This window comes from Cryptosporangium sp. NPDC048952, from assembly GCF_043197895.1.
Lineage (GTDB): Bacteria > Actinomycetota > Actinomycetes > Mycobacteriales > Cryptosporangiaceae > Cryptosporangium.
The window spans coordinates 885535-999596 of the sequence record NZ_JBICTY010000003.1; the positions used below are offsets into that span (position 1 = coordinate 885535).

Genomic DNA, 114062 nt, shown 5'->3' on the forward strand with positions numbered 1-114062 from the left:
GTGCCCGCGGCTCCGGCTGTGCCCGCGGCTCCGGCTGTGCCCGCGGCTCCGGCTGTGCCCGCGGCTCCGGCTGTGCCCGCGGCTCCGGCTGTGCCAGCCGTGCCGGCTGGGCTCGGCGAGGCGAACGCGCCGGGTGGCCGGTTCGGCCCTACGGACACGGCCGGCTGATTTCTCCGAGAGCCGACGACTGACTGTTTGCGGGCCTTCCGCCCGCCTTGCCCCCGCTTCGAACGAGAGAGAAACCGTGACCACCACCAGCCCCCAGGGGCCCGCCGACGCGGTCGGCACCGACTTACCGCCCGAGCCGCCGACTCGGATGTCGCGGCGCGGGGTCCTCCAGGCGCTGAGCGGCCTGATGATGGGCCTGTTCGTCTCGATCCTGGCCTCGACGGTCGTCTCGAACGCGCTGCCCCGAATCATCGCTGACCTGAACGGCAGCCAGTCGGTCTACACCTGGATCGTCACGACCGAGCTGCTCGCGATGACCGCCACCACGCCGCTCTGGGGCAAGCTCGCCGACCTCTACAGTAAGAAGCTGCTCATGCAGCTGTCGCTGACGATGTTCGTGATCGGCTCGCTCGTGGCCGGGCTGACGCCGAACGTCGAGGTGCTGATCCTCAGCCGCGTGATCCAGGGCATCGGCGCCGGCGGCGTCACCGCGCTGGCCCTGATCGTCATGGCCGCGATGATCCCTCCGCGCGAGCTGGGCCGGTACTCCGGCATTTTCGGCGCGGTCTTCGGCATCGGCACGATCGCCGGCCCGCTCATCGGCGGTCTGCTCGTCGACACGTCCTGGCTCGGCTGGCGCTGGTGCTTCCTGATCGGCGTCCCGTTCACGCTGATCGCGATCTTCCTGCTGCAGCGCACGCTGAACCTGCCGGTCGCCAAGAAGGAAGTGCAGATCGACTGGCTCGGTGCCCTGCTGATCACCGGTGGCATATCCACGCTCCTGATCTGGTCGACGCTGGCCGGCGACAAGTTCGAGTGGGCGTCCACGTGGACGGCCGGCCTGGTCACGCTGGCGATCGTGCTGCTCGTGCTCTTCGTGCTGGTCGAGGCACGGGTGGCCGAGCCGATCATCCCGCTGGGCGTCTTCCGCAACCGCACGGTTTCGCTGACGACCGTCGCCAGTGCGCTCGTCGGTGTCGCGATGTTCGGCGGAACGGTCTTCCTGAGCCAGTACTTCCAGGTCGCGCTCGGCAAGTCTCCGACGGTTGCGGGCCTGATGAGCCTGCCGCTGATCTTCGGCCTGCTCGGCTCGTCCACGATCGCCGGCGCGCTGATCACGAAGTACGGCAAGTGGAAGGTCTACCTGATCGCCGGTGGAGTGATCATGGTGATCGGGATGGGCCTGCTCGGCACGATCGGTGCCGACACCAGTGTCCCGCTGCTCTCGCTCTACATGTTCGTGCTCGGCGTCGGCGTCGGTCTGCTCATGCAGAACCTGGTGCTGGCCGCGCAGAACGACGTCCCGGCGCGAGACCTCGGCACCACCACGTCCGTCCTGACGTTCTTCCGCAGCCTCGGCGGCGCGATCGGCGTCAGCGTGCTCGGCGCGGTGCTCGCGAACCGGGTGACCACGTTGACCACGGAGAAGCTCGGCCCGGCGGCGAGCGGGGGAGACGGCTCCGCCGAGGTGCCCGACCTATCCACACTGCCGCCCGCGGTGCTCCGCGTCATCCAGGACGTCTATGGTGAGGCCACCGCGAACCTGTTCCTCGTCGGCGCGCCGATCGCGGCATTGGCGCTGCTCGCCGTACTGTTCGTGAAAGAGAAGCCGCTGGCGACGCTCAGCGGCGACGAGCGCCTCGCTGCCGAGCAGGCCAGCCTCAGCGGGCATTGACCCACTGCGATCCGGCCCCGCGCGACGATCGCGGGGCCGGATCGTCGGTCTCGGGGGCAAGTCGGCCCAGCGGGTGCGCACACGGCTGAGTTTCAGCTGAGGATGGGTGCGTCCAGCCCGGTTGGTTGTGGCTGACTACCGTCGGAACTCGCTGCCGTCCATTGTGGGACGGTCGCCGGAGCAAGGCCCGGTGCGTCCGGGATCCCGCCGATCGGAGAAAGCAGCCGTCATGTCGTTCCTGGCCAGGTTCAGCCTCGCCAACCGGGCACTGATCGCGTTGATCACCATCGCGGTCGCCGCGTTCGGTCTGATCGCGATCCCGTCGCTGAAACAGCAGTTGTTGCCGTCCCTCGAGATTCCCGCGGCGTTCATCACCACGCAGTACTCGGGTGCGTCGCCGGACGTCGTCGAAAGCCAGGTGACCGAGCCGATCGAGGACGCCGTACGCGGCGTCGCCGGGGTCACCGGCACCCAGTCGAGCTCGTTGGAGGGCTTCGCCACCGTCCAGGTGGAGCTGGAGTACGGCACCGACATCGGGGCCACCGTCAACAAGCTCCAGCAGGCCCTCGACCGTGCGCAGCTGCCCACGGACGTCGACCCGTCGATCCTGTCCGGCGGCACCGACGACCTGCTGCCCGCAGTCGTGCTGTCCGCCTCGGGCGGCGACGACCAGACCGCGCTCGCGCAGAAGCTGCAGAAGACCGTTCTGCCGGAGCTCAACGGCATCGAGGGCGTCCGCGAGGCCACTCTGTCCGGTGCGCCCGACAAGACCGTCGTCATCCGGCCCGACGTGGCGAAGCTCGCGGCGGCCGGGCTGAGCCCGCAGTCGATCAGCGCCGCGGTCAGCAGCGGCGGTACGGCCGTTCCGGCCGGCCAGGTCGCCGACGGCTCCCAGGCCCTGACGGTGCAGGTCGGGGGCGGCTACACCTCCGTCGACGACCTCAAGAACCTCTATCTGACGCCTTCCGCAGGCGCCGCCCAGCCCAGCGCCGCCCAGCCCAGCGCCGCCCAGGCCAGCGCCGGCCAGCAGTCCGGTGGTCAGCAGTCCGGCGGCCAGACGGGTCAGCAGCCCGGCGCGGACGCGACCACCACCCAGGCGGCAGGCAGGCCCGTCAAGCTCGGTGACGTCGCCTCCGTGGAGTCGATGAACACCCCGGCCACCTCCATCACCCGGACCAACGGCAAGGAGAGCCTCGGCATCTCGGTGACGATGACGCCCGACGGCAACGCGGTCGACATCTCGCACGCGATCAGCGACGAACTCGACAACTGGACCGAGGCCCTCGGCGACGGCGCCGAACTCACCATCGTCTTCGACCAGGCGCCGTTCATCGAGAAGTCGATCAGCAGCCTGGCCACCGAGGGCGGCCTCGGCCTGGTGATGGCCGTCATCGTCATCCTGGTCTTCCTGCTGTCGCTCCGATCGACGCTGGTCACCGCGGTCTCGATCCCGCTGTCCGTACTGGGCGCACTGATCGTGATGTGGGCCGACGGCCTCTCGCTCAACGTGCTGACGCTCGGCGCGCTGACGATCGCGATCGGCCGTGTCGTCGACGACTCGATCGTCGTCCTCGAGAACATCAAACGGCACCTCGGCTACGGCGAGGAGAAGGTCCGCGCGATCTACACCGGCGTGAGCGAGGTGGCCGGCGCGGTCACCGCGTCGACGCTGACCACGGTCGCCGTGTTCGCGCCGATCGCGCTGGTCGGCGGCCTGGTGGGCGAGCTGTTCCGGCCGTTCGCGATCACCGTGACCGTCGCGCTGCTGGCCTCGCTCGTCGTCGCGCTGACGATCGTCCCCGTGCTGGCGTACTGGTTCCTGCGCCAGCCCAAGGACCTCGAGGACGCGGAGAAGGTGCGTGCCGAGGCCGAGGAGAAGGAACGGCGCGGGCTCCTGCAGCGGATCTACGTCCCGGTCGTCGGGTTCGCGGTCCGTCGCCGCTGGACGACCGTCGCGATCGCGATCGTCATTCTCGTCGCGACGCTCGGCATGGTGCCGTTCCTCAAGACGAACTTCCTCGACCAGTCGGGGCAGAACACGCTGAGCCTCACGCAGACGATGCCGGTCGGCTCCAGCCTGGCCACCACCGACGCGGCCGCGAAGAAGGTCGAGGACGTCCTCGTCGGCTATCGCGACCGGGGTGTCCTGGAGTCCTACCAGGTGACGGTCGGCGGCGGGGCGTTCGGGTTCGGCGGCTCCGCGAACTCGGCCACCTACCAGCTCACGGTCAACGAGGACGAGGACACGCTCGCCGTCCAGGACGAGATCGAGAAGAAGCTCGACGCGCTCACCGACGCCGGCGAGATCGAGGTCGGCTCCGCGCAGGGCCCCGGGGCCGGTGGAACCGAGCAGCAGGTCATCGTGCAGGCGGCGGACGAGGCGACGCTCCGCACGGCCACCGAGGCCGTCACCAAGGCGATGGACTCCGTCGACGGTCTCGACGACGTCAGCAGCGACCTCGCGGAGAGCACGCCGCGGGTCGAGGTGTCGCTGAAGGACCAGGTCGCCGCGCGCTACGGGCTCACCGAGGGGACGCTCGGGCAGATCGTCGCGTCGGCGTTCCGCGGCACCCCCGCCGGCCAGGTCGTGATCGACGGTGTCGAGCAGCCGATCACGGTGCTCGCGGCGACGCCCCCGACGACGGTGCAGGCCGTGCAGGCGCTCCAGATCCCGACCGCGGGTGGCGTCGTGCGGCTCAGCCAGGTCGCGGACGTCCGCACCGAGCCCGGTCCGGTCGAGATCACCCGGATCGACGGCGCCCGCAGCGCCACCGTCAGCGGGACGCCGAGCGGCGACAACCTCACCGCGACCACCGCTGACCTGCAGAAGAAGCTGGATGCGCTGGATCTCCCGGCGGGCGCGAGCTACTCGCTCGGCGGTGCGTCCGAGGACCAGGCCGAGGCGTTCCAGCAGCTCGGGCTCGCGGTGCTCGCCGCAATCGTGATCGTCTTCATCGTCATGGTGGCGACGTTCCGGAGCCTGATCCAGCCGCTGATCCTGCTGGTGTCGATCCCGTTCGCCGCCACCGGCGCGCTGCTCCTGCTGCTGATCAGCGGCACGGCGCTGGGCGTCCCGGCGTTGATCGGTGTGCTGATGCTCGTCGGCATCGTCGTCACGAACGCGATCGTGCTGATGGACCTGATCAATCAGTACCGGCGCGACGGGATGCCGGTCGTCCAGGCCGTGGTGGAGGGTGGGCGGCACCGTCTCCGCCCGATCCTGATGACCGCCGCCGCGACGATCTTCGCGCTGATCCCGATGGCGCTGGGTCTCACCGGCGAGGGTGGGTTCATCTCGCAGCCGCTGGCCGTCGTGGTCATCGGTGGTTTGGTGAGCTCGACGCTGCTGACGCTGGTGCTGGTGCCGGCGCTCTACACGATCGTCGAGGGTCGCAAGGACCGGAAGGCCGACAAGCGTCGTCGCAAGGAGGAAGCCGCCGCCGCGGCGGCCGAGCCGGAGCCCGTCAATTCCTAATTGGACGGCGGCCATGCCGTTCTGGACCAATCAAGACATGTCCGTTCTTGGTAGGGTCCCGGCATGGCCGCCCCCGGGACCGTGGCGCCGGACGTCGTCGTCCGTGACGAAGAGCAACCGGCGAGGCAACTAGCGGGACGCGTGGGGCTCGCGGTTTCGATCGTCGCGGCCGCCGTCGTCCTGTTTGCGGTGTACGAGGCACTGCGTCCGCTGAGTCAGGGCAACCAGTTCTACCTGATCGTGTTCCTGGCGATCGTCCTGCCGCTGGTGTTCCTCTGCTATCGCTCGCGGCCCAGCGGGAAAGACCGGCCGTCCATCCTCGACTGGATCCTGGCGGCGGTCGCGCTCGCGGTCGCCGCCTATCCGGTGCTCGTCGGCTACAACGCGTTCCTCGACCGGCAGGGCCTGCTCGATCCGCTCGACGTGGTGGCCGGCGGCGTGCTGCTCGTGCTGGTGCTCGAAGCGTGCCGCCGCACCACGGGCTGGGTGCTGCCGGTCGTCTGCCTGCTCGCGCTCGCGTACTGCTACTACGGCGGCTACCTGCCGCAGTCGTGGTCGGTCGCGCACGCCGGCTTGAACGCCGACCAGATCGTCGACGCGCTCTACAACTCCGGCAGCGGTTTCTACGGCACGCCGCTCGACGTCGCGGCGACGTACATCGTGCTGTTCACGCTGTACGGCGCGGTGCTCAGTTACTCCGGTGCCGGACAGTTCTTCGTCGACCTGTCGGTGGCGGCTTTTCGCCGCTCGCGTAGTGCGGCCGGGCGCACGGCCGTGGCTGCGGGGTTCCTGCTCGGCACGGTGTCCGGCAGTGGCACCGCGACCGCGGTGAGCGTCGGCGCTGTCACGTGGCCGATCCTGCGCCGGGCCGGGTATCCGGCCGAGAACGCCGGGGGCATGCTCGCGGCGGCCGGGGTGGGCGCCATCCTCTCTCCGCCGACACTCGGCGCGGCGGCGTTCATCATCGCCGAGTACCTCGACGTCTCGTACCTGGCTGTTCTCGGCTGGGCGACGGTGCCGACCGTTCTGTACTACCTGGGCATCCTGCTCGCGGTGGAGATCGACGCCCGGCGGTTCGGGGTGCGGCCGGTCGAGGTGGCCACGCGTTCGGCGTTGAGGCTCCTGGGTCGGTTCGGCTACCACTTCGCGTCGCTTCTCGTCATCCTGCTGTTGCTGTTCGTGGGACGGTCGGTCGCGGAGGCGGTGCTGATCGCGACGGCGCTGGCGTTCGGGTTGTCGTTCCTGGACCGGTCGTCGGCGATGACGCCGCGCCGGTTGTTCACTGCGCTCGCCGACGCGGGGCGGGGTGTGCTGACGGTGGCGGTCGTGTGTGCTGCTGCGGGCATCATCACCGCGACGATGACGAAGACCGGGCTCGCGGCGCAGACCGCGTCGCTGCTGGTCGACGGTGCCCGGGCGATCGTGGACGATCCCGTGGCGACGTTGGCGCTGACCGCGGTGCTGGCGGCGGTCGCGTTGGCGTTGCTCGGGTTGGCGGTGCCGGTGACCGCGTCGTTCATCATCGGGTGGGTCGTGATCGGACCCGCGCTGCTCGAGCTCGGGGTGCCCGCGGCTGCGGCCGCGATGTTCGTCTTCTACTACTCGGTGCTGTCCGAGGTGACGCCGCCGACTGCGCTCGCTGCGGTCGGAACCACCGCCGTGACCGGCGGGGCGGCGATTCCGACGATGTGGCAGGCGCTGAAGTACGCGTTGCCCGCGTTCCTGGTGCCGTTGGCGTTCGTGTTGACCGATACCGGTGACGGGCTGCTCGGGCGTGGGGGCGCGGGCACGGTGGTGATCGCGACGGTGGTCGCGGCGGTCGGGGTGGCGGCGCTCGCCGTTGCGACCGGCGGGTGGGTGTTGGGGGTCGGGCCGGTTGGCGCCCTCGGCCGGGTGCTGGCGGGTATCGGGGCACTGCTCCTGCTCTACCTGCGTCCCATCCCCGTGATCCTCGGCCTGCTCCTCCTGGCCGCAGCCATAGCCACCGCGGCACTCCACCGCCACCGCCACCCAACACCCGAACCGGCGCCCGCGGCGCCGGCAGAGCCCGCGCCGGCAGAGCCCGCGCCGGCAGAGCCCGCGCCGGCAGAGCCCGCGGCGGACTCGGGCGAACGCGACGACGACGAGCGTGGCTCGGATGAACGCGATGTGGATCATGACCGGGAACCAGGAGGAACGCGATGATGCGTCAACGATGGGTTCGAATCCTCGGCGGGACCCTCGCGCTAGGGCTCGGCGCGGCCACCCTCACCGGCTGCGGCGGCCGCCGTGACGAGGCCACGACCGACAACGCCGACGCCCCCGTGACCTGCGAGGTCAAGGACAACACCCGGATCAGCATCGCCACCGGCAACAGCATCGGCGTGTACTTCGCGATCGGCAACGCCTACGCGAACCAAATCAGCGCCGCCACCGGCGGCAAGGTCAAGGCCACCGCTGCCGAGACCGGCGCGTCGGTCCAGAACATCCAGCAGATGGTGCGCGGCGACTACCAGGTCGCCTTCTCCCTGGCCGACAGCGCCGCCGACGCGGTCAACGGCACAGGCGCCTTCGACGGCAAGCCGCAACCGATCCGCGCGCTCGCCCGCATCCACACCAACTACACCCAGGTCATCGCCCGCACCGGCGCGGGCATCACCAAGGTCGAGGACCTCAAGGGCAAACGCGTCTCCACCGGCTCCCCGAAGTCCGGCACCGAGGTGATCGCGAACCGCCTCCTGCAGTCCGCCGGCCTCGACCCGGCCAAGGACGTGCAGGCGCAACGCCTCGACCTCGCGAAGACCGTCGACGGACTGAAGAGCGGCACGATCGACGCGATGGTCTGGTCGGGCGGCCTGCCGACGCCGGGCATCACCGACCTGTTCACCACTGCCAAGAACCGCGTGACGTTCCTCGACATCACGCCGTTGCTGCCCGCGATGCGCAAAATCAGCGGCGAGTACGAGCAGTCGTCGATCCCGGCGGAAACCTACGGCACGCGGGCCGCGGTGCCCACGATCGCGGTCCCGAACCTGCTTCTCGTTCCGGACTCGCTCAACGCCGACCTGGCCTGCGTCCTCACGAAGACGCTGTTCGAGAAGCAGGCCGCGCTGGTGGCCGCGAACAAGGCGGCGAAGGACATCTCGCTGGACACGGCGTCCAAGACCGAGCCGGTCAAGCTGCACCGCGGCGCGGAGAAGGCCCTCGACGACCTAAAATAACTATGCGGATCGCGTTCGCGGCGGACGACAGCAACGAGTGCGTCGAGGCGGTGCGGGCCTACCTCGAGAAGAACCACGACGTGGCCGTCCACCAAGCCCCGTGGCCGCTCATGTCCCGGAGCGTCGCCGAGGCCGTCGTCGCCGGAAACGCGGACTACGGCGTCCTCATGTGCTGGACCGGAACCGGCACGGCGATCGCGGCGAACAAGGTGCCGGGTGCGCGTGCCGCGACCGTCGCCGACGCCTGGACCGCGCGCGGGGCGAGGCTCTGGAACGACGCGAACGTCGTCGCGCTGAGCCTCAAGCGGCTCGCGCCGGACGTCGCGGTCGAGTGCGTCACCGCGTTCCTCTCCGAGCCGACCCCCGACCCGGAGGAGGCCGCCAACATCGCCGGCATCGAGAAAGCCGCCCGTGGCCAGTAGGCCACGGGCGGCAGTGATGGAACTACGCCCCTAGCAGACCCAGCAACTGCAGGATCTGGTTGAGCGTCGCGACCAGCTGAGCCAATGGCCCGCCGTCCAGCAAACCGGTCACCGCGCACAGCAGGTTGCCGAGCAGGTTGCCGGCACCGCTCTCCGCGATGATGTGGAGCACGACCTGGTTGAGGTGCACGGTCAGACCGAGCAGGTCGAGGTCCAGCGGACCCAGCACCAGGTCGAGAATCGGGCAGCTGGCGAGCGCCGCGGCCTGGGTCTGCGACCCACCGCCGGTCGTGGCGCTGACGACCGCGAACTCCGCCGCCTGGCTCACCGTGCCGACCACCGCACCGGTGGAGTCGGTGAGCGTGCCTTCGAGCGTTCCCTGAGCGGCCGCGTGGTCGCCGGACTCCACGAACTTGTTCGGCGTGAACGTACCGGCGAACGTGCCCTGACCACCCTGGGCGTCGGTGAAGGTGCCGGCGACCGTCGAGGTCAGCGTCCCCTCAGCCGAAGGCGCAGCCTGCGCCGGGGACCCGAGCAGTCCGATGCCACCGATCAGAACCGCCAGGACCGCGGCCAGCGCCGCTGAGACGGAGCGGGATCGTGCTAAGTGCATAGATCTCTCCCTTCTGGACGTTCTGCTTCGTACAGCCGGGAGAGTTGACACTCGGTAACTAATCAAAACTCAATAATTACAACTGGTCACTTTTGTAGCTTTATTCGCCCCCAAAAGGGGGGCGTGCCGCAACGTCACCGTTACGCGCTGTTTAGGCGCTCTTGGCGGCGCGCACGCTGGCGGAGTGCGCGTTCCGGTGGAAAGGTTCCGACCATGCGGAAGTACGTGATCATGGGCGTGCAGGGCAGTGGGAAAGGCACTCAGGCGACGATGCTCGCCAACGACTTCGAGCTGGTGCAGATCAGCGTCGGGGACATGCTCCGGTGGCAGGTGCAGCACCACACGAAAATCGGTGCGCAGGTCCGCCGCATCGTGGCCGCCGGCGAGCTGGTCAGCGACGAGCTCGTCGGCTCGCTCGTCCGCACCCGCCTGGACCAGCACGACTGGAACTACGGCTTCATCGTCGACGGGTTCCCGCGCAACCGGCCCCAGGCCGAGTTCTTCCTGGAGAGCTACGACATCGACGGTGTGATCCACCTCGAACTGCCCGACGACGAGGTCCGCCGCCGCGTGCTCAACCGGCGGCTGTGCACCCGCTGCGGGATGGACTACAACCTGATCGCCCACCGGCCACAGGTGGAGGGCCGTTGCGACGTCTGCGGCGGCGAGCTCATGACCCGCGAGGACGACGCCGAGCACGCGCTCGAGGCGCGGCTGCGCGACTACCACACGAAGACCAACCCCGTGCTCGACCTGTTCCGCCGCAAGGAGTTCGTCGTCTCGATCGACGCCCGTCCCGACAAGGTGATGGTGCAGCGTCAGATCCGCACCGAATTGGGGCTTCCGATCACCCGCGGGCCGGAGAGCCTGTCATGAGCTCTCCGGATCGTGCCCCAGCGCGGTGCGCCCGCCGTCGACCGGCAGCACGGCACCGCTGACGAAGCTCGCGTCCGGCCCCAGCAGGAACGCCACGGCCGACGCGATCTCCGACTCCCGCGCGACCCGTCCCAGCGGATGGAGCCGCGCCATCTCGGCGACGACCGCCGGGTGCGCAGCCACGTACTCCCGGTACCGCTCGGTATCCACCGACCCCGGCGCCACCGCGTTCGCCCGGATCCCGATCGAGCCGTACTCGACCGCGATCGACCGGGTCAGCCCTTCGATCGCCGCTTTCGCGGTGGCGTAAGGCAGCGAGCCGGGCACCGCCAACCGTGCCTGCCACGACGACACGTTGACGAGCGAGCCCCCGTTTCCGTACAGCCGGAAACGCCGCACGGCGACGGTCGAACCGGCAACCGCGAGGTCGATGTTCGCGCGAATCGCCGCCGAAACGTCGTCGACAGGCCCGAGGTATAACAACAGGTCCCGGAACACCGCCGCATTGTTGACCCATCCGGTGAGCGGACTCAGCTCCACCGCAGCGCTGGCCGCTCGCTCCAGCTGCAATTCGTCGGACGCGTCCGCGACCACCCCGACCACGTTCTCGCGGGAATCCGTCCATTCGAGCGCCGCCTCGTTCCGGTCGACGGCGACGACCGCCTCCCCGTCGGCGGCTAACCGCTCGACGATCGCGCGGCCGATTCCCTGCCCAGCTCCGGTGACGACGATGCTCATGAGTGACGGTAGCGCCGCGGGCGGTACTCCACCACGGTGAGGGCCAGGCCCGCATACCGGTCGATCAGTGCGTCCACGGAGGTCGCGCCGCCCGGTTGGTACCACTGCGCCACCGCGTTGCACGCGGCGATGATCATCCGGCGCGCGTCGTCGGGCTCCGGCGTCCAGAAAAGCTTGTGGGCGACGCCCTGCGCGATGACGCTGCGGAAGCGGTCAGTGGCCACGGCCTGGCGTGCGCGGAGCGCGGTGTGCTGTTCGGGGTTGAGGCTGCGCCACTCGGTGAGCTCCAACTGACTGCTGCCCCGGGGGCCGGTGCGGAACCGGATCAGTGCCTCGACGAGTGCCTCCAGTCGCTCGGCCGGATCGTTTCCCACGCGCGCCAGCACCTCGGCGCTCGTCTCCTCGTAGACGTCCATGCCCTCGTCGAGCAGTGCGTACAGCATTTCCTGCTTGCCGCCGTAGTAGTGGTACAGCGCGGACAGGCTCACCGCGGCGCGCTGCGCGATGTCGCGGATCGACGCACTGCCGTAGCCGCGTTCGGCGAACTCCAGCCGGGCCGCGGCCAGGAGGGCCTTCTGGCCGGGCGGACGGAGCGGAGCGGTGGTCAGAGCTACCTCCCAGTGGCGCACTGTGAGCTTAACGCTTGTTCGAGACTGAGGGGTTCCGCTGCCGATGTGTTCGCTAGACTGCGGCTTATACCCAGAAGTAACTTAACGAACGTCCAGCGGGTACCTGAGAGGACGACGCGCGTGCGCCGAACCGTATTCAACGAGGACCACGAGGCCTACCGCGCCACGATCCGCGAGTTCATCGCCGACGAGGTCGTGCCGGTCTACCCGCAGTGGGAAGAGCAGGGTCACGTCCCGCGCGACTTCTACCTCCGCCTGGGCGAGCTCGGCGTCTTCGGCATCGAGGTGCCCGAGGAGTACGGCGGCGCCGGCGAGACCAGCTTCAAGTTCTCCGCTGTCACCACCGAGGAGCTCGCGCGCGCCGGCGTCAGCTTCGGCGGTTCCAGCGTGCACACCGCGCTCTGCCTCCCGTACCTGATCGCCTACGGCAACGACGAGCAGAAGAAGCGCTGGCTGCCCGGGTTCGCCAGCGGCGAGATCATGACCGCGATCGCGATGACCGAGCCGGGCACCGGGTCCGACCTCGCCGGCATGAAGACCACCGCGAAGCTCTCGCCCGACGGCACCCACTACGTGCTCAACGGCTCGAAGACGTTCATCACCGGCGGTGTGCTCGCCGACCGCGTGCTGGTGGTCTGCCGCACCGCCGCCGCGACGAAGGAGGACCGCCGCGGCGGCCTGTCGATCCTCGTCGTCGACACGAAGTCCGAGGGCTACCAGGTCGGACGCAAGCTCGAGAAGATCGGTCTGCGCACGTCCGACACCGCCGAGCTGTCGTTCACGGACGTCAAGGTGCCGGTCGAGGACCTGCTCGGCGAGGAGGGCAAGGCGTTCTCCTACCTGACGCACAACCTCCCGCAGGAGCGGCTCGGCATCGCCGTCGGCGCGTACGCGCAGGCCACCGCTGCGGTGTCGTTCGCGCTGGAGTACGTCAAGGAGCGCACGGTCTTCGGGCAGCCGGTCGCCGGCTTCCAGAACACCAAGTTCGTGCTCGCGGACTGCCAGACCGAGGTCGAGGCCGCGCAGGCCGTCGTCGACCGGGCGCTGGACGCCCACGACGCCGGTGAGCTGTCCGCCTCCGACGCGGCGAAGGCGAAGCTGTTCTGCACGGACGTCGCGTCCCGGGTGATCGACAAGTGCCTGCAGCTGCACGGCGGCTACGGCTACATGCTCGAGTACCCGATCGCGCGGCTCTACGCCGACAACCGCGTGAACCGCATCTACGGCGGCACCAGCGAGGTCATGCGCACGATAATCGCGAAGAGCCTCGGACTGTAAGTTGCCCGCATGGGTCTGTTCACGGTGGAAGAAGCTCGCGACGAGCTGACGGAGCTGTTGCCGGTGCTCGACGAGATCGTCTCGCTCCGGGCCGACGCCGCGGAGCTCGCCGCCGCCGTGCAGCTCAACGGTCCGTCGACCGACCTGGGTGGCCTTCCGGAGTTGAAGGCCGCCCAGGCGCGGCTCGACGAGCTGATGACCACCGTGCAGCAGACCGGCGCGGAGCTGAAGAGCCTGGCGCCGCTGCTGATCGACTTCCCCTCCGACCTCGACGGTGTCCCGGTGCTCCTCTGCTGGCTGGAGGGCGACCGGGCCCTGTCCTGGTACCACCGCACGGACCTCGGTTTCGCTGGAAGGCGGCCCCTCGATGTCACTGCTGCTGAGCCGTCGTGATCTGGACTTCCTGCTCTACGAGTGGCTCGACGTCGAGCAGCTGACCAAGCGTCCGTACTTCGCCGACCACTCGCGGGAGACGTTCGACGGCGCGCTCGACCTCGCCGAGGAAGTCGCCACCGAGCACTTCGCGACGCACAACAAGCAGGCCGACGCGTCGGAACCGACGTTCGACGGTCAGCGCGTCACGATGATCCCCGAGGTCAAGAAGGCGCTCGACGTGCTGGCCGGCACCGGGTTGCTCGGCGCCGCGATGCCCGCCGAGGTGGGCGGCAGTCAGCTGCCGGGCGTCGTCGCGCGGGCGTGTTTCTCCTGGTTCCAGGCCGCGAACGTCGGCACGGCCGCCTATCCGTTCCTGACGCTGGGCAACGCGAACCTACTGCTCGCGCACGGCTCGCCGGAGTTGGTCGAGCGGTACGTACCCCCGATGCTCGAGGGCCGTTTCCACGGGACGATGTGTCTGTCCGAGCCGCAGGCCGGCTCGTCGCTGGCCGACATCCTGACCCGGGCTGAGCCGCAGGTCGACGGCACGTATCGGGTGTTCGGCAACAAGATGTGGATCTCCGCCGGTGACCACGAGCTCGGCGAGAACATCGTCCACCTCGTGCTGGCGAAGATTCCCGGCGGCCCTCCCGGCGTCAAGGGCATCTCGTTGTTCGTGGTTCCGAAGTTCCTGCCGGACGGCACGCGGAATGACGTCATCCTGGCTGGTCTGAACCACAAGATGGGCTACCGCGGGACCACGAACACGATGTTGAACTTCGGCGAAGCCGGAGAAGGAGCGGTCGGGTACCTCGTGGGGGAGCAGCACCGCGGGCTGTCCTACATGTTCCACATGATGAACGAGGCGCGCGTCGGCGTCGGCGGAGGCGCGACGGCGCTCGGGTACACCGGATACCTGAAGTCGCTCGACTACGCGCGCAACCGTCCCCAGGGGCGGCCGGTGACGGGGAAAGACCCGTCGGCGCCCCAGGTGCCGATCATCGAGCATCCCGACGTGCGTCGGATGCTGCTCGCGCAGAAGTCCTACGTCGAAGGTGCGCTGGCGCTCAATCTTTACTGCGCCAAGCTGTTGGACGACGAGAGCACGCTGCCCGATGCGGCTGATCGGGAGCGCGCCCACCTGCTGCTGGACGTGTTGACGCCGATCGCGAAGAGCTGGCCGTCGCAGTGGTGCCTGGAGGCCAACAACCTAGCGATCCAGGTGCACGGCGGTTACGGCTACACGCGTGAGTACGACGTCGAGCAGCACTACCGCGACAACCGGCTGAACCCGATCCACGAGGGGACGCACGGTATTCAGGGCCTGGACCTGCTCGGTCGGAAGGTCGTGATGCAGGGCGGCGCCGGGCTCGCGCTGCTCGGGTCGGTGCTGGGTGCGACGGTGGCGCGAGCTGTCGCTGCGGGCGGGGAGGCTTGTGAGCTCGGATCCGCGCTGGCGGCCGCTGTGGAGCGGGTCGGGGCCGTGACGGCCACGCTCTGGGGCAGCGGTGACCCCGCGGTTGCGCTCGCGAACGCGTCGATCTATCTGGAAGCGGTCGGGCACGTCGTCGTGGCGTGGCTGTGGCTGGAGCAGTTCCTCGCGGCCGAAGGCCGTTCCGGCGCGTTCTATGACGGCAAACGCCAGGCCACGCGCTACTTCTTCCGCTACGAGCTTCCGAAGACCGCCCCCCAGTTCGACCTACTGGCCTCCCTCGACCGCACGACGCTAGACCTCGACCCCGACTGTTTTTAGTTCGAACCTGGAGCCAGCTGAGGGCGTCGTTCTCAGCTGGCCGCCTCCACGGTGTCTTCGTAGCCGTGGGTCCAGATGGCGGCGTCGAGGATGCGGAGGAGACTGATGTCGGCGACGCCGGGGATCTCGTCGCGCATGGCCGCCAGCGACTTGGCGCGCTCGGGGTCGCTCTGGAACCAGCTGTGCAGGCAGAGCGTGATGTTCGCGGGCTTACCCAGCATCCGGCCGACGACGATGTCATAGGGCGGCAGCAGGTGCGGGCGCTTACGCGCCAGTAGCTTGGTCGCGGTCATCCGGCCGAGGTGCGGGAAGTCGTCGCTGAGGAGCATGCTCGCCAGCGTCCCGGCGGACGAGGACGCGTTGATCTCCGACAGCGGCGCCTCGTAGAGCGGCATGTGCGGGATCCGGCGCAGCAGCGCGGACAGCCGGCCGGCGTGCGTCTCCAGCAGGGCGATCGCCGACACCGGCTTGATGTCGGTGCCCAGGCAGCGCACCGCCGTCAGGTCCGACGCGGTGAACTGGTGCTGCACTTCGGGCCGGTCGCCGCCACCGTCGAGACGCTCGAACCGGCCACCGGGGTAGAGGTCCGTGTTGAAGTAGCGGCCCACGTTGACGACAGCGGCCTGCCGGAGGTCGCCGTAGACGAACCGGTCCAGGGTGTGGTGCGCGAACTGGTAGTCGGGCGTCTCGGTCACGCTGTCACCTGCGCTTTCGCGTACTGGACCCGGGAGGCGGGCATAGCCTCGTCGGACCTATCGACGAGAACGGAGCTGCCATGAGTAAAGAGTTCGAACGGGCGCCGAACCACTTCACCGATCGCATCGGGGCTTCCGCGGACTGGCCGCTGGAGGCGGGCCGGTACCGCCTGGTCGTGAGCCGGGCGTGCCCGTGGGCGTCGCGGGCGGTGATCGTGCGGCGGTTGCTGGGGTTGGAGTCCGCACTGTCGATGGGGGTGACCGATCCGATTCAGGACTCGCGGTCGTGGCGGTTCACGCTTGACCCTGATGGCCGCGACCCGGTGCTGGGGATCTCATTCCTGGGGGAGGCGTACTCCGCGCGGGAGCCGTCGTACGACGGTGGGATCAGCGTGCCGGCGATCGTCGACGTTCCGTCCGGTCAGTTGGTGACCAACGACTACCCGGAGATCACGCTCAACCTGGAGATCGAGTGGGCGCCGCTGCACCGGTCCGGGGCGCCGGACCTGTACCCGGAGCCGCTGCGCGACGAGATCGACGCGGTGAATGAGGACGTGTTCCGGGATGTGAACAACGGCGTGTACATGGCGGGGTTCGCGACGCGGCAGGGGGCGTACGAGCGGGTGGCCCGCCGCCTCTTCGACCGACTGGACGCGCTCGAGGAGCGCTTGAGTACCCGTCGGTACCTGGTAGGGGACACGATCACTGAGGCGGACATCCGGCTGTTCGTGACGCTCGTCCGGTTCGATGCGGTCTACCACGGCCACTTCAAGTGCAACCGGCGCAAGATCACCGAGTACCCGGCCCTGTGGGCGTACAGCCGCGACCTCTTCCAGACGCCGGGCTTCGGCGACACCGTGAACTTCGACCACATCACGCGGCACTACTACGAGGTGCACCGCGACATCAATCCCACCGGGATCGTCCCGATCGGCCCGGACCTTTCACTCTGGTTGACGCCACACGAGCGGTCGTCGCTGGGCGGGCGTCCGTTCGGGGATGGGACACCGCCCGGGCCGGTGGTGGCGGGGGAGGAGGTCCCGGAGCTTGTACCCCCTGGGGGCGTATAACCCCCCCAAGGCGCGCAACCCTCGCGGGCGCATCCACGGCGTGCGCGGCGTGCGCGGCGTGCGCGGCGCGCGCGGCGCGCGCAGAGCGCGCGGCGTGCGCGGCGGCTGGGGCGGCTGGGGCCGACGGGGTTAGCCGCGGCGGTGGCGTGGGCGTGGGCGGAAGCGGAGGGCGACCAGGCCGATGGTTCCGATGACGCCGAGCATCGCCCCGATGCCGGCGATCAGCGGCCAGCGACTGCCGTTCATGACGCCGACGGGTTCCTGGGCTGCGACCGGGGAGGTATCGATCTCGTCGAGGTGCGCCCCGGCGTCGTGCTCCGCGTCGTGCTCGGCGGTGTCTTCCGCGGCGTGGGACGCGGTGTCGGCGGAGCCGCCGGCGGCGGGTGCGCTCGGGGCGCCGCCGGCGCGCCCGGCGTCGACCACCGGGGAGGCGGGAGCCTCCGGACGGGCCTCGTCGGTCTTCGACGTACCGATCGACGCCGCGAAGTTGACGTCCGAGCAGGAGTAATAGGTGTCAGCAGTGCTGGAGTTCTGCCAGATCGTATAGATCAGGTGGTGGCCGGCGTGCCCCACCGGCAGCCGCCCGGGCAACACGTACGAGCCGCCCTCACGCCGTGGGTCGGTGATCGAGAGGAACGGCGCACTCTCGAGGTCCGCCCACCGCAACGCCTTACCCGGCTGATAGCCCGGCTTCGTGACGTACATCCGGAACGTGCCCTCGTGCGGAATCGTCGTGCGATACCGGAACGTGAACTTCGCGCCGGGCTGCACGGACGTCGTCGGCCAGTCGGTACGCGGAAGGTCGAGCCCCGCGTACTTCGCGAGCCCGCCACTGCAGAGCTTGCCGTCCGGAATCACCGAACGGTCCCGTCCGTTGACGTTCGCCACCCGCAGGTTGTCCCACTGAGCAGCCGCCCCGGGCTCACTCGCCGCGATTGCCGCTACACACGCCGCCGACCGTGCGGACTTCCCACCCTCGGTGCCGCACGCCGCCGTCCGTGACACGGGCGCGGTGAGCGCCCCGTGCGCGGAGACCGCCTCCGCCGGCAGGCAGAGCGCGACCAGGACCCCGAGGAGCACCCCGAAGGACGCCATCCGGAGTTTTTTCACCGGTGAATCTCCCTCGACCAGGGCAGCCACCCCCGGACCTGCCGTAGCCGCCTACCCTGGGTACGCACATGGGCTACCAGGGGTTCAAGACTGCCCCGGTTTCCGGCGGGTTTCGGCGTATCGGCTGCGCACACACGGTTGCGCGATACTGTGTCGGGCGAGGCGGGAAAGCGCTCTCTAGGCTGCTTGCGATAGGGGTGACAGGTGGCGAACGGGGCCCGTTCGGGGTGGGGACCACGTCCGACGCTGGACGCGGTGGCCGAACTCGCGGGCGTGTCCCGGGCGACGGTGTCGCGGGTGGTGAACGAATCGTCCAAAGTCGGTCCAGAAGTGCGGGCCCGCGTCGAGGACGCGATCCGGACACTCGGCTACGTCCCCAACCCGGTCGCGCGCAGCCTGGTCACCCGGCGTACCGACGCCGTCGGGCTCGTCGTCGGCGAGCCGTCGAACATGGTGATGACCGATCCGTACCTGTCGCGGCTGATCCTCGCGACCAGCCGCGCACTCGGGGAGGCCGGACGTCAGCCGGTGCTGCTGCTCACCGGTGGTGAGAACGACCACGCGCGGATCGCTGCTTACCTGGCCGGTGGGCACGTCGACGGCGCGATCGTGCTGTCGGTGCACCGCACCGACCCGCTGCTGCCTGCGTTGCGCAGCCTTCCGATCCCCGTCATGTTCGGTGGCCGTCCCTGGGGGGACGACGTCACGAACGCCGGCTCGATCGACGTCGATCAGCGTGACGGTGCGAGGTTGGCGGTCGAGCACCTGGTCGGTCTCGGGCGACGTCGGATCGCGACGATCACGGGTTCGCTCGATCAGCGGGCGGCCGTCGAGCGGCTGGACGGGTACCGGGCGGTACTCGAGGACCACCGGGCCACGCTCGGTGAGCCGGATCCCGCACTGATCGCGCACGGGGATTTCACCCGGGCCGGTGGTGAGCGGGCGATGCGTGAGTTGTTGACGCGCGTACCGTCGCTGGACGCTGTGTTCGCGGCCAGTGACCTGACCGCCGCCGGGGCGATCGGTGTGCTGCGGCGTGCCGGGTTGCGGGTTCCGGAGGACGTGGCGGTGATCGGGTTCGACGACCTGGAAGAGGTCGCGGCCTGGACCGAGCCGCCGTTGACCACGGTGCACCAGCCGGTGAGCGGGTTCGGGCGTCGATTGGTCGAGGCGCTGCTCGAGATGCTCTCCGGCGGCGAGCCGGTGCGCGAGATGCTCCCCGTGCGCCTGGTGACCCGCATGTCGGCATAGCCCCCGACCACCGAAGCCGCCGGGGCGTTCACTTCTCGGCCCCACGACGAGTTCCCGGGCCTACGACGATTCCCGGGGCCTACGGGGCCGGGTCGTAGGCCCGAGAATCGGTCGTAGGGCCGGGAACTCGTCGGCGTCGAGGCCTGAGTTTCGTGGATCGGCGTGAAATGGGATTGGTCGGGTAGCCGGGCCCTTACGAGATCATTCGACTCAGGAGGCCCGATGGCGGCGAAAACCGATGACGACCAGGACACCTGGCGGGAGTTCAAGGACGCCGTGAACATGGCGCCGGCCGAGATCGAGAAGTGGCTCGAAAGCGACGAGTCGAAGTCGGTCGGCGCGAAGTCGGGCGGCGGGGAGTCGGTCGGTCACCATTCCGGGCGGAGGATCGTAGAGATCCTTCGCGCGAAGAAGGCCGACCTGACTGACGACGACTACGCGCACATGCGGAAAGTGGTCGGCTACGTGCACCGCCACCTCGCCCAACGCCCGTCCGGCGACGTGACCGAAACACCCTGGCGCTACTCGTTGATGAACTGGGGCCATGACCCTGCCTAGGCGTAGCAGGTCAGAGGGTTGCCGTTGTTGTAGGTGACCATGTCCGTGAGCACGGCCGCGATGTTCAGTGGGGTGCCCAGGGGGAGGCCGTCCAGCTCGGCGTAGGCGCGGTGCAGGTTGCCCACAATGCGCTCGCTGTCGGTCCACTCCGCGAACCGGCCGAGGTCGGTTTCGCGGCCGGCGTTCAGGGGTGAGAGGCCGGCGTCCTTCGCGGCGCGTGCGGTGTCCTGCACGAACCGCAGGTACTCGAGGACGTCGTCGAGAACCTCGGCACCGCACACCGGCCCGTGCCCCGGCACGATCGTGGTGGGGTTCAACGGAGCGATCACCTCGGTGAGCACCTGGATCGACCCGGCGACCGACCCGGACATCAGGAACGGCGTACCGCCGGAGAACACCAGGTCGCCGGCGTAGAGCACGGACCGTTCCGGCACCCACACGATCGAATCGTTCGTGGTGTGCGCGGCCACGCCGACGTGCCGCACCTCGCAGCGCAGATCGTCCACCCAGAGCGTGACGCCGTCGCGGTAGGTGAGGAATGGTGCTGCGGGTGGGAGCGAGCCGGTGTCGAACGGCTCCCAGATCGCGCCGAGTGGAGGGAAGCCGCGTTTCACGTCCTCGCGGGTGGTTTCGTGCGCGACGATCGCTGCCTCGGCGAAGAGTGCGTTGCCGATGGTGTGGTCGGGGTGGCTGTGGGTGTTGACGAGCACGCGCATCGGCTGGTCGGTGATCCGCTCGACCGAGCTGCGGAAAGCGCGGGTGCGGCGCTCGGTGGCGCAGGCGTCGACGATCGTCACGCCGTCGCGGCCGACGAGGAAGCCGGTGTTGTTGATGAACCAGCTGCCGTCGGGCTGAATGTAGGCGTAGAGCCCGTCGCCCAAATCCTGGACGCGGGCGTCCTCGATGCCGGGGTGGTCGTGCCGCGAAGTGCTCATCGCTGCGCTCCTCGGACTCGGCGGGCCGTGCGGGTTCTCGGGCCGTGCCCGGTTCGCCAGGGCCGCTCGCATGGTGCGGGTGGGGTTGCCTGGCACGGTAGCGGGTCTTGCCGGGTGACGGTTGCGACATCTCCGCGCACACGGCGCTCCGGTCATGTAGGCGCTGGTTCACCACTGACCTCCGCCCGGCGACCGCGCCGCCGGGCGGAGAGATCGCCCCGTGCACGCGCTTCGCGCCCCGTGCACGTGCTTCGCGTCCCGTGCACGTGCTTCGCGTCCCGTGCACGTGCTTCGCGTCCCGCGCACGTGCTTCGCGTCCCGCGCACGCGCCTCGCGTCCCGCGCACGCCCTCCGAGCTGCGCCCTGCGCCCTGCGCGCTGCGCCCCTGCGCCCTGCGCCCTGCGCCCTGCGCGCTGCGCCCCTGCGCCCTGCGCCCTGCGCCCCTGCGCCCTGCGCCCTGCGCCCTGCGCGCTGCGCCCCTGCGCCCTGCGCGCTGCGCCCTGCGCCCCGCGCGCGCACCGCGCCCCGCGCGCGCACCGCGCCCCGCGCGCGCACCGCGCCCCGCGCGCGCCCCGCGCACCGCGCCCCGCGCGCGCCCCGCGCACCGCGCCCCGCGCACCCCGCGCACCGCGCCCCGCGCACCGCGCGCACCGCGCCCCGCGCACCGCGCACCCCGCGCACCGCGCACCGCGCACCGCGCGCGCCCCGCGCCCCGCGCACCGCGCTCGCCCCGCGCACCGCTCCGCGCGCGCCCCGCCCGCGCACCGCGCTCCGCGCGCCCCGCGCACCGCCCGCGCACCGCCCGCGCACCGCGCACCGCGCGCCCCGCGCACCGCCCGCGCACCGCGCTCCGCGCGCACCGCGCTCCGCGCGCGCCCCGCGCGCGCGCCGCGCCGCGCCGCGCCTGATGGTTGATCGGGTGCGTTGCGGCTGGCGTGCTGGTCGTGGCGGGTGGTGGCAGGACGGCGGGGGGCTGGTGAGTGAGACGCTGGGTAGTTGGGGTCAGGCGGCTCGGTGGGCGGGGATTTCGCCGGTGGTGTCGGGGTGGCCCAGGCCGTAGGCGGCGGTGTCGAGGCCGCGGCCCACGAGGCGCCAGCAGGCGGCCGGGAGGGAGAGGCGTCGGGCGGTGGCGGTGAAGCGGTGGGTGCTCGTGAGGCGTTCGAGCGTCATCGCGGCGGACCCGCGGCTGGAGTGGACGCTGACGTGGTCGGTGACCGTGCCGTACTGGTCGACCAGCCCGTCGATCGTGAGCACCCACACGGCGGAGCGGTACTCGTCGCGGGCGACGAGGTAGCGCGCCTCGAGGTCGCCGCCCGGGGTGCAGCCCAGCCGGTTGACGGTGTCCAGCACGCTGTGCGAGAGGTGGAGCTGCACCAGGCGGCGGTGCGTGTGGAGTTCGGTGGCACCGACGGTGGCGGCGAGTTCGCCGAGCGGGGTGCTGCGGCGCCAGCCGTCTTCCAGGATGTCGTCGGCCGACGGCGTCCAGTACGTGCCGTTGCTGTGTGCGCGGCGGGAGGCGCGCCAGTCGTAGCCGGTGTGACCGGTCAGCTGCTCGCGGAGCCAGTTCTCGGCTGCGGCGCCGCGGAGGCCCAGCGCGGGTGGGGTGAGCAGGCGGAGGGCGCCGCGGACCGCGCCCGGGGTGCGCTGCAGTTCCTCGGCGAGCTGCTCGACGCTGATGTCGGCGGCGAGGGCGGCGACCACGCTGGAGTACTCGTCGTCGGTCCAGGGTTCGCCCGATCGGCGGGCCAGGAGGCGAGTGGGGTTCGCCGGGTCTTTGACGGTGATCTGAGCGGACATGAGTGCCGTCCCTCCGTCGTGGTGACAGTGGCTACCGATCGGTGGCCACTGTCACCATTTTAGAACAGGGGTACGACAATTTTTGGGGGTCAGCGGGCGGCTTTGCGGCCTCGGCGCTTGCCGAAGAGGTAGGCGAGGAAGGCGACTATCGCCAGTAGGCCCAGGGCCTTTTTGGGCTCGCGGAGCTGCGATTCCGCGATCGCCTTCGCGAGGGCTACCGCGTCGAGCGCATTGTCGTCCGCGGGGACGAAGGCCGGCACCGGGCGGGTGCCGGGCGCGCTCGGCAGCGGCCCACCGTCCGCGCCCACCGTCCGCGCACCTGCGGTGCCTGCGGTCGGCGTGGCGGTAGTGCCCCCGGCGGGCGTAGCCGCGGTGCCCGCGCCCGCGGTGCCCGCAGCCGCGGTGCCCGCGCCCGCGGTGCCCGCAGCCGGCGTCGCCGTCGTGCCTCCGGCGGGCGTCGCCGTCGTGCCTGCAGCGGGTGCTGCGGTGAGCCCCGCCGACGTGGCGGCGCCGGTGTTCGCCGTCGCGGCAGCGTCCGCCGTCGTGGTGGTGGGTCCGGCTGCGGGGACGCCGTCGGCGGCTACCGCGGTGCCGTTGGCGGCCGCGACATCGCCGGTGGCCTTTGCCGCGGCACGCTTCCGCGGAGCGGCCTTCTTCACCGGGGCCGCGCCAGCGGTGCTCTCCGCGCCTGCGCCAGCGGTGCTGTCGCCTGCGGCGTTGGCTCCAGCGGTGCTGCCGGCAGCGGTGTCGGCCCCGGTCGCGGTGTCGGCGCCGGTCGCGGAGGCCGCGGGCGTGGCGCCGTGGGCGGCGGTGATGGCGGCTTCGGCGGCGTCCGGGGCGGCGGCTTCGGCGGCGTTCGGGGCCGGGGTGTCGCCGGCCTCCAGCATGGCCTGGAGGTTCGTCGCGAACTGGGCCATCATCTGCTCGGTCACCGTATTGATGACCCCTTGCCCCATCGCGGCGGCCCGCCCCGACAGGTTCACGTCCGCGGTCACTTTGCCGTGCGTCGTCGTGCCGTCCGACGTCAGCGACAGCTGCGCCGTCGCCTCCGCGGTGCCCTGACCGCGCGCTTCCTTCGCCTTGCCGCGCAGAACCGCCCGGTGCTCGTCCGGAATCCGCTCCACGACCTCTAACTGTCCCTTGTACTGCATCGTGACCGGCCCGAGCTTCACCTTCATGCCGACCTGGTACGCATCCTCGGACAGGGTGTTGAGCACCTGCGCACCGGGCAGGCAGGCAGCGACGCGCTCGAAGTCCATCAGCGTCGACCACACCTGGTCGATCGGGGCTTTCACGTCGAAAGCGCTGTCGAGTTGCATCAGAACAATCCTCTCGATGGGTGCGAAACCGCCGCGGCGACCTCGTCCAGTGCGGCCAGGCTATGCCCACTGACGAACGCGTCGCAGAAGGGTAGTGCTGCGGCCATCCCGCCGACCTTCGGCGCGAAGCCGGCGGCAGCCTTCCGCGGGTTGACCCAGACGATCCGGTGAGCGAGCCTGCGCAGCCGTGCCATCTGCGCGGCGACGTCGGCCGGATCGTCCTGCGCCCACCCGTCCGACAAGATCACGACGACTGCGCCCCGCGCCGCGCCGCGCCGGCCGTGGGAATCGAGGAAGCGCTGGAGCGACTGCGCCAGAAGCGTCCCGCCCGCCCAGTCCGGGGCGGTTTCGGCGGCGCGGCGCAGGGCCAGGTCGGGGTCGCGGCGGGCGAGTGACCGGGTCAGTCGCGTCAGCCTCGTGGAGAACACGAACGCCTCGGCGCGCGCACCGGTGACCGACCCGTGCAGCAGCGCGAGGAACACCCGCGTGTACGGCTCCATCGACCCGGACACGTCGCACAGCAGCACCAACGGCCTCGGCCGGCGCCGGCGGCGCCGATGCACCAGTGCGACCGGATCCCCTCCGGTCTTCCGGGCGTTTCGTACGGTGCGGCGGACGTCGATCCGCTCGCCGTTCTTGGTCGACGGTCGGGAGCGGCGGGTCCGGCGGGTCGGTGTCGCGAGCACCAGGCGTCGGACGAGTTCCCGCACGGCGTCGATCTCGGATGCCGAGAGGTCGGCGAACGCGGTGGATCGGAGCCGCTCGGCCGCCGACGCCAGAGCCGGCACCGCACGGGGTGACCCGGGGGTGTCGCTGGACGAGGAGCCCGGAGCTCCGCCTCCCGACAGTGCCCGCTCCTCGGGACGGTTGTCCGCGGGCGCCGGCCGGGTCTCGTGCGGGACGTCCGGCAGCGGCGGCGCGGTGGGGTCGCCGCGGGAGTCGGCGAGATCCACCGGTGGGGCGTCGTCGCCGAAGATGCGGTCGAAGACCGCGTCGAACGCGGGAAGCTGCTCGGCGTCGGCGACCAGGGTGGTGCGCGCCGTCCAGTACAGACGGTCGCGCGTCACCGGCGGCACCAGCCGCAACGCCGCTGCGAACCGCGCCGCCCGCTCGGTACCGGCTGCCACCCCGTCCCGGTGCAACGCCTCCACGAACCGCACAGCGAGCACCCCCGGCCGCACCACCAAGCCGCGCGTGCCCCTGCGCTCCTGCGCGGAGAGCGGGGTGGGGAAGAGGAGGTGAGCATCCGCGCCCCCCGCGCTGCCACGCGCATCCCCCGTCGCGGTCGCACCGGGACGTGCGGAGGCGGCGCGGGGCTCGCGGGGTTCGGCGGGTGGGTCAGGCACGGCTGGCGCCCGTCAGCCACCCCAGGCCCTGGGCGCGGACCAGGTCGAGGTCGTCCCGGCTCTTGAGGACGCTGCCCAGGGTGTCGGCGGCCACGGCGTCGAGGTGGGCGACGCCCAAGAGGGTGAGGGCGGCTACCCAGTCGATCGTTTCGGCGATGCCGGGGGGCTTTTCGAGGTCGAGGCCGCGCATCCGGGCGACCGCGGCGGTCGCGTCGAGGGTCAGTGGCAGTGCGCTGTCGGGGACGCGTCGCCGCACGATCTCGGCGGCGCGTTCCGGGGTCGGGTAGTCGATCCAGTGGTACAGGCAGCGCCGTTTCAGCGCGTCGTGCAGGTCGCGGGTGCGGTTCGAGGTCAGGACGACGATCGGCGGCTGGGCCGCGGTGATCGTGCCGAGCTCCGGGATCGTCACGGACGACTCCGCGAGGAGCTCGAACGTGAACGCCTCGAAGTCGTCGTCGGCGCGGTCCAGTTCGTCGATCAGGAGCACCGCGGGGCGCGGCCCGGGGTGCTCCAGGGCCGCGAGCAGGGGGCGTCGCAGCAGGTAGTCACGGGTGAACAGGTCCGCCTCGGCGAGCCGTTCGTCGCGCGCCTCGGCCATGCGGATCGCCAGCATCTGGCGTGGATAGTTCCACTCGTAGAGCGCTTCGGAGGCATCGATGCCCTCGTAGCACTGCAGGCGGATCAGTGGGGTGTCGAGGGCTCGGGCCAGGGCCTTGGCGGCCTCGGTCTTGCCGACGCCCGGCTCGCCCTCGAGGAGGACGGGCTGGGGGAGCCGGACCGCGAGGAACAAGGCCGTCGCGAGGCCTGGGTCGACGACGTATCCGGTGGTGTCCAGGGCGGTGGCCAGGGCGTCCACGTCCGGGAAAACGGCGGCTACTTCCTGGGACGCGCCGGCCCGTGCTGCCCCCGTCACCCGCGGTCCGCCAGGTACCGGCGTTTGCAGCCCTCGGCGCAGAAGTAGACGGGGCCGTCCGCCTGGATGGCGCCCGGCACGATCGCCACGGTCATCCCACAGATCGGGTCGATCGCGGTGCCCGGAGCCTCGATGGTTGCCAGCGGGATCGTGCCCGCTGGGATGGTGACGAAGCTGTCGAGAACGGCGGTGGTGATCGGCACCGGATCTTCGCCTCCGGTGGTTCGCCGGGTGGCGTCGTCCGAGGAGGAACGGAGGGCGACGATCTCGGCGAGGATCGACAGGGCAATTTCGGGCGCGGAGCGACCGCCCAGGTCGAGCCCGGCAGGGGAGTGCACCCGTGCGCGCTCGGTGTCGCTGACCTCCAGCGACGCGAGCACTGCGGAGCCCCGTTTGCGTGAGGCCACGAGGCCCACGTAGGGCACACCGGCTCGGAGCGCCGCCTCCAACACCGGCTCCTCACCCCGCCCGTGCGAGGCCACCACGACTGCATCCGCCGCGGCCACCAGACCCGCCGCGCCCGCTGAAGCGCCCGCCGCGCCGGGGTCCGGCACGCCTGCCGGGATGACCTCGAAGCCCAGCGGCGCGCCGAGGGTGGCCAGGGACACGCCTATCGGGGTGTCGCCGACCACGACCAGGCGAGGCGCCGGCTTGCGCGGCTCCAGGAAGATCTCCAAGCTGCCGCCCGACAGGCAGGGATTCGCCACGGTGACGGCGCCCTCCTCGACCACGGTCGAGGGGGCACCGGCCGAGATCCGCAGCAGCAACGGGTCACCGGTGTCGAGCGTCGCCAGCGCGTGCACCCGCACCGACGACTCCGCGCACGTCCCGCCGACGAAGCCCTCGATGGCTCCGTCGGCGAGCACCAGCGCCGTGTCACCGGCGTGCGCGCTGGCCGGCTTGCCCGCGCGCACGACGGTGGCTTTCACGTAAGGCTTTCGCGCCTGGGCCAGCTCCGCGGCCCGTTCCAACAGGTTCATCAGATCGGCGGGGTCGCCCGGCCCTGCATGGCCGCCCACACCCGGTCCGGGGTGCACGGCATGTCCAGGTGCGTCACACCGTACGGGGCCAGTGCGTCGACCACGGCGTTCACCACGGCCGGCGGCGAACCCACCGTCGCGGACTCACCGATGCCCTTGGCCCCGATCGGATGGTGCGGCGAGGGCGTGACCGTGAAGTCGGTCTCCCAGTCGGGGACCTCCATCGCGGTGGGGATCAGGTAGTCCATGAACGACCCACCGAGACAGTTCCCCGACTCGTCGAACCCGATGAACTCCATCAACGCCATGCCGACGCCATCCGTCAGGCCACCGTGCACCTGACCCTCGATGATCATCGGGTTGATGCGGGTGCCGCAGTCGTCGACAGCGATGAACCGGCGCACCTTCACGTACCCCGTGCCCGGATCGACGTCGACGACGCAGATGTACGCCCCGTACGGGAACGTGAGGTTCGGCGGGTTGTACGTGACCTCGGCGTCCAGATTGCCGTCGATGCCCTCGGGCAGTTCGACGGTGCCGTGCGCCCCCATCGCGATCTCGGCCATCGTCTTGCCCTGGCTGGGGTCACCGGCGACGAACCAGCGCCCCTTCTCCCATTCGAGGTCCTCGGGCCGCACCTCGAGCATCGCGGCGGCGATGTGCTTGGCCTTCTCCCGCACCTTGCGCGTGGCGAGCGCGACCGCGCCGCCGCTCACCGGCGTCGACCGGCTGCCGTAGGTGCCGAGGCCGAACGGCGTGTTGTCGGTGTCGCCGTGCACGACCTCGATGTCCTCGGGTGGGATGCCGATCTCTTCGGCGACGATCTGCGCGAACGTCGTTTCGTGCCCCTGACCCTGAGTCTGCACCGACAGCCTGACCACGGCCTTACCGGTTGGATGCACGCGCACCTCGGCACCGTCCGCCATGCCGAGACCCAGGATGTCCATGTGGCGCCTCGGTCCGGCGCCGACGGTCTCGGTGAAGAACGAGATCCCGATGCCCATCAGCTCGCCGCGTTCGCGCTTCTCAGCCTGCTCGCGCCGCAGATCCTCGTAGCCTGCGCGGGACAACGCCAGCCGCATGGTCTTCTCGTACTCGCCCGAGTCGTACTCCCACCCGGTCTTGTTCGCGTACGGGAACTGCTCCGGCTGGATGAAGTTCTTCAGCCGGATCTGCGCCGGATCGAGCTCGAGCTTGGCCGCGACGATGTCGACCATCCGCTCGATCAGGTACACCGCCTCGGTGACCCGGAACGAGCACGCGTACGCCACACCACCGGGCGCCTTGTTCGTGTAGACACCCGTGACCTTGCAGTACGCGGCCTGCAGGTCGTAGCTGCCGGTGAAGATGTGGAAGAACCCGGCCGGGTACTTCGTCGGGTTCGCGCTCGCGTTGAACGCACCGTGGTCGGCGATGACGTGCGTCCGCACGGCCAGGATCCGCCCGTCGCGCGTGGCGGCCACGTCGGCCTTCATGATGTAGTCGCGGGCGAACGACGTCGACATCAGGTTTTCCGAGCGGTCCTCGACCCACTTCACCGGCTTCCCGGTGACGATCGAGCCGACGACGGCCAGGATGTATCCCGGGTAGATGCCGACCTTGTTGCCGAAACCGCCGCCGATGTCGGGGCTGATCACCCGGATCTTGTGCTCGGGCAACCCCGCGACCAGCGCGAACACCGTGCGGTGCGCGTGCGGTGCCTGCGTGGTCTCGTACAGCGTCAGCTTGCCGTCGATCGGGTCGTAGTCGGCGATCGCGCCGCAGGTCTCCATCGGCGCCGGGTGCACGCGCGGGTAGATGACCTCTTCGCTGATGACCACTTCGGCGTTCGCGAAGACCGCGTCGGTCTCCGCCGCGTCGCCGGCTTCCCAGTCGAAGATGTGGTTGTTCGTCTGGCCTTCCTTGTCGTCCCGGATGAGCGGCGCGTCCGCGTCCAACGCCTTCCGCACGTCCACGACAGGCTCGAGAACGTCGTAGTCGACGTCGATCAGCTCGAGAGCGTCGCGCGCGGCGTACCGGTCCTCGGCGACGACGAACGCCACCTCCTGGCCCTGGAAGCGCACCTTGTCGGTGGCCAGGACAGCCTGGACGTCGTAGGACAGCGTCGGCGCCCAGGCCAGGTTGAGGCCCTCGAGGTCCTTGCCGGTGATGACGGCGAGCACCTTGGGGTGTGCCAGCGCTTCGGTGGTGTCGATCGAGATGATCTTCGCGTGGGCGACCGGTGAGCGCAGGATCGCGCCGTGGAGCATGCCCGGCAGGGCGATGTCGTCCAGGTAGCGGCCCTTGCCCCGCACGAAACGCGGGTCTTCCTTGCGCTGCAGCCGCCCGAACCCGATGGGGCGGTTCTCGTCGGTGGCGGCAGGATTCGTCTCAGTGACCGTCATGCCTTCACGTCCTCGCTGTTCGCGGCGGCCCACTGCACGGACCGGACGATCGTCGCGTAGCCCGTGCAGCGGCAGATCTGGCCGGAGATCGCGGTCCGGATCTCGGTCTCGTCCGGATCCGGGTTGCGGTCGAGCAGAGCGCGAGCGGTCATCATCATGCCCGGCGTGCAGAAACCGCACTGCAGACCGTGCTCGGCCATGAACCCCTGCTGCACGACATCCAGTTGCCCGTTCTGAGCGAGCCCCTCCACCGTCCGGATCTCGCGGCCGGCGGCCATCGCGGCCAGTACCGTGCAGGACTTGACCGGCTCGCCGTCCATCAACAGGACGCACGTGCCGCAGTTGCTCGTGTCGCAGCCCCAGTGCGTACCGGTCAGCTTCAGCGTGTCCCGGATGAAGTGCACCAGCAGCGTGCGGGGCTCAGCCTCGGCGGTGACCTCGGTGCCGTTGACCGTCATCGTGATCTGCATTTTCAGCTCACCCGTTCCACGGCGCGCCGGAGCACGCGCTTGGTCAGTTCCCCGGCGAGGTGCCGCTTGTAATCGATCGGACCGCGCTGGTCGGCAACCGGGTCGCAGGCCTCGGACGCGAGCCGGGCCGCCTCGGCGAACGCCTCTTCGCTCGGGGCGCTGCCCCGGAGGGCGTCTTCCGCGCGTGTCGCCGTGTGCCCGTCGAGCCCGACGGAGGTCAGCCCGATCGCGACGTCCGCGATCGCCCCCGTCTCGTCCAGCGTCACCGACGCACCGGCGGCGGCGACCGCCCAGTCACCGACGCGCCGCTCGACCTTCTCGTACGCGCTGCCCGTGCGGGGCTTCAGCGGGAACCGGATCTCGGTGAGCAGCTCGTCCTGCGCGACAGCGGTCTCGTACGGTCCGCGGTGGAACTCCGGCATCGTGACGACGCGCTCGCCGTCCAGCGTCCGGATGACGACCTCGGCCCGCAGCACCTCGCAGACCGTCGACAGGTCTTCGGCCGGGTCGGCCTGGCACAGCGACCCGCCGATCGTGCCGCGGTTGCGCACGACCGGGTCAGCGATCACCTTCTCGGCGTCGACGACGATCGGGAACCGGCTCGCGATCACGTCCGAGCCGAGCAGGGTGGCGTGACGCGTGAGCGCCCCGACGCGGATGACGTCGGCGTCTTCGACGATGTAGTCCAGCTCGAAGAGGTCGTTGATGTCGATCAGCCACTCGGGCCGGGCGAGCCGCAGCTTCATCATCGGCAGCAGGCTGTGCCCGCCCGCGATCACCCGCGACTCCGGGCCGTGCGTGTGTAACAGGGCCAGCGCGTCCTCGACATTCTCCGCGCGGGCGTAGTCAAAGGGAGCGGGAACTTGCACCTAGGTGCCTCCACATCGGGTGGATGGGGATATCCGAACCTGACCTTGTTACCAGCGTTTACAAGTGTCAAGGTCGTCATAAGCGAACGGTTAAGAGGTGTCACCGATGACGCTGAGCCAGTTGCGGACGTTTGCGTTGGTCGTCCGGTTGGGGTCACTGCGCGCGGCCGCAGCGGAGCTCGGAGTGAGCGAGCCGGCCGTTTCAGCCGCTGTCGCCGCACTGCGTCAGGAGCTGGGCGACCCGCTGTTCATCCGAGCCGGCGGCGGCATCTCGTTCACGCCGGGCGGTCGCCGGCTGGCGGTCCACGCCGAGGAGATCGTCGGTCTCGCCGACCAGGCCCGCCGCGAGGTCGCCGAGACCGTGACGTCGACCCGGTCGTTGCGGGTGGCCGCAACCGCGGACTTCGGTGAGCACGCAGCGGGCGCTCTGCTCGACGCCTTCACCCGCCGGCTGCCGGACTGCGAAGTGGATCTCGTGACCCTCGACGGCTCCGACCTCGCCGACGCGCTGGTCCGCCGCGCCGCCGACGTGGTGCTGGGCCCGCGCCCGGCCGCCGGCGACTCGCTCGACGCCGTCCCGTTTCTCCGCTACCAGCGCATTCTGGTGGCCGATTCACCGCGCTCCGACCCGCTCCGCCAGGTCTGGCTGACCGGCCCGGCCGGCCTGGAGGAACTGTCCGAGGAGGGACGGTGGCTCGCGGGTCTGCCGACCTGGCCCGACCTCGTCCGCTTCCCCACCGAAACCGAAGCGATCGACGCCACCCGGCGGGGCGATGGGGTGATGCTGGCGCTCGGGCACGTCGTGCGGGCCGACCTGCGGATCGGGACGCTGGTGCGGTTACCGCTGGCAGGCACGCCGGTGCAGGGGCTCTGGTACGCGACGGTGCTCGGGCGGAGCCGGGCGAGCACGGCGGCCCGGGCGCTCCAGGAGTTCGTCACGACGCCCGGCGCCACCGCCGCGATGCTCGCCCCGCCCGGCGCCGCGCCCTCCGCCCCGCGCCGTCCGTCGGTACACGTCGCGCTCTGGTCCTAGGACGGCCGCGCGTAGCGCAGGGTGGTGGCGGGGACGAAAACCGCCAGGATGACGGCGGAGTAGATCAGCGTCGCCGCGACCGGGTGTTGCAGCGGCCACGACGACGCCTCCACCGGGATCGGGTTGCCGCACAGCTCCCGCACGGCCTGCCCGAGCGCGCTCACCGGATTCCAGTCCGCGATCACCCGCAACCAGCCGGGCATCCCACCGGTCGGCACCATCAGGTTCGACACCATCGAGACCGGCAGCACGATCAGCGCCAACTGCCCGGCCGCCTCCTGGGTGCGCACCACGAGCCCCAGGTACAGCCCGACCCACGTCATCGCGAACTGCACGAGCAGCAGCAGCCCGAGCGCGGCCAGCGCCCGGCCGGCCCCGCGTTCGATCCGCCACCCGACGAGCAGCCCCAACAGGCCCATCAGGGTGAAGTTCACGAGCCCGTAGGCGCTGGTGGCGACCGCCTGCCCGAGCGGCACCGCGCTGCGGGCGATCGGCATCGAGCGGTACCGGTCGACGACGCCGAGCTGGTTGTCGCGCACCATCGTGACCAGCGGCGGGACGATGTTCACGGCGATGAGGACGAACAGGCCGGGCAGCAGGTACTCCCGGTAGCCCCCGCCTTGCACGTCGATCGCGCTGCCGATGATGTAGCCGAACGCGACAACGAGCACGAGGGGCCCGGCGAGCGTCAGCGCGATGCCGGACGGGTCGTGCCGGAGCTTGGTCAGCACCCGCTCGGCCGCCGCCATCCCGTCGATCACCGCATTCGTCATTTCACGCCCTCCGTCCGGTCGAGGAACACTTCGTCGAGGGTGGGGCGCCGGAGGCGGACGTCGGCCACGGCCAGCGCGTCGGCGTCCAGGGCGCGCACCACGTCGGGCAGCGTGACGATCCCGGCCGGTACCGAGACGCTGACCTGGGTGCCGTCGATCTCCGGCGGGCCGGTGGCCCAGCGTTCGAGCGTGGTGGCCGCGGCCGCGGCGTCCGACTCGTTGGTGACGACCACGTCCACGCGCGCGCCGAGCTCGTCTTTCAACGCGTCCGGCGTTCCCTCGGCGACCACCCGGCCGGCGTCGACGATCACGACCCGATCGGCGAGGCGGTCGGCCTCCTCCAGGTACTGCGTGGTGAGCAGCACTGTGGTGCCCGCGGCGGCACGGCCGGCCACCGTCGTCCAGATCTCCTGGCGGCTGCGCGGGTCGAGGCCCGTCGTCGGCTCGTCGAGCACCAGCAACGCCGGTTCGACGAGGAACGCCGCGATCAGGTCCAGGCGTCGCCGCATCCCGCCCGAGTACGTCTTGACCAGCCGCTTGGCCGCCGGTGCCAGGTCGAACTGCTCGAGCAGTTCGTCGGCCCGCCGCCGGGCCGCCCGCCGGCCGAGGTGCAGCATCAGGCCGAGGATGACCAGGTTCTCCCGCCCGGTCAGGTCGTCGTCCACCGCCGCGTGCTGCCCCGCCAACCCGATCAGTTCGCGGACGCGATGAGGCTCGCCGACGACGTCGTAGCCGCCGACGGAGGCCCGCCCGGAGCTGGGGGTGGCCAGCGTCGTCAGGATGCGTACCGCGGTGGTCTTGCCGGCGCCGTTCGGGCCGAGCAGCGCGCAGACGCTCCCGGCCGGAACGGTCAGGTCGAGTCCGTCCAGCGCGTGGACGTCTCCGTAGTGTTTCGTCAGGTCACGGGCCTCGATCATGGAGCCCTCCCTTACTGCGATCGATGTTCGCAGTAGGAACGGTACATGACTGGGTACGGTGTTCGCAAAGGAGGTTGGATGAACGAGCCGATCTGGCTCCGGCCGGAGCGCGCCGGGCACGGCCCGGCGCCGGAACACAGCCGGGAGCGCATCGCCGCGGCGGGCATCGCGCTGGCGGATGCCTCCGGGCTCGCCGCGGTGTCGATGCGCAAGGTCGCCGGTGAACTCGGTGCGGGAACGGCGTCGCTGTACCGATACGTGGCGACCCGGGACGAGCTGCTCGACCTGATGGTCGACGGGGTGACCGGCGAGCTGGGGTATCCGAAGGCGGTCGGTGACGACTGGCTCGAAAATCTGCTCGCGATCGGGCGTGACCTGCGGGCGCTGTACCTGCGTCACCCGTGGATGCTCGAGATCCATCCCGGGGCCGCCGGTCTGGGGCCCAACGGGGTGGCCTACCTGGAGCAGGGGCTCGCGGCGCTGAGTTCGCTCGACCGGCCCGCGCAGGCGAAGCTCGAGGCGGTCGCGATGCTCAGTGGCGTGGTCAGCCTGTTCGCACGGGACGAGGCGTCGACGGCGACCGATGGGCGGGCGGCCACCGCGCGGTACCTGAGTGCGGTGGTGACGCCGGAACGGTATCCGCACCTCGCGGCCGCGTTCCGTGGGGCGACGGCCGGCCCCGCGCCGGGTGCCGACGAGCTCTTCCGGCGGGTGCTCGGCGCGCTCCTGGTGGGGTTGCTCGGCGTCCACGCCGGAGAATGACGTCGGGCCGCCCCCTGGAGGGCGGCCCGACGTGTGGGTCAGAGCTGGTCGATCACGCGCTGGGCGACGGTCTTGTCGACGTCCAGGTTCGCGGCGTCGCCGTCCTTGGCCGTGGAGTAGACGTCGATCGACAGGTCACCGCTGCGGACGTAGAGGTGGCCGGAGCTGGTGAACGCCTCGTCGCCCACACCGGTGAAGTCCTGCGCGGCGGGGTCACGCACCGCGAAGTCGTCAGCGGAGGTCGGCGACAGGCTCAGCACGAGCTGGCCCTGCTCCAGCTGCCACTGGCAGTAGCGGGTCGTGCCGACCGTCGCGTTGTCTCTGTCGATCTGGGTGATCTCTCTACCCGTGAACGTGTTGACCTCGGTGGGGGTCAGCAGCTTGCACGGATCGAGGTTGTTGACGTCGGTACCGAGCCCGCCCGCGGCCTGGCCGTCGTCCCCGGAGGCGGTCGCGGCGGTCGACGGCTGCTGCGCGGCACCCGTGGGCGTCGCCGAGGGCGTGGCGTCGTCGGTGGAGATCGTGATCGTTCCGCAGCCGGTGAGGGCGAACACGCCGGCAGCGGCTGCGGAGGCGAACATCAGGCGGAGAGTCCGGGCGGTCATGGTGCGTACTCCTCAAGAGGTGGGGTGGTACGCACAGAGTCCAGGTTTTCGCAGGCAGGGACGATCGGTGACATGACGTCCGGACTGTTCGTCCGATGACACAGCTGCCGAAAAGGCGTGTGCGGATCAGTGCCACCACTGATGCGCGAACGGCGGTCACGCTGCTTGGAACGACCGCTTCGCCAGTCCGAGGAAAAACCCGTCGACGGTCGTGGTGACCGGCGCCTCGGGGTTCGCGGCGGCGCCGAGCGCGACGAACAGCGGCGTGAAGTGCTCCACGGTCGGGTGCGCGTACGGCATCCCGGGCGCGTGGTTGCGGAACGCCGCCAGCTCGTCGACGTCACCGCGGGCGAGTGCGTCGGCCGCCCAGGCGTCGAACTCCGCCGACCAGCCCGGCGCCTTCGCGTCGAGTGAGTAGTCGGTGAGGTAGCGCAGGCCGTGCGTCATGAAGCCGGAGCCGATCACGAGGACGCCCTGCTCGCGCAGCGGCCGGAGACGTTCGCCCAGCGCCAGCAGGCGCGACGGGTCGTGCGTCGGAATGCTCATCTGCAGTACCGGGATGTCGGCGTCGGGGTACATGACCTTGAGTGGCACCCAGGCGCCGTGGTCGAGGCCGCGTTCGCGGTGCTCGTAGACGGTCTCGGTGTCGGGCAGCACCGAGAGCAGCAGCGACGCCAGATCGGACGAGTCCGGGGTGTCGTAACGCATCCGGTAGTAGCGCGGGTCGAAGCCGCCGAAGTCGTAGACCGGCGTGGTGTTGGCCTGCGTGCTGCTCACCGAGAGCGGCGCCATCTCCCAGTGCGCCGAGACGATCAGGATCGCCTTCGGCTTCGGCAGGGACCGCGCCCAGGCAAAGAGCTGGTCCATCCAGGTGGCGTCCTCGAAGAGCGGGGGAGCGCCGTGGCTCAGGTACAGGGAAGGCAGGGGGCCGTCGTCGGGCGTCCACAGCGGATGGGGGTCCGCCGCGGCGGTCTTCACCACGTGAGCATCGAACGGGTGCATGGGAACGCCCTCCAGGTAGTTGAGCTTTGAATCACGTTACGGTGTGAAACTTGAAGCGTCAACTTATGCAGTACACTGAGACTGTGGATCCCGAAGAGCCCTGGCTGGACGCCGACCAGCAACGCACCTGGCTGCGCCTCGCGGGGCTGCTGATCAAGCTCCCCGCGGCGCTCGACACGCAGCTGCAGCGCGATGCCGGCGTCAGCCATTTCGAGTACATGGTTCTCTCGCGGCTGTCCGAAGCTCCGAACCGGACGCTGCGGATGAGCCAGCTCGCCGAGCTGGCGAACGGATCGCTGTCGCGGCTCTCCCACGTGGTGAAGCGGTTGGAGCTGCGGGGATGGGTGCGGCGTCAGCCCTGTGTCGAGGACGGACGCGCGACGAACGCGGTGCTCACCGAGGAGGGATGGGAGAAGGTCGTGGCGACGGCGCCCGGGCACGTCGCCACGGTGCGGTCACTGGTCGTCGACCCGTTGACGCCCGAGGAGCTGGCGCGTTTCGGTGACCTGGTCGGCACGCTGATGGCGAAGGTCGACCCGGACGAGACCTGCCCCGGTCAGGCCTGACCGAACCTTCTCAGGCGCAGGCTGTTGGCGACGACGAAGAACGAGCTCAGGGCCATGGCTGCGCCGGCGATCATCGGGTTGAGCAGGCCGAAGCCCGCCAGCGGGAGTGCGGCGACGTTGTAGGCGAAGGCCCAGAACAGGTTGCCGCGGATGATGCCGAGGGTGCGGCGCGACAGGCGGATCGCGTCGACCGCGGCGAAGAGGTCGTTGCGGACCAGGGTGACGTCGGCGGCGGCGATTGCCACGTCGGTGCCGGTGCCCATCGCCAGGCCGAGGTCGGCTCGGGCGAGCGAGGCCGCGTCGTTGACGCCGTCGCCGACCATCGCCACCACCCGGCCTTCGGCCTGGAGCCTCTTGACGACGTCGACCTTGTCGGCGGGGAGGACGCCGGCGGTGACGGCGTCGGGGGCGATGCCGATCGCGGTGGCCACAGTGAGTGCGGCGCCCTGGTTGTCGCCGGTGACCAGGAGCGGGGTGAGGCCCAGCCCGCGCAGCGCGCGAACCGCCGCCGCACTGGAGGGCCGCGGCGTATCGGCCACCACCAACAGCGCCCGCACCGCCCCGTCCCACCCGACCGCCACAGTCGTATCCCCCCGCGAATCCGCCTCCCGCTGAGCCTCGCCGAGCTTCCCGGGCAGCGCCGCTTCCACGCCGGGCACGCCCGCGCCCGCGAGCGCAGTCGCGTTCGCGGTGGCTGCTACTGCGGCCGGGCGGCCGATGATGACTGTGTGGCCGTCTACGGTGCCGCGGACGCTGTGGCCGGGGTGGGAGTGGAAGTCGGTGACGGGTGGGGGAGAGGGGACGGCGGACGCGATCGCCAGTGCGATCGGGTGTTCCGAGGCGTGTTCGACGGCCGCGGCCAGGCGAAGTGCTTCGTCCGGGTCGACGCCGGGTGCGGGGTGCACCGCGGTGAGCCTCATCCGGCCGGTCGTCACCGTGCCGGTCTTGTCGAGCACGATCGTGTCGACCCGCCGCGTCGACTCCAGCACCTCCGGGCCCCGGATCAACACACCGAGCTGCGCACCCCGCCCCGTACCGACGAGCAACGCGGTCGGCGTCGCCAGCCCCAGCGCACACGGGCACGCGATGATCAGCACCGCCACCGCAGCGGTGAACGCGTCCGCGACCCCCGTGGACCCGCCGGCCGCCAACCAACCGGCGAGCGTCGCCAGCGACAACACCAGCACGACGGGGACGAAGATCGCCGACACCTCGTCGGCCAACCGCTGCACCGGCGCTTTCCCGCTCTGCGCCTCCTCGACCAGCCGCGCGGTCTGCGCCAACTGCGTGTCGGCACCTACGCGCACGGCCCGCACGGTCAGCCGTCCACCAGCGTTGACGCACCCCCCGATCACCGCGTCGCCGGGTCCCGCGTCGACCGGCACCGGTTCCCCGGTGACCATCGACGTGTCCACCGCCGACGTTCCGTCCACGACGACACCGTCGGTAGCGATCGTCTCTCCGGGCCGCACCCGGAACAGCTCACCGACGCGCAGCTGTTCGATCGGGACCCGCACCTCGCGGTCGTCCCGCACCACCGCTACGTCTTTCGCCCCGAGCGCGAGCAACGCCCGCAGCGCGTCGGCCGCGCGCCGCTTCGCCCGCGCCTCGGCATACCGCCCGGCGAGCAGAAACGCCGTCACCCCCGCGGCGGTCTCCAGATAGATCGGGGTGCCGTGCATCGAATTGCCCGCCGACCCGGACACCAGCGCCCACACCGACCACAGGAACGCCGCCAGCGTCCCCAGCGAAATCAGCGTGTCCATCGTTGTGGCGCCGTGCCGCAGATTGACGAACGCGGCCCGGTGGAACGGCCAGCCACCGAACAGAACCACCGGCGTGGCCAGCACCAACGACACCCACTGCCACCCGGCGAACTGCCACGCCGGCACCATCGCGAGCAGGATCACCGGCACGGTCAGCACCAGGGCCGTGGCCAACCGCGGTCGCAGATCCTCGGCGGGTGGAGGCGTGAACGCCGCCGTGTACCCCGCCGCCTCCACCTGCGCGACCAGGTCCGCCGGCGTCAGCGACTCCGGGAACTGGACCGACGCCTTCTCGGTGGCGTAGTTGACGCTGGCGACCACGCCGCCGAGCTTGTTGAGCTTGCGCTCCACCCGCGCGGCGCACGACGCACAGGTCATGCCGCCGATGTCGAGACGAATGGTCGCCAAGATCAGTTGGCCAGCGCGTATCCGGCCTCGTCGACAGCAGCGCGCACCTGCTCGACGTCGACCGGGGCGTCGCTCGTCACGGTCACCGAACCGGCGGACAGGTCGACCTCGACCGCCGTGACACCGGGGACCTCGCCCACCTCGGAGCGCACCGCGTTGACGCAGTGCTCGCAGGTCATCCCGGTCACCGGGTACGTCGTGGTCACAGACATGAGAACTCCCTCAGGAACGAACGAGACGCGCGATCGCGTCAGAGGCCTCGCGTACCTTCGCGTCGGCTTCCGGGCCCCCGTTGCGTGCGGCGTCGACGACGCAGTGCGCGAGGTGCTCGTCGAGCAGCCCCAGGGCCACCGACTGCAGCGCCTTCGTGGCGGCGGAGACCTGGGTGAGGATGTCGATGCAGTACTCCTCCTGCTCGACCATCCGCTGCAGCCCGCGGATCTGCCCCTCGATACGCCGCAACCGTTTGAGGTAGGCGTCCTTGTCGGCGATGTACGCGTGTGCCATGGGCCTACTCTACCCCCCTAGGGTACCTACGGCTCCCGGCGGGACGCCGAGCAGATCGACGCCCAGATTGACAGCGCCGAGATAGGCGTCGCCGTAGCGTCGCACGGTCAGTCGCAGCGACGGATCGTAGAACGCGTCGGCCCGGTTGCGCGGGGGACGGGCGCGGTAGGGAGCCGCCCGGTACACCTGGTCGTTGACCGTGTCGTCGAGGAAGAGCTGTGTGCTCAGGACTGTCGTACGGCGCGCGTACACCTTGACGTGCACGTGCGGCGCCCGCCCGACGTACCAGCCCGGGTAGATCGTGGTGAACCGGGCGATGCCGTTCGCGCCGGTCACCTGGGCGCCGCGGAGGTACGTCCCGTCGTCGCCGGGCTGCGCCTCGGCGTCGCCGCGGCTGTACGATCCGTTCGACGTGCGGACGTCGTACCCCATCGGGTCGCCGGTCGGGTCGGCGGCGGGCAGCTCGACGCCGCGGGTGTTCGGCCAGCCCGGCGGCGGGTCCGCCGGCGCGGTGCGGTCCGGCCCTTCGAAGCCGGAGTACCGGCCGGTCGCGTCACAATGCCAAATCTCCACGACGACGTCCGGCAGCGGCGCGCGTCCGCAGCCGGCACCGTCGACGACCCGGATCGCGAGCTGGAGGGTCGTGCCGCGGCGGGTTTCGCGGATGTCGCTGCGCAGGCGGTCGACGTCGAACCAGTACGGTCCCTGGGCGAGTTGGCGGGAGGGGCGGCAGGTTGCGGCGCCCTGCAGTAGCGCGAGCGTTGCCGCGTGCACGGTTTCGCCGGTGATCTCACCGCCGGCGCCCCCGGGGGCGGTGCGGCATGCTGCGAGGAGGGGTACGGCCGCGCCGAGTGCGAGCAGTTTGCGTCGGGTGAGGCTCCCGGATCCGGAACCGGCAATTTGTCGCATTCGTGGAGTGTGGCGGATTGCGGGGCCTGGGCGCGGCCCCGCGTTTATGGACGGTCGCGGTGGGAAGTCGGCCGTGTGGAACGCACTGTGCTGTCCGGAGCGTTGCTGGGCCTCGGGGTCGCGGCGTTCGTCGACGAGACCGTCTTTCACCAGTTGCTGCACTGGCATCACTTCTATGACAAGTCGACGAACGCGGTCGGGTTGGTTTCCGACGGGATCTTTCACGCGTTCAGTTGGTTCGCGACGGTCGCGGCGCTGTTCCTCCTTGCCGATGTGCGTCGGCGTCGAGTGTTCGTGGCGCGGCGCTGGTGGGGTGGTCTGCTGGCCGCGGCCGGGGCGTTCCAGCTCTACGACGGCACGATCCAGCACAAGCTGCTGGGCCTGCACCAGATCCGCTACCACGTCGACGTCACCCCCTACGACTGGGCGTGGAACGTCATAGCGGTAGCCCTCATCGCCGTCGGCGCCACGCTCCTGATCACCGCCCGCCGCCGCCCGGCGCGCGCCGCGGATGGTTCCGCCGGGGGCGGCGCGGATGGTTCCGCCGCGGGCGGCGCGGCTGGCTCCGCCGCGGGCGGCGCGGCTGGCTCCGCCGCGGGCGGGTCGGCCGCGCGGTGAGCCACGCAGGCACGCCGGCCGGCTTGCTGCTGGTGGTCTCGGGCCTCTTGCTGCCATTGGTGGTTTATCGGGTCGCGGTGGCGGAGGTGGGGCCGGTTTGGGTGGGGCGGCGCACGGCGTGCTGGGCGGCGGGGCTCGGGGTGCTCGGCGTCGGGCTCGTCGTACCCGGGCACGGTTTCACTCAGCACGTGCTGAGCCACCTGCTGGTGGGCATGGTGGCCCCGCTCCTGCTGGCCCTCGGCCACCCGGTCCAGCTCGCGCTACGCGCGCTCCCGGTCGCCCGTGCCCGCACGCTCGTGCGCCTGTTGCGCTCACTCCCGCTGCGGACGCTCGGCAACCCGGCGATCGCGGCGCTGCTCGACGTCGGCGGGCTGTGGTTGCTCTACGCGACGCCGTACTACGACCACCCGCTCGTCCACGTGCACATGCTGCTGGCCGGCTACCTGTTCACGGCGGCGATCCTCGGCACCCACCCCCGCCCGGCCGGCTATCCGTACCGGGCGGTGGTGCTGGTCGCCGCGTCGGCCGCGCACGGCATCCTCGCCAAGCACCTCTATGCGCAGACGCCCGGCGCCGAGCAGGGCGCGATGCTCATGTACTACGGCGGCGACGCCGTGGACCTCGTCGTCATCGTGCTGTTCTGCCGCGCGTGGTTCCGGACGCTCAGTCCCCGTCGTAGCGCTGCTCCCGCCACGGATCTCCGTAGTTGTGGTAGCCCGCTCGCTCCCAGAACCCCTTCTGGTCGGTGACGAGCAGGTCCAGCCGCTTGACCCACTTGGCCGACTTCCAGAAGTACAGGTGCGGCACGAGCAACCGCACCGGACCCCCGTGCTCGGGCGTCAACGGTTTGCCGTCGAACGTGTGCACCAGCCAGGCTTTGCCGCCACGCAGATCGGCCAGCGGCAGGTTCGTCGTGTAGCCGCCGTACGAGTGCACGAGCACGTGCGCGGCGGACGTCTCCACGCCGTCGAGCAGCGTGTCGAGCGAGACGCCCTCCCACGACGTGCCGAACTTCGACCACTTGGTCACGCAGTGGATGTCGACGGTGGGCTTCGCCGTCGGGAGCGCCCGGAACTCGTCCCACGACCAGCCGTGCTGCTGTCCGGACTCGGTCGTGATCGCGAACCGCCAGGTGTCCAGCGGCACGCGGGGGGTCGGGCCGGCGGAGAGCACCGGAAAGCCGTTGGTCTCGTACTGGCCGGGTGGGAGCAGGCCGGTCGCCGAACGCCGCCGCCCCTGGAACCCGGGAGAGAAGATCGCCACGGGGAACAGTGTGCACCGCTCAGTTCCGGAAAAGCGCTGCCGATCAGGAAAGCTGTGACCTCCAACGCGGTGGACGGCGTCGCCCGGCCGGATCTGGCCGAGGCGCGCCGCGCCGTCGAGCGGATCTACGGTCCACAGGCGTCCGGAATCTGGTCGGACCTGCTGTCCACCGCCCGGCTGGACGGCTCCGAGACCGGCCCCGGCGCGATCGAACAGTTGCTGGACGCCATGCGCTCGGCGGCCCCGGTCACCGCGCTCTGCGGCGAGGCACTGGCGATCCGGGTCGCGAGCCACGATCGACTGAGCCAGGCGTACGAACTGATGCGGAGCAGCGCGTCATGAAGCAGATCACGGACGCCGACCTGACCGCGCTGGCGTCCTTCGACCGCCTGAGCGCGATCGCCAAGTACGACCTCACCAATCCCGACCTCGTCGAGGAGCTGGACGCGATCGCCGCGAACACGGCCGAGCAGTTGCGCCAGCCGATCGCACTGACGAACCTGCTGCTCGACACCGCCGCAGTCGTGCGGGGCAGCTACGGCCTCGAAGGCTACGGCGACGCGGCCAACGTGCCGATCGAGTGGTCGTTCTGCGTGAAGGCGGTCCGCTCGGGCAACCCGCAGGTCGTTCCGGACATGTGCCGGGACCCCGACGAGCACGACAACCCGCTCGTCGTCCACCAGGGCGTCCGCAGCTACGCCGGGGTGCCGCTGAGCACGCCGGACGGCCAGGTCATCGGCACGCACTGCGTCATCGGCAGAGAGCCGCGCGAGTTCACCGACGTCGAGCTGGCGACGCTGAGCACCGCTGCGGCCGAGGTTCTGACGACCCTCGAGCGATACCCGCGTGAATAGTCTGTTTTAGTGCTAATTGAGATGGTTAACTCTTCTGGGTGAAGCCTGTGGCGACGTCCGGGCCCTGGTCCCGGATGCGGGACGTCGTGGTGCCGGTCGGCGTGTGGCTGCTGCTGTGTGCGGTCGTGGCAGCGACGTTGTCGTGGGCGCAGCGCTCCAGCCGGGACGACCTCGTCCAGCGCTTCGACGTGAGGGTGTCGCTCGGCAGCCAGTTCGTGGCCAGCTACGTGCAGGACCTGCTCGCCCGGGAACGGAAACAGGCCGCGACCTTCCTGGCGGGTAGGTCGGTGAACGGCGAGGACTTCCGGCGGTCGGTGGCCACGTTCGGCTACCCCGCTGCGCTGCTGCTCGACGGGCAGGGTCGGGTGCTGCACGTGGCACCGTCGAACCCCGCGCTGATCGGGAAGAACCTGACCGGCCGGTACGCCCACCTGCGGACCGCGTTGCGCACCGGCGTCCCCGCGGTCTCGCCGGTCGTACCGTCCGCCAGCCAGAAACTCGCGGTGACCGCGTTCGCGATGCCGTTCGACACCCCGTACGGCCGCCGCGTGTTCTCCGGCGCGGTCGAGGTGGCGCGCAGCCCGCTCTCGGCCTACCTCGCGAAAGCGCTGACGATTCCCGGCAACCGGGTCTACCTGGCGGACGGCGCGGGCCGGGTCGTGGCCGCGAACCGGCCGGTGAGCGACGGGAGCGACGCGCTGGGCACCGCGGAGCCGGCGCTGGCCGCGGCGCTCACCGAACACCCGACCGGCCGCGTCTTCGCCGGCTACACGTCCGGTGGCAAACGCTGGACGTTCAGCAGCTACCCGGTGTCGGGTACCGGATGGCGCCTGGTCGCGACGGTGCCGGACGACTCGCTCTACGGACCGCTGGCCGGAGCCACCACCGGTGGCCGGGTCGGGCTGGCCACGGCGGCCGCGGTCGGCCTGATCGCGGTGCTCATCTCCGCGCGCGGCTCGCGCAGCCGACGGGCACTCCGGCTGAGCGAGCAGCGGTTCCGGACCGTCTTCGACCACTCGCTGGCCGGCATGGCGCTCATCGACCTGACCGGCCGGATCAAGCAGGCCAACCGGGCGTTCGGCGTGATGCTCGGGCGGCCGCCCGAGACGCTCGCCGGCCTGGCGCTCACCGAGATCACGCACCCGGACGACGCACCGGAGACCGAAACCGCGATGCGCGAGACGCTCGCGGGCTCCTCACCGGGCTTCACCCGGGAGCAGCGCTACCGGCACGCGGACGGCCGGGTGCTGTACGGCGCGACCACCGTCACGCTCCACCGCGACCTGGACGCGAAGCCGGTGCGCTTCACCGTGCAGGTCGTCGACGTCACCGACCGCAAACGGCTCGAGGACGAGGAGGCGGCGGCGCGCGCCCAGCTCGCCGAGCACGCCGACGAGCTGGAGCGGACCAACGGCAACCTGACCGACGCCCGGGACCGGATGGCCGACTTCGTCGCGATGCTCTCGCACGACGTCCGGCAGCCCATCACCGGCATCCTCGGCTACACCGAGACGCTGGCCGACGACTGGGACCACCTGCCGGACCAGCGCAAACAGCAGTACCTGCGGGGGATCGAGGGGGCCGGGCTGCGGCTGAACCGGCTCGTCGAGGACATCCTCACGGTGGCCCAGCTCGACGCCGGTGTCCTCACGCCGAAGGCCGTCCCGATCGACCTGGGGAGCGCGCTGCGGGACGCGGTCGCGACGCTGCCGCCGGACCAGGCGCTCGACGTCACGGTCTCGGTGCCGGAGGGGTTGTGCGTTCGTGCCGACGCCGGGCACCTGCAGCAGATCGTCACGAATCTGCTGGGGAACGCGGTGAAGTACGGGGCGCCGCCGTTCGATCTCACGGCGCGCGGTACGGGGAGCACCGTCGAGCTTTCGGTCTGCGACCACGGTGAGGGGGTTCCGGCCGAATTCGTGCCGCACCTGTTCGAGCGGTTCAGCCGCGCCGAAACCGGCGTTGCGACGACGAAGCGCGGTACCGGGCTCGGGCTGTACATCGTGCGGACGCTTGCCGAGGCCGGCCGGATCGGGCTCGGGTACCGGCCGAACCGTCCGACCGGTGCTTGCTTCCAGGTGACGTTGCCCGCTGCCGAGTCGGCGCCGGCTAGGAAGACGCAGGCCACCGCCGGAGGACGCGGAACGTGATGCCGGCGCCGTCGAGGCGTTCGACCAGCCGGGCGCCCATCGCGACCGCTGTCGTCACCTGTCCGACGGTGGGCGGGAGGTCGTCCAGGGCCAGGCAGAGCGACGCTTCGCCGAGCATGATCGCCGTCGACGCGTAGCCGGGGTCGAGGTCGCTGTGGACCTCGGTGAGGACGCGGGTTCCGTCATCGGTGACGCCGGTGAACTTCACGGACATCCAGCCGGCGGCGCGTTGCTCCTCGGTCGGGCCGGTGCCGGACGCGAACCGGCCGAGCATCCGGTCGCGCAGTGGGGCCACCTGGGCGGCGGCGGTGATCGCGACGGTGCCGGCCAGCGCGCCGGCCACGTGCAGCGGTGACGGCAGTGCCGCGTACTGCCCGTACGAAAAGTCGCGCCAGCCCAGCGCCGCCGCTGTCCGCCCCACGACCTGCGGATCGAGCGTCGGCATCGGCACCGTCCACACACCCACCGGATGGGTCCGCGGCACCCAGGCCATCCGCCGCCCGCCGTCGACGGCGCCGGCGCGGGCGGCCGCGTCCGCGGGCTCGGCGGAGACGCTCTCGCGGTGGCGGCGTTCGGCGGCGGCGCGGCGGGAGGCGCCGGCGTCGGCCACGGCGCCGATCAGGGAGTGGACGGTGCCCGCGGAGGCCCGGCCGGAGACGCGGTAGAAGCTCTCGACGTGCAGCGGGTGGCCCGCGGGGAGCTGCTGCACGGTGAACCAGGCGCCGAGGTCGGCGGGGATCGAGTCGAAGCCGCAGGCGTGGACGATCCGGGCGCCGGTTCGCAGCGCCGTCGCGTGGTGCCGCAGGTACATCTCGTCGACGAAACGCGGCTCGCCGGTCAGGTCGGTGTAATCCGTGCCCGCGGTGGCACACGCGGCCACGAGCGGTTCGCCGTACTTCACGTACGGCCCGACCGTGCTGGCCACGACCCGGGTCGACGACGCGAGCCGGGCCAGCGACCCGGCGTCGTCGGCGTCGGCATGGAGCAGTGGCAGGTCGGACCACGAAGGCCCCAGCCGGCGACGGACCTCTGCCAGTTTCGACAGATTCCGGCCGGCCAGGGCCCAGCGGGTGTTCTCGGGCGCCACCCGCGCCAGGTACTCCGCGGTCAGGCCACCGGTGAAGCCGGTGGCGCCGTACAGGACCAGGTCGTACGAGCGCGCCATTCCGGGACGGTACCCAGTCTGATCACGGGTGTACCCGAATTACTGGAGCTCGTGCTCCGCCTTGCGGCGGGCGCCGCGCCGAGTGGCCTCGTGCCGTCCGGCCTCGTGCCGCCCCGGGTGGCGGACGCCGCGCCGGGGGAGCGTGCTCACCGGAGCAGCCTGCTCCTCGGGCGCCCCGGTCGCCGCGTGCGTGGCAACGAGAACCGGCTCCTCCTCGACCGGTGCGGCCACCGCAACGGCCGGAGCCGGGGTGTCGCCGATCGAGCTGCGGAGCGCGACCTCGCGGATGAACAGCACGGCGATGAACGCGAGCAGTGCGAACGGCGCTGCCACGAGGAACACGTCCCCGGCCGCGTGGCCGTAGGAATCCATCACGATCGACCGGATCGGAGCCGGCAGCGTGGACAGGTCCGGCAGACTGCCGTCGCCCGACCCCACCGAGTCGACGCCGATCGCACGCAGACCGTCGGCCAGGTAGTCGGTGACCCGGTGACCGAGCACCGCGCCGAGCGCGGACACACCCACCGCACCACCGAGGCTGCGGAAGAACGCGACGGTGGAGCTCGACGTGCCCAGCTCGCTGGTCTTCACCGTGTTCTGGACGGCCAGCACCAGGTTCTGCATCGTCATCCCGAGGCCGATACCGATCACGGCCATGAAGATCGCCAGGTGCCAGTACGGGGTCTCGGCCCGGGCGGTGCCCATCAGTGCGAACCCGGCCGTCACCAGGAACGCACCGGCGACCAGGAACCGCTTCCAGCGGCCGGTGGAGCTGATGATCTTGCCGGAGATCGTCGAGGACAGGAACAGCCCGCCGATCATCGGCAGCGTGAGCAGCCCGGACGCCGTCGGCGACTCGCCGCGGGCGATCTGGAAGTACTGGCTCAGGAAGACGCTCGCACCGAACAACGCGACGCCGACGAACAGGCTGGCGACGGTGGCGAGCAGGACGGTGCGGTTCTTGAACAGCTGCAGCGGGATGATCGGCTCGGCCGCCCGCGACTCCACCCGGACGAACAGTCCGCCGAGGACGAGGGCGCCCGGCACCATCACCGCGGTCTGCCACGAGATCCAGTCGAACTGCGAACCGGCCAGCGAGACCCAGATCAGCAGCAGCGAGACCGCGGCGGTGACCAGGGTGGCGCCCAGGTAGTCGATGGTGACCTTCCGCTTGATCACCGGCAGGTGCAGCGTCTTCTGCAGGACGAACAGCGCCAGCGCCGCGATCGGGACGCCGACGTAGAAGCACCAGCGCCAGCCGAGCCAGTCGGTGTCGACGATGACGCCGCCGATCAGCGGTCCGGACACCGTGGCGACGGCGAAGACCGCACCCAGGTAGCCGGAGTACCGGCCGCGCTCGCGCGGCGAGATCATCGCGGCCATGATCACCTGCGCGAGGGCGGTCAGACCGCCGACGCCGATGCCCTGGATCGTGCGGGCGGCGATCAGCTCGCCGATGTTCTGCGACAGCCCGGCGACCGCCGACCCCGCGACGTAGATGACCAGCGCGATCTGGACCAGCGTCTTCTTGCTGGTCAGGTCAGCGAGCTTGCCCCAGATCGGGGTGGTGGCGGTGGTGGCCAGCAGCGTGCTGGTCACGACCCAGGTGTAGGCCGATTCGCCGCCGTGCAGGTCGGTGAGGATCGTCGGCAGTGCGTTGGTCACGATCGTGGACGACAGGATCGCCACGAACATCCCCAGCAGGAGGCCGGTCAGGGCCTCCAAGATCTGACGGTGCGACATCGGCTCCGCGGTCGGTGGCGCTTCAGCGGTAGCAGTCGTCATTACCAGCCTTCGTTCAGCGATAGCTCTTTGATACATGCAACTTTATCTCGGAGGTTGCTTGGTGCAACTTTATATCTTGTGATGTGCCTAACTAGACAAATCAGGGCATTACTTACGCATGAGCCGCAACCAGATGAATCTGGTGTTCACGACGATCCTGCTCGGCATGTTGCTGGCCGCTCTCGACCAGACGATCGTCAGTTCGGCGTTGCCGACGATCGTCGCGGACCTCGGCGGCGCCGGGCACATGGCCTGGGTCGTGACCGCGTACATGCTCACCGAGGCCGTGTCGTCGGTGCTCGTCGGCAAGTTCGGCGACCTGTTCGGCCGGAAGCTGATCTTCCAGGCCTCGGCGATCTGCTTCGTCGCGGGATCTGCGATAGCCGGTGTCGCGCACACGATGACGCTGCTCATCATCGGACGGGCGATCCAGGGCATCGGCGGCGGCGGACTGATGGTGACGGCGCAGGCGCTCATCGCCGACGTCATCCCGCTGCGGGAACGCGGCCGCTATCAGGGTGCGCTGGGCGCCGTATTCGGTCTGACCACCGTACTGGGGCCCACGCTGGGCGGCCTGTTCACCGATCACCTGTCCTGGCGCTGGTGCTTCTACGTCAACCTGCCGGTCGCTGTCGTCATGGTCGTGATGGCGGCACGCACGATCCCGTCGGTCACGCTCACGACCAAGCCGCTGATCGACTACCTCGGCATCGTCCTGGTGACGCTCGGTGTCGTCTCGCTGATTCTCGCGCTGGAGTGGGGCGGCGACGAGTACGCCTGGGCCTCGCCGATGATCCTCGGCATGTTCGGTTGCGCGGCCGCGTTCCTCGCACTGTTCGTGTTCGCCGAGAAGCGCGCGGCCGAACCGATGCTGCCGCTGCGGCTGTTCGCCAACCCGGTTTTCACCGTGTGCGGCGTCCTGAGCTTCGTCGTCGGGTTCGCGATGCTCGGCGCGATGACGTTCCTGCCGTCCTACCTGCAGTACGTCGACGGCGTCTCGGCCACCGGCTCGGGCTTCCGCACGCTGCCGCTGATGGCGGGCCTGCTGGTCATGTCGATGGTCAGCGGGTCGGTGATCAGCCGCACCGGCAAGTACAAGGCGTTCCCGATCGTCGGTACCGCGGTGATGACGCTCGGCCTGTTCCTGATGTCGACGATGGACCAGGACACCGGCGTCGCGCTGGAGTCGCTGTACATGTTCGTGCTGGGCGCCGGTCTCGGGCTCGCGATGCAGGTGCTGACGATCGCGGTGCAGAACACCGTCGCCTACGGCGACCTCGGCACGGCGACAGCGGGCGTCACGTTCTTCCGTACCGTCGGCAGCACTGTCGGAACAGCCGTTTTCGGGACGCTGTACTCGAACCAGTTGTCCGCGGAACTGACCACGGCGTTCCGGGCGTCACCCGGCGTATCGGCGAACGCGGTGACCGACCCGGCAGCGCTCCACGCGCTTCCGGCCGCCGAGTCCGCGCCGTTCATCGGCGCCTACGCGGCGGCGATCGGCCACGTGTTCACCTGGGTCGTGCCGATCGCCGTGGTCGGGTTCCTGGTGTCGCTCTTCCTCAAGCAGGTGCCGCTGCGGGACACCGCCAGGGCCGGCGCGACCGACGTCGGCGAAGGCTTCGGGACGCCCGACACCGCGGACGCCGACCGGCAGCTGGAGCGCACCGTCGCCCAGCTGATCCGGCGGGGCGCGCCCACCGCGGCCCCGGCCGTGCTGGCCGGATCGGGAACGGCGCTCGACCCGGGGGAGGCCTGGGTCGTCGGCCAGGTGCAGCTCCGCGCGCGCCGGGGCAGCCCGCCGACGCTGGAGGAGATCGCGGCGGCCCATCGCGTGCCGCCGGACGTCCTCGCGCCGGTGTTCCTGCAGGCCGTCGACGACGGTCACCTGCGCGCGGAGGGCGGCGGGCTGGCCCTCACGGAGAGTGGCGCCGAGGCGTTCGCCCAGGTTGCGGCGGCGTGGCGGCAGTGGCTGCTGAGTCAGCTGGAGGACTGGGGCACGACCGATCCCGTCGACCGCGCGCGGCTCGACCGGGCGATCGACGCGCTCGCCGATCGCCTCTTGGACGAAGAGCAGCTCATTCGGGCATAAAGGTACGGGTGCCCCGCCTTGGGTAACGCCTTCACCCGCATGGCCGTAACGGGTGCGTAACGTCCCTTCCCGCGACGCCGTCCCCCTCGATATGTTCCCGCCCACAACAATTGCCGATGTCCATACGCGATATCGGCCCCTTCAATGGGGAAGGCGGGACACCCTATGCGCATGCGTGCGCTCGGAATGGTCGCTGTCAGCGCCGCGATGGCGCTCGTCCTGGCGGCATGCGGCGGCGACGACTCCTCGTCGTCCGACACCAAGGCGGACTCCGGGAACTCGTCGTCGGTCAAGGGCAAGGTCGGCGTGATCCTTCCGGACACCCAGTCGTCCGCCCGCTGGGAGAGCTTCGACAAGCCGTTGCTCACCAAGGCGTTCCAGGAGGCCGGCGTGGACGCCGACATCCAGAACGCGCTCGGTGACAAGAGCAAGTTCGTGTCGATCGCGGACGGCATGATCCAGGAGGGCGTTTCCGTCCTCGCGATCGTGAACCTGGACTCGGCCACCGGTGCCCAGGTCCAGGCCAAGGCCAAGGCCGCGGGCGTCAAGACGATCGACTACGACCGCCTGACGCTCGGTGGCACCGCCGACTACTACGTGTCGTTCGACAACGTGAAGGTCGGCGAGCTGCAGGGCCAGGGCCTGGTCGACGCTCTGACCAAGTCCGGCAAGAAGAACCCGACGTACATCGACCTCAACGGGTCGCCGACCGACAACAACGCCACGCTGTTCAAGCAGGGCTACGACTCGGTCCTCACGAAGCAGACCGGCTGGAAGAAGGTCGGCGACCAGAGCGTCCCGGACTGGGACAACGCGAAGGCCGTCACGATCTTCGAGCAGCTGCTCACCGCTTCCGGCGGCAAGGTCGACGGCGTTCTCGCCGCTAACGACGGTCTCGGCAACTCGGCGATCACCGTGCTGAAGAAGAACGGCCTGAAGGTTCCGGTCACCGGCCAGGACGCGACCGCCGGCGGTCTGCAGAACATCCTTGCGGGCGACCAGTACATGACGGTCTACAAGCCGATCAAGGACGAGGCCGAAGGCCTGGTCAAGCTCACCGTCGCGCTGCTCAAGGGCGAGAAGGGCGAGACCACCGGCACCGTCGAGGACACCGAGGGCAAGCGTCAGGTTCCGTCGCTGCTGCTCCCGCCGAAGTCCATCACCAAGGAGACGGTCAAGGACGTCGTCGCTGACGGCTTCGTGACCAAGGCCGAGCTGTGCACCGGCAAGTACGCCGCGCTGTGCACCGAGGCCGGCGTCGCCTGATTCGTTGTTCGCGCCGGCGGGCTCTGCCCGCCGGCGCTTTCTCCTGAAGGAGTCGCAGCGATGGCGGATACGCCCATCCTCGAACTACGCAAGGTCAACAAGAGCTTCGGACCGGTCCAGGTCCTGCACGACATCGACCTCTCGGTCTACCCGGGTCAGGTCACCGCGCTCGTCGGTGACAACGGCGCCGGCAAGTCGACGCTGATCAAGTGCATCGCCGGCATCCACCACGTCGACTCCGGCGAGTTCTTCTTCGAAGGCAACCAGGTGTCGCTGGGCAGCCCCCGCGACGCCGCTGCGCTCGGTATCGAGATCGTGTACCAGGACCTCGCGCTCGCCGACAACCTCGACATCGTCGAGAACATGTTCCTCGGACGCGAGTCCAAGAACCGGTTGCGGCAGCTCGACGAGGGCTCGATGGAGGCGCAGGCCCGCACGGTGCTGGCGAGCCTCTCGGTCCGCACGGTGAAGTCGGTGCGGCAGCCGGTGAGCAGCCTGTCCGGTGGCCAGCGCCAGACGGTCGCGATCGCCAAGGCCGTGCTCTGGAACTCCAAGGTCGTCATCCTCGACGAGCCGACCGCCGCGCTGGGCGTCGCCCAGACCCGGCAGGTGCTCGACCTGGTCCGACGGCTGGCGGACCGCGGGCTCGGCGTCGTGCTGATCTCGCACAACATGAACGACGTCATCGAGGTCTCCGACCGGATCGACGCGCTGTACCTGGGCCGGATCGCGGCCGAGGTGAAGGCCGCCGACGCTACGGTCAGCCAGGTGGTCGAGCTGATCACCACCGGCCGGTCCGGCGACCTGGGCCTGTCCCGCGCCACCGCGGACGCGAACCTGTGAGCATCCAATGACTACAGACAACAAGGGCTACAGCGTCGCTTCCGACGCCAGCGTGCTGGAGACGACGCCGGAAGCCGAGGCCGCGGCCTTCGCCTCCGACGCCGGGCCGAAGAACGTCGTCGAGTCGTTCCGGGCCTACTGGGGCCGGGTGCGTGGCGGTGAGGGCGGCGCGTTGCCGGCCATCCTCGGCGCGTTGGTGCTCGTCATCATCTTCGCCAACACCAGTGACGTCTTCCTGAGCAAGGGCAACTTCGCGAACCTGCTCCAGCAGGCCGCGCAGATCTCCGTGCTCGGCATGGGCATGGTCTTCGTCCTGCTGATCGGCGAGATCGACCTGTCGGCCGGTACCGCGGGTGGCGTCTGCGCCGCCGGCCTGGCGCTGGCGTTGAACAACGACGGTGACCTGCAGGCCTCACTGGGCACCGGCGTGTTCGTCGTGCTGATGCTGATCATGGTCGCCACCGTGGCGCTCGCCGCGCTGTCCAAGCTCTGGATCCCCGCGGTGATCATCGCGCTGGGCATCGTGGTCGCGGTGGCCCACCTGGGCTCGACGCAGCTGCTCGCGATGTTCCTGTCGGTGGCGGTCGGTACCTCGATCGGTACCCTGATCGGCTTCCTGGTGGCGCGCGTCGGCATCCCGTCGTTCATCGTCACGCTGGCGTTGTTCCTGGCCTGGCAGGGCGTGCTGCTGAAGTTCATCGGCACCGGTGCGGCCATCCCCACCCGGAACTTCGAGCTCGTCGACAAGATCGAGAACGGCTACATGCCGGTCGTGTTCGCGTGGGTCGTCTGGGCGCTCGCGATCCTGGCGTACCTGGGCACGACGGCGTACCGCTCGATCACCCGGCGGCGCAACGAACTGTCGGCCGAGCCGCTCGACCTGGTCTTCGTGCGGGCGGGCGCGATCGCGGTCGTCACCGGCATCGCGGTCTTCGTGCTCAACCAGGACCGGTCCCGCACCGTGTTCGCGAAGATCCAGGGCGTCCCGTGGGCCGTGCTGATCGTCGCGATCGTGTTCGTGTTCTGGACCTACATCCTGACCCGGACGCAGTACGGACGCTTCCTCTACGCGGTCGGCGGCAGCCGCCAGGCCGCGCGGCGGGCCGGTATCGACGTCGCGCGGATCCGGATGTCGGCGTTCGTCATCTGCTCCGGCATGGCGGGACTCGCGGGCATCATCGGTGCGTCCTACCTGGGCGGTGTGCCGTCGGACTTCGGTAAGAACACCGACGTCCTCTACGCCGTGGGTGCCGCGGTGATCGGTGGTACGTCGCTGTTCGGCGGTCGGGGCAAGGTGCGGGACGCGGTGATCGGCGCGATCGTCATCGCGATGATCCCCAACGGCCTGAACCTGATCAAGAACATCAGCTCGTCCTACGTCTTCCTGGTCACCGGGCTGGTGCTGCTGGTCGCGGCCGGCGCCGACGCGCTGTCCCGCCGCAAGCCCGCGGAAGAATGATCCGAAGGTGCCCCGTTCCTCGGTTGTGAGGCCGGAGGAGATCCGGCGACACAATCTCAGCCAGGTGCTGCAGCAGATCCACCGGCGCGGCGAACTGACCCGGGCGGAGCTCACCACTTCGCTCGGGCTCAACCGCAGCACGATCGGGGACCTGGTCGGCGACCTGGTGCGGCGGGGCATGGTGGACGAGCACGTCCCCGGCGGGGGAGAGAAGGCGGGGCGCCCGTCGCACGTGGTGGCGCCCCGGCCGGACGGTCCGTATGTCCTGGCCGTCGAGATCGAGGTCGAGCGGATCGTGTCCGCCGCGGTCGGGCTCGGCGGCCGGGTGCACGTCCGCCGGGAGACACCCGTGTCGGAGCCGTCGCCGGGTGAGGTCGTCGACCGGATCGCTGCCGACGCACACGCGCTGGCCGCCGAGATGCCGACCAGCGCGACGCTGGTCGGCGTCGGGGTGAGCGTGCCCGGCACGGTGCAGCTGACCGAGGGGCTCGTCGTGCACGCGCCCAACCTGCGGTGGCGCAACGTGCCGCTCGGGTCCCGGCTGGCCGAGGCGCTCCCGGGGCTCGAGGTGCGGATCGGCAACAACGCGAACCTCGGTGCGCTCGCCGAGCACCAGCGTGGCGCCGCCAGGCAGATGCGTAACGTCGTCTACATCGCCGGGCTGGTGGGCGTCGGTGGCGGCGTCATCGTGGACGGTGCGCTGCTCGCGGGCTCCAACGGGTACGCCGGCGAGATCGGGCACATCATGCTCGACCCGGACGGTCCCCGGTGCCACTGCGGCAGCAACGGCTGCGTCGAGACGATCATCGGCGAGCACGCGCTGCTGCGCTACGCCGGTGTCTCCGTCCACGGGTCGGCCGCGGTGGCGGCGGTGCTCGCGGACGCGGAGCGGGGTGCGCCCCGGGCCGCCGAAGCCGTGGTGCGGGTGGCGACGTCGCTGGGCCGGACGCTCGCGATCCTCATCAACGTCTTCAACCCGGAGGCGGTGGTGGTGGGTGACACGCTCGCCGAGATCCTCCGGATCGAGTGCGCCACGATCGAACGGGAGCTGTCGCATCGCGCGAAAGCGGAGTCGCGGGCGTCGACGCCGCTGATCACGCCGGCGCTGGGCCGGGACTCCGCGCTGATCGGCGCTTCGGAGCTGGCGTTCCAGCACGTGCTCGCGAGCGCCGTCTGAGGCGTGCACGTCTTGGTGGGTCATAGCCCCCCAAGACGTGCACGCCTCGGGACGCGCTACTCGGGCAGCGTGCTGAGGAGCGCGCGCCGGATCAGGCGCTGGGCCGCGAGCGCGTCCTGGGCCTTCTGCGCTTCGCGCAGGGCCTCGTGGTCCACGAGGTCGATCGCCTGGTAGATCGCCCGCATGACGTCGATGCCGTCGCGCGCGGCCTGCACCTGGTCCTCGCGGAACGGGAACTGGTCGAGCTGCCAGATCCCTTCCCAGCCGAGCTGACGCAGCGTGTAGAAGAATTCGAACGTCTCGGTGAGGTGCACCGACCCGACGACCATGTCGTCGTCCCAGCCGCGGAAGTTGTCGTTCACGTCGATCGCGAACAGCCGGCCGCGCGAGATCGCGAGCTGCGCCGCGTCCGCCGGGGACTCGCCGCCGTAGAGCGAGTGACCGAAGTCGAGCAGGATGCCGACGTTCGGCTGCCCCATCTCCTCGATCGCGAGCAGCGTCCGGGCGACGCCGGAGAACACCATGCGGTTGCGCGGCTCACGGGGCTTGTACTCGATCGCGAACTTCAGGTCGGGGAACGTCGTCGCGAGCTCGCGCACGCCCTCCACCGAGTACTTCCAGATCTCGGCGTAGTCGGCCTGGAACGGGTAGTCCCACCCGTCCTGCCCCGGCCACAGCTTGATGTAGTCGACGCCCAGCTCGCGCCCCACCTCGGCACCGGCCGAGATCAGCTCGATCGCCTCGCGACGCACCGCGGCGTCGGGGTTGGTGAACGCGCCCTTGACGAACGTGCGCGTGTAGATCTCGGGCGTGATCGCGATCGCGCGCAGGTTGTTGCGCTTCAACGCGTCCGCCACGTCCGCGACCGGCAAGTCGGCGGGGGCGAAAGGGTACGTCAGGTCGACGACGGAGAGCGAGCCGACCTGGCCGGCCCGGTCGATCGCCTCGAGCGTGCTGACCGGGGGACCGTAGCCGTCGGTGGCGTAACGATCGACGTACTGCCCGAAGTGCCAGATGCCGGCACCGAATAACGGCTCCATTTGAATATCCATTCATAGCCGAATGGGAGTTGCGGTCAACGTAGTTTCCGGCGCGTTACCTGTCAACGGCGGCCTACCTGCATCGATGCAGTACAGGTATTGCAGCCGAATTGATGCTTGACGAACGACGAAAGACGGCGCCACTGTGTGCGTATGCAAATTCGAGCCGGAATGGATATTCACTATGTTAGTGGCTGACCCGCCGCTGGCCGCGGAATACCGGGAGCTGCGCTCGAGACTCGCCGCCCTCAGCAACGAGGAGAAGGCAGTCGAGCTGCGGACGATCTCACTCGCCGTGCGTCGCAGCATCATCGAGATGATCAGCACCGCGAAGTTAGGTCACATCGGCGGCGATTTCTCCGTCACCGACATCATGGTCACCTGCTTCGCCGGCGTGCTGAACCTCGACCCGACGCAGCCGCACTGGGCCGACCGCGACCGGTTCGTGCTCTCCAAGGGCCACTGCGCTGCGGCGCTGTACTCCACGCTCGCGTACTGCGGCTTCTTCCCGCGCGCTGAGCTCACGACGTTCATGGCGCCCCTGTCGGCGCTGAACGGCCACCCCAACCGGGTGAAGGTCCCCGGTGTGGAGACGAACAGCGGCCCGCTCGGCCACGGTTTCCCAGTCGCCACCGGCGCCGCCCTCGCCGCGTCGCTCGACGGCAAGTCCTGGCGTACCGTCGTCGTCCTCGGTGACGGCGAGATGCAGGAAGGCAGCAACTGGGAGGCGGCGATGACCGCCAGCCACTACGAGCTCGCCAACCTCACCGCGATCGTCGACCGCAACCGGCTCCAGCAGGGCGCGCGCACCGAGGACACCAAGGCCCTCGAGCCGCTCGGCGACAAGTGGACCAGCTTCGGCTGGGAGCTCCGCGACATCGACGGCCACGACCACGTCGCGATCCTGCAGGCCCTCGAGCCCTCCTCCACCGGCAAGCCGGTCGCGATCGTGGCCAACACGATCAAGGGCAAGGGCGTCTCGTTCATGGAGGACCGGGTCGAGTGGCACCACAAGGTGCCGACGCCCGAGCAGGTCCGTCTCGCACTCGAGGAGCTGGTGTGAGCGCCGACCTCACCTACGACTGCCGTCAGGACTTCGCCGACGAACTGATCAAGCTCGCCGAGTCCGACGAGCGAATCGTTGCTGTTTGTAATGATTCCGTTGGGTCCAGCAACCTGGTCGGGTTCCGCGACCGGTTCCCGGAGCGCCTGATCAACGTCGGGATCGCCGAGCAGGACCTGGTCGGCGTCGGTGCCGGCCTCGCGAACGGCGGCAAGATCCCGTTCGTGAGCGCCGCCGCGCCGTTCCTCACCGGTCGCGCGCTCGAGCAGATCAAGGCCGACGCCGCCTACAGCAACACGCACGTGATCCTGTGCGGCCAGAGCCCGGGTATGGCCTACGGCGAGCTCGGCCCGACGCACCACTCCATCGAGGACCTGTCCTGGATGCGCGCGGTCGCGAACCTTCCGGTCGTCGTGCCGGCCGACCCGGTGCAGACCCGCCAGGCGGTGCGCTGGGCGGTGGAGAACCCCGGTCCGGTGTTCATCCGGATCCCGCGGTTCAAGGTTCCGGTCGTCACCCCGGACGACGCGCCGTTCGGTCCCGGCCTCTCGAACACGCTCACCGAAGGCGACGACGTCACGGTGATCGCGATCGGCACGCTGGTGTCGCGGGCACTGCGGGCCGCGGAGATCCTGCGTGCGGAGGGCATCGGCCTGCGCGTGATCAACATGCCGTTCGTCGACCCGTTCGACGTGGAAGCGGCCCTCGCAGCGGCCCGGGAAACCAAGGGCATCGTCACGGCCGAGGAAGCCACGATCAGCGGTGGTCTCGGTGCCGCGGTCGCGTCGCTGGTCGCCACCGAGCAGCCGGTTCGGATGCGCATCCTCGGTGTTCCGAACGTGTTCGCGCCGACCGGTAGTGCGTCGTTCCTGCTCGATCACTTCGGGCTGACCGCCGACGGCATCGCTGCCGCCGCCAGAGAGCTGCTCGGCCATGGCCTCCACGTCTGACGTGGTTCTGGCCATCGACCAGGGCACGAGCGCCACCAAGGCGCTCCTGGTCGACGCGTCCGGTGCGGTCGTCGCGTCCGCCTCCGCGCCGCTGGGTGCTGCGCACCCGCAGCCGGGCTGGGTGGAGCAGGATGCGCTCGAGGTTTGGGCAAGCGTTCGTACGGCCGTCCGTTCTCTCGGTGACGACGTTCTACAGCGCGTTGTCGCGGTGGGGCTCAGTACGCAGCGGGAGTCGCTCGTGCTGTGGGACCGGGCTTCCGGCGAGCCGCTCGGGCCGCTGCTGGGGTGGCAGGACCGGCGGACCGCGGCGCGCTGCGCTGCGATGCAGGCCACCGGTGTGGGGCCGCTGGTCGAAGAGATCAGCGGATTACCGCTGGACCCGATGTTCTCCGCGCTCAAGGCGCAGTGGCTGCTCGACGAGTACGACCCGGACCGGCGGCGCAGCACGGAGGGGGAACTGTGCCTCGGGACGATCGACTCGTGGCTGCTGTTCTGCCTGAGCGGTGAGCACGTCACCGAGATCAGCAACGCGTCGCGGACGCAGCTGCTCGACGTCCGGCGGGGCGTCTGGGACGCACGGCTGTTGGAGCTCTTCGGGGTGCCACTGTCCGTGCTCGGTGCGGTGACGCCGTCGGACGGCCCGTTCCCGGCGGTTCGCGGGTTCGATCCGTTGCCGGACGGGGTGCCGGTGCGGGCCGTGCTCGGGGACTCGCACGCTGCGCTGTATGCCCACGAGGGGTGGCGGCCGGGGATCGTGAAGGCGACGTACGGCACCGGGTCGTCGGTGATGGCGGTGTCGTCCGGTGACGCTACCCATGGGCTGTGCCTCACTGTCGCTTGGCAGGTCGGTGGGGCCGCGCCGACGCTTGCGCTGGAGGGCAACATCCGTTCCTCGGGCCGGACGCTCACCTGGCTGGCTGATCTGTTCGCCGTGGACACCACGGAACTGCTGGACTCGGCGGGTCCGTCCGCCGAAGGGGTGTCGATCGTGCCGGCGTTCGGGGGGCTCGGTGCGCCCTGGTGGGACGCCGACGCGGTTGCCACCGTGAGCGGCCTGACGCTCGGCACCGGGCGTCCCGCGCTGGCCCGGGCCGCGATCGAGTCGGTCGCGTTCCAGGTGGAAGACGTCGTCGTCGCCATCGAGGCGGCGGGGACTCCCGTGGACACCCTGCTCGTCGACGGCGGCCTGTCCCGCAGTGACACCGTCATGCAAGCGCAAGCGGACGTGTCCGGCCGCACCGTGCGCCGCGCCGACGAGGCTGACCTCTCCGCCCTGGGCGCCGCCCGCCTGGCCGGAGTGGGCGCGGGCCTCTGGGCCTCGCCCGGAACGATGTGGCGTCGGGCTCGCCAGGACGAGCCCAACGCCACATCGTCCTCGGAGCAGCCGGAGCAGCCGCGAGCGGCCGGTGAATTCGCGCCGCGCACCAGCGCCGCCGAGCGCGCCGCCGCCCTCGCCGGCTGGCGCGCCGCACTCGCCCGCTCCCGCTCCGCAGAGCCCGCTGCGCCCGAAGCGCCGCAAACGCACGGCGCGCCCGAAGCGGCCGCCGCAAACGGAACTGCACCAACCATCCCACTTGCCTCGAGGAGGCTTCCGTGACGCCGTCATCGCCGACCGAGTCACCGGCCGAGGAGCTCGCGTCCGACGCGAACCGTCCCGGCGCGGCTCCGGCGCGCCCCCCGGCGGCCCGCCGACGGACCGTGGCGACCAAACCGAGCGTCAAGGTTCGCGCCATCCAGGCGGCCGTGATCATCGTCGTGCTCGCGGCGATGGGCCTGGCCACCGAGTGGCGCGACGCCGACGCCCCGGCCACCACAGCCGCGGCCGAGCAGACCTTCGACCCGGCCAAGTTCGGCGCCGAGACCTTCCCCAAGGTCGCGCCGCTGATCGAGCAGAACGCGACAGCGCTCACCGAGCTCGTCCCGGCCCTCACCGCCGACGCGGACGCCGCCGGCGAGAAGTACGGCAAGCGCGAGGGCTCCAGCCCCTACAGCTTCCCCGTCACCGTCGAAGGCACCGGCGCCGAACTGAACGGCAGCCTGCTCTCGCTCACCGTCGAGGGCCTGCCCAAGGAAACCCAGGTTTGGGTCCAGGTCGGACCCGCGATCACCGGCACCTCGCTGCGTGACGCGACCGGCACGATCAAGTTCGGCGACTTCCTCAACCAGGTTCAGTACGCCGACGCCGGCACCGCGCTCAACAACGAGGTCCGCACGAAGGTCCTGGCCGGAGTCCGGCCCAACACCCTCAAGGGCAAGAAGATCGCGGTCACCGGCGCGTTCACCTTCCTCACCCCCGAGGTCGTGACGCTCACCCCGGTGAAATTCGAGGTGACGCCGTGAGCGCCGCGCAGCAAGCGAACCAGGGTGCACAGGCCGTGCTCAGCGCCGCACAGATCACCAAGGTCTTCGGCGGCACCCACGCCCTCAAGGGCGTCGACTTCGAAGCGAAACCCGGACGCATCACCGCGCTGTTCGGCGAGAACGGCGCCGGCAAGAGCACGCTGATGAAGATCCTCGCCGGCATCGAGACCCCCACCACGGGGCAGATCGCCGTCGACGGCGAACCGGTCGTCTTCACCAGCGCCCGGCACGCCGCCGACACCGGGATCGTCATCATCCACCAGGAGCTCAGCCTCTGCGCGAACCTCTCGATCGAGGACAACCTGTTCCTCGGCCGGGAGCGGATCACTCCCGGCTTCGCGGTCGACCGCAAGGAGGAGCGCACCACAGCGGCGGCCATCCTCCGGCGCCTCGAGGAGGAGATCGACCCCCGGACGCTGGTCGGTGACCTGCGGCTCGGCCAGCAGCAGCTGGTGGAGATCGCCCGCGCGCTCCTGCAGGAGGCCCGGGTGCTGATCATGGACGAGCCGACCTCGGCGCTGAGTGAGCCCGAGGTCGAGGTGCTGTTCCGGATGATTCGTGAACTCACCGCAGACGGTGTCGCTGTCGTCTACATCTCCCACCACCTCGACGAGGCACTCGACATCGCCGACGACGTCGTCGTGCTGCGTGACGGTTCGCTGGTCGCCACCGCCGAGGCGGACGACGTCGACCTGGGCTGGATCGTGCGGCAGATGGTCGGCCGGGACCAGGACTCGCTGTTCCCGGAGCGGAACACCGTCCTCGGCGACGAGCTGCTGGCGATCACCGACCTGGTCGTGCCGGACCCGAGCAACAACGACCGGCTCGCTGTCGACGGGCTGACGCTGCGCGTGCGTGCCGGGGAGATCGTCGGCCTCTACGGGCTGATGGGTGCCGGGCGCACCGAGCTGCTCGAGGCGCTCGCCGGCCGGATCCCGATCCAGTCCGGTGAGGTGACGCTGGCCGGTGAGGTACTGCGTCAGGAGGGCATCCGGGAGCGGATCGCCCGCGGCCTGATGCTGGTGCCCGAGGACCGGCAGCGGGACGGGCTCGTCCAGACGATGAGCGTGGGGGAGAACCTCTCGCTCGCCGGCCTGCTCTCGTTCGCGAAGCGCATCTTCCTCAACCGGTCCAGCGAGGACACCGCCGTGGCTCGGACCATCACCGACGTCACGGTGAAAACGAGCAGTCCGAAGTCGCCGATCGGATCGTTGTCGGGCGGCAACCAGCAGAAGGTCGTGATCGGCAAGGCGCTGCTCACCGACCCGCGGGTGCTGCTGCTCGACGAGCCCAGCCGCGGGGTCGACGTCGGGGCGAAGGCCGACGTGTTCGCGCTCATGGCCGAGCAGGCACAGCGCGGCCTGGCCGTGCTGTTCACCACCTCCGAGGCGGAGGAAGCCCTCCACATCCCCGACCGCCTTCTGGTCCTGGCCCGAGGCCGGATCGTCGGCGAGTTCCGCCGCGGCGAGTTGACCCGCGAAGCCCTCATGGCCGCGTCCGGCGGCAGCGTGCCCGCCCCCTCATCGTCAGCGACGACGTCGTCAGAGAACACCGGAGAGGCGTCATGACCGCCACCGTCACACCCCCACCGACGGAGGAGCGCCGCGAAGCGGCGGCTTCGGCTGCCGCGCAGGCCAACCGTCTGCGCCTGCTGAACGTGGTGTTCGAAGCGCGCGCGTTCATCGCGCTCGCCGTGCTGATCATCGTGTTCACGCTGCTCTCGGACACGTTCCTCACGGTCACGAACGTGATCACGATGACCAAGCACGTCGCGATCAACGGCATCCTCGCCCTCGGCATGCTGCTGGTGATCCTGAAGGGCGGCATCGACCTCTCGGTCGGCTCGATCGTGGGTCTGTCCGGTGTGGTCGCCGGTGAACTGCTCGGCGGCGTGAAGCTGTTCGGCGTCATCGCCTACCCGCCGGTGTGGGTCACGATCCTGGTCGCGATCGCTGTCGGCACGCTCGTCGGTGCGATCAACGGCATCCTGGTGACGCGCTTCAACGTCGCGCCGTTCATCGCGACGCTGGGCATGTTGTACGTGGCCCGCGGCGCCGCGCTGCTGATCTCCGACGGTCAGACCTACCCGAACCTCGGTGGCGACCCGGAGCTGGGCAACACCGGCTTCGACTACCTGGGTGGCGGGAAGATCCTCGGCATCCCGGTCTCGATCTACCTGCTGGCGATCCTCGCGATCGTGATGACAGTGCTGATCAAGAAGGCGCCGTTCGGCCGGTGGCTGTACGCGACCGGCGGCAACGAGCGGGCGGCCGAGCTGTCCGGGGTGCCGGTCCAGCGTGTGAAACGTCGGGTCTACATGATCTCCGGTGCGTGCGCGGCTCTCTCCGGTCTGATCATCGCGTCCGAGCTCACCTCGGCCGCACCGCAGGCCGGTGAGACGTTCGAGCTCAACGCGATCGCGGCCGTCGTCATCGGCGGTGCGGCGCTCTCGGGTGGCCGCGGCAACGTACGCGGCACGCTCGTCGGCGCGTTCGTCATCGGCTTCCTCGCCGACGGTCTGGTGAACCTCGGCGTCTCGACGTTCTGGCAGATCCTCATCAAGGGCGCGGTCATCGTGCTCGCCGTGATGCTCGACCAGGGCCAGCAGCGCTTCAAGAAGCGCGGCGCCGCCGCAGCCGCCGCGGCCCAGACCGCGCCGCCGAAAGCGGAGGCCGCAAAGACGCCCTGAGCTGCGCTCCGACCCGCCGGCGCAGGAAGCCACCTACTGACTTTTTACCCCAACCCCCGAGAAACCCTCACTGTGGAGGTACCACCCCCATGTCACTCAGACTGCGCCGCTTGGCCGCCACCGGCCTCGCGCTCACGCTCGGCGCGTTCTCGCTCGCCGCGTGCGGCGGTGACGACAAGGACGCGTCGTCCAGCGCGAGTTCGTCCGGCGGCGACGCCGGCGGCCTGATCGCCATCATCACCCCGTCGCCCGACAACCCCTTCTTCAAGGCCGAGGCGGACGCCGCGGCCGCGAAGGCGAAGGAACTCGGCTACGAGACCTCCGTCGCGTCGCACGACGACGACCCCAACAAGCAGAGCGAGCTGATCGACGCCGCGATCTCGCGCAAGGCCAAGGCGATCATCCTCGACAACGCCGGCGCCGACGCCTCCATCGGCCCGGTCACCAAGGCGAAGGACGCCGGCATCCCGGTGTTCCTGATCGACCGCGAGATCAACAAGACGGGCGTCGCCACCGCCCAGATCGTCTCCAACAACGCCCAGGGTGCCCAGCTGGCGGCGCAGGAGTTCGTCAAGGGCATGAAGAGCAAGGGCAACTACGTCGAGCTGACCGGTAAGGAGTCCGACACGAACGCCGGCGTGCGTTCGAAGGGCTACTCCGACGTCATCTCGCAGTACCCGGCGATGAAGAAGGTCGCCAGCGTGAGCGCCAACTGGGACCAGCAGGAAGCGTTCACCAAGATGGAGACGATCATCCAGAAGAACAAGGACATCCAGGGCGTCATCGCGGGCAACGACACGATGGCCCTGGGCGCGGTCGCGGCCCTCAAGGGTGCCGGTCTGCTGAACAAGGTCGTCGTCGTCGGCTTCGACGGCAGCCCCGACGCCATCGCGGCGATCAAGGCCGGCGAGATGCTCGCCACCGCCCTGCAGCCGGCGGCGCTCGCTGCCGAGCAGGCCGTGGAGCAGGCCGACGCCACCGTGAAGGACGGCAAGTCCGGCAAGGAAGAGAAGCAGTCGATCGACTGCGAGATCGTCACGAAGGCCAACGCCGACGAGTTCGGCGTCTTCGCGAAGAAGTGACCCCCGGGGCGGGGTCGCTCCGGCGGCCCCGCCCTCTACACTCCGCTGAATAGATATAAGGGAGACGCCGATGCCGGTCACCGGCGTGCGCACCGCGGCTGCCGAGCAGCTCCGGATGCTGGCGAAAGTCGCGCGGATGTACCACGAACAGGGCATGCGCCAGCCCGAGATCGCCGCGCAACTCAACATTTCGCAGCCCCGCGTCTCCCGCTTACTGAAGGAAGCGACGACGCGCGGGATCGTCCGCACCGTCGTCGTGCTGCCGCCCGGCGTCCACACGGAGCTGGAAGAGCAACTGCAGCAGCGCTACGGGCTGCGTGACGCGGTCGTCGTCGACACCGAGGGCTCCAACGGCGACGTCATTCCCGCGCTCGGGGCGGCCGCCGCGGTCTACCTGGACGCCACGCTCAAGGGCGGCGACGTCATCGGCATCTCGTCCTGGAGCGAGTCGCTGCTCGCCGCGGTCGACGCGATGCACCCCAAGCACTCCTCGGTCGCCGATCGCGTCGTGCAGATCGTCGGCGGCGTGGGCAGCCCCGAGGCGCAGGTGCAGGCCACCCGCCTCACCAGCCGGCTGGCCGAGCTGACCGGCGCCCGTCCGGTGTTCGTACCCTCACCCGGCCTGGTCGGCACCCCGGCGATCCGCCGGGCGCTGACCCAGGACGACGCGATCGCGGCCGTCATGGCGCAGTGGAAGGAACTGACCGTCGCGCTGGTGGGGATCGGCAGCCTCGAACCGTCGCCGCTGCTGCTGCGTTCGGGCAACGCGGTCGCCGAGGCCGACCAGGACGAGCTGCGTTCGCTCGGCGCGGTCGGTGACGTCTGCCTGCGGTTCTTCGACGACCACGGGCGCCCGGTGAAGTCCCGGCTCGATCAGCGGGTCGTCGGGATCTCCAGCGCCGACCTCCGGACGATCGACCGGCGTGTCGCGGTCGCGGGCGGCGAGCGGAAACTTTCCGCGATCCGGGCTTCCTTACTCAACGACTGGGTGAACGTCCTGATCACGGACGTGGACACCGCCGAGCGTCTGGTCTCGTGACGAACTGGGTCGTTTCACAATTCCAGTCCTGGCAAATACTGGGACTGTGGAGGTGATCCGTCCGATGCGTACCGACTGCGACCCGACCATCGAGCTCGAGGGAGCACACGCACCGACGCCGACCGCGACTGCCGAGATCCGCGGCGCCGTGCGAGCGCTCCTCGCCCAGTGGCGCATCGTCGGCACGGCGGCCGAGGACATCCTGCTGGTCGTGCACGAGCTGGTCGCGAACGTCGTCGACCACGCCCGGACGCCGTTCCGCCTCGCGGTGAAGCTGTGCGGTTCGTTCGTGAAGGTGTCCGTGCACGACGAGAGCTGCCGACCGATCGTCGTCCGCGAACTCGACCCGCTGTCCACGCGTGGGCGTGGGCTGCCGCTCATCGCGGCGATCGCCGACAACTGGGGCTGTCAGCAGCAGGCCGACGGCAAGACGGTCTGGGCCGCGATCCCGGTCTAGGAACGCCTGCGCTTGAAGAAACCCTGCTTCTCCGGGGCCGCCGGAGCGACCGGCTCCGGCGGCGTCGGCCGGGGAATCTCCGACGGATCGCGCTGGGGCATCCGCACCACCAGGTGCGGCGGCAACCCCATCCCGACCTGGTACAGCACCGCCGGATCCCCGGCGATCATGGTCGGCTCGACGGCGACCCGCATCCCGTCGTTACCGATCAGCATACGACCCCCGTCGGGCCAGATCAGCATCGCCGCGCACTCGGCGTACAGCACGGTGGCGGCCTCGTCGCCGATCACCCGGCTGACGCCGGTCGGCCCGAGATGGAACCGGTCCGTCTCGTCGTCGACGACCGGGAACGTGTATCCCTGCACCACCGTGTACGACGTCGTCGGAGCGGCGGTGAACCCGGCCCAGTCCGCTGTGTGACCCGGCGGCACGAGCAGCAGACCGGTCGTCATCGCCCCGGCGGCGACGGTCGCGACCTGCTCGACGGTCACCGCCTCGACCTCGGCCAGGCGCTCCTCGAGTGTGCGGATCGGCTGCCCGGCCAGCAGCGCGTTGGCCTGCCCGCTGAGCATCGCGGCCTCGGCCTCCGGCTCGGTGAGCGCCTCCCGCCCCTTCGCTTTCGCCGCGTCGACGTCGGACTGCTCGATGCGCCCCACCGACAGCGTCAGCAGCGCGTCGATCAGGCCACCGAGCACGGCGGACTGTTTCTCCGGCAGCGCGTCGGCGATCGCGGTGACCTGGGCGGAGCCGTGCGCGTGCGCGGCGTACCCGGTTGCTGTGGTGTACGACAGGCCGCTGGCCTGGCGCAACTCGCGGAACAGTTCCCGCTGCAGCACCTCGGAGTAGACCTGCGACGCCGCGCCGATCGGCACGACCGCGTCGAACGCCGCACCCTTCAGCGGGCCGCGGAAGTACGTCGGGGTGACCGGCAGCGCGCTGGTGACCGCCGGCGGTGCCCACCGTCGGCCGCCGGTCGGCAGCGGGAGCCGCAGCCCGGCCGGCACCCCGTCACCGGCGATCCAGAGCGCCGCGTTCTCCTTGGTGAACCAGGTGCGCAACCAGTGCTGGATCTCGTCGGGAGTGATGACCGGAACGCCGTACTCCAGGAACCCGGGCAGGCCGTAGCCGCGGGCGCCGTACCGCCAGGGCGAGAGCAGGTGCGACGGCGTCAGCGACTGCCCGGACTCCTCGGTGAGCAGCACCTGCCGCTCGATCTCCAGGCGCTCCATCGGCAGCGCGCCGAGCGAGGTGCAGACGCCGGTGAGGAACGCGACGACGTCGTGCTCGCTGCCGCGCAGGTGGAACTCGGTGAACGCGGCACCGGTGCGGCCGTTGTAGTGGTAGTCGGCCTGGCCGGTGTCGAACAGCGCCAGGTGCTCGATCAGGTGCGTGATCCCGGCGCGTGCGAGCACCTCGTCGGCATATCCGACCCGGAACACCAGACCGGCGCTCATCGGGCCGCTGACCGGAGCGACCAGCGTCGGAACCCCGTCGACCTCAGTTTCTTTGATCACCGGTCACACCGTTCCGAGTGAGAGGGCCCTGGCGGTGTGGAACTGCTCGACCGGATCGCCGAGGTAGTCCCACCAGCGGGTGGAACCGAAGTTGCCCATGGCGCGGAAGAACGGCGCCGCCCCCTGGGGTGCGCCGGCGAAGTGGAAGAAGGCCGCGAACGCGTTCATCGCTCCCACCCACCCGGGCACCGGCCGGAAGGCGGGGTGGAGTACCGAGCGCTGGGCGGCCGCCCACACCTCCGGCTGATGCTGGACGGCGTAGGCGTGATCCTCCCCCTCGCCGGGCAGTTTGGCCCAGCGCTCGAGGTGCGCGATGGCGACGTGCGCGCCGTGCAGGCCGCCCGGCGGCGCGCTCGCCGCGCACTGCCGGGCGAACGCGAACGCCTCGTCCCAGCTACCGCCCCACTTCGGCAGGGAGTGCTGCAGGTGGGAGCTCTGCGCGAAGTAGTGGTGGGGCACGACGCGGGCGAGGCGGTCGTAGCGGCGCCGCCCCTCGGCGACCCCGAGTTCCAGCCCCATGGCGGTGGTGAGCCGTCCTTCCCAGGCCAGCAGCGCCCGCGGATCGCGCGCGGTGACGTCCATCAGCGTGCGTTCGGCGTCGCGCAGGTGGTTGTGCAGTGCAGCGAATTGCTCCCGGGAGACCTGGTCGGCCGACTTGCTGGAGCGGATGCGCCACCCGGCCACGATCAGGCAGTGCCCCAGGATCGTCGCAGCCATGGGGGAGGGCTCGCGCGCCACGACCTGCCGGAAGAACTGGTCCGCTCCCGGCACGTCAGCGATCAGGTCGATCGCCATCGAGGCCGCCTCCCAGCCGCCGAGCCGCTGGAATCCGGCCGCGATCGCCGGCCAGTCACCGGCCTTCGTCGCCCCCGGGAAGAGCCTCATCTCCGGATAGGCGGCGATCAATTCGAACTGGGTGGGTAAGGAGCGGGCCCCGGACACCGCGGCATCGTACCGCCGCGCGCGAGCGCGTCGTAAAGCAGAAAAGCCTTCAGGTCGACGCGGTCCGGGCCGATGGGCACTCGGGTGCGGTTCGGGTGTTTTCCGGGGGTTTCTCCGGCGCCCGACGACGGATGAGGGGGCTGCGCTGGCCGGCGCGGGGAGGGTGCCATCCGCGATCGGTCCGGACGAGTCGTCCGGACCGCATGCCGTGATGCCCTCGTCCCCGACGATGACCGCGTGGAAGGCCCGGCTCACGGTGGGCCGGATGCTCGCGATCGGCTTCCTGCTCGCGATGCTCGCGCTGGCGGTCATCGGCCTGAGCGCGTACGTCCGGATCGGGACGCTGCTCGAGGACCGCAAGCCCGTCGACCACTCCTACGACGTCCTGCACCGCATCGAGGTGGTCCGCCAGCGCTTCCTGGACGCCGAACGCGGGCAGCGCGGTTACGTCATCACCGGCCGGGAGAGCTACCTCTATCCCTACCAGCAAGCGATCGACCAGGTCGCCGCCGACCTCGCGAACCTGCGCACGACGACGTCCGACAACCCGCGCCAGCAGCAGCTGCTGGACGCACTGGACCTCCCGGTGCAGGTCAAGCTCGCCGTGATGGCCGAGACCGTCACGCTGCGCCGGAACGCCGGCTTCGAAGCCGCGCGGAGCTTCACGGTGTCCGGCCAGGGCTCGGCCGCGATGATCCAGATCTCCAGCGGCCTGGACGCGATGCGCGCCGAGGAGGTCCGGCTGCTGGTCGAGCGTCAGGCGCTCAGTCGGCAGAGCGCGCTCGACACCCGGGCACTTATTCTCTGGGGCTCCGGCGCGGCGGTGCTCGTCGTCGGCATCGGTGCGGTCTGGGTGATGCGGCGGATCACCCGGCCGATCAAGGAAGTGACAGCGGCTGCGAACCGGATCACCGAAGGTGATCTCAGTCGCCGGGCCGAAGTGTCGGGACCGGTGGAGCTCGAACGGATGGGACAGGCGGTCAACGACTCGATCGAGGCGATCTCGCGGGCCCGGGACGAGGCGGTCGCGGCCGCGGCGGCGAAGGCCGCATTCCTGGCGACGATGAGCCACGAGATCCGGACACCGATGAACGCGGTGATCGGGATGACCGGACTGCTGATGGACACCGACCTGGACACCGACCAGCGGGAGTTCGTGAAGACCGTCCGCGACTCCGGCGAGGCGCTGCTCGGCATCATCAACGACATCCTCGACTTCTCCAAGATCGAGTCCGGCGAGCTCGAACTCGACGACGAGGCGTTCGACCTGCGCGAATGCATGGACTCGGCACTCGCGCTGGTGGCGCTGGACGCCGAGCGCAAGGGCTTGGAGCTGGTCGGCAGCTTGGATTCGGCGACGCCGCAGATCCTGCGCGGCGACGTGACGCGGCTGCGTCAGATCATGGTGAACCTGCTCAGCAACGCGGTGAAGTTCACTGCGGTCGGCGAGGTCGTGCTGGCGGTCCGGGGGCGGCTGCTCTCCGGACAGCCGGACGGGCCGGTCGCGCTGACCGTCGAGGTCCGCGACACCGGGCCGGGCATCCCGGCCGACCGGATGGACCGGGTGTTCCGCTCGTTCGCGCAGGTGGACTCGTCGACGACCCGGGTCTACGGCGGCACCGGGCTCGGGCTGGCGATCAGCCGGCGGCTGGCGAACGCGATGGGCGGCGACATCGCGGTGGAGAGCGAGGTCGGCGTCGGGTCGACGTTCACGCTCACCGCGATGCTGACCGGCTGCACCGACGGCGAGCTGCAGCCCGCCGACCATGCCGCGCTGGCCGACGCCCATGCGCTGATCGTCGACGACAACGCGACGAACCGGCGGGTGTTGCGGCTGCAGCTGGCCGGGTGGGGTCTGACGTGCACGGACGTGCCCTCGGCGGCCGAGGCGCTCGAACTGCTGCGCCAGACGTCCGCGCAGTACGACGTCGCTGTGCTCGACATGCACATGCCGGAGACCGACGGCGCTCAGCTGGCCGCCCACCTGCGGGCGACACCGGCCACTGCCGACCTGCCGCTGATCCTGCTCACCAGCGTCGCGTGGCGGCCGGGCCCGGATCAACAGCGCCTGTTCGACGCCGTGCTGACGAAACCCGCGCGGGGCGCCACCCTGCACTCGACGCTGGCGCGGGTGGTGGCGCGTGGCCTGCCCTCCGCGGAGGAGACGGCCGAGGCGCCGGTGGCACCGTCGTCCGTGCCGCTGCGGATCCTGCTCGCCGAGGACAACCCGGTGAACCAGAAGGTCGCGCAGCTGATGCTGTCCAAGCAGGGGCACCTGGTCGACACGGTCTCCGACGGCCTGGAGGCGGTGCGCGCGGTGCACCTGGCGCCGTACGACGTCATCCTGATGGACGTGCAGATGCCGATGATGGACGGATTGGAGGCGACCCGCCGGATCCGGGCGGAGGTGCCGGAGGACCGGCAGCCGCACATCATCGCGATGACCGCCAGCGTCCTGGTGGAGGACAAGGCCGCGTGCCGCGCGGCCGGCATGGACGACTACCTGCCCAAACCGGTACGAGCCGACGATCTGCGCGCGGCGCTGGACGAGTTCGCGCGGGTCGCTCCGGACGAGCCCGGTGCCCGCGAGGCCGGCCTGGTGGCCGCGAACGCGGGGCAGGAGAGCAGCATCCGGGCCCGGTTCGCCGACATCGCCGGACCGGACCCGACCGAGGGGGAGCGCGAACTGCTCGCGGAGATGGTGAGCGCGTTCGTCAGCACCGCCCCGGAGACGCTAGCCGCGCTCCGCGACGCCGTCCACACCGGCGACGCGTCGGCCACCGCCGAGAAGGCCCACAAGCTCAAGGGCTCGGCGGCCAACATCGGCGCGGCCGCGCTGGCCGACGTGTGCGCGAGCTTCGAGGAGATGGCGACGCTGGGCTGGCTGTCCGCGACGAACGAACACGACCAGGCCCTGGCGCGCGCCGCGGCCGAACTGGAGTTCGCCCGCGGCGTGCTCACGTCACTGGTGGCAGAGCTCTAGAGCTCGGAAGTAGTAGAAAGTGAACAGGGCCTAGAACGCGAAGTCACCCGTCGGGGTGTGCTGGCGGAAGACCAGCGCCCAGTCCGCACCTTCCCACGTGTACAGCGACGTGATCCAGGCCCGGTAGTTCGGCAGCCAGCTCCCGTCGGCCGACGCGCGGTAGTGCACGAGCACGTTGCCGTCGACGAGCAGCAGGCGCGGCTCGGACAGCTCGTACGTCAGCGGCTCGTGCTGCTCCCAGCGGCTGATCAGCGCGTCCCGCTCGATGACGCCGGTGGGCAGCACGACGTACCCGTCGGAGGTCATGTGGCGGGCGTAGAACCCGGCGGCCCGACCCTCGCTCAGCTCTTCCCAGAAGTGCTGCTCCAGCTTCCAGGCCTGATCCATGCCGCGATTCTAGGCCTCACCAGGAGTCGATGTGCAGGACATCGTCGAGGGGCTGGCGGGCGGCTGGTTTGAAGGTTTCGCCGGTGTAGTAGGCGGTCGGGATCAGGGCGGCCTGGGCGATGCCCTCGGGGATGCCGAGGAGCGACGAGATCGCCGCCTCGTGGCGCAGGTGCAGCGTCGTCCAGGCGGTGCCGAGGCCACGGGCCCGCGCCGCGAGCATGAAGCTCCACGTCGCAGGCAGGATCGAGCCCCACAGACCGGCCTGGTTGCCGGCGCCGAGGGAACCCGCGCGGATGCACGGGATCACCAGCACCGGCACCTCGGCCATGTGGTCGGCGAGGTACTGACCGGAACTGCCGATGCGCTGCTGCACCGCGGCGCGCGTCGGGTCGTCGGCGTAGAGCGCACCCGCCGAGCGGCCGGACGCGATGTAACGCTCCCAGGAATCGGCGTAGTAGTCGGCGATCGCCTTGCGCTTCGCGGCGTCGGTGACCACGACCCAGTGCCACGCCTGGGCGTTCGACCCGCTCGGTGCCTGGAGCGCGACCTCCAGGCACTCCCGGATGAGCGACTCCGGGACCTCACGGGTCAGATCCAACCGTTTCCGGACGCTCCGCGTCGTGGTCAGCAGCTCGTCGGGCGTCAGCGGCAGCACGGTCATGCTCGCAGGCTAGACCTGCTCCCCCCGCAACGCCGCCGCGGCCCGTTCCGGCGCGATGTCGTTGATCCACACCGCCGCACCCGACTCCGACCCCGCCAGATACTTGAGCTTCCCGGGCGCCCGCCGGATCGAGAACACCTGCAGCGCCAGGTGCCATTGGTCCCGGTCGAAGCGCACCGGCGCCTGCTGCCACCCCGCGATGTACGGCGCCGGCTGCTCGAACAACCCGTCGAACCGCCGGAGCACCGCGGGGTAGAACTCCGCCAGCTCCGCGAGCTCGGCCTCGTCGAGCGCGGGCAGGTCGGGCACGTGGCGGTGCGGCACGATCATGACCTCGTACGGCCACCGCGCCGCGAACGGCACGTACGCGGTGAAGTGCGCACCCTTCTCGACGATCCGCGCCCCGTCGGCCTGCTCGGCGGCCAGCAGCGCGCACTGCAGGCACTCGCCGGTGGCGTCGTGGTGCTCCCGCAGCGCCTGCCGGATGCGCTCCATGCGCGGCGGCACGAACGGGTATGCGTAGATCTGTCCGTGCGGGTGCGACAGCGTCACGCCGATCTCTTCGCCGCGGTTCTCGAAGCAGAACACGTATTCGACGCCGGGGATGCGGCCGAGGGCGACGGTGCGGTTCGACAGCGCGTCGAGGACCGTTCGGACGCGGGGTGCGGGGAGCTGCGAGAACGATCCGTTGTGGTCGGAGGTGAAGCAGACGACCTCGCACCGGCCGTTACCCGGTTCGGTGTCGAAAAGGCCGCTGACCCGCGACTCCGCCGTCGAGGCCACCGACAGTGACGGGAAGCGGTTCTCGAACACCACCACGTCGTAGTCCGGCGCCGGGATCTCGGTGCGGTGATCGGCGTCCCGCGTCGGACAGAGCGGGCACTGGTCGGTCGGCGGCAGGAACGTGCGCGACTGCCGGTGTCCGGCGATCACCACCCACTCGGCGGCCAGCGCGTCCCACCGCCGCTCGGACGTGTTCGTGACGTGCGGCAGGCCCCGCTCGTCGACAGCGGACCGGTCCTTGCCCGGTCCGTCGTCGAAGTAGAAGAGCTCGCGAGAGTCGGAGAGATGGATCTCGGAAATATTGCTCATGTGCGGTCTCCGACGGCAGGGTGATCGGCCGGGGCGTCGACGACGATGAGTTCGCCGACGGACTCCGCCAGGATGTCGTGGGCGGCCGGGGGCAGGCCGTTGTCGGTGATGAGAACGTCGGCCGTGGACAGCGGCCCGAAGTCGGCGAGCCCGACGATTCCCCACTTCGTGGAGTCGGCGAGCACGACGACTTCCCGGGCGCTGCCGATCAGCGCCCGGTTCGTCTGGGCTTCGGCGAGGTTGGGCGTCGTCAGTCCGGCGATCGCGTCCATCCCGTGCATACCGATGAACAGCTGGTCGACGTGGAGCGACGCGATCGACTGGTCGGCGACCGGCCCCACCAGCGCGGCGCTGGGGGTCCGGACCCCGCCGGTGAGGATCACCGTGAACCCGGCCCGTGGCGCCTGGGCCTCGAGGATGTCGGCGACCGTCGTCGAGTTGGTCACCACTGTCAGCTCCGGGATCGCGGTGATGTGCCGGGCCAGCGTCCACGTGGTGGTTCCGGCCGACAGTGCGATCGCGGTGCCCGGCGTGATCAGCTCCGCCGCGCGCGCGGCGATCGCCTCCTTCGCCGGCTGCTGCAGCGCGCTCTTGACCGCGAAGCCCGGCTCGTCGGTGCGCCGCGAGTTCGCCAGCACGGCACCACCGTGCACCTTGTGGAGCACGCCGGCGCGGGCCAGCACCTCCAGGTCGCGCCGGACCGTCATGTCGGAGACGCCGAGCAGGTCGGTGAGGTCGCTGACGCGCACACCACCGCCCCGCCGGATCTCCTCCACGATCCGCGCCTGACGTTGGCTAGCCAGCATCTGCGCCGTCCAACGAGTGGGCCCCCGCCGCCGGTGCGGTCACGAACGCACGCGGTTCGGCAAAGCCACGCGCGGAAGCCGCAGACACCGCGGCGCGCGACGCAGCGTCCACCGCGTCCTTGTCGACCAGCGCGATGACGCACCCACCGAAACCACCACCGGTCATCCGGGCGCCGTAGGCGCCGGCCGAGAGCAGCGCCTCGACCAGCACGTCGACCTCGGGGACCGTGATCTCGAAGTCGTCGCGCATCGACGCGTGCGACGCGGTGAGCGCCGGACCGATCTCGCGCACCCGACCGGCGTCGAGCAGCGCGACGACGTCGATGACCCGCTCGTTCTCGGTGACGATGTGCCGGGCCCGCTTGACCAGCTCCTCGCCCTCGGAGTCCCCGGCGAGCTTGTCCAGCGCGGAGTCGAGATCCGTCACGTCCCGCAGAGCCTGCACGCCGAGCACGTGCGCGGCCCGCTCGCACGACCGCCGCCGCGCCGCGTACTCGCCGTCCGCGTGTTTGTGCGGGGCTCTCGAGTCCACCACGAGCAACGCCAGGCCTTCGGCGTCCAGATCGAACGGAACGGGACGCACGTCGAGCGAGCGCATGTCGCAGAACAGCACCGACCCGGCCTCGCCGAGCATGGAGGCCAGTTGGTCCATGCCGCCGGTCGGCGCACCGACGAAGCCGTTCTCGGCCCTGCGCGCGACGGTCACCAGGTCGCGCGGGGACAGGCCGAGCTCCAGCAGGTCGTTGGCCGCACCCGCGACCGAGCAGGTCAGCGCTGCGGACGACGACAGACCGGCGCCCAGCGGCACGTCCGAATCCACCGTGACGGTCAGCCCCGGCAGATCGTCGACGCCGAGCGCCCAGAGCACGCCGGCCGGGTACGCGGCCCAGCCGTTCACCCGCTCCGGCACCAGCGTCGGGATGCGGACGTCGACCGGCTCGCTCTCCTGCGCGGAGACGAACCGGATCGAGCCCGTCGGGCCCGGCGACACGGTGGCTCTACAACCGAATTCGATGGCCAGCGGCAGCACGAAGCCGTCGTTGTAGTCGGTGTGCTCGCCGATCAGGTTGACCCGACCCGGCGCCAGCCAACTGGCCGATTCGCGCATGCCCATGCCTCCAGCCCTAAACGGCGATCCGGATCACGGCCACCGCGCCCGCGTCGATCGAATCGCTCTCCACCCAGTCCTGACCGGTGAGCAGGTCGTACCCCGAGACGGGAACCGTCACCGTGTCGTCGGAGCCGTTGATGACGAACAGGTACCGCGCGTCGGTGCCCACCCGTTCGACCACGTCGAACCCGTCCGGCCACGCGGCGAGCGAGAGCACCGGTTCGACACCGGCGGCCTCCATCAGCCGCCCGACCAGCGCGGCGTGGCTCGCGTCGTCCAGCCGGGTGCCGACGTAGAACGCCTGACCCTCGCCGACCGCGTTGCGGGTGAGCACCGGCCGGCCCGCGAGCGGCCCTTCGCCGTAGGTGGCGAGCGTCTCCGCGGTGGTCGCGGTCGCTGCCTCGCTCCACAGAGTTCCGGTCGCGTCGTCCATCCCGTCGATCCGGACGACGTCCAGCAGCGGGTTGAACTCCTCCACGCGGACGCCGAGCAGGTCGCGGAACGCGCCGGGATACCCACCCAGCCGGATGTGGTCGTTGTGGTCGACGATCCCCGAGAAGTACGTGACCAGCGCGGTGCCGCCGGCCTCCACGAACTCGGTGAGGTTCGGCCCGGCCTCGCCACCGGTCAGGTACAGCGTCGGCACGATCACCAGGCGGTAGGCCGACAGATCGTGATCGGGGTGGACGAAGTCGCAGGCGACCCCGCGCTCCCAGAGCGCCCGGTGGAACCGGCGCAGCTCACCCAGCCCGGTGACCTCGGCGGTGGGGTGCGAGTCGAGCTCGATCGCCCACCAGCTCTCCCAGTCGACGGTGATCGCGACCTGCGCGCGGACCGTGGAACCGGCGACCTCTCCGATCGACTCCAGGTCGGTGCCCAGCTGCACGACGTCCCGCCAGAGCTGCGAGTCCGTGCCCGCGTGCGGCACCAGCGCGGAGTGGAACTTCTCCGCCCCGGCCTTCGACTGCCGCCACTGGAAGAACAGAGCGCCGTCCGCACCACGGGCGGTGTGCGTGAGGCTGTCGCGACGCAGCTGCCCGGGGAGCTTCGCCGGGTTGCGCGGCTGCCAGTTGACCGCGCTGGTGCTGTGTTCCATCAGCAGCCACGGGTCGCCACCGGCCAGCGACCGGATCAGGTCCCCGGACATCGCCAGGTCGTGGGTGGCGCCACCCGCGCCCAGGCCCTCGACGATCCGGTAGTGGTCGTTCGAGATCAGGTCCTGCTCGGCCGCCCACGCCCAGTAGTCCAGCGGCTTGAAGAACGTCATGAAGTTGGTAGTGACGGGTGCGCTGGACAACTCGCGGAGGATCTCCGCCTCGGCGCGGAAGCAGTCGAGCAGTTCGTCCGACGAGAACCGCCAGAAGTCCAGCTGCTGGGTCGGGTTCGCGAACGTGTGGTACGCCGGGGAGCGCGGCGGGATGACCTCGGCCCAGTCGGAGTAGCGCTGGCTCCAGAACGCCGTGCCCCACGCCTCGTTCAGCGTGTCCAGGTTCTCGTAGCGGTCGCGGAGCCAGGTGCGGAACGCCTCGGCCGACGTGTCGCAGTAGCAGTGCCAGTTGTGGCAGCCGTACTCGTTGTGGACGTGCCACATCGCGACGGCGGGGTGATCGGTGTAGCGCTCGCCGATCGCCCTGGTCAACCTCGCGGCAGCGGTGCGGTAGTCCGGCGACGACGGGCAGAACGCCTGCCGCGCCCCGTACCAGCGACGCTGACCGTTGACGTCCACCGGGAGCGAGTCGGGGTACCGGCGGGAGAACCACGGCGGGGGAGTGGCCGACGCGTTCGCGAGGTCGACCGCGATGCCGTTGTCGTGCAGCAGGTCCAGGACCCGGTCGAGCCAGCCGAAGTCGTACTCCTTCTCGGCCGGCTCGAGCCGCGCCCACGAGAAGATGCCGACCGAAACCAGGTTGACCTTGGCCTCTTTCATCAGCGCGACGTCTTCGAGCCACACCGACTCGGGCCACTGCTCGGGGTTGTAGTCGCCGCCGTAGGCGAGTTTGCCGCCCAGGCGGGACGTGACGGCTCGGAGCGTCATCCCTTGCTACCGCCGAGCGTGAGGCCGGCGACGAACTGACGCTGGAGCGCGATGTAGATGGTCAGCACCGGGATCGCGGTCAGCAGGGCGCCGGCGGCGATCAGGTTGTCGTTCTGCGCGTACTGGCCGAACAAGTTGTTGATACCGGTCGTGACCGGCAATCGGTCGCCCGTCTGGATGAACAGCAGGGCCCAGAAGAAGTCGTTGTAGATCCAGATGACCACGAGCGTGCCGAGCGCGGCCAGCGCCGGACGGCACAGCGGGAGGATGATCTTCCAGAACTGCGTCCAGACGCCGGCACCGTCCACCATCGCGGCCTCGGTGAGCTCGCCCGGCAGCGCCTTCATGTAGTTGCTGAGCACGAACGTGCAGAAGCCGACCTGGAACGCGATGTTCGCCGCGATCACGCCGTAATAGGTGTTGAGCAGCGACCCGGAGTCGCTCACCGAGTACGGCAGCTCGAAGTGCTTGTAGAGCTGGAACAGCGGGGCGGCCAGGATCTGCGGAGGCAACAGGTTGCCCGCCGTGAACAGGATCAGCAGCGTGACGTTGAACTTCCACTTGAACCGGGACACCGCGAACGCGACCATCGCGGCGAACATCAGCGTCAGGATCACCGCGGGAATCGTGATGATCGCCGAGTTCAGGAAGTACTTCGAGAACCCGCCCTGGTTCCAGGCGTTGGAGTAGTTGTCGAAGTTGAACGAGCCGCCGGTGCTCAGGTAGCCGTACTTCTGGGTGTCCTTCTCCGGCCGCAGCGACGTGTAGATCGTCCAGACCAGCGGAACGAGCCAGAGGATCGCGGTGACGGTCAGGAACGAGTAGCTGAAGATCCGGCCGCCCCGGGTGAGCTTCGGGCCACCCTCGGCGGTCTTGGCAGGCTTCAGGGGTGTGGTGGTCTCACCACCGGTTTCGGTGAGGACCGTCATGACTTCTCCTCGTTCCGGAAGGTCTGCCAGAGGTAGATGACGATCGGGACCAGCGAGATCACCAGCAGCACGGTCGCGATGGCCGCACCGACGCCGATCTGGGTGCCCTCACCGACGAGGTTCTGGACGACGAGCGCGGACAACAGCTCCAGGCCGTTCGTGCCGCGGTTGATCACGTAGACGATGTCGAACGCGCGCAGCGCCTCGATGACCGTGATGACGACGACCACGATGTTGATCGGGCGCATCGCCGGGAAAACGACCCGGAAGAACGTCTGCACCGCGTTGGCGCCGTCGATCGCCGCGGCCTCGCGCAGCGACGGGTCCACACCCTTCAGACCGGCCAGGTACAGGACCATGATGTACCCGACGTGTTTCCAGGACGCGGCGACGAGCGCCGCCCAGATGTTGAGGCTCGAATCGCCGAACCAGTCGATCTGGTCTTTCGTCCCGGCCGTGCCGAGCACGCTGTTCAGCAGACCGGCGTCCGGGCTGTAGATCAGGTGCCAGATGATGCCGACGAGCGCGAGCGAGAGCATCACCGGAATGAAGAAGATGCTCTGGTAGATCCGCGAGCCCTTGAGGTTCTGGTCGAGCAGCACCGCGAGGAACAGGCCGGCGGGGGTGGCGATGACCGCCAGGAAAACCAGCCAGATGATGTTGTGCTGCACCGCCGGCCAGAACGGCGGGTAGTCCTGGGTGATGAACTTGTAGTTGTCCAGCCCGGCGAAGTTGACTCCGCCGGGCTGGTCGATGTCGGTCCGGGCGTCGGTGAACCCGAGCAGGACCGAGAACAGCGCCGGCCCCCAGACCAGCAGCAACTCGATCAGCGTCGGAATACCGACCATCACCCCGAGCACGACTTTGTCGGTACCGGTGAGACGGCGCAGTTTCTTGCGCTTGGCCACTGTGGCCTGAGGGGTCGTCATCGCGTTTCTCAGCTGCCGTAGATCTGCTTGGCCTGGGCCTCGAGGCTCTTGGTCACCGCGTCGACGTTGCCGTCCTTGATGAACTGCTGGAAGGCCGGCAGCGCCGCGTTGTTCGCGAACGCGGGCTCGGCGTCGCGGTCGAGGAACTGCGAGATGTTCTTGGAGGCGCCGATGATCTCCGCTGCCTTCTTCTGCAGCGCGTTGTAGCCCGACGTGTCGGCGTCGTTGGCGGCGGCGACGTCGTTGTGGTCGGTCTTGAGGTAGATGTCCTCGGCCTTGCCGGTGGCGAGGTACTCCATGAGCTTGCGGGCGCTCTCGTTCTCGCCGCCCTTCTTGCTCAGCATGAAGCCGTCGATCGGGGCCTCGATCGCGTCCGCGCCCACGTTGGAGTCGATCTCCGGGAACGGGAAGAAGTCGATGTCGGTGTCGCCCTCGGGCCACTGCTGGCCGACGAACGAACCGAGCAGGTACATGCCCGACTTCTTGGTGACGACGGTCTGCGCCGCCTCCTGCCAGGTGCGTCCCAGCGAGTCGGCCGACTGGTACGGGAAGATCTCCTTCCAGGTCGTGAAGACCTGCTTGACCTTCGCGTCCTCCCAGCTTCCCTTGTGCGCCATCAGGTCGACGTGGAACTGGTAGCCGTTGATGCGCATGTTCAGGTAGTCGAACGTGCCGAACGCGGGCCAGCCGTCCTTGTCGGCGAAGGCGATCGGGTTGAGCCCGTCCGTCTTCATCTTCTTGGCCAGCGCGATGAGCTCGTCCCAGGTCTTGGGCTCGGTGTAGCCCTTTTCCTTCCACACGCTCGGGCGGTAGAACCAGCCCCAGGGGTAGTTGTAGAGCGGGACGAAGTACTTCTTGCCGTCGTCACCGGTGGACGCGGTCTTGAAGGCCTCGGAGAAGTTGCTTCCGGCCTTCTCCCACACGTCGTCGATGTCGGCGACCAGGCCCTGCTTCGCGTACGACTTCATGCGGTAGCCGGCGAACCACGTGAAGACGTCGTCCGGGCTGCCCTTGAGGTAGTTGTTGATGTTGTTCTGGAAGTCGTTGTGCGCGACGGTGTTGATCTTGACGTCGAGCTTGACGGCGTCCTTGGCGGACTTCATCAGGGCCTCGTACGCCGCCTTCGGGACCTCGTCGGAACCGTTCGAACCGAACGTGACCGTGCCGGTACCACCGCTGCCGGACGAGCCGCTGTCGGATCCGGTGCATGCGGCCAGCAGCGGCGCCGCCGCGATCGCACCGGCGCTGAGACCAGCGACGCGGAGGAGCGACCGGCGGTTCATGCCGCTCTGGCCGAGCAGCGAGTCAAGCGAAGGGGTGGGCATCAGTGCGCCTCCTTGCCGTGTGGATCGCAACGGGATCCAACATTAGTGCGCACACTTCACCAGAACCCTCCGTGGTCGTCAACGGGCCTCGGTAACGTTTGCGCAACACGTGATAGCTACGAGTAAACGCATCGTAACCATGGGGCAGGGATCGGGGCGAAGTGCCTCACTGGAACGAGCAAAGTCGTTTTTGCCCGTTGTCGATTTTTGGGCGGATGTTGTCGCGGTCACAGGCACGCCGCGTGACGGAGTTGGGGTGCGTGGAGGTGCCCGCACGATTACCTTTCGATCGATCGGGTTCGACGTCGGAGGTGGCGCGTGTTCTATCCCCTCAACGTGAAGGACTTTCTGGATCGAGCGGAGACGGTCTATCCGGACCGGGTCGGCGTGACTGACGAGGGGGACCAGCCGGCTGCTTCTCTGGGCTCGGTGACGTATTCATCGCTGGCGCGGATGGCTCGGAGCCAGGCGGCCTGGCTCGACGAGTTGGGCGTTCCGGTGGGTGGCCGGGTCGCGATCGTGTCGCACAACGCCGCGCGGATGCTCACGTCGTTCTTCGGCGTGTCCGGGTGGGGGCGCATCCTCGTGCCGATCAACTTCCGGCTCGGTGCGGAGGAGATCGAGTACATCGTGTCGCACTGCGGTGCGGACGCTCTGCTGGTGGATCCCGCGTTGCAAGGGTTGTTGGATTCCGTGCGGGTGAAGCACACGGTGGTGCTCGGTGAGGACGCGCTGTTCACGGGCGACGGCGACCCGCGGCCATGGGACGCGGACGAGAACGCGACGTGCACGCTGAACTACACGTCCGGCACCACGGCCCGGCCGAAGGGTGTGCAGCTCACCCACCGTGCGAACTGGCTCAACGCGACAGTGTTCGCGCTGCACGCCGGGATCACCGACCGGGACGTCTACCTGCACACGCTGCCGATGTTCCACGCCAACGGCTGGGGCATGCCGTACGCGATGACGGGGCTCGGTGTGCACCAGGTGGTGCTCCGCAAAGTGGACGGCGCGGAGATCCTGCGGCGGGTGCGGGACCACGGTGTGACGGTCATGTGCGCGGCGCCTGCGGTGTTGAACGCGGTGCTGGACGCGGCCGAGTCGTGGGAGGGCGAGATTCCCGGGCGGGACCGGGTGCGGGTGATCCTGGCCGGGGCGCCGCCGCCGACCCGGACGATCGAGCGGATCCGGTCGGATCTCGGGTGGGAGTTCATCCAGATCTACGGCCTGACCGAGACCGCGCCGCTGTTGACGATCAACCGGATGCGTGCGGAGTGGGACGATCTCGACGCTTCCGAGCAGGCCCGGTTGCTGGGGCGGGCCGGTGCGCCGGCGATCGGGGTGCGGATCGCGGTGTCCGAGTCCGGGGAGGTGCTCTCGCAGACCAACCACAATCTGGACGCGTACTGGGAGAACCCGTCCGCCACGGCGGAGGCGCAGGAGGGGAACTGGTTCCACACCGGGGACGGTGGTTCCTTTGAGGACGGGTATCTGTCGATCACCGACCGGAAGAAGGACGTGATCATCAGCGGGGGTGAGAACGTGTCGTCGATCGAGGTCGAGGACGTGCTGAACTCGTTCCCGGCGGTGCGCGAGGTCGCGGTGATCGGTATCCCCGACGACAAGTGGGGCGAGCTGGTGACGGCGCTCGTGGTCACCGATGGGTCGGACGTGACCGAGGAGGACGTGATCGCGTTCTGCCGGACGCGGTTGGCCGGCTACAAGACGCCCAAGCGGGTGGAGTTCGTGGACGCGTTGCCCCGGACGGCGACCGGCAAGCTCCAGAAGTTCAAACTCCGCGAGCCGTACTGGAAGGACACGGGCCGCCAGGTGAACTGACCCCCGACCCGCCGCGCTGGCCCTGGCGACGCGCCGAAGCGGTCCCGATTGGGCGAGCCGCCACTCGCCTGAAGGGGACCGCTCCGCCGGGGTGTGCGGCTACGCGCGCTGGCCCCGGGTGGCGTGCCCCGAAGCGGTTCCGATCGGGGGAGCCCTCACTCGCCTTCATGGGGCCGCTTCGGGGCGCCGGCCGAGCGTGTGAGGGCGGGCCCCCTGCCGGTGCCGACGGGCGCGGGGCGCTAAGCCACGTCGATGGGGCGGAACTGGACGCTGACCCGGGGGCCGCTCGCGCGGGTTGTTTTCGGGACGGCGTGTTCCCAGGTGCGCTGGCAAGAGCCGCCCATCACGATGAGGTCCCCGTGGCCGACGGGGAAGCGCAGGCTCGAACCGCCCCCGCGCGGACGCAGCAGCAGGGGGCGCGCCGAGCCGAACGAGACGATCGCGACCATCGTGTCGCTGTGCGCGGACCGGCCGAGCGTGTCGCCGTGCCAGGCAACGCTGTCGCGCCCGTCCCGGTACAGACACATGCCGGCGGTGACGAACGGTTCGCCCAGTTCGTCGGCGTAGTGGGCGGTGAGTTGTTCTCGAGCGTCGGTGAGGAGCTCGTGCGGGAGCGTCTCGCCCTCGCCGTACCACCGCAGGAGCCGGGGAACCTCGACCTCGCGGTCGTACATCTCGCGCCGCTCGGCACGCCAGTCGACGTCGGACAGCAACGTCTGGAACACCGCGTCGGAGCCGCGCACCCAGCCCGGGAGATGGTCGACCCACGCCCCGGCCGACAGCTCGTGCCGCCGGATCTGCCCCGTCAGCGGGCCGAGCCGGGCGTCGGTGTCGGCGAGCTCCAGGATCGACGGCTGATACGCAATCGCGGTCATGCCGTTCACTCTACTCGATTATTCGAACGCCCGTGCGAAATAATCCCCTCGACCCACTCGGGCACCCCCAGCCCTTCCCCCGCAAGCGCCCCCCGGAACACCTCGCCGGCGTCGGTGGGCCACGGCCCCCCATAGCCGTGGAGGTAGCCGCTCCAGGAGGACATCAGATCGCGCGCGGCCTCCTCGTCGAACGTGACCAACGCGGCGACAACCCTCGCGAACAGGACCAGTTCCTCGGTGACCGCCTCGTGACCGAGGAGGTGAATCAAATCAACCGTTCTGGCCGCCATCGCTGGTTCTTCGGCGAGCTGGCGTAGCACCGCCCGCTGGTAACGCCTCCCGTGGCCGATCTCGAGAGCGAATTCGAACAGCTCCGCGCGGAGTGCTGGGTCGTGGCGCTCGGGCGGAACCAGCAACAGCTGTTGGAGGACGCCGGTGGGATCCAGCAGCGGAGGCCGGCTACCGAAATCGAAGAAGAAGGACTCGGCCAGGGGCCACGCGGTCATCACGCCGTAGACGGTTTCGCGCATGTCGATCGACGTCTGGTGGAAGGCGGCACGCCTCAGCGCTTCGCCGAAGTAGTCCTCGGCGGGGATTTCGACGTCCGGAGTCTCCCAGTCGCGGCCGGGCGCTGGGGGGTCGTCGGTGGGCCAGGGGAGGGATTCGTAGACGCTGACGGGGGCGCCGTCCTCCAGGCGGACCTCCAGCCAGGTCGGGTCGGCGTCGTAGCGCCAGGCGACGCGGAAGGAGCGCCAAAGGCGGCCACGGTCCTGCAGGTCCAGCTGGCTGCGCCAGAGCAAGGAGAGCTGACGCCACGCGTCCGGCGACGGACCGCCGGCCAACTCGTCGGCACGCACCGGCCCATCGGCCAGCAGCACTGCGAAACACATGAGGTTCGCGGAGAACGCCGCGTGCCGAGCCGCGAACGGCTTCCGGCGCGGCTCGTACTCGGCCACCGACCACGTCGGTTGCGGAAACCCCGCTTCGGGCAGCAGCTCGAGCACCAGCGAGCGACACGCCCCCCGCTGCGCAGGCGCCAACGCACCGAGCAGTCCTCGAACGAACTCCCACAGCGGCACCCGACGCGTCACCGTCACGAACGACGTCGCCGCGAAGAAGAACCCGGCGTCCAGCGTCGTCCGGGACCGCCGCCCGCGCAGGTACTGCCACTCCTCGGTGAGATCGACCAGCGCGTCGACGATGAGCCGCGCGGCGAGGTAGTCGCCGAACGTCGCGTGGAGAAACTCGAAGCTGCGCTCGGGTGCGCCGGTGTCGCGCGTCGCCCGTGACTCGTGCACGAAGAAGAACCGCCCGACGAGCAGTTGGCTCGCGGTCAGCGCGCGACCGGAGCCGCCGTCGCCGACCGTGAGATCGTCGTCGGCCAGGAGCTGTGGCAAGTCATGGTCGAGCTCCGCCTCCAGGATCACGTCCCCACCGCGGTTGAGGATCGCCAGCGCCACCGCCCCGAGCCGTCGCCACTCCCGCAGCACCTCCTGCGAGCGGTCCTCGCGCAACCGGCCGTCCCGCCGTTTGTCGACCTCCCGATCGATGAAGTCGGCGAACAGGCGCTCGTACAGCTCGACCTGCCCGAGGTCGCCTGCGGCCCGCTGCAACGCGTTCGCGCCGGCGTCGTACAGAGCGAGCAGGAGCAGCAGCAGCGGTTGACCGGCCAGCTCACCCTGTGCGAGCGCCACTGCGGCCGGCAGCGGACGCAGCCCGCGCTCGGCGAGGCTCGCACGGTTGGCGGCGTTCCACTTCGCGAGCCACTTCTCGACCTGCGATTCGTCGAAGGGCGCGAGCCGTAACACGGCGGTGTCACGCGGGAACCGCGCCCGGTCCGCCACCACCGTGCGACTGGTGACCAGCACCGCGACCGGGCGCCCGAGCTCACTCTCCCGCTCCTGGAAAGCCTGCACCTGCTCCAGGTAGTCGGCTCGGTTCAGGCCGGTGGCCTGCAGCAACTCGTCGAACCCGTCGAGGATGACGACCGGCGCCGCCGGCCGCACCCGACGAGCGACCTCCGGCCAGGAAACCTGCTCGCCGAGCGACCGCAGGACCGCGTGCTCGATCTGCGTCTGGATCGGCGCGTCACCCGGGATCGAACGGAGCTCGACCCGGATGGCCAGGAAACCGGCCTCCGTCAGTCGCGCCGCCAGGATCCGGGTGAGCGCCGATTTGCCCGAGCCGGGATCGCCGAGCACGACGGTCGGAGCGTCGAACGCCGCCAACGTCGTGAGGTGACCCAGCAGGAAGGCGGGGACGTCGTCCACGCGTTTCGCGTCGAGCCACCACTCGTCGGTCGCCGGCCGATCGCTGGGTCCGGCTTCCGCGACGGAACCGCTGGGATCCACATAGCTCTCACCGAGGCCCGGCAGCGTCACGTGTTCCGGGACTCGATCGGAGTCCAGGATCGGCCGCCGGAGCTGCGCTCGGTGAAGCCTTTCCAGGCCGCTACGAACCGCGTCGACGGCCGTCGGCCGGGTGAGGAGTTCACGGAGTTCGGCGCGCAGATCGCGGACGGTCTCGCGGGTGGCCTGAGCGTCCACACCCGCGGCCCACACGCGGAACTCCGGCGCCTCGGCCGCCAGGGTCCGGAAGGCGGCCGTGTACCGGGCGACCGCATCGGCGCTGAGTCCGTCCGGGGCGTCGAGCAGGTCGGTGCGCCGCTCGAACGCCGCCAGCCCGGTGAGGAACGTGCGTACGGCCTCGGCCAGGCCGTCGTAGTAACCCGTCAGGTCCGCGGCGACGACCTCGGCCGGGCGCGTCGGCGTCGGAATGGGTAGTGGCTTGTCGACGAGGAGCGCCACCATCGAGCGGTAGTCCTCGGCCGGACCGGTACCGGTCGCAAGACCGGTCTGCTCGGCGGCAGTCAAGTCAGCGGCGTCCAGATCGACGCCGAGCGTCGTGTCGAGCGCTTCGAAGAAGGACGTGATGACGAGGACGCTGTGGGCGGCGACCAGACGTTCGGTGCGGTCGAAGCGCGACAGGCCGTCGAGTTTTTCGCGGAGACCGCTGACCGCGGAGTGGCCCCAGCCCACCAGCTGATCGCGTAACGCGAAGAAATCGATGGTGCCGACGCTGGCCGCGGTGACCACGCCCGCACCCGTGCCGGCCAGGGTGCCCAGGGCGTTGACCACGGGACTTTCCGGCTCGCCGATCAGGCGGACGGCGTCGGCATAGGTGAGCGTGCGGCGGCGCATGCGCGGACGGTAGCGGAACGGCTACGGCACTTGCGCACCACAACCGGATACCCGCGTGATTCTGTTGTGATCGGTATGACATTTTCGTGTCGTGACAGCGAACGGCGATATCGACGACTACCGCAGACTGAACCGGGCCAGCTGGGACGACCGCGCGGCGGCGCACGCGGCGTCTCAGGACTACGACGTCGACCGATTCCGGGTCGATCCCACCTTCCTGAGCCGTGTCGTGCAGTTCGACCAGGAGCGGCTCGGTGACGTCGCCGGTCTGGACGGGGTGCACCTGCAGTGCCACATCGGTACCGACACCCTGTCGCTGGCGCGGCTCGGCGCCCGGATGACCGGCCTCGACTTCTCCGGGGGCTCGCTCGAGCAGGCCCGGGCGCTCGCCGAGGAGACCGGCGCGAAGATCGAGTACGTGCAGTCCGACGTCTACGAGGCGGTCGAGAAGCTCGGCGCCGAGCGGTTCGACTTCGTGTTCACCGGCGTCGGTGCGCTCTGCTGGCTGCCCGACGTGCGGCGCTGGGCATCGGTGGTGTCGCAGCTGCTGCGGCCGGGCGGGCGGCTGTTCATGCGCGAAGGCCACCCGGTGCTCTGGGCACTCGACGACGACCGGCGCGACGGTCGGCTCGTGCTGCGGTACCCGTACTTCGAGCGCGTGGAGCCGGTGGTATGGCACGACGAGGGCACGTACGTCGAGACCGACACCCAGTTCGTCAACAACACGGTGCACAACTGGAACCACGGCCTCGGTGAGGTCGTCACCGCCCTGCTCGAGCACGGCCTGACGCTCACCCAGCTGGTCGAGCACGACTCGGTGCCGTGGCAGCCGTTCCCCGGCCTGATGGAGCGGGACGGTGGCGAATACCGGCTCATCAACCGGCCGTGGCGGGCGCCGATGACCTACACCCTGCAGGCCTCCAAACCGCTGTGAGCACCGCGCCGACGGGACAGGTGGTGCGGCTGGCCGCGTCGGCGTTCGTCGTCCTCGCGGCCGAGCCGATCTTCCTGCTCGTCGACACCGCGGTCGTGGGGCACCTCGGCCGGGTCGCGCTGGCCGGGCTCGGTGCCGGCGGCACGCTGATGGGCCTGCTCGCGATCGTCGGCACCACGTTGGCCTACGGCACGACCGGCCGGGCGGCCCGCTGGTACGGCGCCGGGCAGCGCGACCGGGCCGTCGGCGAGGGCGTGCAGGCGTCCTGGCTGGCGCTGCTGATCGGCGGGATCGGCGTCGTCGCGGGACAGCTGCTGGCTCCCTGGGCGACGCGCCTGATCGCCGGGGAGGGCGAGGTCGCGGCGGCGGCCGAGTCGTGGCTGCGCATCGCGATCCTGGGGCTGCCCGGCATCCTGCTCGTGTTCGCCGGCAACGGCTGGCTGCGCGGGGTCCAGGACACCCGGACGCCGGTCGTCGTGGTCGTGATCGCGAACGTGGTGTCGGCGGCGGCGTCGCCGGTGCTGGTGTATCCGGTCGGACTCGGGCTCGAGGGCTCGGCCTGGGCGAATGTCGTCGCCCAGTGGTTGGGCGGTGGGCTGTGTCTGTGGGCGCTGTACCGGGAGCGGGTGCCGCTGCGGCCGCACTGGTCGGTGATGCTCAAACAGCTGACGGTGAGCCGGGACCTGGTCGTGCGAGCGGCGGCGTTCCAGATCGCGTTCCTCACCGCTGCGGCAGTGGCGGGCCGGGCCGGTGCCGCGCAGCTCGCGGCGCACCAGGTGGGGCTGCAAATGTGGAATCTCGCCGCGCTGCTGCTCGACTCGTTCGCGATCGCCGCCCAGTCGCTGGTCGGTGCTGCCCTCGGCAGCGGCGACGTCGACGCCGCGAAGTCCACCGCCTGGCGGGTCGGTCGGTTCGGCCTGGTCGCCGGTGTGGCGTTCGCCGGGGTGTTCGGGCTCGCCTGGTTCGTGGTTCCCGCCGTTTTCACTGACGACGACGCTGTGCGCGCCCAATTGGGGGTGCTGTGGCCGTTCCTCGTGGCGATGGTGCCGGTGGGCGGCGTCGTGTTCGCGCTGGACGGTGTCCTGTTGGGCGCGGGGGACAACGCGTTCATCCGGAACGTGACGGTGGGGTCGGCGCTGTTGGGGTTCGTGCCGGTGACCGTGGCGACGGGCTATTTCGGCTGGGGGTTGGCCGGGGTGTGGGCAGGGCTCGCGGTGTTCATCGCTGTGCGGTTCGGGGGCATGGTGTGGCGGACGCGGTCCGGGGCGTGGGCGCGCGTGGGGACGTCGATCTAGAGCGGGTGCACCCGGGCCGTGGTGTCGTGGCTGCCCGTGACCAGGGTGCGTGCGTCGGGGGAGAAGGCCACTGAGGTCAGGGCTGCGGTGTGGCCGCCGATCGGGGCGGTGAGGGCACGGCCCGTCACCACGTTCCAGAGTCGGGCGGTGCCGTCGATGCCTGCGGTGGCCAGTGCCCGGCTGTCGGGGCGGAAGGCGAGCCCGGTGACCGCGCCGGAGTGCCCGGCCAGGCGCTCGCCGAGCGGTCGGCCGTTGTCGGCCTCCCAGAGGCGCGCGGTACCGTCGACGCCTGCGGTGGCGAGGATCCGGCCGTCCGGGCTGAACGCGACCGCGTGCACGAGCCCGTGCCCGGACAGGGTGGCCAGCTGTTGACCGGTGTCGACGTCCCAGATGCGGACCGTCTGGTCGAAGCTTCCGGTGACGACGCGACGGCCGTCGGGGTGGAAGGCCACGGCACGGACGACGTCGGAGTGGCCGGTGAGCGTGCCGACGGTCGCGCCGGAGCGGGTGTCCCAGAGGCGGACGGTGTGGTCGAAGCTGCCGGTGGCGACGCGGAGGCCGTCGCGGTGGAAGGCGACTGCCCGGATCATGTCGGTGTGGCCGGTGAGGCTCGCGAGTTCGGTGCCGGTGCCCGGGTTCCAGATCCGGACGGTCCGGTCGTCGGCGACGCTGGCCAGGCGGGAACCGTCCGGACTGGACGCGATGCCGTTGATGCGCGCGGTGTGCCCGGTGAGGGTGACGATGCGGCGGCCGGTGGCGAGGTCCCAGATGCGGACCGTGCGGTCGGCGCCGGCGGTGGCGAGGCGGGTGGAGTCGGGGCTGATCACGAGGCTCGAGACCGGGCCGTCGTGGCCGCGGAACTCCACGGATTCGCCCGGTTGGTGCATGGTGCGCACCTGCACTGTGGGTTTGCCTGACGGCCCGCTGCCCGGCGTGCCACTCACCGGTACCGCACTCACGGGCCGCGCGGTGCCCGCCGCCGGGCCGCTCACGGGGGCCGCGCCCGCCGCGGGGCCGCTCACGGGGGCCGCGCCCGGCGCGGGGCCGCTGACGGGGGCCGCGCCCGGCGCGGGGCCGCTGACGGGGGCCGCGCCCGGCGCGGGGCCGCTCACCGGGGCCGCGCCTACGGCGGGGCCGCTCACGGGGGCCGCGCCGTAGGGACGCGCGCTGACCGGGGCGGCGCTCACCGGTGCTGCGGCGTGGGGTGGGGTGAAGGGGGCGGGAGCCGGTTGGGCGGAGCGGAAGTCGCGTTCGCCGCGGGCCACTCCCGGGGCGGCCTGGGGCTCGGGGTACGGCATCGTCGGGTGCCCGGGGCGCCAGCCACCCGGGTGGTTCGCCCCATGGGGCGGGAACGGCGGCCCGGAGTGAACCACCGGTGCGGAATGCGCAGGCACCCCGTGCGGCGGCGCGGGATAGCGCGGTGCGCCGGGCTGAGGCGGCAGGTGGTGCGGCGGCGCGGACCGGGGCGCCGGAAACGGCGGCGCCGACGCCTGCGCGCCCGCCGGGAACGCTCCCGACGCCTGCGCGCCCGCCGGGAACACTCCCGACGCCTGCGCGCCCGCCGGGAACGCTGCCGACGCCTGCGCGGATGGCGGAGCCGCGGATGGCGGAGCGTCGAAGGCGCGGACCCGGAGCGCGCCCTCGGCCACGATCAGCTCCGGCTGCTCCAGCACGGTCGGCGCCACACCGAGCGTCCGGTGCAGGAGCGTCGCCACGAGCGGAATCCGCGTCGACCCCCCGACCAGGAACAACGCCGAGAGATCCCCGGGCGTCAGCGTGGCCTCCCGCAACACCCCTTGCACTGCGGAGATCGTGCGCTCCAACAGCGGCCGGGTCAGCGCGTCGAGCTCGTTGCGCGTCACCGGGATCTCGTCGTCGATCAGCGGCACCGGGATCAACGTCGACGAGGCACTGGAGAGCAGCTCCTTCGCCCCCCGCACGTCGTCCTGGAACAGCCACCGCGCACGCCGCTCCGCCGCGCTGGTCGGCGACGTCAGCGCCCGCCACGCGTCCGGATTGCGCTTCTCCACGATCGCACCCACGTGCGTGAGGATCGCGTGGTCGATGTCCAGCCCACCGGCGTCCACCAGCCCGTCCGTCGCCCGGACGTCGTACCCCGACGCGGTCCGGCGCAGCACCGTGGCGTCGAACGTGCCACCGCCCAGGTCGTAGACCAGCGCGTTCCCGCCCACCGGCAGGCGCGCGCCGTGCACCTCGGCGAACGCGGCAGCGGCTGCGACCGGCTCGGGTACCAGACCGACCGCCTGCACGGGCCACCCCGCCGCAACCGCCGACCGGCGCAGCAGATCACGCCGCGCACCGCCCCACACCGCGGGGTGCGTGATGCGGATCTCGTCCGGCGCGGGCGACCCGGTGACCCGCCGCGTCTCGTCCGCGACCCGCCGCAGCACCGCGGCGAACAGCTCGACGACCTCGTACTCCTGCGCGCCGAGCAGCACGAATCCGTCGTCGATCCGGCGCTTGGGATTGGGTTCGTACCCGTCGGGGTGCAGCCGTGCGGTGTGCAGTGCGGCGCGTCCGACCAGCAGTTCCTTCGCGGGCGTCGCGCACACCGCCGACGGGAGTTGCGGCTGGCCGTCCACCAGCAGCGGGTTGACCCGGCCGTCCGCCCGGGCGAGTACCGCCACCGTGTTCGATGTCCCGAAGTCGACTCCTAGTCGAGTTCCCGCTGCCGCCACGCGGTCACCTTAGGCCGCCGTCCGGGCGTCCGGAGGCGCGGATGCTGTCCGTTGTGCGACTCAGCCGGTATCGGACTCGACCGGAGACCGCTGACCGGCCTGCTCATCGCCACCGTCCCGGTCATCGGCGCGATCGCACGTCGGCACCGGCCCGGAATGTCGTCGAAACCCACGTGGGGTAGCGTCGGCCCAGATTGTTTGGCCGATGCAAGGAACCTGCCGATAGTGGGAATACGCCGCTCGGCCGGGCCGGTTGTTCATCCGGGCGTCGCCTGCTGTGACGGACCGTGACACAAATTCGGTTTTTATTTGGTGCATCGATGCAGTAAGAATCTAACGAGCGTAAAATTAATCGGACCTGCCCTGCGGATCGGCGAGGGAAAGTACTCATGGCAGACGTAGCCACAGCCAACGACGACAAGATCACTCCCGACATACTCAAGGTCGCCGGGGTCGTCGTCCTCGGCGCGATCATGTCGATTCTCGACATCACGGTCGTGAACGTTGCCCTACCGACGTTCCAGACCGAGTTCGGCTCGGTCGACGCCCCGCTGGACTACGCCCGGGTGGCGTGGACGGTCACGGCGTACACCTTGGCGCTCGCCACCGTGATCCCGCTCACCGGTTGGGCGGCCGACCGGTTCGGCACCAAGCGCCTCTACATGACGGCGATCGCGCTGTTCACCGCCGGCTCCGCGCTCTGCGCCGCCGCGTGGAACATCGAAGCGCTGATCGGCTTCCGGGTCCTGCAGGGACTCGGTGGCGGCATGCTGATGCCGCTCGGCATGACCATCATGACCCGGGCCGCCGGTCCGAAGCGCATGGGCCGCCTGATGGCGATCCTCGGTGTGCCGATGCTGCTGGGCCCGATCGGAGGCCCGATCCTCGGCGGCTGGCTGATCGACGCGGCGAGCTGGCACTGGATCTTCCTGATCAACGTCCCGATCGGTATCGGCGCGCTGATCTACTCGCAGGTCGTGCTCCCGGCCGACAACGCCCAGCCGTCCGAGTCGTTCGACTTCGTCGGCATGCTGATGATGTCCCCGGGTCTCGCGCTGTTCCTCTACGGCGTCTCCTCGATCCCGGGTGAGGGCTCGTTCACCGCGAACAAGGTCTGGATCCCGGCGCTGATCGGTCTCCTGCTGGTCGTCGCGTTCGTCATCTACTCGTTCAAGCCGAAGCACCCGCTGCTCGACCTGCGGCTGTTCCGCAACCGCAACCTCGCGGCCAGCATCGTCACGATGTTCCTGTTCGCGATCGCGTTCTTCGGTGGACTGCTGCTGGTGCCGACGTACTTCCAGCAGATCCGCGGTGAGTCCGTGCTGATGGCCGGCCTGCTGGTCGCGCCGCAGGGGCTGGGCGCGATGGTCACGATGCCGATCTCGGGCATGCTGAGTGACAAGATGCCGGTCGGCCGGATCGTGCCGTTCGGGCTGGTCGCTATCGCCATCGGCATGTTCGGTCTCACGCAGATCGCCGCCGACACGTCGTACGGCGTCCTGATCGCCTGGCTGTTCGTGCTGGGTCTCGGTATGGGCCTCACGATGATGCCGATCATGACCAGCGCGCTGCGGACGCTGACCAGCCACGAGGTGGCCCGGGGTTCGACGCTGCTGAACATCACCCAGCAGATCGCGAGCTCGGTCGGCGTCGCGGTGATGTCGGTGATCCTGACCAACGGTCTGAAGGATTCGCAGCTCGCGCTGCCGGCGATCGCGGCCCAGCAGGACCCGCGGCTGGTCGAGCAGATCGGTGGCCAGCAGGCCGTCGACCAGGGTCTGTCGCAGGCGGCCGACGCGTTCGCGAGCACCTACTGGGTGGCCCTCGCCCTCGTCGTCGTCACGTTCGTCGCGGCGCTCTTCCTCCCTCGCAAGAAGGAGGAGTCCCACCTCCTCGACGACCAGTCCGACGCCGCACCCCCGGTGATCGTTCACTAGGTGGGCGGCCCGCTCAGAACAACGCTGCCAGGCGAGCGCGAACCCTTGAGTATCACCTATACGCGGCGGGTCCGCGCTCGACTGGCAGCGTTGCCCTGAGCGGGCTCCAGGTTTCAAGCAAGAGCGGTGCCCCCGCGCCTTTGGCGCGGGGGCACCGCTTTTTGAAGCGCTTCAGGTGGGCGTGGAACGTCTGTTAACTTCGGGCGGAGGGGCACAAAGTAGCCCTCACCGGGAAGGAGACGCCGTTGTCCTCCGAGCAGCTCAACGCCGCGATCGACGCGTTACTCCGCGAGCACCCCCCTGCCACCACCGACCCGCACGAGTTCTTCGGCGCGCGGTTCGACGCCGGCCTCGCCTGGGTCTGGGTCGATCCGGCCGACGGGGGCCGCAACGAAGACCCCGCACTCCAGGGGCTCGTCGAACAGCGCCTGACCGAGGCCGGGGCGCCACACCCGGGCTCGTACAATCCCATCGGCATCGGCATGTGCGGCCCGACGATCCTGGCCCACGGCACCCCCGAGCAGCGCGCGCGGTACCTCCGCCCGCTCTACACCGGCGCAGAGGTCTGGAGTCAGCTGTTCAGCGAGCCCTCCGCGGGCTCCGACGTCGCCGGCCTGGCCACCCGCGCCCGCCGCGACGGCGACGACTGGATCCTCGACGGTCAGAAGGTCTGGACTTCGTTCGCCCACCTCGCCAGCTACGGTCTCATCCTGGCACGCACCGACCCCGACGTGCCCAAACACAACGGCATCACCGCGTTTCTCGTCGATATGAAAGCGCCGGGAGTGGACGTACGGCCGCTCCGGCAGATGACCGGCGCAGCCGAGTTCAACGAGGTGTTCTTCGACGGCGTACGGGTGCCCGACAGCGATCGGCTCGGCGACGTCGGGGCGGGTTGGCGCGTGGGCACGACCACGCTGATGAACGAGCGCGTCTCGCTCGGCGGTGCGATCGCGACCCGCGACGAGCCCGGCGCCGACCTCCTCGAGGGCTACCGCGTCGCGGCCTCCCGCGGCGAGGGCAACCCCGTGCGGCGCGACCAGGCGGTCCGCCTCTGGATCGAGGCGAACATCAACTACCTCACGGCGGTCCGCGCGGCCGCCGGGGGCAACCGCGGCAAGCCCGGCCCGGAAGGCTCGGTCCTGAAGCTGGCCTCCGCCGAGTTCAACCGGCGGGCGGCCGAGTTCCAACTGGACCTGCTCGGGGCGTCCGGCACGCTGATCCCGGACTACGAGATGCGCCGTCCCACACTGCCCTACGGCAGCGGCGGGATCCCGTCCACGCAGACCGTTTTCCTGCGGACGCGCGCCAACACGATCGAGGGGGGCACGTCGGAAGTGCTCCGCAACATCCTGGGGGAACGAGTGCTCGGTCTGCCCGGTGACGTCCGGGTCGACAAGGGTGTGGCGTGGAAGGACGTGCCGCGATGACGGTTTTCTCCGAGGAGCAGGAAGAACTGCGGCGCACGGTCCGGACGTTCCTCGAGCGCACCTCGCCGGAAGCGAACGTGCGCCGGTTCATGGAGACCGACGAGGGCTACGACCCGGCCGTCTGGAAGCAGATGGGCGAGCAGCTCGGGTTACAGGGCATCCACATCCCGGAGGAGTACGGCGGCTCCGGGTTCGGTTTCGTCGAGTTGTGCCTGGTGCTGGAAGAGATGGGGGCAGCGCTGCTGCCCTCGCCGTTCTTCGCGTCCGCCGTGCTCGCGGCTTCCGCCCTTCTTTCCTCGGACGACGAAGAGGCGAAGAAGGAGCTGCTGCCGGGCATCGCGAGCGGCACGACCATCGCCACCCTCGCGTACGCCAACTACACCGCTCAGTTCGACGGAGCGGTCGAGGCCACGAGCACGCCCGCCGGGTACACGCTCAGCGGTTCGCGGCACTTCGTCCTCGACGGTGCCCTGGCGGACCTGTTGCTGGTTGTCGCCTGCGCGGACGCGGGGCCGTCGCTGTTCGCGGTGGAGAAGGGCGCGCCGGGGCTGTCGGTGCACCCGTTGTCCACCATGGACCTCACCCGGAAGCAGGCCGACATCGTTCTCGACGGGGTCTCGGCCCGGTTGATCGGGACCGAGGGCTCGGCCGACGAAGTGCTGGAGCACGTGTTGCGGCTGGCGTGCGTCGCGCTGGTGAACGAGAGCGTCGGCGGGGCGCGGGCCGTGTTGGCGCAGGCCACCTCGTACGCGAAGGAGCGGCTGCAGTTCGGGCGGCCGATCGGGTCGTTCCAGGCGATCAAGCACAAGTGTGCGGACATGCTCGTGGCGGTGGAGGGGTCGCGGTCGGCCGCTTATCACGCTGCGGCGGTGGCGGCGTCGGGCGACCAGTCGTTGGCGGCCGTGGCGTCGCTGGCGAAGTCGTACGTGGGGGAGGCGTACTTCTCCGTGGCGGCGGAGAACATCCAGGTGCACGGCGGGATCGGGTTCACCTGGGAGCACCCCGCCCACCTGTACTTCAAGCGCGCCAAGTCGGCCCAGTTGCTGTTCGGTGACCCGCTCCATCACCGGACGTTGTTGGCCGAAAGGTTCGGGCTGTAGAGGTTCTCGAAGACGGTGGTTCCGTCAATGCCTAGGCGGACGCTCAGCGAGTGGGCGATGCGGGGGAGCAGGGGCGTGTCCCGGTGCCCCGCGTCACGGAGGAGGGCGCCGGCGGCGTAGAGGGCGGTGACGCGGCCCTCGATCTCGTCGAGGCGGCGGTCGGCGAGGCGTGCCTCGACCAGGGCCGCCAGGAGCGAGGTGCGGGACTCCCGGAGGATGCGGTCGGCGGCTTTCGGGCCGGAGCGGGCGATCAACGCCGCCGGATCGGTGCCGGGTGGGAGTGCGATCGCGTCGACCGGGCCGTCCCAGCCGCGCAGCAGCTGGTACGCGCGGTCGGCGGCGCGCCGGCCTGCGGTGTCGGGGTCGAAGCAGACCACCACCGCGGTGCCCGGCGCGACCGCCGAGCTGAGCAGGTCCACCTGCCCGTTGGTCAGCGCGGTGCCACACGTGGACACCGCCACCCACCGGCCCTCCGCTCCCACCGGTAACCGCGACAACGCCACGGCATCCGCGGGCCCCTCCACGATCACCACCGTTGCGGCGGTGGACGGGCAGGTCTCGGAGAGGGCGTAGAGGTGGTTGCTCTTGGTGTAGACGGGGGTCGTGGCGCTGTTGCGGTAGCGCGGGACCCGGGGGTTGCCGGACAGGTCGCGGCCGACGAACGCGTGCGTGACCCCGTCCCGATCCCGGATCGGGAACATGACCCGGTTACGGAACGCGTCGACGAGACGCCCGCGACGCGCCACGGCAAGACCCGCCGTGACCAGCTCGTCCGGCGTGAACCCGAGCCGATCGAGGTGATCGATCAGTGCGGTGCGACCCCACGGCGCGTACCCGAGCCGCCAGGGGCGCGCGCGAGCCAGCGCCCGCGGGATACCGCGGCTCCGCAGGTAATCGACGGGTGGACCACACGCCAGCCGAGCGAGTCGGCCGGCGTAGAACGCGGCGGCCCGCTCGTTCGCCTCGAGTAGGCGGTCCATGGCTCTATTGTCTCGTACGTTCGTTCGAATGGCATGGTAGTGCGGGTGGCGACCATCCATGAGGTCCTGGAGATCGAGCGGATCGAGGACGACATCTTCCGGGGCAGCACCCCGGACACTTTCCTCCAGCGGACCTTCGGTGGGCAGGTCGCCGCTCAGGCGCTGGTAGCGGCGGTCCGCACGGTCGCCGACGGTTACCTCGTCCACTCGCTGCACGGCTACTTCATCCGGCCCGGCAAACCCGACGTCCCGACCGTGTACCTCGTCGACCGGATCCGGGACGGACGGTCGTTCGCCACCCGTCGGGTGACCGGTGTCCAGGGCGGCAAGGCGATCTTCTTCATGTCGGCGTCGTTCCACGTGCAGGACGAGGGTCCGGAGCACCAGGACTCGATGCCGGACGTGCCGTTCCCCGAGGACCTCCCGGACCCCACCGGCGTCCAGGGCGAGATCGCGGCGTGGCACGCCCGCGAGTGGCCCGACTGGGACCTGCGGTCGGTGCCGGCGAACTCGGTCGCGCGGGTGCCGGGAGCGGCCGCGCAGCAGCAGATCTGGATCCGCTACAAGCACACGCTCCCGGCCGACCCGGTGTTCCACGTGTGCGTGCTGACGTACCTGAGCGACATGTCGCTGCTCGGGTCGGCGCGGGTGCCGCACCCCGGTGCGAAGACGCAGGGGGCGTCGCTGGATCACGCGCTCTGGTTTCTGCAGCCGTTCCGGGCCGACGACTGGCTGCTCTACGACCAGACGTCCCCGGCCGCGGGGTTCGGGCGGGCGTTGACGCAGGGGCAGATCTTCGACCGGCGGGGGCGGCTCGTCGCCGCGGTCACGCAGGAGGGACTCATGCGGTACGTGCGCGAGCCGGTGTCCGGCGTCGATCGCGCCTGAGCGGAGAATCTTTACTTCTCGGTGGACGCGGGTACCCGGGGTCTCGACAGCAATACTTCGAGATGGACGGAGGCCGCCATGTCGATTCGGCTCACCATCGTCCTCGTCGTGGTCGTGCTCTTAGCACTCGCCGTAGTCGCGGTCGTGGTTTCGCGGCGGAGTAGCGCGAGGGCGCAACAGCGCCGGCTGAAGGCGCAGGAGCACCTCGAGGAATCCAAGGCACGGGCGGCTCGGGCCGAGGCGGAGCGTGCGGCCGCCGCGCAGCAGATCGCGCAGGCGAAGGCGCGCCGCGCCGAGCTCGAGCGGGAGCTCGCTCGCGACGAGCGTGAGGCCGCGGAGCGGACCCGCAAGGCTGACGCCGAGCACGCCGAGGCTGAGCGGCTCGCGCAGCAGGCGCGGAAGCTCGCCCCGGATCTGGATCCGGACGGTGCGCCCGGTGACGCGCGGATGCACGATGTGGACTCCGCGCACGAGAACGCACTGCGTGAGGACGGCGTCCACGCCGACCGCGACCGCCGCCGCACGGACCGCACCCCCGACGCCGATACGCGCCGCGACGAGCGCGCTGCTGCGTACGTCGACGGGCGTCGGGACGAGCGGGTCGACGAGGCCGTTCGCGGCGAGGAGCGGGTGGACGGCGAGAGCCGGGCCCGGCTGCTTCGGGGACGTGGTGACAACAACGGTCGCGCGGTGCGGGACACCGCCGCCGACGACGGCCGCGACGGCTACACCCGTGAGCGCGTCGCCCGCGTCGAGCGCGACCGCGAGGCCCGCGACGCCGCCGCCCGCGACCACGACGCCGCAACCCCTGCCGAGCGGGTTGCTGTCAACGATGGATCGACGCCGACGCGGCAGGACCAGGACCCGGACCGGGACGGTTCCGGCCACGGCGGCCTCGGCAGCCGACTCAGCAGCAGCCTGAGCCGCTTCCGCCGCGAGCACACCGAGCACTGACAGCGCCGACAGTCCGTCTCACCGGCCCGGGAACCCACGGTTCCCGGGCCGTTCGCTACCCCAGGTACCGCTCCAACAGCGGCCCCATCCGCCGCGGAATCAGCTCCCGAGCCGCCAGGCTCGTACTCGTCCGCATCACCCCGTACGACCCCACGATCAACCGAGTCACCCGGTGCAGATCCTCGGGATCCAACGCCACCACCTGCGCGATCAGATCCGCGTCACCGGTGACCGCATGCAACTCCAGCACTTCCGGTATCGCCGACAGCGCCTCCACCGTCGGGTCGAGCTCCCCCTGACTGATCTGGATCGACACGAACGCCAGCAACTGGTACCCCAACGCACCCAACCGCAGCCGACTCGACGGCGGCGCCAACGACCCGTCCGACTCCAACCGCCGCTGCCGGCTCTGGACCGTGTTCCGCGCGAACCCGAGCGAGTCCGCGATCGCGGTGGTCGTGGCGAGCGGCGAGGCGTCCAGCGCCAGCACGATGGCGGCGTCGGTGCGGTCGACGATGCGCGTTTCGCTCAACAGCCAGCCCTCCAGACGGAGAAGACGAAGCATTTTGCTCAGTCAACGCCCCTCATCTTGCCGTTCTGACCCCCGAACGGCAGCGTCAAGCAGATGCGCGAGGTCACGGTGTCCGGATATCTGGCCGAGCGGTTACGACAGAACGGCGTGGCGCACCTGTTCGGCGTCCCCGGCGACTTCAACGTCGATCTGATCGACGGTCTGCTGGCAGGCGGCCAGCAGCGGTGGGTCGGCTCGCCCAACGAGCTCAACGCCGGGTACGCCGCCGACGCGTACGCCCGCCGCCGCGGGCTCGCCGCGGTGGTCACCACGTACGGCGTGGGCGAGCTGAGCTGCCTCAACGCGATCGCCGGCGCCTACGCCGAGCAGGTGCCCGTCGTCCAGATCACGGGTTCGCCGGCCGCCGGCGCGGACGGGAAACTCCTGCACCACACGCTCGCCGACGGCGACCTGGGGCACTTCGCCCGCGCCTACCGCGAGGTCACCGCGGCGACCGAGGTCCTCACGCACGAGCGGGCCGCTGAGCAGATCGACGCCGCGCTCGCCGTCGCGCTCGAGACGAGCCGCCCGGTGTACCTGAGCGTGCCGGCCGACGTGGCGCACACGAAAACCGACGCCGAGCGCCTCGCGACGCCCCTCCGGACGACCCACGTCGACGCCGCCGCGCTCGCCGCGTTCGCGAACGCCGCGCGCAACCTGCTCAAGGCCAAGGACGGGCAGGTCACCGTCGTCGCTGGGCACGAGGTGGAGCGACGGGCCGCGACGCGGGAGCTGCGCGCCCTGGTCGAAGCGGGACCGCTGCCGTTCGTCACGCTCGTCTCGAGCAAGGGCTGCGTGAACGAGGACCACCCGTGTTTCGCCGGGGTCTACTGGGGCGACCTGGGCGTCAAGTCGGCGCGGCACGCCGTCGATCAGGCCGCCGTGCTGATCACCGTCGGCACGCTGATGACCGACGTCGTCGCGGGTGCGTTCACCGCGCGCACCGAACCGGCCGCCACCATCGACATCCGGGGCACCTCGGCCAGCGTGGCCAACCAGACGTTCGACGGCGTGCCGATGCGCGCCGCCCTCGCCGCGCTCACCGGCCTGGCCAGCGAATACGCCACGCTGCCCGCAGCCGGGCTCCCGGCGTCGGCGGTGCTCGGCTACCGCGCCGAGGAGAGCCACGGACCGGTCACCGACGCGCTGACGCAGATCTCGCTCTGGGAGAGCCTCGAGGAGTGGCTACCGGCGAACTCCACGCTGCTCGCGGAGATTGGCACGGCGTTCTGGGGCGCGGTGAGCATCACGTTCCCGCCCAACACCGCGTTCCTCGCGCAGCCGGTGTGGAGCTCGAGCGGGTACACGCTGCCCGCGACGCTCGGCGCCGGGCTCGCGGAGCCGGTCCGGCGCCCGGTGCTCGTGATCGGCGACGGTGCCGCCCAGATGACAGTGCAGGAACTCGGCACGATGTCGACGAACGGTCTCGCGCCGGTCGTCGTCGTGGTGAACAACGCGGGGTACACGACCGAGCGGATGCTGCGCAGTCCGGATGCGTCCTATGCCGACGTCGCGCCGTGGAACTGGAGCGGGCTGGTGCGGTCGATGGCGCCGCACGCGCACACGTACCGGGCCACGTGCCGCCGCGAACTCCGCACCGCCCTGGCCCACGCGAGCGCGCACCCCGACAAGATGGTGTTCATCGAGGCCGTCCTTCCCGCCGGAGACATCCCGCCGATGGCACAACGCCTCGCCGCGACGCGGTGAAGCGTGCGACGATTCCAGCATGCGACATTGATTCCGCAGCAGTAACCAGGACCCCACCCACCGGCTGATCCGGCGGGTCCAGGCATCGGGGTTCCGCGGCGTTCCCTGCTGGTCGTCGGGTTGCTGGTCCGTGCCGGGGCGTTCGCGTCGTGGATCCTCTGGCCGACGTTCTCCGGCTTCGCGCTGGGGTTCGTGCTCTGGGGTGCGAGCGGTGCGGTCACGTCCGGGACGTGGGAGGCGCTCGTCTACGACGAGCTCACCCGCTACGGCACCGCCGACCGGTACGCCCGCTTCCTCGGCCGCGCGGAAGCACTGGCGGCGGCCGGTTCGCTCGCCGGTACCGCGCTCGCCGCGCCGCTGATGGCGCTCGGCGGCTACACCCTCGTCGGCTGGGCGTCGGTGGCCGTCTGCCTGTTCACCACAGCCCTGGCCTCCCGCCTGCCCAAAGGTGTCCCTCCGCCGAGGATCGGCGCTGCACAGCCGGGCTATCTGGACACGCTCCGGGCCGGGATTCGGGAAGCGGTCATCAACCGGGTCGTCGGGCGGGTGGTGCTCGTCGTGGTGGTGCTCGGCGGCGCCACCGCGGTCGAGGAGTACTTCGGCCTCCTCGCCGCCGACCTCGGCTCCCCGGCGACCCTGCCACTCCTCCTGCTCGTCCCCACCGCCGGCTACACGATCGGCGCCGAGCTCGGTGGCCGCCTCGGCGACATCGGCCCGCGCCGGCTCGCGGCACTGGTCACCCTCGGTGCCACGCTGTTCGGTGCCGGGGCCCTGATCCGCCACCCGCTCGGATTCGTCGCGCTGGGCGTCGGATTCGGGCTCGTGGGCTTTGGCATTGTTGTTGCTTCTGCTCGGCTCCAGGAGACCCTGACCGGTCCGCGCGCCACCGTGACCTCGGTCGCGAACGTCGGGGAGGAGGTTGTCGCGCTGGCGATCTACGCGGCGTTCGGCGCCGCCGCGGGCACCGTGTCGCTCCCGCTGCTGACCGCCCTCGCCGTGGTGCCGATCCTGGCGCTGTCGCTCCGCATCCCGCGCTGGCTTCCCGGCGTGATGAGGTAGGGGCATGGAGAAGATCGCGCTGGGCCTGGTGTTCCATCCGACGAAGAACGTGACGCCGGTGGCGTCGACCATCGTCGAGTGGGCGGCGAAGCACGAGTTCGTCGTGTACGTCGGCGAGGCCGACGCCGACCGGGCACCCGCCGGCGTGCAGGCCCTCGACCCGGACGAGTTCGTGGCCCGCACCGACGCCCTGGTCAGCATCGGCGGCGACGGCACGATGCTCGGCGCGCTCCGCCTGGTCGCCGACGACCCGAAGCCGGTCCTCGGCGTCAACCTGGGCAAGCTCGGGTTCCTGATCGAGGTGGACCCGACGGAACTCTCGGCCGCGCTCGACCGGCTCTCCGCGGAGGACTTCACGGTCGAGGCGCACAGCTGCCTGCGGCTGATCGTCGACGGGCGTGAGCTGGTCGCGTTCAACGACGTCGCGCTGGTGCGTCAGCCCGGCTCCGGGGTGGTGGCGGCGTCGCTCGCGGTCGACGGGCAGCGCTACGGCTACTACCGCTGCGACTCGCTCGTGCTCTCGACCCCGGCCGGCTCCACGGCCTACAACTACGCGGCCGGTGGCCCGGTGATCTCTCCCGCTACTCAATGCCAGATCGTGACGCCGATCGCGCCGCTGTCGGGCATCTCGCGGTCGCTCGTCGTGTCCGTGGACGAGCCCGTCCGGTTCGACCTGCTGCCGGATTCCGGCGACGTGACGGTCGAGGTGGACGGGCGGGCGCTCGCTCACGTCGGCGGCGGCACATCCGTGGAGGTGCGGTTGCAGCCGCGCGCCGGACTGGTCGTGCGGCTGAACTCGGAGATCCACCGGCAGCGGAGCTACGTGAAGCTCAGCCTGCTCGACCTGCCGCTGCTCCCCGACGAGCTGCGCGAACTCATCCCGGCGTCGTACCGGGCGCGGCTCGAGCGATAAAGTCCGCAACGGAACCTTCCGCTACGGAACTATTCCTGCGACGATGAGCGGCATGGATCCGAACGTGAACGCCCTCTTCGACGCCCGGAACTTCGCCACGCTCGCGACGGTCAACCCCGACGGGTCGCCGCAGTCGAGCGTGCTGTGGGTGCTGCGCGACGGCGACGACCTGCTGTTCTCGGCGCTGGAGCACCGCAAGAAGGCACGCAACATCGCGCGCGACGCCCGGGTGAGCGTCACGATCCACGACGAGACGAACCCGTACACGTCCGCCGAGGTGCGCGGAACCGCTGTCGTGTCCGGGGATCCCGCCAAGGAACTTCCGGCGCTTCTCTCGCGGAAGTACCTCGGCGTGGACCCGCCGAACGAGTCCGACGACGAGACCCGCGTCGTCATCCGCGTGACGCCGACGACCGTTCACTACGCCGCGCTGCTGGGCTAGGCGCGTGCTGCCGCCCGGGTGTGCTGGTCGACGAACGCGCGGAGCACGGCCGGGGGATGGCGCACGTCGCTGGCGCGAGCGAGGGCCTTGATCTCGTCGGCTTCCTCGGGCTTGAAGTAGCCGGCGTACTTGTAGACGTCGACGCGGGTGCACAGCCCCTCGGCGTCCAACTCGGGGTGGAACTGCGTCGCGTACACGTGCCGGCCGATCCGGAAGGCCTGCACCGGGCAGGTCGGCGAGCTCGCCAGCAGCGTCGCGTGCGGGGGCAGCACGCTGATCGCTTCCTTGTGGCCGACGAAAGCCTGGAATAGCTGGGGGACGCCGTCGAACAGCGGATCCGGCGCCACGACGCTGACCTCGACCGCGCCGACCGGCTCGCTGTACGTGCGGTCGACCAGCGCCCCCTGCGAACCGCCGAGCGTCCCGATGCCGTAGCAGGCGCCGAGGAACGGGAAATCCGCGTCGACGATGCGTTCGATCAGCGCGCTCAGCTCGGCTTCGACGCGGTTCTGCACCGGTGTTTTCTTCGCGGCGGGGTCGGACACGTTGAACGGGCCGCCACCGAGGAGGATGCCGGACCAGTCGTCCAGGTCGACGTCGCCGAGCGGGGTGCGCTCGAGGCGGTGCCGACGCAGGTCGCGTTCGTCCAGTCCGGAGAAGCGCAGGAACGCTGCGTATTCTTCGTCGGCCGCGGCGTCGTCGGCGCGGGTGGCGAGCAACAGGAACGGTTTCACCGGCACACCCTAAGCGTTCGACGCTTGTAGCCGTGTCACTGTCTGTTCGTCGGCGGGCAGGAACGCTTCGAGTTTGAGCTCGGCCACGGTGACGTCCAGCGCGGTCGCGAAGGTCGTCACGGTGGTGGTGAGGTGCAGGTCGTCGAGGTGCAGCGGCACCGCGAAGCCGACGTGATCGGCGCGGACCTCGCGGGCGGGCACGTAGCCGGTGAGTTCGTCGACGAGTTCGGCCAGCCGCGGCGAGGGATGGGTGGCGAGCTCCTGTCGCGCCCGGTCCACGACATGGTGCGCCCACTGCCCGAAGTTGCGGATCCGCGGCGCCATCCCGTCCGGGTGCAGGGCCAGCCGGTACACGTTCACCGGGGGATCCAGCAGCTCCGCTGCCACTCCCCGGGTGAGCATCCCGAGCGCTCGATTGGCGTCGACCAGAGTGCCGTAACGGTCGACGACGACGGCGGGATAGGGCTCGTGGCCGGCCAGGACGTGGCGGAGAGCCGTCCGTACGGCGGGCAGTTCGGAGAGCGGGGTCTCGGGGTAGGCGGGGGTGTAGCCGGCGGCGGCGAGCAGTTCGTTGCGCTCGCGGAGGGGGAGGTCGAGGGACTCGGCCAGACGCACGACGAGGGTGCGGCCCGGGGCGGATCGGCCGCTCTCGAGGAAGCTCAGGTGGCGCTGGGTGGTTCCGGCTCTGATCGCCAGCTGGAGCTGGCTGACGTTGCGGCCGCGTCGCCGGGTGCGGAGCGCCGTCGGGAAGTCCATGCCTCGGTGTCTACCAGCAGCGTCGATTCCCTTGAGGGAATTGTCGGGCTGCTGATGCTGACAGCATGACGAAGCTTGGATACGTCCTTCCGACGACGTTGCCCGGATGGGCGGAGGGCGACGACCCGCGGGCGCTGCTCGACCTCGCCGTGGAGGCGGAGCGGCTCGGGGTCGACTCGCTGTGGGTGGGGGACACGCTGCTGCGTCCGGTGGTGGAGCCGTTGACGACGCTGGCGGGAGTTGCCGCGGTGACGAGCACGATCGGTCTGGGCGCGGCGACGCTGTTGCCGGCGTTTCGGCGTCCGGTGCAGGCGGCGCACGCGCTTGCGTCGCTCGATCGGTTGTCGGGTGGGCGGCTGACGATCGCGGTCGGGGCCGGGTTTCCGAACCGGTCGGAACGGGAGTATGCGATCTCGGAGGTGCCGTGGGAGCGTCGGTTCGCTCGGCTCGATGACACGGTGGCGCTGTGGAGGCGGCTTTGGGCGGGGGAAACCGCGTTCGTCGGGGGCGTGGAGGTGCCGCCGGTGCTGCCCCCTTCGCGCCCCGGCGGCCCGCCTATCTGGCTGGGCGGCGCGAGCCCGTCCGCGCTCGCCCGAGTAGCCCGCCACTACGACGGCTGGCTCCCGTACCCACCGCAGCCGGGCACCTACGCGAGGGGCCTAGCCACCATCGCCGCCGCCGCGCCCGCCGTGCATGCGCCCGGCGCACCAGCGGCCGGCGCTCTCGCGGCCGGTCGGGCTGTCACCCCGGCGCTGTTCGCCTCAGTGCTCATCGGTGATGGGGGGCGCGCAGCGCTGGATGTGTACGTGCGTGCCGCGTACGGGATGCCGCTCGAGGTGGTGGAGACGATCCAGCTCCTGATCGCGGGGTCGCCCGAGCACATCCGCGAGGTGCTCGGCCGGTACGACGGCGTCGAGCACCTCGTGATCCGCATCGCCGCGCTCGACCTACCCACCCAACGCGACCAGCTCGCGCTCCTCAGACGAGGAATCTGAACAGAGGGCTGTCGGTCTCCACCCGCTCGATCCGAGACGGCGCCTCACCCATCCGCTTGAGCAACGGCTCCAGATCGTCCGCGCGCCCGAGCTCGATCCCCACCAGCGCAGGCCCGGTCTCCCGATTGTTCCGCTTCACGTACTCGAACAACGTGATGTCGTCATCCGGCCCGAGCACCTCGTCGAGGAACCGCCGCAACGCACCCGGTTCCTGCGGGAACTCCACCAGGAAGTAATGCTTGCGCCCTTCGTGCACCAGCGCCCGCTCGACGACCTCGGCGTACCGACTCACGTCGTTGTTCCCACCGGACAGCACACACAGCACAGTCGAGTCCGGCTCGATGTTCAGCACGGTTCCCAACACAGCGGGCGCCAACGCCCCGGCCGGCTCGGCGATGATGCCGTCGGACTGGTACAGCTCCAGCATCTCGACACACACCTGCCCCTCGGGCACCGCAACCAGTTCCGTCCCCTTCACCAGGGGATAGGTCAGGTCACCGACCCGCCGCACCGCCGCCCCGTCGACGAACCCGTCGAGCTCGGCCAGCGGAACCGGCCCACCCGCCGCGAACGCCGCCGCCATCCCCGCGGCGCCCGCGGGCTCCACACCCACCACGCGCACGGCGGGATACCGCTCCCGCAGCCACGCCAGCGACCCGGCGAGCAGCCCACCGCCACCCACCGGGATCACGACCACGTCCGGCACCTCGTCGAGCTGCTCGAACGCCTCCTTCAGCACGGTGCCCTGACCGGCAATCGTGCGCGGGTCGTCGAACGCGGGGGCGAGCGTCGCTCCGGTGCGGGCGGCGTCCTCCGCGGCGGCGGCCGCCGCGTCGTCGTAACTCTCGCCGGTGACGATCAGCTCGACCGCCGCACCACCGAGTGCGGCGATACGGTCCCGCTTCTGCCGCGGCGTCGGCCGGGGCACAAAAACCTTCCCTTTGACGCCCAGCGCGGCGCACGCGTACGCGAGGCCCTGCCCGTGGTTGCCGGCGCTGGCGCAGACCACGCCGCGTGCCCGGCTCTCCTCGTCGAGCTGTGCGATCAGGTTGTACGCGCCGCGCACCTTGTACGAGCGCACCACCTGCAGGTCTTCGCGTTTGAGCCAGACCGAGGCGCTGGTGCGCGCCGACAGGCGGAGGTTGCGCTCCAGGGGCGTGCGCGAGACGACCGAACCCAACCGCACGGCGGCGGCCTCCACGGCCTCCGCGTCAACGTTTGTCACCCCCCGAACCTACCGGGGCGCTTCGTCCGGAACGGTGTGGCGTTGGGCTCGTCGGGACGAGCCCAACGCCACATCATTCGACGGCCACCGCGGCGGCACGCCCCGCCGTGCGTCCGGAGAACAGGCAACCCCCGAGGAACGTGCCTTCCAGCGCCCGGTAGCCGTGCATCCCACCCCCGCCGAACCCCGCGACCTCGCCCGCCGCGTAGAGCCCGGTTATCGGCGAACCGTCCGCCCCGAGAACACGGGACGACAAGTCGGTCTGGAGACCACCCAGGGTTTTGCGGGTGAGGATGTGCAGCTTCACCGCGATCAGGGGCCCCGCGGAGGGATCGAGGAACCGGTGCGGCGCGGCCACGCGAATGAGCCGGTCACCCCGGTACGAACGGGCACCGCGCAACGCCGTGATCTGCAGGTCCTTGGTGAACGGGTTGGCCATCTCCCGGTCGCGGGCCGTGACCTGCCGCTCGAGGTCGGCGGCGTCCAGCAAGGGCGTGTCGGTCAGCTTGTTCATGCCCGCCACCAATTCCGACAGCGCGTCCGCCACGACGAAGTCGACGCCGTTCTTCTTGAACGCTTCCACCGGACCGGGTGCACCCGACCGCACGCGCTGCAGGAGCAGTCGTACGTCCTTGCCGGTCAGGTCCGGGTTCTGCTCGGAGCCCGAGAGGGCGAACTCCTTCTCGATGATCTTCTGCGTGAGCACGAACCACGTGTGGTCGTGGCCGGTGCGCGTGATGTGCTCCAGCGTTCCGAGCGTGTCGAAGCCGGGGAACAGCGGTACGGGCAGGCGCTTGCCGGTGGCGTCGAACCAGAGCGACGACGGGCCGGGCAGGATCCGGATGCCGTGGCTGGGCCACACCGGGTCCCAGTTCGTGATGCCCTCGGTGTAGTGCCACATCCGGTCGCGGTTGACGACCCGGCCGCCTGCGGACTCCGTGATGCCGAGCATCCGCCCGTCGACGTGCGCGGGGACGCCGGTGAGCATGCTCTTCGGCGGGGTGCCGAGCCGCTTCGGCCAGTTCTCGCGCACCAGGTCGTGATTGCCGCCGATGCCGCCGGACGTGACGATCACGGCCTGCGCCCGCAGCGCGAAGTCCCCGACCACCTCACGTGAGCTCGGCTCGCCGCGGCGGACGTTCGACGGCGCTAGAATGCTGCCGCTGACGCCGGTGACCGCGCCGTTGTCGGTGAGCAGCAGGTCGACGCGGTGCCGGAACTTCACCGAGACGTGGGCGGACGCCCGCACCCGGCGCACGAACGGCGCGATGAGCCCCGGCCCCGTGCCCCACGTCAGGTGGAAACGCGGCACCGAGTTGCCGTGCCCGGCGGCGTCGTAACCACCCCGCTCGGCCCAGTTGACCAGCGGAAAGATCCCGACGCCCTGGGAGCGCAGCCACGCGCGCTTCTCGCCGGCCGCGAAGTCGACGTACGCCTCGGCCCAGCGGCGGGCCCAGGTGTCCTCGTCCTCGCGGTCGAAGCCCGCGGTGCCCAGCCAGTCCTGCCAGGCCAGTTCGTGCGAGTCGCGGATACCCATCCGGCGCTGCTCGGGCGAGTCGACGAAGAACAGGCCACCGAACGACCAGAACGCCTGGCCGCCGAACGAGGCTTCGGGCTCCTGGTCGAGCAGGATCACCGACTTACCCGCCTCGGCCAGTTCGGTGGTCGCTACCAGCCCGGCCAGACCGCTTCCGACGACGATGACGTCCGCGTCCATGCTCACGCTCCCTCTGCAGTGTTCTGTCACCCTGCGCGGTGGCGAGAGGGGAGGTCAACGATCGGCGCAGGCGACTTGTCAGCTGCTGATGAACAGCAACCCATCTGACGTCGAACCGTGTTGTCATTTGCTGCCAAGCACTGTCCATCATGCGGGATATTTGCGCTTTACGGGGCTCTGGTTCGGACAATGCGGTCCTACGGTGAAAGGGGCAACGGAGTGCGAAGCCGGATCGTCGTGCTGGGTGCGGGCCTGATCGGTCTCTACGTCGGCGGAGCGCTGCATGCGGCCGGCGCCGAGGTGGCGCTGATCGGCAGAGAGCGGATGCGCCGGTACACCGAGGCGCCGCTCGTCCTCACCGACCTCGAGGGCGGCCGTACCGAGATCCCGGCGGGCACCCTCGACTACTCGCTGGACGCGACCGCGCTCGCCGACGCCGGGCTCGTGCTGCTCGCCGTGAAGAGCGCCGACACCGGCGACGCGGCCGACCTCCTCGCCGCGCACGCCCCGCAGCGTCCGGTGGTGCTCAGCCTGCAGAACGGCGTCGGCAACATCGACGTGCTGCAGACGCGTCTGCCGGACTACGAGGTCGTGCCGGGGATGGTGCCGTTCAACGTCGTTTCTCCGTCGCCGGGGCGGCTGCACCGGGCGACCGAGGGTGGGCTGATGGCCGGGCGCACCGACGCGTTGGACCCCTGGTTGCCGTCGTTCGCGGCCGCGGGCCTGCCGGTGACGCTGCGCGCGGACTTCGTCCCGGTGCAGTGGGGCAAGATGCTGCTCAACCTCAACAACGCGGTGAACGCGCTGGCTGGGGTGCCGCTGCGGGCCGAGCTCTCCCAGCGGTCCTACCGGCGCGTGCTGGCGTTACTCGTCGAGGAGGCGCTCGCGGCGCTGCGCGCGGCCGGTATCCGGCCCGCGCGGGTGACGAAGGTTCCGCCGAGCGCGCTGCCGACGCTGCTGCGCGTGCCGGACGCGGTGTTCTCCCGGTTGGCCGGGGCGATGTTGCGGATCGACCCGGAGGCGCGGTCGTCGATGGCCGAGGATCTGGACGCGGGTCGGCGTACCGAGATCGAGTACCTCAACGGGGCGGTGGTGCGGTTGGCCGAGCGGGCGGGGGTTGATGCGCCGGTCAACCGGGCGGTGGTGGAGTTGGTCCACGCGGCGGAGGCGGGTGCGTTCTCCAAACTGCCCGGGGACGAGTTGTTCGCGACGGTCAGTCGGGATCGGTGAAGGCGTTGGGCCAGGTCATCGCGCCGTCCTCGGGCGGGAAGTCGCCGGCGTGCAGGCGGACGTCGCGCAGGAGATCGTAGAGGCTGCGCATCTTCTCCGGGTCGAGCGAGTCGAGCGCGAACCGCACCTCGACCAGCGCCTGCGTGGCCCGCTCGGTGACCTCGCGTCCGGCGTCGGTGATCACGACCAGCGTCGTGCGCCGGTCGGTCGGGTGCGGCTCGCGCCGGATGAACTCCTGCGCCTGCAGCCGGTCGACGATGTTCGTGATGCTCGTGGGGTGGACCATGAGCCGCTGACCCATCTTGCTCATCGGCAGGCTGCCCTTGCGGCTGAAACACAGCAGCACCAGCGCCTCGTACCGGGCGAACGTGAGCTGCAAGGGGCGCAGTGCGGCCTCGATGCGTCCGAGCAGGAGCTGCTGCACACGCATGATCGAGGTGGCGACGGCCATCGCGTCCGTCTCGTCCCAGCGGGCGCTCCATTTGCGGGCGGCTTCCTCGACCGGGTCGAACGGTAGCGAGCTCGGCGCGGCCATGGCTCGCAGCGTATCGGCCTACGGTTCGGGGATGGCAACGGTGGTGGACGACCTGGGTGAACCGGTGACCGTGTCCGATCGGGTGCGGCGGGTGGTGAGCATCGTGCCGTCGCTCACCGAGACGGTGGCGGCGAGCGACCGGTCGCTGCTGGTGGGGGTCACCGACTGGTGCAGTCACCCTGCTGACCTGGACGTTCCTCGGGTTCGCGGCACGAAGAACCCGGACGTGGAGGCGATCGTCGCGCTCGCGCCCGACGTGGTGCTGGCGAACCAGGAGGAGAACCGCGCCCCGGACCTCTCCGCGCTGCGTGCGGCAGGCATCCCGGTCTACGTGACCGACATCCGCACGGTCCCCGCCGCGTTCCGCTCGCTCGCGAGAGTCTTCTCCGTGCTCGGACTTCCGACGCCACAGTGGTTCACAGCCGCTGTCGACGAGTGGCAAGTCCCGATCGAGCCGGCCGATCGTGGCGCGGACCGCCCGGGCGGCGCCGTGGGCGCGAGCGGCGCTGCCGGCGCGGGCCGGGATGTGCCGGCGGTGGTCGTGCCGATCTGGCGGCGGCCTTGGATGGCGTTGGGGTCGGACACGTTTGCGGGGGATGTGGTGGAGCGGTTGGGGTATCGGAACGTGCTGGGGGACAGTCCGGAGCGGTACCCGAAGTTCGACCCGGCCGCGTTGCCGCCGGTCGACCTCGTGTTGCTGCCCGACGAGCCGTACGAGTTCACGCCGGACGACGGTCCGGAGGCGTTCGGCGGCACGCCGTTCGCCTGCGTCGACGGCCGCTCCCTGACCTGGTACGGCCCCAGCCTGGCCGGTGCCCGCACCCGGCTGCTGGAGCTGATCAACTCACGCGCGTGAACTCCTGCGAGTAGTCCGACCCTCCGACGGTCAGCTTGTTGCCGGTGCAGACGTAATCCTCCGGCGCCGGGGTCAGGGCCAGCTTGCCGCTGTTGTCCTTGGCTCCGTTACGTAGGTAGAACCAGGTGCCGCTGGCTTTTGTCGCGGTGTAGATCAACACGCGGCCGAAGTGCGGCCTCGCCGACCGCGAGATCGTCGGTCACGGTCGTGAAGTGGTGCGCAGCCGCGACCGGCTCGGGCATCAGCCGGACGTCGCCCCCGGCTGCGGCCTGAAGCGTCGCCCGGCGCGTCGCCCCCACGCCGCCGGGAACGTCAGCACGATCTCGTCCGGAGTATCGCGCAACGTCGCGGCGGCCTCGTCGCGGACCCTGGTGAGCACCGCACCGATCAGATCGGTCACCGCGATCTCGTTCTCGCCGAGCAGCACGATGCTGTCGTCGATACAGCGTTTGGGGTTGGGTTCGAACGCGCCGGGCGAACCCGAACCGGCATGCAGCGCGTCACGTCCGACCAGCAGGCGTCCGTCGGGTTCGGCGCAGACGGCGCTCGGCAGGAGCGGCGAACCGTCGAACAGGAGCAGGCGCGGTTCGCGGCCGGGTCGGTGCAGAACAGCGACGGTGTGGGCGGTGCCGAAGTCGATTCCGAGCCGGACCCCGCGTGTCATGGCGCACAGATAGGGCCCGCCGGAAACTGGACTTTGTTGATCGGTAGTCAGATAGTAGGAAGTCAAAGTAACTGCCTCGGGACGGGATCCGCTCATGCCTCCGTCGCTCCACGTACCGGTGAACCCGGTCCGCTTCGTGACCGCGTCCAGCCTGTTCGACGGGCACGACGCGGCGATCAACATCATGCGGCGGATCCTGCAATCGCAGGGGGCGGAGGTGATCCACCTCGGGCACAACCGCTCGGTGCGGGAGGTGGTGAACGCGGCGATCGAGGAGGACGTCCAAGGGGTTGCGATCAGTGCCTACCAGGGCGGGCACGTGGAGTACTTCAGCTACCTCGTCGAGCTGTTGAACGAGCGCGGCGCCGGGCACATCAAGGTGTTCGGGGGTGGTGGGGGAGTGATCGTCCCCGCGGAGATCGAGCTTCTGCACTCGCGCGGTGTCGCCCGCATCTTCTCGCCCGCCGACGGCCAGAAGATGGGCCTCGCCGCGATGATCAACTCGATGATCCGCGCCTGCGACTACGACCTCGCGTCACCGTCGCCGCTGGCTCCCTCCACCGCCGACGCCTACGCCGCCGCAGTAGCCTCCACAAACCCCACCCCCGCCGATCCTGCGGCGGCGGCGGCGGCGGCTGCGGCTGCGGCGGCTGCGGCGGCCGGTGTGCCGGCGGAACGCGCGGTGGAGGAGGTCGCGGGGGGTGGTGGCGCGGCCGCGGCGGTCGGGAGTCCGGCGGATGCGGAGCGGATCGATCAGCGCGCTGCGCTGGACGGGCTGTTCACCGGAGCGACGAAAGCCGTGGCACGGGCCATCACGATGGCTGAGGTCGATGAGCTCTCGACCGAGCTCACCGCGGAGATCGCGAGCCGGGCGGGGGCCCGGACGGTACCGGTACTGGGCATCACGGGCACCGGAGGATCGGGCAAGTCGTCGCTCACCGACGAGCTCGTACGCCGCTTCCGACTCGACCAGCAGGACAAACTCCGCATCGCCGTACTCGCCGTCGACCCCACCCGCCGCCGCGGTGGCGGCGCCCTGCTCGGTGACCGCATCCGCATGAACGGCCTCGACGGCGACGTCGTGTTCTTCCGCTCCCTGGCGACCCGCCGAGCCGGCCGCGAACTCCCCGACGGGCTCGAAAAAGCCATCGAGATCTGCAAGGCCGCCGGCTTCGACCTCGTCATCGTCGAAACCCCCGGCATCGGCCAAGGCGATGCCGCGATCGTCCCGTTCGTCGACTCCTCGCTCTACGTCATGACGCCCGAGTTCGGCGCCGCGTCCCAGCTCGAGAAGATCGACATGCTCGACTACGCCGACGCGGTCGCGATCAACAAGTTCGAGCGCCGCGGCGCCGAGGACGCCCGCCGCGACGTCGCCCGCCAGCTCGTCCGCAACCGCGAGGCGTTCGGCGTCGCCTGGGCCGACATGCCGGTCTTCGGCACCAGCGCGGCGACGTTCAACGACGACGGCGTCACCGCGCTCTACCAGCACCTTCGGGACGAGCTCGCCCCGAAGGGCCTGCCGGTCGGCGAGGGCGTCCTCGCGACCGCGGAGAGCAAGACCTCCACCGCCGCCTCGACCATCGTGCCCGCGACCCGCGTCCGGTACCTCGCCGAGATCGCCGAGGGGGTCCGCGGGTACCACGCTACGACAAAAGCACAGGTCGACGCCGTCCGTCACCGCGCTCATCTCGTCGCCGCGGGCGAAGCCCTCAAAACGGCGGGCGCGCCGAGCTCAGACCTGCAGAAGCTCATCGACGACGCAGCCGTCGACCGCGACGCGGACGCGCTGTTGGCGACTTGGCCCCAAATACAGGCCGACTACGCCGGCGACGAACTGGTCACGATGGTCCGCGACCGCGAAATCCGTACCGTGCTGCGGAAAGAGACCCTCTCCGGCACGAAGGTGCCCCGAGTGGCCCTGCCGCGCTACGACGACGAGGGCGAGCGCCTGCGCTTCCTGCGCGCGGAGAACCTCCCGGGCCGGTTCCCGTTCACCGCCGGCGTGTTCCCGTTCAAGCGCGAGGGCGAAGACCCGGCGCGCATGTTCGCCGGTGAGGGCGACGCGTTCCGCACCAACCGCCGCTTCAAGTACCTCTCCGAGGGCGGCGAGGCCACCCGCCTGTCCACCGCTTTCGACTCGGTGACGCTCTACGGGCGCGACCCCGACACCCCGCCGGACGTCTACGGCAAGATCGGCACGTCGGGCGTCTCGATCGCCACCCTCGACGACATGAAGGCGCTCTACGACGGCTTCGACCTCACGTCGCCCACCACGTCGGTGAGCATGACGATCAACGGCCCCGCGCCGAC

At 70.3% G+C, this 114062-nt stretch carries 100 protein-coding genes (1 of these 100 running past the window's edge); 51 read left to right on the forward strand and 49 right to left on the reverse strand.

The window, feature by feature from the left end; translation table 11 throughout:
* The first annotated feature begins 316 nt into the window (after positions 1–316).
* The 5 genes from ACGFY5_RS20175 to ACGFY5_RS20195 all read left to right on the forward strand — a co-directional run bounded on the left by ACGFY5_RS20175 (position 317) and on the right by ACGFY5_RS20195 (position 8940).
* Positions 317–1843, forward strand: a complete 1527-nt coding sequence (locus tag ACGFY5_RS20175) for an MDR family MFS transporter (protein WP_392722562.1) — start codon at positions 317–319, stop codon at positions 1841–1843.
* A gap of 229 nt (positions 1844–2072) precedes the next feature.
* Positions 2073–5318, forward strand: a complete 3246-nt coding sequence (locus ACGFY5_RS20180) for an efflux RND transporter permease subunit (RefSeq protein ID WP_392721777.1) — start codon at positions 2073–2075, stop codon at positions 5316–5318.
* Positions 5319–5381: 63 nt separating this feature from the next.
* Positions 5382–7502 carry a TRAP transporter permease gene (locus ACGFY5_RS20185; RefSeq protein WP_392721779.1) on the forward strand — a complete coding sequence of 707 codons (2121 nt, stop codon included), beginning with the start codon at positions 5382–5384 and terminating at the stop codon, positions 7500–7502.
* Positions 7502–8518 (forward strand): TAXI family TRAP transporter solute-binding subunit, encoded by a 1017-nt coding sequence (locus ACGFY5_RS20190; protein ID WP_392722563.1) that lies wholly within the window; start codon positions 7502–7504, stop codon positions 8516–8518. Before ACGFY5_RS20185 ends, ACGFY5_RS20190 begins: the two co-directional genes overlap by 1 nt.
* 2 nt (positions 8519–8520) lie before the next feature.
* Positions 8521–8940 (forward strand): RpiB/LacA/LacB family sugar-phosphate isomerase, encoded by a 420-nt coding sequence (locus ACGFY5_RS20195; RefSeq protein ID WP_392721781.1) that lies wholly within the window; start codon positions 8521–8523, stop codon positions 8938–8940.
* A 22-nt stretch (positions 8941–8962) separates the two neighbouring features.
* On the opposite strand, the gene ACGFY5_RS20200 is transcribed toward ACGFY5_RS20195, so the two are convergent.
* Positions 8963–9553, reverse strand: coding sequence for a hypothetical protein (locus ACGFY5_RS20200; protein ID WP_392721783.1), 591 nt, complete (start codon positions 9551–9553; stop codon positions 8963–8965).
* Between the two features lie 213 nt (positions 9554–9766).
* Between ACGFY5_RS20200 and ACGFY5_RS20205 the strand changes: the two genes are divergently transcribed.
* On the forward strand, positions 9767–10429 hold the full coding sequence (locus tag ACGFY5_RS20205) for an adenylate kinase family protein (RefSeq protein ID WP_392721784.1): 663 nt from the start codon (positions 9767–9769) through the stop codon (positions 10427–10429).
* Here the strand turns inward: ACGFY5_RS20205 and ACGFY5_RS20210 are convergent.
* Positions 10424–11167, reverse strand: coding sequence for an SDR family NAD(P)-dependent oxidoreductase (locus ACGFY5_RS20210; RefSeq protein ID WP_392721786.1), 744 nt, complete (start codon positions 11165–11167; stop codon positions 10424–10426). The two genes, ACGFY5_RS20205 and ACGFY5_RS20210, sit on opposite strands and share 6 nt — an antisense overlap.
* Complete coding sequence (locus tag ACGFY5_RS20215; RefSeq protein WP_392721788.1) at positions 11164–11796, reverse strand: TetR/AcrR family transcriptional regulator; 633 nt, start codon at positions 11794–11796, stop codon at positions 11164–11166. Before ACGFY5_RS20215 ends, ACGFY5_RS20210 begins: the two co-directional genes overlap by 4 nt.
* 120 nt (positions 11797–11916) lie before the next feature.
* On the opposite strand from ACGFY5_RS20215, the gene ACGFY5_RS20220 reads away from it, so the two are divergent.
* From ACGFY5_RS20220 to ACGFY5_RS20230, 3 genes are read left to right on the forward strand one after another with little or no spacing between them, the layout of a single operon-like run.
* Entirely contained in the window at positions 11917–13074 is a 1158-nt protein-coding gene (locus tag ACGFY5_RS20220; protein WP_392721791.1) for an acyl-CoA dehydrogenase family protein, read from the forward strand.
* Positions 13075–13083: 9 nt separating this feature from the next.
* Positions 13084–13467: a DUF2203 domain-containing protein gene (locus tag ACGFY5_RS20225; RefSeq protein ID WP_392721792.1), complete on the forward strand. Its 384-nt coding sequence runs from the start codon at positions 13084–13086 to the stop codon at positions 13465–13467.
* Complete coding sequence (locus tag ACGFY5_RS20230) at positions 13442–15202, forward strand: acyl-CoA dehydrogenase (protein ID WP_392721794.1); 1761 nt, start codon at positions 13442–13444, stop codon at positions 15200–15202. The genes ACGFY5_RS20225 and ACGFY5_RS20230 overlap by 26 nt, the downstream gene beginning before the upstream one ends.
* 32 nt (positions 15203–15234) lie before the next feature.
* Here ACGFY5_RS20230 and ACGFY5_RS20235 read toward each other — a convergent pair whose 3' ends face one another.
* Entirely contained in the window at positions 15235–15897 is a 663-nt protein-coding gene (locus ACGFY5_RS20235) for a DUF6308 family protein (RefSeq protein WP_392721795.1), read from the reverse strand.
* 80 nt (positions 15898–15977) lie between these two features.
* Here ACGFY5_RS20235 and ACGFY5_RS20240 point away from each other — a divergent pair, with 80 nt between their 5' ends.
* On the forward strand, positions 15978–16967 hold the full coding sequence (locus tag ACGFY5_RS20240) for a glutathione S-transferase family protein (protein ID WP_392721797.1): 990 nt from the start codon (positions 15978–15980) through the stop codon (positions 16965–16967).
* A 129-nt stretch (positions 16968–17096) separates the two neighbouring features.
* Here ACGFY5_RS20240 and ACGFY5_RS20245 read toward each other — a convergent pair whose 3' ends face one another.
* Positions 17097–18077, reverse strand: coding sequence for a lytic polysaccharide monooxygenase (locus ACGFY5_RS20245; RefSeq protein WP_392721799.1), 981 nt, complete (start codon positions 18075–18077; stop codon positions 17097–17099).
* Between the two features lie 255 nt (positions 18078–18332).
* On the opposite strand from ACGFY5_RS20245, the gene ACGFY5_RS20250 reads away from it, so the two are divergent.
* Both ACGFY5_RS20250 and ACGFY5_RS20255 read left to right on the forward strand, forming a co-directional pair.
* The gene (locus tag ACGFY5_RS20250; RefSeq protein WP_392721801.1) at positions 18333–19328 is read left to right on the forward strand and encodes a LacI family DNA-binding transcriptional regulator; all 996 of its coding nucleotides are present in this window, start codon (positions 18333–18335) and stop codon (positions 19326–19328) included.
* A 222-nt stretch (positions 19329–19550) separates the two neighbouring features.
* The gene (locus tag ACGFY5_RS20255; protein WP_392721804.1) at positions 19551–19886 is read left to right on the forward strand and encodes a DUF3140 domain-containing protein; all 336 of its coding nucleotides are present in this window, start codon (positions 19551–19553) and stop codon (positions 19884–19886) included.
* Here the strand turns inward: ACGFY5_RS20255 and ACGFY5_RS20260 are convergent.
* The 9 genes from ACGFY5_RS20260 to ACGFY5_RS20300 form a co-directional block, all read right to left on the reverse strand.
* A complete protein-coding gene (locus ACGFY5_RS20260; protein WP_392721805.1) occupies positions 19883–20821 on the reverse strand; it encodes an MBL fold metallo-hydrolase in 939 nt (312 codons plus the stop codon). The two genes, ACGFY5_RS20255 and ACGFY5_RS20260, sit on opposite strands and share 4 nt — an antisense overlap.
* Positions 20822–21823: 1002 nt before the next feature.
* A complete protein-coding gene (locus tag ACGFY5_RS20265) occupies positions 21824–22618 on the reverse strand; it encodes a hypothetical protein (protein ID WP_392721807.1) in 795 nt (264 codons plus the stop codon).
* Positions 22619–22707: 89 nt separating this feature from the next.
* Positions 22708–23937: an SRPBCC family protein gene (locus ACGFY5_RS20270; RefSeq protein WP_392721810.1), complete on the reverse strand. Its 1230-nt coding sequence runs from the start codon at positions 23935–23937 to the stop codon at positions 22708–22710.
* Positions 23937–25283, reverse strand: a complete 1347-nt coding sequence (locus tag ACGFY5_RS20275) for a VWA domain-containing protein (RefSeq protein ID WP_392721812.1) — start codon at positions 25281–25283, stop codon at positions 23937–23939. Before ACGFY5_RS20275 ends, ACGFY5_RS20270 begins: the two co-directional genes overlap by 1 nt.
* A complete protein-coding gene (locus tag ACGFY5_RS20280; protein WP_392721814.1) occupies positions 25276–26196 on the reverse strand; it encodes an AAA family ATPase in 921 nt (306 codons plus the stop codon). The genes ACGFY5_RS20275 and ACGFY5_RS20280 overlap by 8 nt, the downstream gene beginning before the upstream one ends.
* A complete protein-coding gene (locus ACGFY5_RS20285) occupies positions 26193–27176 on the reverse strand; it encodes an XdhC family protein (RefSeq protein ID WP_392721816.1) in 984 nt (327 codons plus the stop codon). The genes ACGFY5_RS20280 and ACGFY5_RS20285 overlap by 4 nt, the downstream gene beginning before the upstream one ends.
* On the reverse strand, positions 27176–29560 hold the full coding sequence (locus tag ACGFY5_RS20290; protein WP_392721817.1) for an aerobic carbon-monoxide dehydrogenase large subunit: 2385 nt from the start codon (positions 29558–29560) through the stop codon (positions 27176–27178). The genes ACGFY5_RS20285 and ACGFY5_RS20290 overlap by 1 nt, the downstream gene beginning before the upstream one ends.
* Positions 29557–30030, reverse strand: coding sequence for a (2Fe-2S)-binding protein (locus ACGFY5_RS20295; RefSeq protein WP_392721818.1), 474 nt, complete (start codon positions 30028–30030; stop codon positions 29557–29559). Before ACGFY5_RS20295 ends, ACGFY5_RS20290 begins: the two co-directional genes overlap by 4 nt.
* A 2-nt stretch (positions 30031–30032) precedes the next feature.
* A complete protein-coding gene (locus ACGFY5_RS20300; protein ID WP_392721819.1) occupies positions 30033–30899 on the reverse strand; it encodes an FAD binding domain-containing protein in 867 nt (288 codons plus the stop codon).
* 106 nt (positions 30900–31005) lie between these two features.
* Here ACGFY5_RS20300 and ACGFY5_RS20305 point away from each other — a divergent pair, with 106 nt between their 5' ends.
* Positions 31006–31932 carry a LysR family transcriptional regulator gene (locus ACGFY5_RS20305; RefSeq protein ID WP_392721820.1) on the forward strand — a complete coding sequence of 309 codons (927 nt, stop codon included), beginning with the start codon at positions 31006–31008 and terminating at the stop codon, positions 31930–31932.
* Here the strand turns inward: ACGFY5_RS20305 and ACGFY5_RS20310 are convergent.
* Together ACGFY5_RS20310 and ACGFY5_RS20315 are read right to left on the reverse strand one after the other, a co-directional pair.
* A complete protein-coding gene (locus tag ACGFY5_RS20310) occupies positions 31929–32705 on the reverse strand; it encodes an ABC transporter permease (protein ID WP_392721822.1) in 777 nt (258 codons plus the stop codon). The genes ACGFY5_RS20305 and ACGFY5_RS20310 overlap by 4 nt on opposite strands.
* On the reverse strand, positions 32702–33622 hold the full coding sequence (locus tag ACGFY5_RS20315) for an ATP-binding cassette domain-containing protein (protein WP_392721823.1): 921 nt from the start codon (positions 33620–33622) through the stop codon (positions 32702–32704). The genes ACGFY5_RS20310 and ACGFY5_RS20315 overlap by 4 nt, the downstream gene beginning before the upstream one ends.
* 78 nt (positions 33623–33700) lie before the next feature.
* Here ACGFY5_RS20315 and ACGFY5_RS20320 point away from each other — a divergent pair, with 78 nt between their 5' ends.
* Entirely contained in the window at positions 33701–34384 is a 684-nt protein-coding gene (locus ACGFY5_RS20320; RefSeq protein ID WP_392721825.1) for a TetR/AcrR family transcriptional regulator, read from the forward strand.
* A 38-nt stretch (positions 34385–34422) separates the two neighbouring features.
* On the opposite strand, the gene ACGFY5_RS20325 is transcribed toward ACGFY5_RS20320, so the two are convergent.
* Together ACGFY5_RS20325 and ACGFY5_RS20330 are read right to left on the reverse strand one after the other, a co-directional pair.
* Entirely contained in the window at positions 34423–34989 is a 567-nt protein-coding gene (locus ACGFY5_RS20325; protein WP_392721827.1) for a DUF3558 family protein, read from the reverse strand.
* A 156-nt stretch (positions 34990–35145) separates the two neighbouring features.
* Positions 35146–35991, reverse strand: a complete 846-nt coding sequence (locus tag ACGFY5_RS20330) for a dioxygenase (protein WP_392721828.1) — start codon at positions 35989–35991, stop codon at positions 35146–35148.
* Positions 35992–36074: 83 nt separating this feature from the next.
* On the opposite strand from ACGFY5_RS20330, the gene ACGFY5_RS20335 reads away from it, so the two are divergent.
* Entirely contained in the window at positions 36075–36557 is a 483-nt protein-coding gene (locus tag ACGFY5_RS20335; RefSeq protein ID WP_392721830.1) for a MarR family winged helix-turn-helix transcriptional regulator, read from the forward strand.
* On the opposite strand, the gene ACGFY5_RS20340 is transcribed toward ACGFY5_RS20335, so the two are convergent.
* The 4 genes from ACGFY5_RS20340 to ACGFY5_RS20355 are packed head-to-tail and all read right to left on the reverse strand — an operon-like array spanning position 36548 to position 40147.
* Positions 36548–38701, reverse strand: coding sequence for a heavy metal translocating P-type ATPase (locus ACGFY5_RS20340; protein WP_392722564.1), 2154 nt, complete (start codon positions 38699–38701; stop codon positions 36548–36550). The two genes, ACGFY5_RS20335 and ACGFY5_RS20340, sit on opposite strands and share 10 nt — an antisense overlap.
* A gap of 32 nt (positions 38702–38733) precedes the next feature.
* The gene (locus tag ACGFY5_RS20345) at positions 38734–38943 is read right to left on the reverse strand and encodes a heavy-metal-associated domain-containing protein (RefSeq protein ID WP_392721832.1); all 210 of its coding nucleotides are present in this window, start codon (positions 38941–38943) and stop codon (positions 38734–38736) included.
* 10 nt (positions 38944–38953) lie between these two features.
* Complete coding sequence (locus ACGFY5_RS20350) at positions 38954–39238, reverse strand: metal-sensitive transcriptional regulator (protein ID WP_035856696.1); 285 nt, start codon at positions 39236–39238, stop codon at positions 38954–38956.
* Positions 39239–39247: 9 nt separating this feature from the next.
* Positions 39248–40147, reverse strand: coding sequence for a protocatechuate dioxygenase (locus ACGFY5_RS20355; protein WP_392721834.1), 900 nt, complete (start codon positions 40145–40147; stop codon positions 39248–39250).
* Positions 40148–40222: 75 nt separating this feature from the next.
* On the opposite strand from ACGFY5_RS20355, the gene ACGFY5_RS20360 reads away from it, so the two are divergent.
* A complete protein-coding gene (locus tag ACGFY5_RS20360; protein WP_392721835.1) occupies positions 40223–40765 on the forward strand; it encodes a DUF2243 domain-containing protein in 543 nt (180 codons plus the stop codon).
* Between the two features lie 59 nt (positions 40766–40824).
* On the forward strand, positions 40825–41514 hold the full coding sequence (locus tag ACGFY5_RS20365; protein ID WP_392721836.1) for a cytochrome c oxidase assembly protein: 690 nt from the start codon (positions 40825–40827) through the stop codon (positions 41512–41514).
* Here ACGFY5_RS20365 and ACGFY5_RS20370 read toward each other — a convergent pair.
* Positions 41429–42028, reverse strand: coding sequence for a sulfite oxidase-like oxidoreductase (locus tag ACGFY5_RS20370; protein ID WP_392721837.1), 600 nt, complete (start codon positions 42026–42028; stop codon positions 41429–41431). The genes ACGFY5_RS20365 and ACGFY5_RS20370 overlap by 86 nt on opposite strands.
* 54 nt (positions 42029–42082) lie before the next feature.
* Here ACGFY5_RS20370 and ACGFY5_RS20375 point away from each other — a divergent pair, with 54 nt between their 5' ends.
* From ACGFY5_RS20375 to ACGFY5_RS20385, 3 genes are read left to right on the forward strand one after another with little or no spacing between them, the layout of a single operon-like run.
* Entirely contained in the window at positions 42083–42370 is a 288-nt protein-coding gene (locus tag ACGFY5_RS20375) for a hypothetical protein (protein WP_392721838.1), read from the forward strand.
* Entirely contained in the window at positions 42367–42882 is a 516-nt protein-coding gene (locus ACGFY5_RS20380; RefSeq protein ID WP_392721839.1) for a GAF domain-containing protein, read from the forward strand. The genes ACGFY5_RS20375 and ACGFY5_RS20380 overlap by 4 nt, the downstream gene beginning before the upstream one ends.
* 38 nt (positions 42883–42920) lie before the next feature.
* Positions 42921–45032: a PAS domain S-box protein gene (locus ACGFY5_RS20385; RefSeq protein ID WP_392721841.1), complete on the forward strand. Its 2112-nt coding sequence runs from the start codon at positions 42921–42923 to the stop codon at positions 45030–45032.
* On the opposite strand, the gene ACGFY5_RS20390 is transcribed toward ACGFY5_RS20385, so the two are convergent.
* Both ACGFY5_RS20390 and ACGFY5_RS20395 read right to left on the reverse strand, forming a co-directional pair.
* Complete coding sequence (locus tag ACGFY5_RS20390; RefSeq protein ID WP_392721843.1) at positions 44992–46197, reverse strand: saccharopine dehydrogenase family protein; 1206 nt, start codon at positions 46195–46197, stop codon at positions 44992–44994. The two genes, ACGFY5_RS20385 and ACGFY5_RS20390, sit on opposite strands and share 41 nt — an antisense overlap.
* Positions 46198–46236: 39 nt before the next feature.
* Positions 46237–47982 carry an MDR family MFS transporter gene (locus ACGFY5_RS20395; RefSeq protein ID WP_392721844.1) on the reverse strand — a complete coding sequence of 582 codons (1746 nt, stop codon included), beginning with the start codon at positions 47980–47982 and terminating at the stop codon, positions 46237–46239.
* Between the two features lie 118 nt (positions 47983–48100).
* Between ACGFY5_RS20395 and ACGFY5_RS20400 the strand changes: the two genes are divergently transcribed.
* The 5 genes from ACGFY5_RS20400 to ACGFY5_RS20420 all read left to right on the forward strand — a co-directional run bounded on the left by ACGFY5_RS20400 (position 48101) and on the right by ACGFY5_RS20420 (position 54819).
* Positions 48101–50074 carry an MDR family MFS transporter gene (locus ACGFY5_RS20400; protein WP_392721846.1) on the forward strand — a complete coding sequence of 658 codons (1974 nt, stop codon included), beginning with the start codon at positions 48101–48103 and terminating at the stop codon, positions 50072–50074.
* Positions 50075–50239: 165 nt separating this feature from the next.
* Positions 50240–51340, forward strand: coding sequence for a substrate-binding domain-containing protein (locus ACGFY5_RS20405; RefSeq protein WP_392721848.1), 1101 nt, complete (start codon positions 50240–50242; stop codon positions 51338–51340).
* 60 nt (positions 51341–51400) lie between these two features.
* The gene (locus tag ACGFY5_RS20410; RefSeq protein WP_392721850.1) at positions 51401–52183 is read left to right on the forward strand and encodes an ATP-binding cassette domain-containing protein; all 783 of its coding nucleotides are present in this window, start codon (positions 51401–51403) and stop codon (positions 52181–52183) included.
* Between the two features lie 7 nt (positions 52184–52190).
* On the forward strand, positions 52191–53642 hold the full coding sequence (locus ACGFY5_RS20415; RefSeq protein WP_392721852.1) for a sugar ABC transporter permease: 1452 nt from the start codon (positions 52191–52193) through the stop codon (positions 53640–53642).
* 64 nt (positions 53643–53706) lie between these two features.
* Complete coding sequence (locus ACGFY5_RS20420) at positions 53707–54819, forward strand: ROK family protein (RefSeq protein ID WP_392721854.1); 1113 nt, start codon at positions 53707–53709, stop codon at positions 54817–54819.
* A 56-nt stretch (positions 54820–54875) separates the two neighbouring features.
* Here the strand turns inward: ACGFY5_RS20420 and ACGFY5_RS20425 are convergent, their stop codons facing one another.
* A complete protein-coding gene (locus tag ACGFY5_RS20425) occupies positions 54876–55859 on the reverse strand; it encodes a TIM barrel protein (RefSeq protein WP_392721855.1) in 984 nt (327 codons plus the stop codon).
* A gap of 184 nt (positions 55860–56043) precedes the next feature.
* Here ACGFY5_RS20425 and ACGFY5_RS20430 point away from each other — a divergent pair, with 184 nt between their 5' ends.
* The 9 genes from ACGFY5_RS20430 (at position 56044) to ACGFY5_RS20470 (ending at position 65500) form a co-directional block, all read left to right on the forward strand.
* Positions 56044–56922, forward strand: coding sequence for a transketolase (locus tag ACGFY5_RS20430; protein ID WP_392721857.1), 879 nt, complete (start codon positions 56044–56046; stop codon positions 56920–56922).
* Positions 56919–57872, forward strand: coding sequence for a transketolase family protein (locus ACGFY5_RS20435; RefSeq protein ID WP_392721859.1), 954 nt, complete (start codon positions 56919–56921; stop codon positions 57870–57872). Before ACGFY5_RS20430 ends, ACGFY5_RS20435 begins: the two co-directional genes overlap by 4 nt.
* Entirely contained in the window at positions 57856–59469 is a 1614-nt protein-coding gene (locus ACGFY5_RS20440) for an FGGY family carbohydrate kinase (RefSeq protein ID WP_392721860.1), read from the forward strand. Before ACGFY5_RS20435 ends, ACGFY5_RS20440 begins: the two co-directional genes overlap by 17 nt.
* Positions 59466–60212 carry a DUF2291 family protein gene (locus tag ACGFY5_RS20445; RefSeq protein ID WP_392721862.1) on the forward strand — a complete coding sequence of 249 codons (747 nt, stop codon included), beginning with the start codon at positions 59466–59468 and terminating at the stop codon, positions 60210–60212. The genes ACGFY5_RS20440 and ACGFY5_RS20445 overlap by 4 nt, the downstream gene beginning before the upstream one ends.
* A complete protein-coding gene (locus tag ACGFY5_RS20450) occupies positions 60209–61801 on the forward strand; it encodes a sugar ABC transporter ATP-binding protein (protein WP_392721863.1) in 1593 nt (530 codons plus the stop codon). Before ACGFY5_RS20445 ends, ACGFY5_RS20450 begins: the two co-directional genes overlap by 4 nt.
* A complete protein-coding gene (locus ACGFY5_RS20455) occupies positions 61798–62922 on the forward strand; it encodes an ABC transporter permease (protein WP_392721865.1) in 1125 nt (374 codons plus the stop codon). The genes ACGFY5_RS20450 and ACGFY5_RS20455 overlap by 4 nt, the downstream gene beginning before the upstream one ends.
* Positions 62923–63011: 89 nt before the next feature.
* Positions 63012–64004 carry a D-ribose ABC transporter substrate-binding protein gene (locus tag ACGFY5_RS20460; RefSeq protein ID WP_392721867.1) on the forward strand — a complete coding sequence of 331 codons (993 nt, stop codon included), beginning with the start codon at positions 63012–63014 and terminating at the stop codon, positions 64002–64004.
* A gap of 70 nt (positions 64005–64074) precedes the next feature.
* Positions 64075–65043 (forward strand): sugar-binding transcriptional regulator, encoded by a 969-nt coding sequence (locus ACGFY5_RS20465; RefSeq protein WP_392721869.1) that lies wholly within the window; start codon positions 64075–64077, stop codon positions 65041–65043.
* A 46-nt stretch (positions 65044–65089) separates the two neighbouring features.
* Positions 65090–65500, forward strand: coding sequence for an ATP-binding protein (locus ACGFY5_RS20470; protein ID WP_392721870.1), 411 nt, complete (start codon positions 65090–65092; stop codon positions 65498–65500).
* Here the strand turns inward: ACGFY5_RS20470 and ACGFY5_RS20475 are convergent.
* The gene (locus ACGFY5_RS20475) at positions 65497–67014 is read right to left on the reverse strand and encodes an insulinase family protein (protein WP_392721871.1); all 1518 of its coding nucleotides are present in this window, start codon (positions 67012–67014) and stop codon (positions 65497–65499) included. The genes ACGFY5_RS20470 and ACGFY5_RS20475 overlap by 4 nt on opposite strands.
* A gap of 3 nt (positions 67015–67017) precedes the next feature.
* Positions 67018–67956, reverse strand: coding sequence for a hypothetical protein (locus ACGFY5_RS20480; RefSeq protein ID WP_392721873.1), 939 nt, complete (start codon positions 67954–67956; stop codon positions 67018–67020).
* A 211-nt stretch (positions 67957–68167) separates the two neighbouring features.
* Between ACGFY5_RS20480 and ACGFY5_RS20485 the strand changes: the two genes are divergently transcribed.
* A complete protein-coding gene (locus ACGFY5_RS20485) occupies positions 68168–70939 on the forward strand; it encodes a response regulator (RefSeq protein WP_392721875.1) in 2772 nt (923 codons plus the stop codon).
* 30 nt (positions 70940–70969) lie between these two features.
* Here ACGFY5_RS20485 and ACGFY5_RS20490 read toward each other — a convergent pair whose 3' ends face one another.
* From ACGFY5_RS20490 to ACGFY5_RS20530, 9 genes are read right to left on the reverse strand one after another with little or no spacing between them, the layout of a single operon-like run.
* Positions 70970–71326: a hypothetical protein gene (locus ACGFY5_RS20490; protein ID WP_392721876.1), complete on the reverse strand. Its 357-nt coding sequence runs from the start codon at positions 71324–71326 to the stop codon at positions 70970–70972.
* A 16-nt stretch (positions 71327–71342) separates the two neighbouring features.
* Entirely contained in the window at positions 71343–71987 is a 645-nt protein-coding gene (locus ACGFY5_RS20495) for a nitroreductase family protein (protein ID WP_392721877.1), read from the reverse strand.
* 9 nt (positions 71988–71996) lie between these two features.
* Positions 71997–73079: a galactose-1-phosphate uridylyltransferase gene (gene galT, locus ACGFY5_RS20500; RefSeq protein ID WP_392721878.1), complete on the reverse strand. Its 1083-nt coding sequence runs from the start codon at positions 73077–73079 to the stop codon at positions 71997–71999.
* Entirely contained in the window at positions 73076–73885 is an 810-nt protein-coding gene (locus ACGFY5_RS20505; RefSeq protein ID WP_392721880.1) for a DeoR/GlpR family DNA-binding transcription regulator, read from the reverse strand. Before ACGFY5_RS20505 ends, galT begins: the two co-directional genes overlap by 4 nt.
* The gene (galK, locus tag ACGFY5_RS20510) at positions 73875–74999 is read right to left on the reverse strand and encodes a galactokinase (protein ID WP_392721881.1); all 1125 of its coding nucleotides are present in this window, start codon (positions 74997–74999) and stop codon (positions 73875–73877) included. Before galK ends, ACGFY5_RS20505 begins: the two co-directional genes overlap by 11 nt.
* A 10-nt stretch (positions 75000–75009) precedes the next feature.
* Positions 75010–77031, reverse strand: a complete 2022-nt coding sequence (locus ACGFY5_RS20515; RefSeq protein WP_392721882.1) for a beta-galactosidase — start codon at positions 77029–77031, stop codon at positions 75010–75012.
* On the reverse strand, positions 77028–77960 hold the full coding sequence (locus tag ACGFY5_RS20520; protein WP_392721884.1) for a carbohydrate ABC transporter permease: 933 nt from the start codon (positions 77958–77960) through the stop codon (positions 77028–77030). The genes ACGFY5_RS20515 and ACGFY5_RS20520 overlap by 4 nt, the downstream gene beginning before the upstream one ends.
* A complete protein-coding gene (locus tag ACGFY5_RS20525; RefSeq protein WP_392721885.1) occupies positions 77957–78889 on the reverse strand; it encodes a carbohydrate ABC transporter permease in 933 nt (310 codons plus the stop codon). The genes ACGFY5_RS20520 and ACGFY5_RS20525 overlap by 4 nt, the downstream gene beginning before the upstream one ends.
* Before the next feature lie 8 nt (positions 78890–78897).
* Positions 78898–80214, reverse strand: a complete 1317-nt coding sequence (locus tag ACGFY5_RS20530) for an ABC transporter substrate-binding protein (protein ID WP_392721886.1) — start codon at positions 80212–80214, stop codon at positions 78898–78900.
* Between the two features lie 318 nt (positions 80215–80532).
* Between ACGFY5_RS20530 and ACGFY5_RS20535 the strand changes: the two genes are divergently transcribed.
* On the forward strand, positions 80533–82053 hold the full coding sequence (locus ACGFY5_RS20535) for an AMP-binding protein (RefSeq protein WP_392721887.1): 1521 nt from the start codon (positions 80533–80535) through the stop codon (positions 82051–82053).
* A 239-nt stretch (positions 82054–82292) separates the two neighbouring features.
* Here ACGFY5_RS20535 and ACGFY5_RS20540 read toward each other — a convergent pair whose 3' ends face one another.
* Complete coding sequence (locus tag ACGFY5_RS20540; RefSeq protein WP_392721888.1) at positions 82293–82928, reverse strand: alpha-ketoglutarate-dependent dioxygenase AlkB; 636 nt, start codon at positions 82926–82928, stop codon at positions 82293–82295.
* A 5-nt stretch (positions 82929–82933) separates the two neighbouring features.
* Positions 82934–86128 carry an NACHT domain-containing protein gene (locus ACGFY5_RS20545; RefSeq protein ID WP_392721889.1) on the reverse strand — a complete coding sequence of 1065 codons (3195 nt, stop codon included), beginning with the start codon at positions 86126–86128 and terminating at the stop codon, positions 82934–82936.
* Positions 86129–86237: 109 nt separating this feature from the next.
* Here ACGFY5_RS20545 and ACGFY5_RS20550 point away from each other — a divergent pair, with 109 nt between their 5' ends.
* Both ACGFY5_RS20550 and ACGFY5_RS20555 read left to right on the forward strand, forming a co-directional pair.
* The gene (locus ACGFY5_RS20550; RefSeq protein ID WP_392722566.1) at positions 86238–87062 is read left to right on the forward strand and encodes a class I SAM-dependent methyltransferase; all 825 of its coding nucleotides are present in this window, start codon (positions 86238–86240) and stop codon (positions 87060–87062) included.
* On the forward strand, positions 87059–88357 hold the full coding sequence (locus ACGFY5_RS20555) for an MATE family efflux transporter (protein ID WP_392721891.1): 1299 nt from the start codon (positions 87059–87061) through the stop codon (positions 88355–88357). Before ACGFY5_RS20550 ends, ACGFY5_RS20555 begins: the two co-directional genes overlap by 4 nt.
* Here the strand turns inward: ACGFY5_RS20555 and ACGFY5_RS20560 are convergent.
* Positions 88354–91056: an Hsp70 family protein gene (locus tag ACGFY5_RS20560; RefSeq protein WP_392721893.1), complete on the reverse strand. Its 2703-nt coding sequence runs from the start codon at positions 91054–91056 to the stop codon at positions 88354–88356. The genes ACGFY5_RS20555 and ACGFY5_RS20560 overlap by 4 nt on opposite strands.
* A gap of 389 nt (positions 91057–91445) precedes the next feature.
* Here ACGFY5_RS20560 and ACGFY5_RS20565 point away from each other — a divergent pair, with 389 nt between their 5' ends.
* The 3 genes from ACGFY5_RS20565 (at position 91446) to ACGFY5_RS20575 (ending at position 95523) form a co-directional block, all read left to right on the forward strand.
* Complete coding sequence (locus tag ACGFY5_RS20565; protein WP_392721895.1) at positions 91446–92993, forward strand: DHA2 family efflux MFS transporter permease subunit; 1548 nt, start codon at positions 91446–91448, stop codon at positions 92991–92993.
* A gap of 245 nt (positions 92994–93238) precedes the next feature.
* Positions 93239–94423, forward strand: coding sequence for an acyl-CoA dehydrogenase family protein (locus ACGFY5_RS20570; protein WP_392721896.1), 1185 nt, complete (start codon positions 93239–93241; stop codon positions 94421–94423).
* Positions 94420–95523: an acyl-CoA dehydrogenase family protein gene (locus ACGFY5_RS20575; RefSeq protein ID WP_392721897.1), complete on the forward strand. Its 1104-nt coding sequence runs from the start codon at positions 94420–94422 to the stop codon at positions 95521–95523. Before ACGFY5_RS20570 ends, ACGFY5_RS20575 begins: the two co-directional genes overlap by 4 nt.
* On the opposite strand, the gene ACGFY5_RS20580 is transcribed toward ACGFY5_RS20575, so the two are convergent.
* Positions 95487–96503 carry a toprim domain-containing protein gene (locus tag ACGFY5_RS20580; RefSeq protein WP_392721899.1) on the reverse strand — a complete coding sequence of 339 codons (1017 nt, stop codon included), beginning with the start codon at positions 96501–96503 and terminating at the stop codon, positions 95487–95489. The genes ACGFY5_RS20575 and ACGFY5_RS20580 overlap by 37 nt on opposite strands.
* Positions 96504–96548: 45 nt before the next feature.
* Here ACGFY5_RS20580 and ACGFY5_RS20585 point away from each other — a divergent pair, with 45 nt between their 5' ends.
* Positions 96549–97391 (forward strand): acyl-CoA thioesterase, encoded by an 843-nt coding sequence (locus ACGFY5_RS20585; protein ID WP_392721901.1) that lies wholly within the window; start codon positions 96549–96551, stop codon positions 97389–97391.
* 78 nt (positions 97392–97469) lie between these two features.
* The gene (locus tag ACGFY5_RS20590) at positions 97470–98345 is read left to right on the forward strand and encodes a hypothetical protein (RefSeq protein ID WP_392721902.1); all 876 of its coding nucleotides are present in this window, start codon (positions 97470–97472) and stop codon (positions 98343–98345) included.
* A gap of 55 nt (positions 98346–98400) precedes the next feature.
* On the opposite strand, the gene ACGFY5_RS20595 is transcribed toward ACGFY5_RS20590, so the two are convergent.
* Positions 98401–98910 (reverse strand): Lrp/AsnC family transcriptional regulator, encoded by a 510-nt coding sequence (locus ACGFY5_RS20595; protein ID WP_392721904.1) that lies wholly within the window; start codon positions 98908–98910, stop codon positions 98401–98403.
* A 60-nt stretch (positions 98911–98970) separates the two neighbouring features.
* On the opposite strand from ACGFY5_RS20595, the gene ACGFY5_RS20600 reads away from it, so the two are divergent.
* The 4 genes from ACGFY5_RS20600 (at position 98971) to ACGFY5_RS20615 (ending at position 103037) form a co-directional block, all read left to right on the forward strand.
* On the forward strand, positions 98971–100623 hold the full coding sequence (locus ACGFY5_RS20600; protein ID WP_392721905.1) for an alpha-keto acid decarboxylase family protein: 1653 nt from the start codon (positions 98971–98973) through the stop codon (positions 100621–100623).
* A gap of 120 nt (positions 100624–100743) precedes the next feature.
* Complete coding sequence (locus tag ACGFY5_RS20605) at positions 100744–101682, forward strand: MFS transporter (RefSeq protein WP_392721907.1); 939 nt, start codon at positions 100744–100746, stop codon at positions 101680–101682.
* Between the two features lie 4 nt (positions 101683–101686).
* Complete coding sequence (locus tag ACGFY5_RS20610) at positions 101687–102595, forward strand: NAD(+)/NADH kinase (RefSeq protein ID WP_392721908.1); 909 nt, start codon at positions 101687–101689, stop codon at positions 102593–102595.
* A 52-nt stretch (positions 102596–102647) separates the two neighbouring features.
* Positions 102648–103037, forward strand: a complete 390-nt coding sequence (locus ACGFY5_RS20615) for a PPOX class F420-dependent oxidoreductase (RefSeq protein ID WP_392721910.1) — start codon at positions 102648–102650, stop codon at positions 103035–103037.
* On the opposite strand, the gene ACGFY5_RS20620 is transcribed toward ACGFY5_RS20615, so the two are convergent.
* Entirely contained in the window at positions 103034–103771 is a 738-nt protein-coding gene (locus ACGFY5_RS20620) for a glutamine amidotransferase (RefSeq protein ID WP_392721911.1), read from the reverse strand. The two genes, ACGFY5_RS20615 and ACGFY5_RS20620, sit on opposite strands and share 4 nt — an antisense overlap.
* A gap of 9 nt (positions 103772–103780) precedes the next feature.
* Positions 103781–104527, reverse strand: coding sequence for a helix-turn-helix domain-containing protein (locus ACGFY5_RS20625; RefSeq protein ID WP_392721912.1), 747 nt, complete (start codon positions 104525–104527; stop codon positions 103781–103783).
* A gap of 65 nt (positions 104528–104592) precedes the next feature.
* Here ACGFY5_RS20625 and ACGFY5_RS20630 point away from each other — a divergent pair, with 65 nt between their 5' ends.
* Positions 104593–105522 (forward strand): LLM class flavin-dependent oxidoreductase, encoded by a 930-nt coding sequence (locus tag ACGFY5_RS20630; protein WP_392721914.1) that lies wholly within the window; start codon positions 104593–104595, stop codon positions 105520–105522.
* Here ACGFY5_RS20630 and ilvA read toward each other — a convergent pair.
* Together ilvA and ACGFY5_RS20640 are read right to left on the reverse strand one after the other, a co-directional pair.
* Complete coding sequence (gene ilvA / locus ACGFY5_RS20635; RefSeq protein WP_392721915.1) at positions 105506–106747, reverse strand: threonine ammonia-lyase IlvA; 1242 nt, start codon at positions 106745–106747, stop codon at positions 105506–105508. The two genes, ACGFY5_RS20630 and ilvA, sit on opposite strands and share 17 nt — an antisense overlap.
* A 73-nt stretch (positions 106748–106820) precedes the next feature.
* The gene (locus ACGFY5_RS20640; protein WP_392721916.1) at positions 106821–108464 is read right to left on the reverse strand and encodes an FAD-binding dehydrogenase; all 1644 of its coding nucleotides are present in this window, start codon (positions 108462–108464) and stop codon (positions 106821–106823) included.
* 189 nt (positions 108465–108653) lie between these two features.
* Between ACGFY5_RS20640 and ACGFY5_RS20645 the strand changes: the two genes are divergently transcribed.
* Positions 108654–109694, forward strand: a complete 1041-nt coding sequence (locus ACGFY5_RS20645; RefSeq protein WP_392721918.1) for a 2-dehydropantoate 2-reductase — start codon at positions 108654–108656, stop codon at positions 109692–109694.
* On the opposite strand, the gene ACGFY5_RS20650 is transcribed toward ACGFY5_RS20645, so the two are convergent.
* The gene (locus tag ACGFY5_RS20650) at positions 109678–110229 is read right to left on the reverse strand and encodes a MarR family winged helix-turn-helix transcriptional regulator (protein ID WP_392721920.1); all 552 of its coding nucleotides are present in this window, start codon (positions 110227–110229) and stop codon (positions 109678–109680) included. The two genes, ACGFY5_RS20645 and ACGFY5_RS20650, sit on opposite strands and share 17 nt — an antisense overlap.
* A gap of 31 nt (positions 110230–110260) precedes the next feature.
* On the opposite strand from ACGFY5_RS20650, the gene ACGFY5_RS20655 reads away from it, so the two are divergent.
* Complete coding sequence (locus ACGFY5_RS20655; protein ID WP_392721922.1) at positions 110261–111085, forward strand: helical backbone metal receptor; 825 nt, start codon at positions 110261–110263, stop codon at positions 111083–111085.
* On the opposite strand, the gene ACGFY5_RS20660 is transcribed toward ACGFY5_RS20655, so the two are convergent.
* Together ACGFY5_RS20660 and ACGFY5_RS20665 are read right to left on the reverse strand one after the other, a co-directional pair.
* Positions 111069–111245, reverse strand: coding sequence for a hypothetical protein (locus ACGFY5_RS20660; protein WP_392721924.1), 177 nt, complete (start codon positions 111243–111245; stop codon positions 111069–111071). The genes ACGFY5_RS20655 and ACGFY5_RS20660 overlap by 17 nt on opposite strands.
* Before the next feature lie 81 nt (positions 111246–111326).
* Positions 111327–111749, reverse strand: coding sequence for a hypothetical protein (locus tag ACGFY5_RS20665; RefSeq protein ID WP_392721925.1), 423 nt, complete (start codon positions 111747–111749; stop codon positions 111327–111329).
* Between the two features lie 94 nt (positions 111750–111843).
* Here ACGFY5_RS20665 and icmF point away from each other — a divergent pair, with 94 nt between their 5' ends.
* Positions 111844–114062 carry the 5' portion of a fused isobutyryl-CoA mutase/GTPase IcmF gene (icmF, locus tag ACGFY5_RS20670; RefSeq protein WP_392721926.1) on the forward strand. It continues 1183 nt past the right edge of the window, so the window shows 2219 of its 3402 coding nt (coding positions 1–2219); it begins with the start codon at positions 111844–111846; the stop codon falls past the right edge of the window.

Coding starts and splice junctions, on each gene's coding strand:
- ACGFY5_RS20175 (WP_392722562.1), top strand. CDS start 317: ATGTCGCGGCGCGGGGTCCTCCAGGCGCTGAGCGGCCTGATGATGGGC.
- ACGFY5_RS20180 (WP_392721777.1), top strand. CDS start 2,073: ATGTCGTTCCTGGCCAGGTTCAGCCTCGCCAACCGGGCACTGATCGCG.
- ACGFY5_RS20185 (WP_392721779.1), top strand. CDS start 5,382: ATGGCCGCCCCCGGGACCGTGGCGCCGGACGTCGTCGTCCGTGACGAA.
- ACGFY5_RS20190 (WP_392722563.1), top strand. CDS start 7,502: ATGCGTCAACGATGGGTTCGAATCCTCGGCGGGACCCTCGCGCTAGGG.
- ACGFY5_RS20195 (WP_392721781.1), top strand. CDS start 8,521: ATGCGGATCGCGTTCGCGGCGGACGACAGCAACGAGTGCGTCGAGGCG.
- ACGFY5_RS20200 (WP_392721783.1), bottom strand. CDS start 9,553: ATGCACTTAGCACGATCCCGCTCCGTCTCAGCGGCGCTGGCCGCGGTC.
- ACGFY5_RS20205 (WP_392721784.1), top strand. CDS start 9,767: ATGCGGAAGTACGTGATCATGGGCGTGCAGGGCAGTGGGAAAGGCACT.
- ACGFY5_RS20210 (WP_392721786.1), bottom strand. CDS start 11,167: ATGAGCATCGTCGTCACCGGAGCTGGGCAGGGAATCGGCCGCGCGATC.
- ACGFY5_RS20225 (WP_392721792.1), top strand. CDS start 13,084: ATGGGTCTGTTCACGGTGGAAGAAGCTCGCGACGAGCTGACGGAGCTG.
- ACGFY5_RS20230 (WP_392721794.1), top strand. CDS start 13,442: ATGTCACTGCTGCTGAGCCGTCGTGATCTGGACTTCCTGCTCTACGAG.
- ACGFY5_RS20240 (WP_392721797.1), top strand. CDS start 15,978: ATGAGTAAAGAGTTCGAACGGGCGCCGAACCACTTCACCGATCGCATC.
- ACGFY5_RS20255 (WP_392721804.1), top strand. CDS start 19,551: ATGGCGGCGAAAACCGATGACGACCAGGACACCTGGCGGGAGTTCAAG.
- ACGFY5_RS20260 (WP_392721805.1), bottom strand. CDS start 20,821: ATGAGCACTTCGCGGCACGACCACCCCGGCATCGAGGACGCCCGCGTC.
- ACGFY5_RS20265 (WP_392721807.1), bottom strand. CDS start 22,618: ATGTCCGCTCAGATCACCGTCAAAGACCCGGCGAACCCCACTCGCCTC.
- ACGFY5_RS20270 (WP_392721810.1), bottom strand. CDS start 23,937: ATGCAACTCGACAGCGCTTTCGACGTGAAAGCCCCGATCGACCAGGTG.
- ACGFY5_RS20285 (WP_392721816.1), bottom strand. CDS start 27,176: ATGAACCTGTTGGAACGGGCCGCGGAGCTGGCCCAGGCGCGAAAGCCT.
- ACGFY5_RS20290 (WP_392721817.1), bottom strand. CDS start 29,560: ATGACGGTCACTGAGACGAATCCTGCCGCCACCGACGAGAACCGCCCC.
- ACGFY5_RS20295 (WP_392721818.1), bottom strand. CDS start 30,030: ATGCAGATCACGATGACGGTCAACGGCACCGAGGTCACCGCCGAGGCT.
- ACGFY5_RS20305 (WP_392721820.1), top strand. CDS start 31,006: ATGACGCTGAGCCAGTTGCGGACGTTTGCGTTGGTCGTCCGGTTGGGG.
- ACGFY5_RS20310 (WP_392721822.1), bottom strand. CDS start 32,705: ATGACGAATGCGGTGATCGACGGGATGGCGGCGGCCGAGCGGGTGCTG.
- ACGFY5_RS20315 (WP_392721823.1), bottom strand. CDS start 33,622: ATGATCGAGGCCCGTGACCTGACGAAACACTACGGAGACGTCCACGCG.
- ACGFY5_RS20320 (WP_392721825.1), top strand. CDS start 33,701: ATGAACGAGCCGATCTGGCTCCGGCCGGAGCGCGCCGGGCACGGCCCG.
- ACGFY5_RS20325 (WP_392721827.1), bottom strand. CDS start 34,989: ATGACCGCCCGGACTCTCCGCCTGATGTTCGCCTCCGCAGCCGCTGCC.
- ACGFY5_RS20330 (WP_392721828.1), bottom strand. CDS start 35,991: ATGCACCCGTTCGATGCTCACGTGGTGAAGACCGCCGCGGCGGACCCC.
- ACGFY5_RS20340 (WP_392722564.1), bottom strand. CDS start 38,701: ATGACCTGTGCGTCGTGCGCCGCGCGGGTGGAGCGCAAGCTCAACAAG.
- ACGFY5_RS20345 (WP_392721832.1), bottom strand. CDS start 38,943: ATGTCTGTGACCACGACGTACCCGGTGACCGGGATGACCTGCGAGCAC.
- ACGFY5_RS20350 (WP_035856696.1), bottom strand. CDS start 39,238: ATGGCACACGCGTACATCGCCGACAAGGACGCCTACCTCAAACGGTTG.
- ACGFY5_RS20355 (WP_392721834.1), bottom strand. CDS start 40,147: ATGCGACAAATTGCCGGTTCCGGATCCGGGAGCCTCACCCGACGCAAA.
- ACGFY5_RS20380 (WP_392721839.1), top strand. CDS start 42,367: ATGAAGCAGATCACGGACGCCGACCTGACCGCGCTGGCGTCCTTCGAC.
- ACGFY5_RS20390 (WP_392721843.1), bottom strand. CDS start 46,197: ATGGCGCGCTCGTACGACCTGGTCCTGTACGGCGCCACCGGCTTCACC.
- ACGFY5_RS20395 (WP_392721844.1), bottom strand. CDS start 47,982: ATGACGACTGCTACCGCTGAAGCGCCACCGACCGCGGAGCCGATGTCG.
- ACGFY5_RS20400 (WP_392721846.1), top strand. CDS start 48,101: ATGAGCCGCAACCAGATGAATCTGGTGTTCACGACGATCCTGCTCGGC.
- ACGFY5_RS20405 (WP_392721848.1), top strand. CDS start 50,240: ATGCGCATGCGTGCGCTCGGAATGGTCGCTGTCAGCGCCGCGATGGCG.
- ACGFY5_RS20410 (WP_392721850.1), top strand. CDS start 51,401: ATGGCGGATACGCCCATCCTCGAACTACGCAAGGTCAACAAGAGCTTC.
- ACGFY5_RS20415 (WP_392721852.1), top strand. CDS start 52,191: ATGACTACAGACAACAAGGGCTACAGCGTCGCTTCCGACGCCAGCGTG.
- ACGFY5_RS20425 (WP_392721855.1), bottom strand. CDS start 55,859: ATGGAGCCGTTATTCGGTGCCGGCATCTGGCACTTCGGGCAGTACGTC.
- ACGFY5_RS20430 (WP_392721857.1), top strand. CDS start 56,044: ATGTTAGTGGCTGACCCGCCGCTGGCCGCGGAATACCGGGAGCTGCGC.
- ACGFY5_RS20440 (WP_392721860.1), top strand. CDS start 57,856: ATGGCCTCCACGTCTGACGTGGTTCTGGCCATCGACCAGGGCACGAGC.
- ACGFY5_RS20455 (WP_392721865.1), top strand. CDS start 61,798: ATGACCGCCACCGTCACACCCCCACCGACGGAGGAGCGCCGCGAAGCG.
- ACGFY5_RS20460 (WP_392721867.1), top strand. CDS start 63,012: ATGTCACTCAGACTGCGCCGCTTGGCCGCCACCGGCCTCGCGCTCACG.
- ACGFY5_RS20465 (WP_392721869.1), top strand. CDS start 64,075: ATGCCGGTCACCGGCGTGCGCACCGCGGCTGCCGAGCAGCTCCGGATG.
- ACGFY5_RS20485 (WP_392721875.1), top strand. CDS start 68,168: ATGCCCTCGTCCCCGACGATGACCGCGTGGAAGGCCCGGCTCACGGTG.
- ACGFY5_RS20490 (WP_392721876.1), bottom strand. CDS start 71,326: ATGGATCAGGCCTGGAAGCTGGAGCAGCACTTCTGGGAAGAGCTGAGC.
- ACGFY5_RS20495 (WP_392721877.1), bottom strand. CDS start 71,987: ATGACCGTGCTGCCGCTGACGCCCGACGAGCTGCTGACCACGACGCGG.
- galT (WP_392721878.1), bottom strand. CDS start 73,079: ATGAGCAATATTTCCGAGATCCATCTCTCCGACTCTCGCGAGCTCTTC.
- ACGFY5_RS20505 (WP_392721880.1), bottom strand. CDS start 73,885: ATGCTGGCTAGCCAACGTCAGGCGCGGATCGTGGAGGAGATCCGGCGG.
- galK (WP_392721881.1), bottom strand. CDS start 74,999: ATGGGCATGCGCGAATCGGCCAGTTGGCTGGCGCCGGGTCGGGTCAAC.
- ACGFY5_RS20515 (WP_392721882.1), bottom strand. CDS start 77,031: ATGACGCTCCGAGCCGTCACGTCCCGCCTGGGCGGCAAACTCGCCTAC.
- ACGFY5_RS20520 (WP_392721884.1), bottom strand. CDS start 77,960: ATGACGGTCCTCACCGAAACCGGTGGTGAGACCACCACACCCCTGAAG.
- ACGFY5_RS20525 (WP_392721885.1), bottom strand. CDS start 78,889: ATGACGACCCCTCAGGCCACAGTGGCCAAGCGCAAGAAACTGCGCCGT.
- ACGFY5_RS20530 (WP_392721886.1), bottom strand. CDS start 80,214: ATGCCCACCCCTTCGCTTGACTCGCTGCTCGGCCAGAGCGGCATGAAC.
- ACGFY5_RS20540 (WP_392721888.1), bottom strand. CDS start 82,928: ATGACCGCGATTGCGTATCAGCCGTCGATCCTGGAGCTCGCCGACACC.
- ACGFY5_RS20545 (WP_392721889.1), bottom strand. CDS start 86,128: ATGCGCCGCCGCACGCTCACCTATGCCGACGCCGTCCGCCTGATCGGC.
- ACGFY5_RS20565 (WP_392721895.1), top strand. CDS start 91,446: ATGGCAGACGTAGCCACAGCCAACGACGACAAGATCACTCCCGACATA.
- ACGFY5_RS20575 (WP_392721897.1), top strand. CDS start 94,420: ATGACGGTTTTCTCCGAGGAGCAGGAAGAACTGCGGCGCACGGTCCGG.
- ACGFY5_RS20580 (WP_392721899.1), bottom strand. CDS start 96,503: ATGGACCGCCTACTCGAGGCGAACGAGCGGGCCGCCGCGTTCTACGCC.
- ACGFY5_RS20590 (WP_392721902.1), top strand. CDS start 97,470: ATGTCGATTCGGCTCACCATCGTCCTCGTCGTGGTCGTGCTCTTAGCA.
- ACGFY5_RS20595 (WP_392721904.1), bottom strand. CDS start 98,910: ATGCTTCGTCTTCTCCGTCTGGAGGGCTGGCTGTTGAGCGAAACGCGC.
- ACGFY5_RS20600 (WP_392721905.1), top strand. CDS start 98,971: ATGCGCGAGGTCACGGTGTCCGGATATCTGGCCGAGCGGTTACGACAG.
- ACGFY5_RS20610 (WP_392721908.1), top strand. CDS start 101,687: ATGGAGAAGATCGCGCTGGGCCTGGTGTTCCATCCGACGAAGAACGTG.
- ACGFY5_RS20615 (WP_392721910.1), top strand. CDS start 102,648: ATGGATCCGAACGTGAACGCCCTCTTCGACGCCCGGAACTTCGCCACG.
- ACGFY5_RS20625 (WP_392721912.1), bottom strand. CDS start 104,527: ATGGACTTCCCGACGGCGCTCCGCACCCGGCGACGCGGCCGCAACGTC.
- ACGFY5_RS20630 (WP_392721914.1), top strand. CDS start 104,593: ATGACGAAGCTTGGATACGTCCTTCCGACGACGTTGCCCGGATGGGCG.
- ACGFY5_RS20640 (WP_392721916.1), bottom strand. CDS start 108,464: ATGGACGCGGACGTCATCGTCGTCGGAAGCGGTCTGGCCGGGCTGGTA.
- ACGFY5_RS20645 (WP_392721918.1), top strand. CDS start 108,654: ATGCGGTCCTACGGTGAAAGGGGCAACGGAGTGCGAAGCCGGATCGTC.
- ACGFY5_RS20650 (WP_392721920.1), bottom strand. CDS start 110,229: ATGGCCGCGCCGAGCTCGCTACCGTTCGACCCGGTCGAGGAAGCCGCC.
- ACGFY5_RS20655 (WP_392721922.1), top strand. CDS start 110,261: ATGGCAACGGTGGTGGACGACCTGGGTGAACCGGTGACCGTGTCCGAT.
- ACGFY5_RS20665 (WP_392721925.1), bottom strand. CDS start 111,749: ATGACACGCGGGGTCCGGCTCGGAATCGACTTCGGCACCGCCCACACC.